The sequence below is a fragment of the Modicisalibacter ilicicola DSM 19980 genome (assembly GCF_900128925.1).
Lineage (GTDB): Bacteria > Pseudomonadota > Gammaproteobacteria > Pseudomonadales > Halomonadaceae > Modicisalibacter > Modicisalibacter ilicicola.
Genome location: NZ_FQUJ01000005.1, coordinates 113094 through 225039 on the forward strand (window position 1 = coordinate 113094; position 111946 = coordinate 225039).

Sequence of the window (111946 nt, forward strand, 5' to 3'; positions counted from 1 at the left end):
GGCCAGAGTAATGGCCGTGGAAGGCGCCAAGTATGGGGTGCGCACCAACGTCATCTGCCCCGGCTTCGTCGAGACGCCCCTGGTCACCAAGCAGATCCCCGAACAGGCCAAGAACCTGGGCATCTCGGAGCAGGAGGTGCGCGATGACATCATGCTCGGCGGTACCGTCGACAAGGAGTTCACCCAGACCAGCGATATCGCCGAATTGGCCCTCTTTCTCGCCGCGCACCCGACCAATGCCTTCACCGGTCAGTCGATCGTGGCGAGCCATGGCTGGTACATGAACTGAGCGTTGGTCAAGCGAGACGGCCTTGGTGCGGCTCGTGAAAGCCTGCTAATCTGCGGGCTTTTGTCCGTGGCCTTCCCTGCGGACAAAGCCGATGAACGCGTGGAGCGACGCCGATGAAAGTGGTGCACGTAAAGAATGAAACACAGCGTGATGCCTGCCTCGCGCGACTGTGCGCCGAGGTCTATGGTCACGAGGCCGGTATCGCGCCGCTGGCGACCTTCGCCGGAACCTTGAGCGCACTGATGACCCAGGAGGCCGCCCGGGTGCTGGCCCTGGTCGACGGCGAGTCGCGTCCGGCTGCCTTGGCGCTGCTGACCCTCGACGAGCAGGGCGAAAGCATGGAGGTGGCGATGCTCACCGGCCTGGATGACGCCCAGGTGACCGACCCCGCTCAGCGCCTGGTCAAGGAACTGGCGCTCAAGGCGCCACTGCGGGTCAATGCCGCCACTGCCGAGCAGGAGAGAATGTTTCGGGAATGCGGCATCGAGCGCTGGTTCGATGGGGCCGAAGGAGTGCGCATCGGCGTGAGCCACCGGCATGGTGCCACCCGACTGGACGAACTCCCCCCTGCCATGCGCTTCGACGAGCGCGCGGTGATCCAGGCCTTCAAGCAGGACAAGGCCATCTTCGACGGCTACAAGCAGCGTTTCATCCGCGGGCTCGAATCTTTTCCGGCGGTGCTGTGAGCCGAAGCGCTCGCAGGACGTGCAAATCCCATTGATCGAATAAGGACCGTTCTCATGCCCAAGCGTATCCAGTTTTCCCAGACCGGCGGCCCCGAGGTGCTCGAGGTTGTCGATGCCGCACCGGACGAGCCCAAGGAGGGCGAGGTGCGGGTCAAGAACCATGCCGTGGGCCTGAACTTCATCGACATTTACTTCCGCACTGGCTTGTATCCGGCGCCGTCCCTGCCTTCGGGGCTCGGTACCGAGGGCGCCGGTGTGGTGGATGCCGTCGGCCAGGGCGTGTCCCACCTTAAGGAGGGCGACCGGGTCGCCTATGCCTTGGGCCCTCTCGGGGCCTACGCCGAGTTGCATGTGCTGCCGGCGGAGAAGGTGGTGAAGCTGCCCGAGGGTGTCGCCTTCGAGACCGCGGCAGGCTGCATGCTCAAGGGGCTGACGGTGCAGTACCTGCTGCGCCAGACCTATCGGCTGCAGAAGGGCGAAACGATCCTGTTTCATGCCGCCGCCGGTGGCGTCGGTTCCATCGCCTGCCAGTGGGCCAAGGCGATGGGAGTCAAGCTGATCGGTACGGTCGGGTCCAAGGAAAAGGCCGAGCTGGCAAAGAAGAACGGTGCCTGGGCGACCATCGACTATACCCAGGAGAACGTGGTCGAGCGGGTGCGGGAGCTGACCCAGGGCGACATGGTGCCGGTGGTCTACGATTCGGTGGGCAAGGATACCTGGGAGACGTCCCTGGACTGCCTGCAGAAGCGTGGCCTGATGGTCAGCTTCGGCAACGCGTCCGGGTCGGTCGAGGGGGTGAGCATCAACATTCTCAACCAGAAAGGCTCGCTTTATCTCACGCGGCCGAGCCTTGCCGGTTACGCCGATTCCCACCAACGCCTGGAACAGATGTCGGGCGAGCTGTTCGAGATGCTCGAAAGCGGCAAGCTCAAGATCGACATCGCTCAGCGGTATCCCCTGGATAAAGCCGGCGAGGCCCAGGCAGCGTTGGCGGAACGCAAGACGACCGGCTCGACCGTGTTGCTGCCCTGAGCGACGATAGGCCTCCACTCTCGGAGGCATGATGATGCTTGCTACTTTGAATGGAAAGTTCCTGGGCAGCCGTAGTGCCAGGACGGGTGCAGCGATTGCGCTCAGCGTTGGCCTGTTGGCGGGGTGTGCGGGAAATCGCTCTTCATCGGTCGGACCCGGCACGGCCAACTTCGTCGACGAAGGGCAGGCCTCCTATTACAGCGATGCCTACCAGGGCAAGCGTACCGCCAGTGGCGAACGCTATGACCGCAGTGCCATGACCGCCGCGCATCCTTCGCTGCCTTTCGGGACTCGGGTCGAAGTGATCAATCTCGACAACGGCCGCGAGGTGGTGGTGCGTATCAACGATCGCGGACCCTTCGTGCGCGGGCGGATCATCGACCTTTCCTATCGCGCCGCCGAACAGTTGGGAATGATTCGCAGTGGAACGGCGCCGGTAAGGGTGAGAGCAGTCAACTGATCATCCCTGGGCAAACGATTCGCCCCGGCAAGAATGCCGGGGCGAATCGTTTCTGGCGATCAGGCGTTGCCTGAAAGGCAAGCGAGCCTAGGCGGCATCGTGCCATACCACCTTGTCCTTGTGGGTCGCAAAGGCATCGAAGGGGAAGTCGTCGACGCTGAGCATTTCGAGCACTTCCTTCTCGTAGCGCCGCATGAACTCGGCGTCCTCCTGGCTGATCAGCCCCGCATCCAGCGCCGCCTCGATGCGCTGCTCGGGATGCAGCGCCTCGGCAGGCAGATCGCCCTTGGCGTAGGCCTTGTTGATGGCTCGATAGATCGGGTCGGCCCGGTCGTATTCGGCCAGCAAGGCGTTGTAACGCGCCAACGGGTTCTCCTGCTGTCCCTGCTCGTGCGTGTTCCAGGTGCAGTCCGTCAACTTGTGACGCAGCGCAGTATCGGTAGAGATCGCGCGGGCGATCTCGCGGGTCAGGTTGTCCTCGGGGCGCTTCCAGCGACGGCCAAGCGGCATGGTAATCACTGCCAGCGTCTTGCCCAGCGCCCGGTTGGGCAGGTTGTCGAACAGTTCGATCATGGCCTGTTCGGCGCGATACAGGAGGACGCGGCAGCTATAATGCAGCAGCGCAGCCTCGTGCTCGACCCGTTTCTCGCTGTGCCACTGCTTGAGCACCATGGAAGTCAGGTAGAGGTTGGAGAGCACGTCGCCGAGGCGAGCCGAGAGCATCTCGCGCTTCTTGAGCTCGGACCCGAGGCTGACCATGGCCGCGTCGGCACACAGACCGAAAGCTGCCGAAAGGCGCGCCACATCCTTGGCATAGGGGGCGGCGATATCGTCGAAGGGCACCCTGGGCCGAGCCATGCCGAGCCCCTGCAGGAAGGCGCGGGCCGCATTGCCGAAGATCAGGCGGGCATGGCCGAAGAAGGCCTTGTCGAAGGCCGCTTCATCGTTGGCGTCCTTGGCCGTCAACTCCTCGAGCACGTAGGGGTGGCAACGAATCGCGCCCTGGCCAAAGATCATCAGGTTGCGGGTCATGATGTTGGCGCCTTCCACGGTGATGGATACCGGGACGGCACTCCAGGCGGGACCGAGATAGTTGCGTGGCCCCAGGGTGACGGCGCGACCGCCATGCACGTCCATGGCATCGGCGAGGATGCTGCGCTGGAACTCGGTCAGCTGGCTCTTGAGGATCGCCGACGGGACGGCAGGCTTCTCGCCATGGTCGATCAGGTTGGCGGTCTGCATCACTGTGGCCTGGGCGATATAGGCATGGGCGGCGAGGCGTGCCAGGGCTTCCTGAACGCCCTCCATCTCGGCCACCGGCATGTTGAATTGGCGACGAATGCGGGTGAAGCCACCAGCCCAGCCGACGGCGTAGCGGCCCACCCCCGACGCGCCGGAGGGCAGGGTGATGCAGCGGCCAACGGAAAGGCATTCCACCAGCATGCGCCAACCCTGGCCGGCCATCCTGGGGCCGCCGATCAGGTAGTCGAGGGGAATGAAGACATCCTTGCCCACGATCGGGCCGTTCATGAAGGGGCTGCCGATGGGGTGGTGGCGGCGGCCGATTTCCATGCCTTCGGTGTGACGCGGAATCAGTGCGCAGGTGATGCCGAGATCGGTTTCCTCGCCCAGGAGCTTGTCCGGGTCGAACATGCGAAAGGCCAGGCCCACTACGGTGGCGATCGGCGCCAGGGTGATCCAGCGCTTCTCGAAGGTCAGCTTCAGGCCGAGCACCTCCTCGCCGTTGTGCATGCCGCGACAGACGACGCCGATATCGGGCAGCGAAGTGGCGTCGCTGCCGGCGCGTGGGCCGGTCAGGCCGAAGCAGGGGATCTCGCGGCCGTCGGCCAGTCGTGGCAGGTAATAGTCCTTCTGTTCATCGGTGCCGTACTTGAGCAGCAGTTCACCCGGCCCGAGGGAATTGGGAACACCCACGGTGACGGTCAATGTCTCGTTGATCGAAAGCTTTTGCAGCACCGCCGATTGCGCCTTGGCCGAGAACTCCAGACCGCCGTATTGCTTGGGGATGATCATGCCGAAGAAGCCTTCCTTCTTCAGGTAGTCCCAGAGCGCTTCGGGCAGGTCCGCCCGCTCCTCGGAAATCTCCCAGTCGTTGCACATTCCTGCCGCGACGGAGCATTGGTGGTCGAGGAAGGCGCGTTCCTCGTCGCTGAGCCCATCATCGCGATAGTCGAGCAGACGTTGCCACTGCGGCTTGCCGGAGAACAGCTCGCCGTCCCAGGAGACGGTGCCGGCCTCGAGCGCCGTGCGCTCGGTATCGGATACCTTGGGCGCTACCTTGTGGAATAGCGCCAGGATGCGCGGCGTGAGCCAGGCACGGCGCAGCGAGGGGAGTCCACAGACGGCGGTGGCCGCGGCACCGAGCAGCAGCAGGATGCCGATCACCGGTGCGCCGAACAGCAAGCCGAGGGTGCCGAGAATGACCATGACGCCCAGGGCCGACATGGCTCCCGCCTCGCGACGCATCACTTCCAGTAGACCGGCCACGGCCAATACGATCAATAGGATTTGAAACATGAGCGTCTCCAGGGTGTACGCAGGGTTGTATTCGAACGATTGTTTGAATCAATCAGCTTAGTCCATTTGTCGGTGGCTGGCTAGACAGGGGAGAGATGCATCCACTCCGCAGTTGAATTACCTGAAAGTGTGGCTTATTTTTATTGAATGTTTAATCAAAATAAATAGAAGCAGGGCGTGCATGCCGCGGCGGTCATTCCGCCCGCTCCTGCCTGACGCAAGCAACCGGTCTCCAAGGAAACCCCTTCATGGATAACAAGCCGCAGGAAGCTGCCTCTGGCGATCGCCTCAATCCCGTCGTGTTCTATGGGTCCGTCATCGGAATCGTCGTGTTCGCGCTGTGGACGATGATCTTCACCGATTCCGCGAATGCCACCATCAATGCGGTGCTTGGCTGGATCTCGGACACCTTCGGCTGGTACTACTTCCTTGCCGTGCTGGTCTATCTGATCTTCGTGATCGTCATCGGACTTTCGCGCTTCGGCAAGGTACGCCTGGGCCCCGAGCATTCACGCCCCGATTTCAACATGGCGTCCTGGGCGGCCATGCTGTTCGCTGCAGGCATCGGCATCGATCTGCTGTTCTTCTGCATCGCCGAACCCATGGCCCAGTTCCTGGCGCCCCCGGAGGGTGAGCCGGGCACCGTGGCCGCCGCCCGTCATGCCATGGAGCTGACGTTCCTGCATTGGGGGCTGTCCGGCTGGGGAATCTATACGCTGGTGGGCATGACGCTGGCGTTCTTCAGTTACCGGCACAACCTGCCATTGACCATCCGCAGTGCGCTCTATCCCATCTTCGGCAAGCGCATCTATGGCCCGATCGGTCACAGCGTGGATATCGCCGCGGTGCTCGGCACGGTGTTTGGCATCGCTACCAGCCTCGGCATCGGTGTCATCCAGCTCAACTTCGGGCTCAATTACATGTTCGGGATGCCGGAGAACACTCTGATCCAGGCGATCCTGGTGGTCATGATCGTCATCTTCGCCGCCATCTCCGCCGTGACCGGGGTCGAACGGGGCATTCGTCGTCTTTCCGAGTTCAACATGTTGCTGGCGCTGGTGTTGCTATTGTTCGTGCTCTTCAGTGGCCAGACGCTGTTCCTGCTCAATACCCTGGTCACCAACATCGGTGACTATTTAGCCAACTTCATCGACCTGTCGACACAGACCTATTCCTTCGATCCGCCTCGCGACTGGCTGAACGGCTGGACACTGTTCTTCTGGGCCTGGTGGATCGCCTGGGGGCCCTTCGTCGGGTTGTTCCTGGCACGCATCTCGCGTGGCCGCACCATTCGCGAGTTCGTGGCCGGCACGTTGATACTGCCGCTGGCCTTCATGATGGCGTGGATGTCGATCATGGGTAACAGTGCCATCGACCTGGTCATGGCCGGCGCCGAGGAGTTCGGCACCATGGCCATGAATAAGCCCGAGTCCTCCATCTACCTGTTCATGGAGAGGCTGCCCTGGACTGGCCTGACCACGCTGGTGGTCACCATCCTGGCCATCGTCTTCTTCGTCACCTCCGGGGATTCCGGCGCGCTGGTACTGTCGAACTTCACCTCGATCTTGAGCGACGTCAATCATGATGCGCCGGTCTGGATGCGCATCCTGTGGGCAGCGGTCATCGGTGTGCTGACGCTGGCCTTGCTGATGGCCGGGGGGCTCACCGCCCTGCAGAGCACCGTGGTGGTCATGGGGCTGCCGTTCTCTGTCGTGCTGTTCTTCATGATGGCCGGATTGCTCAAGGCATTGAGAGTGGAGGGCATCAAGGAGGAGAGCCATCGCGCCAGCCTGGCCGGAAGCCTGTCGGGCCGATCCTCTAGCATCGAGCGCGGGCGGGCAAGCTTGTCCCTGCGCCTTTCCCGGGCGATGAGCTTTCCGGGGCATCGCCAGGCCCGGCGCTTCCTTGATGAGGTGGTCAGGCCCGCCATGGAAAATGTGAAACAGGCACTGGAGGAGCAGAACGTGCAGAGCAGCATCGTCGAAGGCAGTGGCGACAACGAGCATCTCGAGTTGAACGTCTCCCTCGGCGACGAGCAGAACTTCACCTACCAGATCTGGCCGCGCCGCTTCACCACGCCTTCGTTTGCCCTGCGCGCGCAATGGGCCAATGCCTACTACTATCGTCTCGAGGTCTATCTGCTCGAAGGGAGTCAGGGCTACGATGTCACCGGCTACAACAAGGAGCAGGTCATCGAGGACATTCTCGACCAGTACGAGCGGCATCTGCACTTCCTGCACCTGAACCGTGAAGCGCCGGGGGACACGCTGATGCCGGACGATCCCTACCAGCCACCGGCGTGAGCATTTCGCCTGGGCTTTGACCGCCGACGCCTCGCTTGCGCGAGGCGTCGGTGTATCGGGGCAGCGGCAGGGCGCGTCTGAACCCGGTCTTCCGACTCAGGCACTCGTGGCGAGACGAGCGGGGTTGTCGTGCGCCACGTAATAGGGTACGTCGGCCTCGGGGAGCGGTTCGCGGCCGCGTACCTTGTCGGCCATCTTCTCGGCGATCATGATGGTCGGGGCGTTGAGGTTGCCCGTGGTGATCACCGGCATGATCGAGGCGTCGATGACGCGCAGTTGGTCGAGGCCATGCACGCGGCCGGCGCCGTCGACCACGGCCATGGGGTCATCGCTGCTGCCCATCTTGCAGGTGCCGCAAGGGTGGTAGGCGGTTTCGGCATGGTGTTTGACGAACGCGTCGAGCTCTGCATCCGTCTGCACGTCGGGCCCGGGGGAGACCTCGCGACCGCGGTATTGATCCATCGCCGGCTGGGCGATGATCTCTCGGGTGATGCGGATGGCATCGCGAAACTCTTCCCAGTCCTTTTCCCGGGACATGTAATTGAAGAGGATGCTCGGTGCCGCGGCGGGGTCGCGGGAGGCGAGGCGCACGCGTCCTCGACTCATCGAGCGCATGGAGCCGACATGGGCCTGAAAGCCGTGGGCCTGTACCGCGCTCTTGCCGTTGTAGCTGATGGCGATCGGCAGGAAATGGTATTGCAGGTTGGGCCACTGCTCGGCGTCGTTGGTGCGGATGAAGCCGGCCGCCTCGAACTGGTTGCTGGCCCCGATGCCCTTGCCGAAGAACAGCCACTCGGCGCCGATCCTGGGCTGGTTCCACCACTTCAGTGCCGGGTACAGCGAGATGGGTTTCGTGCATTCATACTGGATGTACATTTCCAGGTGATCCTGAAGATTCTCGCCGACCCCGGCGAGCTCCTGCACGATGGGGATGCCGAACTCACTGAGTTGCTCGGGATTGCCCACCCCGGAGCGCAGCAGGATCTGCGGCGAGGCGATGGCGCCGCCGCACAGCAGCACCTCGCGGCGGACCCGCGCCTCCTGGGCCTGCCCCTTGCGCGAATAGCTGACCCCCACCGCGCGCTTGCCCTCGAAGAGGATGCGATCGGTGGTGGCGTGGGTTTCGATGGTCAGGTTGGCGCGTGACTTGGCGATGTCCAGATAGCCGCGAGCCGTGGACGCCCGCCGCCCATTGGGCGTGGTGGTGCGGTCCATGGGTCCGAATCCTTCCTGCTGGTAGCCGTTGACGTCGTCGGTAGCCGGATAGCCGGCCTCGACGCCTGCTCGGATGAAGGCGCCGTAGAGTTCGTTGTTGCCTTCCTTGGGCGTGGCCACCGAGACCGGGCCGTCGCCGCCATGATAGTCGTCGGGGCCGATGTCGCGGCTTTCCGACTTCTTGAAGTAGGGCAGGCAGGCGAGGTAGTGCCAGTCTTCCAGCCCTGGTGTCTTGGCCCAGTTGTCATAATCCAGCGCATTGCCGCGCAGGTAGCACATGCCATTGATCAGGGACGAGCCGCCCAGCCCCTTGCCGCGGCCGCACTCCATGCGGCGATCGTTCATGTAGGGCTCGGGTTCGGTCTCGAAGGCCCAGTTGTAGCGCTTGCCCTGCAAGGGATAGGCGAGTGCCGCGGGCATCTGGGTGCGAAAATCGAAACGGTAATCGGGGCCGCCTGCTTCCAGCAGCAGTACTTGAACGTCGGGATCCTCGGTCAAGCGAGTGGCGAGCACGTTGCCCGCCGAGCCGGCGCCGATGATGACGTAGTCGAATTCACGTGGCTGCGCCATGAATCGTCTCCCTGGTGATTGGATCAGAAAACTGCTGGGAATGGCCCCATCTCGACCTGCACGGACTTGATCTGGGTGTAATGCTCGAGCGATGAAATGCCATTCTCGCGGCCGATGCCGGACTCCTTGTAGCCGCCCACCGGCATCTCGGCCGGGGAGTCGCCCCAGGTGTTGATCCAGCAGATGCCGGCCTCGAGACGATGGATGACGCGATGGGCGCGATTGAGGCCCTCGCTGAACAATCCCGCGGCCAGGCCATAAGTGGTGTCGTTGGCGCGGCGGATGACTTCCTCTTCATCGTCGAAGACCAGGATCGACATGACCGGGCCGAAGATCTCCTCGCGCACGATGCGCATGTCGTCGCTGCAATCGGTGAACACCGTGGCCTCGGCCCAGGCGCCCTTGGCGTACTCATAACTGGAATCAGCCCCCTCGGTCATGCGCTTGCCGCCGGCCAGTACTCTTGCCCCTTCCTGGGGGCCGAGCTCCAGATACGAAAGCACCTTGTCGAGATGCTCGAAGCTGACCAGCGGGCCGAAGTTGACTTCGGGGTCCAGCGGATCGCCGGCCTTGATGCGCGCCACCCGTTCCTGGATCTTCTTCTCGAAGGCTTCCTTGACCGAGCGCTGCACGAAGACTCGCGTGCCATTGGTGCAGACCTGGCCACTGGAGTAGAAGTTGGCCATCATCGCCGCGTCCGCCGCGCGTTCGAGATCCGCGTCGTCGAACACGATCAGCGGCGACTTGCCACCGAGCTCCATGGTCACTTCCTTGAGCGTGGAGGCGGCGGCGGCGGACATGACCTTCTTGCCGGTACCTGCCTCGCCGGTGAAGGTGATCTTGTCGATGCCTGCGTGCTCGGTGAGCAGGGCGCCGACATCACCGGCCCCCTGGACCACGTTGAATACGCCATCCGGCAGGCCGGCCTCGCTGAAGATCTCGGCCAATCTGAGGGTGGTCAGCGGCGTGACCTCGCTCGGCTTGAAGACCACGGCGTTGCCGGCGGCCAGGGCCGGGGCCGATTTCCAGCAGGCGATCTGGATCGGGTAGTTCCAGGCACCGATGGCTCCCACCACGCCCAGCGGCTCGCGACGGGTGTAGACGAAGGAGGTCTCGCGCAGCGGAATCTGGGTGCCCTCGATGGCCGGCGCCAGTCCGGCGAAGTATTCCAGGGAGTCAGCGCCGGTGACGATGTCCACCGTCGAGGTCTCGCTGATCGGCTTGCCGGTGTTCAGCGTCTCCAGATGGGCCAGCTCATCGTTTCGCTCTCTCAGGAGCGCGACCGCGCGCTGAAGGATGCGACTGCGTTCCATGCCGCTCATGGCGCCCCAGACCTTCTGGCCCTCGCGAGCCGATTCGACGGCGCGATCGACATCCGCCCGGGATGCCTGCTGCACCTTGGCCAGCAATTCGCCATTGGCCGGGTTGGTGACCTCGAAGGTCTCGCCGGATGTGGCGTCCACCCGGCGACCGCCGATGAAGAGTTGTTGGGTATCCAATGAAGCCATGGGAGCCTCCTGCAATGGTCAGAGTGTCGTCAGTGGGGGCGCGCCTCAGGCCAGGCATTCGGTGCGCGCCAGTCGTCCATCCAGATAGTCGTAGGCGAGACGCCGGGCACGTTCGGCATCGAGCGTTTCCGAGGCCAGGGCTCCGCGTAGCCACAATCCGTCGATCAGTGCGGCCAGGCCACGTGCGGCATCGCGCGCTTCGTCCCTGGGCAGGCAGCGACGGAACTGGAAGCAGAGGTTCGAGTAGAGTCGCCGGTCGTTGACCTGCTGCAAGCGCTGCAGATTGCCGCGGTGCATGCTCGAGGCCCAGAATGCCAGCCAGGTCTTCATGACCGCTCGACTGACCTGGTTGCGATCGAAATTGCCGTCGATGATGGCCCGGAGCTGGGCTCGGGGAGATCCACCGGCCGCGGCACGGCGCCTGGCCACCTCCTGGCCGAGATCGCCGAGTACCTGGCGCATGGTCGCCTCGAGCAGGCCTTCCTTGCCACCGAAGTAATGGCTGATGATGCCCGCGGAGACATTGGCCCGATTGGCGATGCGCAGGATGGTGGTATTGGCAAGACCGGCCTCGTCGATCGCCTGCATGGTGGCCTGTACCAGCTGACGCCGCCGAATGGGTTCCATTCCTAGCTTGGGCAAACGTTCATCCCCCTGAAAGCCAGCCTGTGTTCACATGCCCCCGCTGGGCATTCCTGTACGATTGGACATCACTGGATAGTATGGGATATCTTTATTGAACGTTCAATCAATAAAAAGGGCTGTCTTAATGAACTACAAGATCTCCGTCGGAACCATGTGCGGCACGCTGCTGATCCTTGGTGCGCCCCTGGCCTTTGCCGAAGTGCCGCAAGCGTGTCAGACGGTCCGCTTCGCCGAGGTAGGCTGGACCGACATCACCGCCACCACTGCGCTGTCTACCGAGGTGCTCGAAGGGTTGGGCTACGAGACGCGTACCGATACGGTCTCGGTGCCGATCGCCTATGCGGGCATGAAGAATGGCGATTTCGATGTCTTCCTGGGCAACTGGATGCCCTCCATGGCCTCGATCAGCGATCCCTACATCGAAAAGGGTCAGGTGGACCGGGTCGCGGCCAATCTGGAAGGCGCCAAGTACACGCTCGCGGTACCGCAATATGTCCAGGAGGCGGGGGTCACCTCGGTGGCCGATCTCGACGAGCATGCCGACAAGTTCGATAGCCGGCTCTATGGCATCGAAGCCGGCAATGACGGCAACATGATCATTCAGGAGATGATCGACAATGACGCCTTCGGGCTGGGGGACTGGCAACTGATCGACTCCTCGGAGGCGGGGATGCTGGCGGAGTTGAAATCGAAGACGGCCAACGAGGACTGGATGGTATTCCTCGGCTGGGAGCCGCACCCCATGAACACCAATTTCGACATGGCCTACCTGGAAGGCGCCGATGATTACTTCGGCCCGAATCTGGGAGGCGCGACGGTGCATACCAATACGCGCAGCGGCTATGTCGAGGAGTGCGGCAATGTCGGTACGTTGCTCGAGAACCTTCAGTTCTCCCTGGCGATGGAAAACCAGATCATGAGTGCGATCATGGACGAGGGGGAAAGGCCCCGTGAAGCGGCACGCAGTTGGTTGCAGTCCAATCCCGATGCGCTCGATGACTGGCTCGAGGGTGTCACGACCGTGGAAGGCGAGCCTGGGCTGCCGGCGGTCAAGGCCTCCCTGGGTATCGAGGGCTGATCCGGGTTGCCAAGCCGAACACTTGCGGGCATAATCTGCCCCCGTCGAGAAGGGCTACGTAGCTCAGCTGGTTAGAGCACATCACTCATAATGATGGGGTCCCCTGTTCGAATCAGGGCGTAGCCACCAGGATCGAAGAAGCGCCCACCGGAATGATTTCGGTGGGCGCTTTGTCATGCGCGGCAGGTCGGGATCGGCAGGGTCGCCACCGGGAGAGGGCGGCGATGGCCGGTGGCTCTTGACGGATGTTTCTCGTTACGTATACTACGCCGCGTGTTCCGAGATGTTCCCCGATAGCTCAGTTGGTAGAGCAAATGACTGTTAATCATTGGGTCGCAGGTTCGAGTCCTGCTCGGGGAGCCAGTTTCCGCGAACACCACATTTCGGCGATTCCCCGATAGCTCAGTTGGTAGAGCAAATGACTGTTAATCATTGGGTCGCAGGTTCGAGTCCTGCTCGGGGAGCCAACCTCCCGCCGAAGCCCGCTTCTGATGTTCCCCGATAGCTCAGTTGGTAGAGCAAATGACTGTTAATCATTGGGTCACAGGTTCGAGTCCTGTTCGGGGAGCCACTGCTTTTTCTTTATCTTCCTGCCTCCCCCCTTCGGCAATAACCCTCTTCTCCCGATAGTCGAGAATCCGGGCATTCATCAAGCCGGAAGGCTGACGCGATCCTGCCCTTGCGTGAAGCTGCCGACTATACCTTGTCTAATAAATTCCTCGTTCAAGGAGAGAGGCCATGGCAGTGACACCACGCAGAAAGGCTGAAGACGAAGGAAAGGCCGACAAGCCAGGATCCGCGGATTTGGCAAGGGGACCGCGTCGGCTGGCCGCCGTACTGGCCTTTGGTGTGCTGGCGGGGCTGGCGTTCTTCTATCTGCACCGTGGTCTTATCGAAGGAGGCGCCTTCGTCAGCCTGCTGACCCTGGCCTTCGGTGTGGGGCTGGTCACCCTGATCTGGAATCGCATCACCCATATCACGATCCTCGGCAGCGAGATCAAGTTGCAACGCCTGACACAGCAAGCCGAGTCCTTGCTTGGCGAACTCGATGTTGGCAAGGCCGATCTCTATCGCACTTCCCTGCGTCTGGTGCAGCATGCCGCCACGGCGCAGGAGGAGGATACCGAAACGCTCGGCGCAAGAGGTGCGGATCTCGTCGAACTGCTCGAGACGATCGATAGGGCGCGCCTGCTGGAGGTGCTGGATGGGGACGCACTGTCGGCCACCGATCGTTTGATCGGCGACATGTCGCGGGCACTGTTGCCCGCTGCCGAGTCCTCGTCGACAACGGAAAAGGAGGTGTCACCGCCCGATATCGAGGCGCTGCAAGCACGTCTCGCACGGCACGATAATCACCGGGTGGGCATCCAGGGAGCCGATGTCGGCAAGGATGATGCGCCGGATCGTGCCGCCGCCGCCTTGAGGGCTCTGCTGCGTTATCGACGCAGGCTTCTGGAGATTGCCGAGGCGAAAGGCACCGCAGAGACGTGAACGAGCCCGCATGAATCACAAGCCAGGGTGGCGATACCGTTGCGCAAGGTTTTCAGGCGTTATATAGTCGCAATCGCAAACTATTATCGTTTAACTACGCTATCCAACCACTAGGGAGAATCCCATGCGATACCTGGCTCAGGCCGCAACATTGGCAGTCGTCCTTGGTTCCGGCACCTTCGCCGTGGCCGATGAAGAGCGTCCCGAACATTTCGCCGGCGAATCCGCCGAGACGCTCGAGCAGGCGGTAACCAACTTCTCCGAATACAACCAGCGCCTGGAGGAGTTGTTGAACCAGGAACTCACGCCGGAACGCATGGCGAAGATCCACGAGCTGAGCTACACCCTGGAAAACGCCTTGGCCAAGATCGACGAAGAAGTCGATCTGATGAGCGTGTTGCTGGAGGACATGCACCTGGCCTCCGAAAGTGCCGACCCACGCACCACCAAGAACGCCGGCAAGGCATACCTGAACTCGGGCCAGACCCTCGTCGAGTGAATCCTGGAGCAATGCACGCTGTGCATTGCTCGCATCATCCCATGCTCACAACAAAAAACCGCCACCCGGCATGATCCGTGAGTGGCGGTTTTTCTTTATTTCTGGTCGGAGCGACTGGATTCGAACCAGCGACCTCTGCAACCCCATTGCAGCGCGCTACCAAGCTGCGCCACGCTCCGTGATCTGCTGCCCGTAAATCAGCGTGTGCTGATGTGGCTGGCAGCGAACGAGGCATATAGTAGCGATTTCCCTGCCAAATGCAAGCGTGGAATACGCTTTCGTTTCAATCGCTTGTTACTGATGGAGCAGTGGAGGGGAGTGGTGCGTGCAACATGCCGCTTTCATTGTATTATTCGTGCCTCGAACATGAGAGGGAGAGTGCGATGCCTTTGATCATCGGCATGAGTGTACTGCTGGGGTGTCAGTTCCTCGGCGAATTGCTGTCCCGGGGGCTGGCGATCCCCGTTCCTGGCCCGGTGCTGGGCATGGTGATTCTGCTGGTCGGGTTGCTGGTCAACGGCCAGGTGCCGGATGCCCTGCGCAAGACCGGGGAAGGATTGCTTCGCTACCTGACGCTGCTGTTCGTGCCTGCTGGCGTGGGGCTGATGGTGCATTTCGGGTTGATTCGCGCCGATTTCTGGACCCTGGTGATCACCCTGGTGCTGTCCACGGCGATCACCCTGGCGGTGACCGCGAAGGTGCTCGACTGGTCGGCACGACGCTATGTCGGGAGGAAAGGGCAATGAATCTGGTGCCCCTCGACCAGCTGTGGGTCTATCTCTCCGGCAACCCCTTGCTGTCGCTTCTGGCCACACTGATTGCCTTCGTGCTGGCCACGCGTATCAACCGCTGGCTGGGCGGTTCGCCTTTCGCGCATCCGGTGCTGGTGGCGATTGCACTGTTGATCGGCTTCTTGCTGCTTACCGGCATCGACTATGCGACCTATTTCCAGGGGGCGCAGTTCATCCACTTCCTTCTGGGGCCGGCCACGGTCGCCCTGGCTATACCGCTGTTCGACCATCGCGAACGCGTCAGGCGCATGCTGATGCCGATTCTCGTAGCCTGTGTGACGGGCATCGCGGTGGCCGTGGCATCGACGTTGGGCATCGGGCTAATGATGGGGGCGCAAAGCGAGACGCTACTCTCCTTGGCGCCACGCTCGGTCACTTCGCCCATCGCCATGGGCATCGCCGAGCAGATCGGAGGAATCCCTTCGCTGGCAGCGGGACTGGTGCTGCTGACGGGTTCCGTGGGGTGTGCATTGGGGCCAATGATCTTTCGCTGGCTCGATATCAAGGATCCCAGCGTCCAGGGTTTCACCATGGGGCTGGCGGCCCACGGGTTCGGCACGGCTCAGAGCTTCGCCTCCCTGGGTGCCATGGCCGGCGCCTTCGCCGGCCTGGCCATGGGCCTGACCGGCATGTTGACGGCCTTTCTGTTGCCCTTGATCACGGCACTATTCGGCTTCTGAGAGGGAGTTGCTTCAGCAGATCTCCTCCCACAGGCATTCGCGGAAGTCCTTGGACAGCTCGGTGACCTTGTGCATGCGATTCATGGTGGCCTCGTGAATCTCTCCAGCCACTTCCTGGTAGTGCGCGGCCATTGCCGTCGGATCGCCAAGCAGCTCCTGGTTCATGGCGCCATGGGCCAGCTTCTCGGTCGAGATGGCCATGATCTTGAAAAACTCGGCTTCCTGCTGCATGGCGTTACCCAGCATCTCCAGCCACACCAGTTGTAGACGGGCAGAGGCATTGGCCGATTCCATCCATTGCTGCATCCACCAACTGGGAAGCGCGGCAGCATCGACATCGGCCAGTGGAGACGGAAAAGGGGTGGAGCGTGATGTTGCCATGAGGTCCCTCCTGCGAGCGTGAACGAGAGTAGGGGATGCCAGCTACCAGTGTAGGCCTTTAAGGTGTCTCTGGACCATGATCGTCAAGTTATCTGAATAGAACTTGATGCGGGTCAGATTCGAGCGTTGAATCGAGGCTATGGAGAGTGGATTCGCAGAACCAGCGTCCATGCCAGAGCGACAGGCGTCAACCGGGAGGGGCCATGTGGGAAGTCGTCAAATCGGTGCTGTCGGCATTCTTCGGCGTCCAGAGGGAACAGCGCCGGCGCCGGGATTTCGAGCAAGGCAAGCCGGGGACTTTCATCGTGGTGGGCATCGTGCTCGCCATGCTGATGGTCATCGTCGTGATGGCGATCGCCATCATGGCCGCGGGCTGAGCTCCGCAGCGTTTAATTTCGTGGCGGACCGGTTCTCGCGAATCCGAAAGCTCTTCTATACTCGTCAAGCACACCCTAATTTATCCGTAATGGTCGCTCCGACGATATTAGAACAACTAAGGAGAGGTGGATGCGCAAGATGTTAGTTCTCGCTGCCCTGATGGCGAGTGTCACCGGTCTGTCTCGTGCGGCACGAGCGGCAGGCTGGAACATGCCTGTCGGCGTCACGGAAGTCAGCCGTGACGTCTACGGCCTGCATATGGTGATCTTCTGGATCTGCGTGATCATCGGCGTGATCGTGTTCGGCATCATGTTCTACTCGCTGTTCCGTTACCGACGATCCAAGGGAGCACAGGCGGCCCATTTTCACGAACACACCACCGTCGAGGTGTTCTGGACGGCAATCCCGCTTCTCATCCTCGTGGCCATGGCGATTCCGGCCACTGCCACCCTCAAGGACATGTACGACGCCTCCGAAGCCGAGCTCGATGTGATGGTCACCGGCCATCAGTGGCGGTGGCATTACCACTACATGGGCGAGGACATAACGTTCTTCTCCAATCTGGATACTCCCCGGGAACAGATCGACGGCACGGCCGAGAAGGGCGAGAACTACCTGCTCGAGGTCGATCAGCCCCTGGTCTTGCCCGTGGGTCGCAAGGTGCGACTGCTGATGACCTCGTCGGACGTCATCCATTCCTGGTGGGTGCCGGATCTGGCGGTCAAGAAGGATGCCGTGCCGGGGTTCGTCAACGAGGCCTGGACACGTATCGACGAGCCTGGCATCTACCGCGGTCAGTGCGCGGAACTGTGCGGCAAGGACCATGCCTTCATGCCGGTCGTGGTGCAGGCCATGGAGCAGGAGGCGTTCGACACCTGGCTCGCGGAGCGCAAGCAGGAGGCCGCCGCCGCCGCAAGCGGGGTCGATCGTGAGTGGAAGCTCGAGGAACTGGTCGAGCGAGGCGAGAAGGTCTACGGCTCGATCTGTGCCTCCTGTCACCAGGCCGACGGGCAGGGCACGCCGCCGACATTCCCGGCGCTGGCGGGCAACCAGGCGATGATGGACGATCTCGATTGGCACATCGATGTTGTCGTCAACGGTGTATCCGGCTCGGCGATGGCGGCCTTCAGCGGCACGCTCAATCCTGTCGATCTCGCTGCGGTGATCACCTACGAGCGCAACGCCTGGGGCAACGAGACCGGCGATGTGGTTCAACCGGCGGAAATTCAGGCGCTCATAGACCCCTGATCGCACGAGTACGTAATCCTGTGCGCAAGTCGACTTGCGAGGAGAATTGATCGATGGCTCCCAACTTGCCTCCCAAGGCACCGCTCGAACACAGCCAGAGTGTCGCGGGTAGCCCTGCGGCTCATGAGGAAGAACACCACTACCGCAGTGGACCGCTGCGCTGGCTGCTCACCACCAACCACAAGGAGATCGGCACGCTCTACCTGATCTTCTCGCTGTCGATGTTCCTGATCGGCGGTGTCATGGCCCTGGTGGTGCGGCTCGAACTGTTCCAGCCGGGTCTGCAGATGGTGCAGCCCGAGTTCTTCAATCAGATGACCACCATGCATGGCCTGATCATGGTCTTCGGTGCCGTGATGCCCGCCTTCGTGGGGTTGGCCAACTGGATGGTGCCTCTGCAGATCGGGGCGCCTGACATGGCGCTGCCTCGCCTCAACAACTTCAGCTTCTGGCTGTTGCCGATCGCCTTCACATTGCTTTTGGCGACCCTGCTGATGCCCGGTGGTGGGCCCAACTTCGGATGGACCTTCTATGCGCCGCTTTCCACCACCTATGCACCGCCCTCGACCACCTTCTTCATCTTCGCGCTGCACATGGCGGGCATCAGCTCGATCCTCGGGGCGATCAACATCATCGCGACGATCCTCAACCTGCGGGCGCCGGGCATGCGCCTGATGGACATGACGCTGTTCGTCTGGACCTGGTTGATCACCGCCTTCCTGCTGATCGCGGTCATGCCGGTCCTGGCCGGCGTCATCACCATGATGCTGCTCGACATCAATTTCGGTACCAGCTTCTTCAATGCCGCCGGGGGCGGCGATCCGGTGCTGTTCCAGCACCTGTTCTGGTTCTTCGGGCATCCCGAGGTGTACATCATGATTCTGCCGGCCTTCGGCATCGTCTCGGTGATCGTGCCTACCTTCGCCCGCAAGCGTCTGTTCGGCTACGCCTCCATGGTCTATGCCACGGCCTCGATTGCCATTCTGTCGTTCCTGGTATGGGCGCACCACATGTTCGCGGTCGGGCTGCCCCTGGTGGCCGAACTGTTCTTCATGTACACCACCATGCTGATCGCCGTGCCCACCGGGGTGAAGGTGTTCAACTGGATCACCACGCTGTTTCGCGGCTCGATCACCTTCGAGACGCCGATGCTGTTCGCCCTGGCCTTCATCGTGCTGTTCACCATCGGCGGGTTCTCGGGACTGATGCTGGCGATCGCCCCGGCGGATTTCCAGTACCACGATACCTATTTCGTGGTGGCGCATTTCCACTACGTGCTGGTGCCCGGGGCGGTGTTCTCGATCATGGCCGCGGTCTACTACTGGCTACCCAAGTGGACCGGCCATTATCCGGACGAGCGCATCGGTCGCTGGCACTTCTGGCTCTCGGTGATCGGCGTCAACCTGCTGTTCTTCCCCATGCATTTCGCCGGCCTCGCGGGCATGCCGCGTCGGATTCCCGACTACGCCCTGCAGTTCGCGGATTTCAACATGGCCTCGAGCATCGGCGGCTTCCTGTTCGGGTTCTCGCAGTTGCTCTTCGTCTGGGTCATCGTCAAGTGCGTGCGCGGCGGCGCCAAGGCGCCGGCGAAGGCCTGGGAAGGCGCCAGCGATCTCGAATGGACGCTGCCTAGCCCGGCACCGTTGCATACCTTCGAGACGCCACCGGATCTGCGCGGGTTCAAGTTCCACTGACATCCGCCGAGGGCAGGAAACCGGGAGGGCAAGCCATGACGCCAGTACAGCGAACGGTCACCAAGACCCTGATCGCACTGTTGATGATGGTAGGGTTCACCATCGCCCTGGTGCCACTGTATGACGTCTTCTGTCAGATCACCGGGCTCAATGGCAAGTCCGCCAGCCAGCCACGAGCGGTCGTCAGTGGCGAGGTGGATGAGTCGCGCTATGTCACCGTGCAGTTCATCACCCGCACCGGCAGCGGTCTGCCCTGGCGTCTCGAGGCCCTGAACCGCCAGGTGCGCGTCCACCCCGGTCAGGCCTACGAGGTGCGCTTCGCCTTCGTCAACCATGGCAAGACCGCTTCCCGGGGGCGGGCCGTGCCCAGCGTCAGCCCCTCCGAGGCCTCCCTGCACCTGCGCAAGGTGACGTGTTTCTGTTTCCAGGAGCAGCGACTCGAGGCGGGAGAAAAGCTGGAGCTGCCCATGATGTTCCAGCTGTCCAGCGATCTGCCGGAGGGTATTCATACCGTGACCCTGGCCTACACCCTGTACCCCGTGGCCGAAGGCCCGGTGGCGAATAACAAGAGCACATCCATGCAAGGAGGTGATGCATGAGCGGTGGCAGCTACTACGTACCCGCGAGCAGCAAGTGGCCCATCCTCGCTGGCTTGGCGGTGGGGTTGTTCATGATCGGCACGGGCATCCTGCTGGTCTTCGACACCGGCTTGGTGCTGGTGCCCATCGGGGTGGTGGCGATCGTCGCCGTGATGGCGCTGTGGTTTCGCGATGTGATCAAGGAGTCCCGAAGCGGCCTCTACGATGACCAGATGGATCGCTCCTTTCGCTGGGGCATGGCCTGGTTCATCTTCTCGGAGGTGATGTTCTTCCTGGCCTTCTTTGGCGCCCTGTTCTATGTGCGGGTCTTTGCGCTGCCCTGGCTGGATGGAGAAGGGGCGAAGGGTGTCAGTGCCTTGCTGTGGCCCGATTTCGCCGCCAGCTGGCCGCTGATGAGCCCGCCTGATTCGAATGTGGCGGGCCCCAAGGAGGTCGTCAATCCCTGGCAGTTGCCGCTGGTCAACACGCTCTTCCTGGTAACCTCCAGTATTACGCTGACGCTCTCCCACGAGGCACTCAAGGAGGGCCATCGCGACACCACGCGCAACTGCCTGATCCTCACGCTGGTGCTGGGAGTGCTCTTCGTGTGCGTGCAAGGCTTCGAGTACTACGAGGCCTATCATCATCTTGGCATCACGTTGCAAGCGGGCATATACGGTTCGACCTTCTTCCTGTTGACCGGCTTTCACGGTGCTCATGTCACCATCGGCGCCATCATTCTCGGTGTGATGCTCTGGCGTATCCAGAAAGGGCATTTCTCGGAGCACAATCACTTCGGTTTCGAGGCGGCTGCCTGGTATTGGCATTTCGTCGATGTGGTATGGATCGGGCTGTTCATTTTCGTTTACGTGTTTTGAGCGTGGTCAGACACGGCCCAGGTCACCCACGTAAAACCCGTAGAGCAACAAAGCGATGAGCAGCGACGCCAGGCTGACGCGAACCTTCAGGGATGTCAGCAGACGCCTGGATCGGCTGTCGTCGCGTATGAGATAGCCGGCTCCCATCAAGAGGCTGGTGAGCATGGCCAGAAAGACGGCGGCAATCAGGACTTTGAGCATGAGGGACTCCGTGTCATGGGCATATTCAGTTCAAACAAGCTTGCCGATGGCGTCAAGAAAAAGTCGCTCTGGTGGCTGGGCTGGGGGCTGGTGATCGTGCTGGGCCTGGTGCTGGGAGGCTGGCAATGGCAACGCGCCGAAGAGAAGCGTGCCTATCTGGCCCGCCTCGAGGCCGCCCCGACCCTGACAATGCCGGAAACGACGCCGCCCGATGGTGCCGAGGTTCGACTGGCGGGGCGGTTCCTGGCGGCGCAGACCCGTTTTCTGGACAACCGCGTGCGCGATGGGCGTGTCGGCGTTGCCGTCCTCACGCCGCTTGTCGATGTTCACGGACGTCACTGGCTGATCGAGCGGGGATTCGTGCCCTCGGGGCCGGAACGCAAGGACCCGGTCGTCGATACGCCCACCGGCCGGGTCGAGCTCGCGGGTCTGTGGCAGAGCGCGGGTCAGGACGCACCCTTGTTCGGCCCCAACCAGGAGGGCAACCGGTTGCAACGCATCGAACTCTCGGCCTGGCCAGAGGCCCTCACCTTCGCGCATGACGGCTGGTTGCATCAGCGTGAAGGCGAAGGGCGCTTCGCTTCCTGGTGGACGCCCTCGGTGATGCCCCCCAGCAGACACCTCGGTTATGCCGTGCAGTGGTGGGGGCTTGCCCTCGCCGCGACTGCCGTGATGTGGCTGGGGCGCCCGCGTGCCAGGCTGCAGTCACGAATCATGGAGACGAGATCATGAGCAGAGGCATCTCCTGGAACCTGCGACAGAAGCTCAAGCTGCTGGCATTTATCGCCCTGTTTTCCGGCCCTCTGGTTGCCGCCTGGGCGATGGTGGAGTGGCGGGTCGGCATTCCCGAAGAGAAGGCTGCGCATGGTCGGCTCGAACCCACCTTGCCGCCCTTGTCGCAGTGGCCGCTGGAAGAGGGCGCCGCGACGCTCGATCATGAGGAGTGGGTCCTGGCCTATGACTGTCTGCTCCCCTGCGGTGGGCTGGCCGATCGCCTATGGCGGCTGCACCGGGCATTGGGGCGCGAGGCGCCTCGTGTGACGCGATTGCGCCTGGGCGGGGGGCAGGACCCGCTGCCCGGCGAGCAGGTGGTGCACTGGCAGGAGCGGCCAGCGTGGAGCGACGATGCGGTAACCTGGCTCATCGATTTCGAGGGCCGGGTGGTGTTGAGCTACGGGCAGGACGACGATCCGTCGGAAATTCTCGAGGATGTTCGTCGCCTGCTGCGCATGAATCCGGAAATCGAGCGACTGTCGCGGGAGTGAGGTGTCCATGCTGGCATCAGGGGGAGGGGGTTCATGGCGGTATCGGTAGAAGAAAGACGACTGCGCCTGGCCAGGGCCTTGAGTCTGATGGGCGTTCTGCTGGCGTTCGGCGTGGTACTGCTGGGAGCCTGGACCCGATTGGTCGATGCCGGTCTGGGATGCCCCGATTGGCCCGGCTGCTACGGGAAGCTGATAGTGCCGGACGATGCCACGGCCCTGGCGCACACGCCTCATGCGCCGCTGGACGCCGCCAAGGCCTGGGCCGAGATGATTCACCGCTATGTGGCTAGCGGTCTCGGCCTGTTGGTGATCGGCCTGGTGGTGCTGGCCTGGCGGTCGCGGAACGTTCCTGGCTATCCCCATCGGACCAGTTGGCTGTTGCTCGGCGTCATCCTGGCCCAGGGCGCCTTCGGCGCCTTCACCGTGACCCTCAAGCTCTGGCCCCAGGTCGTCACCTTGCACCTGCTGGGTGGCTTGTGCGTGACGCTGCTGTTTCTGTGGTTATCGCTGCAGCTGCGTCGGGTCGGGACTGACGCCCCTCCCAGGACGCGTGCATCCTGGCCCGGTGGCTTGTGGCTGCTGGCCATCGTGCTGCTGGTCGGGCAACTGGCACTGGGGGGGTGGACATCGAGCAACTATGCCGGTATCGCCTGCCAGGGAGTGCCGACCTGCAATGGCCAGTGGTGGCCGGATACGGATTGGAAGGAGGGCTTCAACCTGGCCCAGACCATCGGCCCCAATTATCTTTACGGCAAATTGCACAGCGAGGCGCGTACAGCCATCCACCTGGCGCATAGGCTCGGCGCCTTGGCCCTGGGTGTCGTGCTGCTGCTCGTCACCTGGCGTTACTGGGCGTGGCATGCGCTGCGACCCTCCCTGATCCTGCTGTTGGGGCTCTATGGCGTGCAGGTGGGGCTGGGTATCGCAAATGTCTTGCTGTGGTTGCCGCTGGGGCTGGCCCTGGCCCATACCGCTGGCGCGGTCTTGCTGGTGCTCGCCATGGCCACGACGGTCTGGCGGGCGTCCAGCCTCTCCGGGACGGCCCCAGGGCAAGCAGGACGCAACATGGCAAAAGAAGGAGCGGGTCCATGCGTAGCCTAGTGATGACAAGCACGGGACCAGCGGCACGTCTCTGGCGATGGCAGGATCTGGTGACCCTGGGCAAGCCCAGGGTCGTGGTGGTCATGCTGGTCTGCGCGATGGTCGGCATGGCCCTGGCCGTGCCCGGGCTGCCACCTGTCGATGCGGTGCTGTTCGGGCTGCTGGGGATCGGGTTGTCGGCTTCCGGTGCGGCGGCCTTCAATCACGTGCTCGACCGGCGCCTGGATGCCATGATGCTGCGCACGTCCCGGCGGCCCGTCGCTTCCCGGCGTCTGCCGACGCCCTTGGCACTGGCCTGGGCGACCCTGTTGTCGATGATCGGGATAGGCGTGCTGATGTGGCAGGTGAACACCCTGACCGCTTGGCTTACCCTCGCCTCGCTGATCGGCTATGCACTCATCTACACGGCGTTTCTCAAGCGCGCAACACCGCAGAACATCACCATCGGTGGCTTGGCCGGCGCGGCTCCGCCACTGTTGGGTTGGGTGGCGGTCAGTGGCGAGGTGCACCCGGATGCCCTGTTGCTGGTGCTGATCGTCTTTGCCTGGACACCGCCGCATTTCTGGGCCTTGGCCATTCACAAGCGCGACGAATACGCCCGGGCCAAGGTCCCCATGTTGCCGGTCACCCATGGCGAGGCATTCACCCGATTACAGATATGGCTCTATGGCTGGCTGACCGTGGCGATTACCTTGCTGCCCTTCGCCACCGGCATGGCGGGACCGGTCTACCTGGCCGGCGTCACCGCGCTGAATGTGCGCTTCATGGTCTGGAACTGGCGGGTATGGCGTGGTCATGACCCGCGTGCGCCGATCGCCGCCTTCTGGTTCTCGATCCGCTACATCCTCGGGGTCTTCGCAGCGCTGTTGCTGGATCACTATGCGGTGCTGCTGGGCTGAGTGCTGACCCGGGCGGGCTGAAAGCGCCGCCGGCATGGCCGGCGGCGTTCTTGCGCGACAGGCGATTCACCAGAGGGTGGTGACCAGCAGATAGGCCAGCCCCGTGACCACCACGCTGCCTACCAGATTGAGCAGGAAACCGGCACTGATCATGGACTGGATCCGCATGTGGCCGGTGGCGAAGACAATGGCGTTGGGGGGTGTCGCCACGGGCATCATGAAGGCGCAGCTTGCCGCGATGGCCGCCGGGACGGTGATCAATACCGGTGAGACATCCATCGACAGCGCCAGGGCGCCGAGCAAGGGCAAAAAGGCCGCGGCCGTTGCCGTATTCGAGGTCAGCTCGGTAAGGAAGATGATGACCAGCACGACCATGCCGATCAGGGCAATCAGCGGCAGGGCCTCGAAGAGCGAAAGCTGATTGGCGATCCATTCCGCCAGTCCCGAACTCTTGATCACGCCGGCCAGGGCGAGACCGCCACCGAAGAGCAGCAACACGCCCCAGGGCAGCTCCTTGGCCTCGTCCCAGTCGAGCAGACGGACTCCCGGGGTATTGCCGCTGGGCAGCAGGAAGAGCAGCAGCCCTGCCGCGATGGCGATACCGGTGTCCGAAAGCCAGGCAATGCCGAGATCGTTGATTACGGGACGAAATACCCAGCTCAAGGCGGCCAGCAGGAAGACGATGCCGACGCGCTGCTCGGCCGGTGACATGTGCCCCAGTTGACTCAACTCGTCACGAATCATGCTGGCGCTGTCCTTGTTGTCGCCCAGCGCGAAGCCGCCTCGGGTCAGCCACCACCAGGCCGCCACCATCATCACCACGCTGACCGGCACACCGACCAGCATCCACTGGGCGAAGCCGATGTCGATCCCCCGGTCGTCGGCCAGATAGCCGGCCAGCAGGGCGTTGGGCGGCGTGCCGATCAAGGTGGCGATCCCACCGATGCTTGCCGAGTAGGCTATGGCCAGCAGCAGCGCGGTGGCGTAGCGATTCAGCTCCTTGGGGTCGCTGTCTTCCAGCAGGCTGATGACCGACATGCCGATCGGCAGCATCATGATGCTGGTGGCGGTGTTGGACACCCACATGCTCAGAAAACCGGTCGCCAGCATGAAGCCCGCCACCTGTCGCCGCGGTTGAGGCCCCACCACCTGGAGCACCTTCAAGGCGATGCGCCGGTGCAGGTTCCAGCGCTGCATGCCGATGCCGAGCAGAAAACCCCCCAGGAACAGGAAGATGATCGGATTGGCGTAACTTGGTGCCGCCGCCGAGAGTTCGCCGATGCCCAGCGCCGGCACCAGGAGCAAGGGCAGGAGAGCGGTGGCAGGGATGGGAATGGCTTCGGTGGCCCACCAGGTGGCCATCAGCAGGGCCAGGCCGGCACAGGCCCAGGCTGGCTCCGACATGCCGGCAGGGGCGGGCAGCGTCAGGACCATCACTACCCAGAGCGGCCCCAGCCAGAGGCCGATGCGGGCGGCAGTGGAGGGACTGGTATTGGATTCATCCGGGCTCCGAGTCGGTGTCGACATGCATGACCTCGAGATTGCTGGGCTGACAGGGTAGGGATTCCACTACACAGTAGACCAAATTGGTGATCCATATGAGAAGCGGCGGTTGGGGCGCTGGCCATGGGCACGTATACTGCCGTCAACCTAGTTCGTTTCAGGAGAGCCCATGAGCGAAGTGACGGCCTGGTTGTTGCTGGCTTTGGCGCTGGCGGTAGTTCTCGGATTGGCCGGCTACGCGTGGACGCTATGGCGAGAGGTCAGGCGGCGACAGGCGTTTCGCGAGGAGGAAGTGCGGCGGGCCAACGACAACTGCCTGGAAAGTCTCGACATGATCGCCAGAGCGATGCTCGCCGAGCAGGTGGACCTGACCGAGGGCAGCCTGCGCTGCAAGGTGCTGCTCGAGATCATCGACCCGGCATTGCTCGAGCGATCGATCTTCCAACCTTTCGATCAGGTGCACCAGCGCACTGCCCACCTGCACACACATTCGGCTCGACAATCGCTGACGCCTCGGGAACGTCTCGAGGAGGATCGTCAACGCCTGGAGGTAGAAGACGATCTCCGCGACAGCATTCTCGCGGCGGCTGATGGCGTCATCGATTTCAAGCGGCGCTGGCCGGCCAGCTTGCACTGATAGTCGTTTCTTCCCTGGAGTTGCTTGATGTCTCTTTCCTTGCTCGATGCCTCCCTGGCCGACCTGCGTCATGCCCTGCATGCCACGCCCGAACTCTCCGGGTGCGAGGCCATGACGGCCGAACGCATAGCCGCCTGGCTCGACGAAGCGGGTGCCGATCGGGTGATCCGGCATCTGGGCGGGCAGGGCGTGGCAGGTGTGTTTCGTGGTCATGCACCGGGCCCTCGGGTGCTGTTGCGGGCCGAACTCGACGGCTTGCCCATCGATGAGCAAGGCGAGAGGGCCTGGCGTTCCACTTTGCCTCATGTGGCCCATAGCTGTGGCCATGACGGGCATATGGCCATGCTGCTGGGAGTCGCAAAGCGGCTGGCCGATGCGCGTCCGCGCCGGGGGGAGGTGGTGCTGCTGTTTCAACCCGCCGAAGAGACGGGGGACGGTGCTCGACGCATCGTCGATGCGCAGGGCTTCGCCGACATTCGACCGGACCATGCCTATGCGCTACACAATCTGCCTGGCCGCCCTGTCGGGGAGGTGTCGCTGCGTGCCGGCGCCTTCACCTGCGCCTCGCGGGGCTTGGTCGTGCGCCTCAACGGGCTCTGCTCCCATGCCGCACACCCCGAGCAGGGGCGCAGCCCGGCCATGGCGATGTGCCGTATCCTGCAAGGTCTCAAGCGCCTGCCCCAGCAGTTGCCGGACGATCATGGCCTGGTCATGGTGACCTTGATACATGCCCGGCTCGGTGAGGTCTCCTTTGGCACCTCCCCGGGGCAAGCCGAGGTCATGGCGACGCTTCGCACCGCCAGCGACGAGATGATGTGCGCCCTTGCCGAAGCCGCTATCGCCCTGGTGCGATCCGAGGCCGAGGAGTCGGATCTGGGGGTCGAGATAGACTGGCGCGACATGTTCACGGCGAGCATCAATGCGCCGCAAGCCGTCGAGGCCGTCGAGAAGGTCGTCGAGAGGCTCGGCTTGCCCCTGGACACTCTTGAATCGGCGCATCGCTGGTCCGAGGATTTCGGTGCCATCAGTGCTCTTTGTCAAGGAGCGATGTTCACCCTTGGGGCAGGCGAGGACTGCAAGCCCTTGCATCATCCCGAGTACGACTTTCCTGATTCAGTGCTGGAAACTGGCGTTAGCATTTTTTGTGGGCTCGTGGATCATCACCTTGCATAATTGCCGAGAATTCTGCAGCCTTGTAAGAACTTATTAATTAAGTTTGACTCGCAAAGTGTCTGCTATTCGAGACGGATCAATTCAGGAGTCGTGGCAGTAGAAATACATCGTTGATACCCATGGCGACGATGGCGGGAAAGCACTGGCTCGAAAAGGCCAAATGTGCTTTCTTTTCCGGGGGAAGGATGAGAGGCATCCATTTCGCCTCCTGATCGGACCTTGATGGTGGATCCAAAAAGTAAAGTTGCGTTGCGACTAGCGTTGTGAATAAGGAAGGAGTCTTACATGAAGAAATCAACAACTGGCTTGCTACTCGGTTCTGCTTTGGTGGTCGGTCTGTCAGGCTGCGCCAGCTCCGGCGGTCAGTCCTCGATGAGTAGCGACAGCGGTGACAAGGCCTGGTACCAGACACCTTTCGTCTGTGGCCTGGCCGGCGGCTTGATCGGCGGTGGCATCGGTTATGCGACCAGCGGCGAGTCGGACGAGGACGACGGAGCGGCGCTGGGCGGTGTGGCCGGCGCGACTGCTGGCGCCCTGCTGTGCAGCGACTATTCCAGCCGGGTAGGCGACAGCGATGGCGATGGCGTCCCGGATGACCGCGATCAATGCCCAGGCACGCCGGCAGGCGTGGCAGTGGATGCCAACGGCTGCCCGCTCGACACCGACGGTGATGGCGTGCCCGACTACAAGGACGAGTGCCCCGGGACTCCGGCGGGTGTCGAAGTCAATGCCTCCGGCTGCCCGCTCGATTCCGACGGTGACGGCGTGCCGGACTACATGGACCAGTGCCCGAACACCCCGGCGGGTGCCGAGGTCAATGCACTTGGCTGCGAAGACGACGTGGTGCTCGAAGACGTCAACTTCGAGTTCGATTCCGCCAAGCTGACTGCCAACGCTGAACAGATTCTCAATGGCGTCGCCGACAAGCTGCGTGGCAACGAGAACGTTCGCGTGCGCCTCGAAGGGCACACCGACTCCGTTGGCTCCGACGCCTACAACAAGGATCTGTCCCAGCGCCGCGCCAACTCCGTGAAGGAGTACCTGGCGTCTCGGGGCATCGCCGAGAGCCGCATGCAGGCCATCGGCTACGGCGAGGAACAGCCGATCGCCACCAACGAAACCGAGGCTGGACGCGCGAAAAACCGCCGTGTCGAACTCGGCGAGTGGGAGCAGTAAGCGCCAGGTCGCGCTTGCCGAAAGTATTCGGCAGTCATGGAAGGGGTGCCTCGGGGCGCCCCTTTTTTATCGATCACAGGTGTGCCAGGTGCGCCATGGGCCGATCGTGGACGCGATCGGGTATGGACGCCGGTAGCCGGCGACTGCTAATGTTTCGGCCCTCGCATTCTGCGTGTCTAGCACTGTCTCACGAGCGCTGATCCGAGAGGGCAGCGGTTCGTGCTGGCTAGGCAGAGGACGTGGAGGCCATCGTCAATTTCGCTATTCTCCTGCGATACGTGCTCCCTGGTATGGAGCACCACTGCGCTCAAGGACGCTTTTTTCATGCCCATTGTGACCCTGCCGGATGGCAGCCAACGAACCTTCGAAGAACCCCCGACGATCATGCAGCTGGCCGAGTCCATCGGCCCTGGCCTGGCCAAGGCCTGCGTGGGTGGCAAGATCGACGGCGTGCCCGTCGATGCGGCGGATGTCATCGATCATGATGCCGAGGTCGCCATCCTCACTGCCCGGGACGACGAAGGGCTCGAAATCATTCGCCACTCCTGCGCTCACTTGATCGGCCACGCCGTCAAGCAGCTCTATCCCGAGGCCAAGATGGCGATCGGGCCGGTGATCGAGGATGGCTTCTACTACGATATCGACTTCGGTCGTTCGGTGACCCCGGAGGATCTCGCCGCGATCGAGCGGCGCATGAAGGAGTTGATCGACAAGGGCTATGACGTGGTGCGCGAATACGTCGATCGCGATCAGGCGATGCTGGCCTTCCTGCACCGTGACGAGCCGTACAAGCAGGAGATCGTGAGAGGGATCGACGAAGGCGAGACCATTCGCCTGTATCACCACGAAGAATATGTCGACATGTGTCGCGGCCCCCATGTGCCGAACACTCGACACCTCAAGGCATTCAAGCTGACCAAGCTGGCCGGCGCCTACTGGCGCGGCGATGCCGGCAACCCGATGCTCACGCGCATCTACGGCACCGCCTGGCCGGACAACAAGCAGCTCAAGGCCTATCTCAAGCGCCTCGAGGAGGCCGAGAAGCGCGATCATCGCAAGCTGGCCAAGCGCATGGACCTGTTCCACCTGCAGGAAGAGGCGCCGGGCATGGTCTTCTGGCACCCCAATGGCTGGACCATCTACCAGGCCCTCGAACAGTACATGCGCCGGGTTCAGCGTGAGCATGGCTATCAGGAGATCAAGACCCCCCAGGTGATCGACCTGTCGCTGTGGAAGAAGTCCGGGCACTGGGGGCACTACTCCGAACTGATGTTCGTCACTGAGTCGGAGAAGCGTGACTTCGCGGTCAAGCCGATGAACTGCCCGGGGCACGTGCAGGTCTTCAATCAGGGCCTAAAGAGCTATCGCGATCTGCCCCTGCGCCTGGCCGAGTTCGGTAGCTGCCACCGTAACGAGCCGTCCGGCTCGCTGCATGGCCTGATGCGGGTTCGAGCCTTCACCCAGGATGACGCGCATATCTTCTGCAGCGAGGCCCAGATTCAGTCCGAGGCGGAAGCCTTCATCCAGTTGACGCTTCAGGTCTATCGCGATCTGGGCTTCGAGGATGTCGAGCTCAAGCTTTCCACGCGTCCCGACTCCTATGTGGGTGAGCCGGAAAACTGGGAACGGGCCGAGAAGGGGCTGGCCCAGGCCCTGGATGCCTCGGGCCTGGAGTGGGAGCTGCTGCCGGGAGAAGGCGCCTTCTACGGCCCCAAGATCGAGTTTTCGCTGCGCGACTGCCTCAATCGTGTCTGGCAATGCGGCACGCTGCAGCTCGACTTCAACCTGCCCGGGCGCCTTGGCGCCCAGTATGTCGACGAAGATGGCGCACGCAAGACCCCGGTCATGCTGCACCGCGCGATTCTGGGTTCCTTCGAGCGCTTCCTGGGTATTCTGATCGAGCACTACGCCGGGGCGTTGCCGCTGTGGCTGGCACCTCAGCAGGCGGTGGTGCTCACCATCACCGATGCCCAGCGCGATTATGCCGTGAAACTCGAACGCCGGCTGCAGAAAATCGGGCTTCGCGTCAAGGCGGACTTGAGGAACGAGAAGATCGGCTTTAAAATCCGTGAGCATACGTTGCAGAAGGTTCCGTACCTGCTGATTGTAGGTGACAAGGAAATCGAGTCTGACTCGGTGGCCGTTCGCACTCGCAGTGGCGAAGACCTGGGCACCTTACAGGTGGAGGAACTGATCGCCCGACTCGAGGCCGAGCGGGACTGACGACAACGTCAACCGGAACGGAGGCTTTACGATCAAGCGGAATAATCAGCGCGGGCGCCCCCAAGACAAGCGCCCCCCAATGAATGACCGAATCCAGGAAGATCAGGTTCGTCTGATCGAGAGCGATGGCGAGCAGGTGGGGGTCGTTCCGACCAGCGAGGCCTTGGCACGTGCCGAGGCAGCCGGATTGGACCTCGTCCAGATTTCCAACGCGGACCCCATCGTCTGCAAGATCATGGATTACGGCAAGTTCCTCTTTGAGCAGAAGAAGCAGAAAGCCGCTCAGAAGAAGAAGACCAAGCAGATCCAGGTCAAGGAGGTAAAATTCCGGCCTGGCACCGACGAGGGAGACTATCAGGTGAAGCTCAAGAACCTGATACGCTTCCTCGAAGGTGGCGACAAGGGCAAGGTCACGCTGCGTTTTCGCGGTCGTGAAATGGCGCACCAGGATATCGGCCGCCGGCTGATGGAGCGGATCGCGTCGGATCTCGAAGAACTGGCGACCGTCGAATCCTTTCCCAAGATGGAAGGGCGTCAGATGGTCATGATCCTTGCCCCCAAGAAGAAGTGATCCGCCGGCAAGTCAACGGATGGCTGCGATCAACGTATCGCGGCCATCGGCCACGGATTTTCTAAAGAAACCGAGTGGAGTGTTCCCTCATGCCGAAAATCAAGAGTAACAGTGGCGCTGCCAAGCGCTTCAAGAAGACTGCCAATGGCTTCAAGCACAAGCAGTCCTTCCGTAGCCACATCCTGACCAAGAAGTCCACCAAGCGTAAGCGTCAGCTGCGCGGCACCAAACTGATTCATGACGCCGACAAGGCGCTGATTCAGCGCATGCTGCCCAACCTGTAACGCCCGGTCGAATTCCCTAACGTCAGGAGAAAGCTATGACTCGTGTCAAGCGCGGCGTCGTCGCACGTCGTCGTCACAAGAAGATCATGAAGCAGGCCAAGGGCTACTACGGCGCCCGGTCTCGCGTGTTCCGCGTCGCCAAGCAGGCGGTCATCAAGGCAGGGCAGTACGCCTACCGTGACCGTCGGCAGCGCAAGCGCCAGTTTCGCGCCCTGTGGATCGCACGTATCAACGCCGCGGCACGCCAGAATGGCCTGTCCTACAGCCGTTTCATTGCCGGTCTCAAGCAGGCAGGCATCGAAATCGACCGCAAGGTGCTGGCCGATCTCGCCGTTCATGAAAAGGCCACCTTTGCCGCCATCGTCGAGAAGGCCAAGGCTGCTCAGTAAGTGATGCGTTCGGTTGCGATGAGTGACCGGCGTCATCGTGAACGTTGCAGGGGAAGAGCAGCCGCTCTTCCCCTGTTTTTTTGACCGCAGTAAAAGGCGGTCTGCGACATGGACTTTATTGGAGTAATGGATGGATCATCTCCCCAGCCTGGTCGCCGAGGCTCGTGCCGCTATCGCCGAGGCCAAGGATGTGTCCGCCCTGGATGCGGTCCGCGTGGAGTATCTTGGCAAGAAAGGTGAGATAACGACCCTGCTCAAGGGGCTGGGCAAGCTCTCTCCCGAGCAGCGGCCTCAGGCGGGCGAGCGGATCAACCAGGCCAAGCAGCAGCTCAGCGGTGAGCTAGAGGCGCGCAAGCGGGAACTCGAGCAGGCCGCCCTCGACGCGCGTCTCACCGAGGAGCGCATCGATGTGACGCTGCCGGGGCGTGGCCAGTCGAGTGGAGGGCTGCACCCCGTGACACGCACCCTGGAGCGTATCGAAGGCCTGTTCACGCGCATCGGCTTCGATGTCGCGGTGGGTCCCGAGATCGAGGACGATTATCATAACTTCGAGGCCCTCAATATCCCGGCACACCACCCGGCTCGCGGCATGGCCGATACGTTCTACTTCGATGCCACCCGGCTGCTGCGCACCCACACGTCGCCGGTACAGGTTCGGACCATGGAGTCCCAGGCGCCTCCCATCCGCATCGTCTGTCCTGGCCGTGTCTATCGCAGCGATTCGGATCTGACCCATACCCCGATGTTCCACCAGGTCGAAGGGCTGCTGATCGACGAGGACGTGAGCTTCGCCGATCTCAAGGGCACCATCGAGGACTTTCTCAAGGCGTTCTTCGAGCGCGACGCGTTGTCGGTGCGTTTCCGGCCTTCCTATTTCCCCTTCACCGAGCCCTCCGCCGAGGTCGATATCCAGTGCGTGATGTGCAACGGCGACGGTTGCCGCGTCTGTTCCCATAGCGGTTGGCTGGAAGTGATGGGCTGCGGCATGGTGCATCCGGAAGTGTTTCGCCATTCGGGGATCGATGCCGAGCGCTACACCGGCTTTGCCTTCGGCATGGGGGCCGAGCGCCTCGCCATGCTGCGTTATGGCGTCAACGACCTGCGCCTGTTCTTCGACAACGACCTGCGTTTTCTGCGCCAGTTCGCCTAAACCGCTCAAAGGATACGGGTAAGAAAGATGAAATTTTCCGAACAGTGGCTGCGCGAATGGGTATCGCCGACGCTCTCGACCCAGGCGCTGGCCGACCAGATCACCATGGCCGGCCTCGAGGTGGATGCCGTGGAGGCGGTCGCGGCAAGATTCGATGGCGTCTTCGTCGCCGAGGTCGTCGGCAAGGAACCGCATCCGGATGCCGACAAGCTCAGCGTGTGCCGGGTCGACGACGGTTCCGGCGACACACCCCAGGTGGTGTGTGGCGCGCCCAATGTGGCGGTCGGACAGAAGGTGCCATTCGCCCGGGTCGGCGCGACGCTGCCGGGCGACTTCAAGATTCGCAAGGCCAAGCTGCGTGGTGTCGAATCCCGAGGCATGATCTGTTCCGCCTCGGAACTGGGCCTGGAAGAGGAGACCTCGCCAGGCATCCTGGAGTTGCCGACGGGCGCCCCGACAGGCGAGGATCTGCGGGCCTGGATGATGCTCGACGACACGACCATCGAGGTCGACCTGACCCCCAATCGCGGTGACTGCCTGAGCGTGAAAGGCCTGGCGCGGGAAGTCGGGGTGCTCAATCGCTTGCCGTTGCAGGAGCCTGATCTGGCACCGTTGCCGGCGGCGCATGATGCCGTCTTCCCGGTACGCGTCAGCGCACCCGAGCAGTGCCCGCGCTATGTCGGCCGGGTGATCCGCAATATCGATGTCACGGCCCAGACGCCGTTGTGGATGATCGAACGGCTGCGGCGTGGCGGGGTGCGCTCCATCGATGCGGTGGTCGATGTCACCAACTATGTGATGCTCGAGCTGGGTCAGCCGTTGCACGCCTTCGATCTGGCCAACCTGCATGAGGCCGTCGAGGTGCGTACCGCGCGCGAAGGCGAACGTCTGGTGCTGCTCGACGGTCAGGACATCGCATTGCGTGAGGGCACGCTGGTCATCGCCGATACCGCCAAGGTCCTGGCGATCGCCGGGGTGATGGGCGGCGAGCACTCCGGTGTCAACCCGCAGACACGCGACGTGTTCCTCGAGTCGGCCTTCTTTTCGCCCTTGGCCATCGCCGGGCAGGCGCGCTCCTATGGCTTGCACACCGATGCCTCGCACCGTTTCGAGCGCGGGGTCGATCCTGAACTGGCCCGTCAGGCGGCGGAACGGGCCACGGCGCTCTTGATTCAGATCGCCGGAGGCGAGCCAGGCCCGCTCAGCGAGACCGCGAGTCCCGATCATCTTCCCGTGGAGCGCCAGGTGCCGCTGCGTGCGGCAAGACTCGAGCAGTGTCTGAACCTCGTGCTGCCCGGTGCGGAGGTGGTCGAGATTCTTGAGCGTCTCGGCATGCAAGTCGTCGCGAATGGCGACGGTGCCTGGCAGGTCACGGTCCCGAGTTGGCGCTTCGATATCGCCATCGAGGAGGATCTGATCGAAGAGTTGGCGCGTATCCATGGCTACAATCGGTTGCCGGTACGCCGCCCGGCCGCCCGACTGGCGCTCAGGGCCGATGGCGAGAGTCGGCCGCCCCTGGCGCGTCTGCGGCGCCAGCTGGTGGCCCGCGGCTATCAGGAGGCCATCAGCTACAGCTTCGTCTCGCCGGAACTGCAGGCGCTGCTGGCACCGGGCGAGAGTGCCCCGCGGCTGGCCAACCCGATTTCCAGCGACATGGCCGTCATGCGGGCGAGCCTGTTTCCGGGACTCATCAAGGCGCTGATGCACAACCTCAACCGCCAGCAGACGCGTATCCGGCTGTTCGAGACCGGCCTGGTGTTTCGCGGCGACCTCGATAGCGTGGAGCAGACGGCCATGCTCGGTGGTGCGATATGCGGCGCTCGCGATCCCGAAGGCTGGGCGGCCCGCAGCGAAGGCGTGGATTTCTTCGACCTCAAGGGGGACGTGGAAAGCCTGTCGAGCGTGGGCGGTGATGCGGCAGCCTGGCGGTTCGAACCGGCGGAGCATCCGGCGTTGCACCCGGGCCAGAGTGCCAGAGTGTTCCACCGTGGCGAAGCCGTGGGGTGGCTGGGGGCGCTGCATCCCGCGGTACGTGCCGAACTGGGAATCAAGCTCGAGGTCTTCGTCTTCGAGGTGCGTCTTGATGCCCTGACCGAGGGGCGTCTGCCGAGCTTCGCCGCACTGTCGCGCTTTCCCGAGGTGCGTCGTGACCTGGCGCTGGTGGTGGACGAGGAGGTGCCGGTCCAGGCATTGCTCGACACGCTGCGCAAGCGGGCGGGCGAATGGCTCTCCGACCTGCGCCTGTTCGATGTCTATCAAGGGGGCGGGGTTGTCAAGGGCAAGAAGAGTGTGGCCCTGGGCTTGACCTGGCAACATCCATCGCGCACGCTTAATGACGAGGAAATCAACCAGTTAATCGATGCGATCGTCACCGAGTCCCGCCAGCGCTTCGGCGCCGAACTGCGAGGCTGAACGTCGACATCCTGAACGAGGGCATGGTTATGGGTGCGTTGACCAAGGCGGAGTTGGCAGAACACCTGCATAGCGAGCTGGGGTTCTCGAAGCGTGAGGCGAAGACGATGGTGGAAGCCTTCTTCGAGGAGATTCGCGGCTGCCTGCGCGAGAACGAGCAGGTCAAGCTATCAGGGTTCGGCAATTTCGATCTGCGCGACAAGGGCGAGCGTCCGGGACGCAATCCCAAGACCGGCGAAGAAATTCCCATCTCGGCACGCCGCGTGGTCACCTTTCGCCCGGGGCAGAAGCTCAAGGCGCGGGTCGAGGATTTTTCCCGGCAAGCTCCGCTTCAGAGTGCCGGCACCTGAATTTTGCTCACTCCTCTCGTACGCCGACGCCACCCCACGGGGTGGCGTCGGCGTATGGGTAGTCCTCTACGGCACTACATGGCGCTGCCCTTCTCGAGCAGCTCGGTGATCACCGTCTTGATGGCGAATCCCAGCATCCCTGCGCCCAGCACGATGAACAGCATGACGGTACCGAACTTGCCGGCATTGGACTTGCGAGCCAGGTCCCAGATGATGAAGCACATGAAAAGTATCAGCCCTCCGATCATCAGTGGCGTGATCCAGGCTTCGAATGTGTTCTCCATGATTCCCTCCATGCGATGAGGCGCCCAGTATAACGGCCGGAAAGGGGGCTGCGCATGCGAAGGGGAGCGGTGTCTCGGGGGCTGCATGGGCGAGGCACCGTTTACATGCTAATATCTCGGCAAATTTCTCAGACGAATGAGTCTCATGTCTACGCTCAAGATCTTTGTCGCCACCATGTACGGTGGCTCCCTGGACGTGGCCGAGCAGGTCAAGCCGTTGTTCGAGGATGTCGGCTATGCGGTGACCATCCATGAACAGCCCACCCTCGAGGATCTGGCCGAGCCGTCGGCGGCGTTGGCGCTGTTCTGCATTTCCACCACGGGCAGTGGCGATTATCCGGGCAACTTCGCCGCGCTGGCCCGGGACATTGCCGAGCAAGGCCCGGATCTGAGTCACCTGCGCTACGGACTGATCGCCCTGGGAGACAGCTCCTACGGCGATACCTTCTGCGGAGCAGGGCGTGCGCTGGATGCACTGCTCGAGGAGCATGGCGCCGTGCGGCTCGGAGAGCGCCTGGAGGTGGATGCGATGGAAACCTTCATGGCCGACGACGAGGCGGTACCCTGGGTCGAGGCGTGGATCGCCGAGCAGGAACTGTCTCGCACCTGAAATGCCGACGGACTAGGAACTTTGCATCATGGCTACCCCAGCGACGCCTGAACGGCTCAGTGTGATGGCGGGGGTGCTGGTGGCGATCCTCGCGACGCTGCCACGTTACCTCGTCAATGGCCACCAGGGGCGACTGATATTGATCCTGCTGGCTTTCGTCGCCGTCGCCACGGTCGCCTTCCTCTCGTGGCGCATGTTGGCAACGGAGCAGCGTCGACGGGTGCCGGGCCTGTTGACCCGCCTGACGATCATGCTGCTGCTCGGAGGCGTGTTGGTGGCCCTCTGGCAGCTGTTCACCAGTGGCCTGAACGAATTATTGCTGCTGTCCCACGGCGCCACTCTCGGACTGCTGCTGCATGCGTTGAGCATGGGGTGGCGGCAGCGTGGCGCCTGGCACTGATCGGCGAGGGCCGAGCAGGGGCCGTGAGGCCCGGTTTCCCGGCCCTCGCGTGGGGAGAAGGGACGAGGTCATTCCAGGGTGTAGCAGGGCACGTAATGACTGCCCGGCAGTTTCATGCGCTCCTGAATCACGAAGGAACTGAGCAGGGCATCCAGGCGTGCCATGAGTTCGGGTTCCGCATGCAGACGGAAGGGCCCTCGCGCTTCGATGGCACGAATACCCGGCTCCTTGACGTTACCGGAAACGATGCCGGAGAAGGCGCGACGCAGGTTGGCGGCCAGTTCATGAATTGGCTGCTCGCGGTGCAGGGCCAGGGCCGCCATGGCCTCGTGTGTGGGTTCGAAGGTCTGCTGGAAGTCCGGCTGGACATTCAGTCGCCAGTTGAAGTAGAAGGCGTCGTCATGGGCGCGACGGAACTCGGTGACCTCCTCGATCCCCCTTCGCATGGCCCTGGCGACTTCGATGGGGTCGTCGATGATGATCCGATAGCGCTGGCTAGCCTCCTCGCCCAGGGTGTAGGTCAGGAACTCGTCGATGCGCTGGAAGTAATCGGCGGCGCTTTGCGGGCCGGTAAAGATGATCGGGAAGGGGATCTGTGCATTGCTGGGGTGCAGCAGGATGCCCAGCAGGTAGAGAATCTCCTCGGCGGTGCCGACGCCCCCGGGGAAGACGATGATGCCGTGGCCGACACGGATGAAGGCCTCCAGACGCTTCTCGATGTCGGGCATGACGACGAGTTCGTTGACGATCGGGTTGGGAGATTCGGCAGCGATGATGCCGGGTTCGGAAATCCCCAGATAGCGACCGCGCTTGCGGCGCTGCTTGGCGTGCGCCACATTGGCGCCCTTCATCGGCCCCTTCATGGCGCCGGGACCGCATCCGGTGCAGATGTCCAGGTCGCGCAGCCCCAGCTGGTAACCGACACCCTTGGAGTAGTCGTACTCCTCGCGTGAAATGGAGTGGCCGCCCCAGCATACCACCAGGCTCGGTTCCCGGGAGGAGTTGAGTGTTCCGGCATTGCGCAGGATATGGAAGACCGCGTTGGTGATGCTTTCGCTCGAGGTCAGGTCGAAGCGAGGATGCTGCTGGATCTCGTTAAACACGTAGACGATGTCTCGCAGCACCGCAGAGAGGTGTTCGCGGATGCCACGGATCATCCGGCCGTCCACGAAGGCTTCGGCCGGGGCATTGGTCAGCTTGAGCCGGATGCCCCGGTCCTGCTGCAGCACTTCGATGTCGAAGTCGCGATAGGTGTTCATCACGGCCAGGCCGTCATCGGTCGGGTTGCCGCAGTTGAGTACGGCCAGGGCGCAGCGACGCAGGATGTCATGCAAGCCGTTGGCAGAGGTGTCGCGCAGGCGGTTGACCTCATGCTGGGAGAGGACCTCAAGGCTCCCCTCGGGAGACGTCGTGGCGGAATGGGTTTCGGTCATCTTGGTTTCCATGTGGGGCATCAGGCGGCAGAGTGGTCGCGGGCGCCTTCCCAGAGTTGTTCGATACGCGAGCGATCCTCGTCGCTCATGCCATCCTCCGCGAATGTCGATTCCAGCCATTGCCAATAGGTGGCATCGAAATCCTCGGCCTCGACCTCGCTCGGGTCGTATTCGGCCATCTCCAGGACCAGACCGATCTGAGGAATCATGTAACCGATGGCGAAAAGATCCTCTTCCGCGGCATCACGCTCCATGTCGAGCAGGGTGCGATGAAGGGTCTCGGCACGCTGGGCAAAGGGGTCGGGCATGGTAATCGAGGCTCTCCGGGGTGAGTGATATCTATCGTGGCGATGCTATCACGCTGCTGCCCATCCCGCAGCGCTGCGTGGCCAGAGATTGTCTGATAAGCTTTGTCGAGCGGGATGGCCAGGTGGAAGACGGTATGCCACGAATCTTGCCATTTATCTGCTGCCTCCAAGGCGCCTGCGGGCGTGCCAAGCGACAGAATCAGCACCGAGTGAACTCGACGTTCCATGTTCAATGCCCAGTACTTTCGCACCTTCATCACCCTGGTGGAAACCGGCAGCTTCACCCTGACGGCACAGCGCCTGGAGATGACTCAGCCTGGCGTCAGTCAGCATATACGCAAGCTGGAACAGTACCTGGACAAGCCATTGCTCAACCGTCATGGGCGCCGCTTCACGCTGACCGAGGCGGGGCGCCGCGCCTACGACTATGCACTCAGGCTGTTTGCCGAGCATGAGCATTTTCGTCATTCGCTCGACAATGATTCCCTCGACTCCGGCGATTGTCGGATCGTCTCTCCCGGGAGCGTGGGGCTCATGTTCTACCCCTTTCTTCTCGGTTATCAGCAGATGCATCCCGGGTTGACGGTGAGCTACGGCTTTGCCTTCAACAGCGATATCGTGCAGGACGTGCTGGCCGGTCGTTACGATCTGGGGATTGCCACGGAGACGGTGAAGCACCCGGACCTTGCTTATACCCCCTGGTACCGGGAGCCGCTGTGCCTGCTTGTCCCGGCCGATTTTGCCGGCACCTCGCTAAGCGAATTGGTCGCGCTGGGCTTCATCGATTATCCCGGAGGGGCCGACTACGCCAGCCAGCTGCTGAGGGCCAATTTCAGCGATGAATTCCGCTCCATGAACCACTTCCCCAGGCAGGGCTTCACCAATGAGGTGAGCATGGTGCTGGATGCGGTGGCGAGGGGGCTCGGCTTTACGGTGATTTCCCGGCTTGTCCTCGAGACATCGCCCTGGCAGCGCCAGGTCAAGGAACTGACATTGACAAGCCCCGTCTACGAAACCTTGCACGTCGTCACCCTGGCGGGCGCGGACATGCCCAGGCGCTATACGCAATTGCTCGACGATTTCCGCCAGCAGCGACGCAACACCCTGTATGGATTTCCCGAGGGACCCCACTTCGATCAATGAAGTGGAGTGGGAAAGTGGGAAGCCCCGTGGCCCAGGCCACGGGGGAAGGGTCAATCGCGATAGGCCTCGATGCTCGGGCAGGAGCAGATCAGCTGGCGATCTCCCTGGACGTTGTCCACCCGGTTGACCGCCGGCCAGTACTTGGCCGTCTGGACATGCTCCGAGGGGAAGGCGCCCAGTTTCCGCGAGTAGGGGCGTGCCCAGCGCTCGTCCATCAGGTCGGCCATGGTATGCGGCGCGTTCACCAATGGATTGTCATCGGCGGGCCATTCGCCACTCTCGATCCTCTCGATCTCCTCGCGGATGGCAATCATGGCATCGCAGAAACGGTCGATCTCGTAGCGTGACTCGGATTCCGTCGGCTCTATCATCAGTGTGCCGGGCACCGGGAAGGACATGGTTGGTGCATGGAAGCCGTAGTCCATCAGGCGCTTGGCGATATCCTCCTCGCTGATGCCCGAGGCCTGCTTGAGCGGGCGAATGTCGATGATGCACTCGTGCGCCACGGTACCGTTGAGCCCCTTGTACAGTACGGGGTAGTGCTGTTCGAGACGCCTGGCGATGTAATTGGCGTTGAGAATGGCCAGTTCCGTGGCTTCGCGCAGGCCGCGGGCCCCCATCATCTTGATGTAGGCCCAGGAGATCGGCAGGATCGAGGCGCTGCCGAAGGCGGCGGCAGCCACTGCGCCGCACGCTTCCCGGACCCCGGCAATGGGCGTCACCACGTGGTTGGAGACGAAGGGCGCCAGGTGCGCCTTGACGCCGATCGGTCCCATGCCCGGTCCGCCACCGCCGTGCGGGATGCAGAAGGTCTTGTGCAGGTTGAGATGCGAGACGTCGCCGCCGAAGTCGCCGGGGCGGCAAATGCCTACCTGCGCGTTCATGTTGGCGCCGTCGATGTACACCTGGCCGCCATGCTCGTGCACGATCTCGCAGGTCTCGCGCACCGCCTCCTCGAAGACGCCATGGGTGGAGGGGTAGGTGATCATGATGGCAGACAGCGCATCGCTGTGCTGCTCCGCCTTGTGGCGCAGGTCGGCGAGGTCGATATTGCCGTCCTTGTCGCACTCGACCACCACCACCTTCATCTGGGCCATGGCGGCGGAAGCAGGGTTGGTGCCATGTGCCGAACTGGGTATCAGGCAGATATCGCGGTGACCCTGCCCTTGGGCGGCCTGGTAGCGGCGTATCGCCAGCAGGCCGGCGTATTCTCCCTGCGCACCGGAATTGGGCTGCATGGAGATATGGTCGTAGCCGGTGATCTCGACCAGAAACGCCGATAGTTCATCGATCATCTGCTTGTAACCCACCGCCTGCTCCGCCGGGGCGAAGGGATGCATGTGGGCGAATTCGGGCCAGGTGATGGGAATCATCTCGCTGGTGGCGTTGAGCTTCATGGTGCAGGAGCCCAGCGGGATCATGGCATGGGTCAGGGACAGGTCGCGGTTTTCCAGGCGCTTCAAGTAGCGCAGCATCTCGGTTTCGCTACGGTAGCGCTTGAAGGTGGGATGTGTCAGGAAATCGCTTTCGCGGGCATAGCCCTCGGGGATGCCTGTGGTTCCCGCCGCCACGATCTCGTCGTCGAGGGCGCTGACCGAAAGATCGTGCTCTTCGTCCAGCAGCACGTCGAAGAGCACGGCCAGGTCGGCCGCCGTGGTGGTCTCGTCGAGGCTGATGCCGATGCGTCCGTCCCTGTGCATGCGCAGGTTGATCTCGTGGGTCAGGGCGCGGCCGTGAATCTTGCCCGCGTCGGCACCCACCAGGGTCAGGGTGTCGAACCAGCTGTCGTGAGCCAGTTGCAGGCCCTTGCGCTTGAGACCCTCGGCGAGAATGGTCGTCAGGCGATGGATGCGCGTGGCGATGGTGCGCAACCCCTCCGCGCCATGGTAGACCGCGTAGAAGCCCGCCATGTTGGCCAGTAGCGCCTGGGCAGTGCAGATGTTGGACGTCGCCTTCTCGCGACGGATGTGCTGCTCCCGGGTCTGCATCGCCATGCGCAGGGCGAGCTGGCCCCGGCTGTCCTTCGATACGCCGATGATACGGCCGGGGATGGAGCGCTTGTGCTTGTCCGAGGTGGCGAAGAAGGCCGCATGAGGGCCGCCGTAGCCCATCGGCACGCCGAAGCGCTGCGAGTTGCCGACCACCACGTCGGCGCCCAGCGCGCCGGGCTCCTTGAGCAGTGCGAGGCTCATCAGGTCCGCGGCCACGCAGGCCATGGCCCCCTGCCGGTGAGTAGCCTCGATCAGGGTGGCAAGGTCATGTACCCGCCCCGTCTCTCCCGGATACTGGAAGAGGGCACCGAAAGTTTCATGGTCCGTCACGCGCTCGGCGCTGTCGATGACCAGCTCGATGCCGAAGTAGTCGGCTCGGGTGCGCAGCACATCCACCGTCTGCGGCAGAACGTCGTCGGCGACGAAGAAACGCTCGGACTTGGCCTTCTTGTTGGCACGACGACACAGCGCCATGGCCTCGGCGGCGGCCGTCGCCTCGTCGAGCAGGGAGGCATTGGCCAGGTCCAGGCCGGTGAGGTCCATTACCATCTGCTGAAAGTTGAGCAGCCCCTCGAGACGCCCTTGGGAAATTTCCGGTTGATAGGGGGTGTAGGCGGTGTACCAGCCCGGGTTCTCGAGCACGTTGCGGGCGATCACGGCGGGGGTGTGAGTGCCGTAGTATCCCTGGCCGATGTAGGTCTTGAACACCTTGTTCTGACGCGCCAGGCGCCTGAGGTAATCCAGCGCCTCGGCTTCGCCCTTCGGATGGTCGAGATCCAGCTCGCGATCCAGGCGTATGCCTGCCGGGAGGGTCTTGCCGATCAGTGCCTCGACGCTGTCGACGTCGAGGGTCTCGAGCATGCGCAGGACATCGTCCTGATCGGGCCCGTTGTGACGATGGACGAATGCATCATGACTGGCCAGGTCGGCAAGCCGGCGTTTTTCTACTGCCATGGGACACCCTGTGAAGTGGCGGGACGGTCAGGCCCTGGACCGGGCCCGGTACGTGCTCGAGCAGCGCTCGATGACGTGGCGGGCCAGATCCTGTGTGAGTTATGGCGCAAGGCGATGCGGGCGGGGGCTTCCGCCGCCCGCGAGATCAATCTTCCTCGGCCTCGGCACGTTGTGTATAGGCATCGGCGTCAAGCAGATCATCCAGGCCGGTGGAATCGGCCAGCTTGAGCTTGAGGATCCAGCCGTCGTCGTAGGGAGACTCGTTGACGGTTTCCGGGGCATCCTCGAGGCTCTCGTTGATCTCGACGACTTCACCGGCCAGCGGCGCGTACAGATCCGAGGCAGCCTTGACCGATTCGATGACACCGAATTCATCGCCGGTGTCGAGCGAGCGTCCGACTTCCGGAAGCTCGACGAACACCACATCGCCAAGCGCCTGTTGGGCGTGATCGGTGATGCCGATGGTGACGGTGCCGTCACCATTGTCCTGGACCCATTCGTGGCTTTCTGTATAGCGCAGGTTCGCGGGAATGGAGCTCATAGTTTTTCCTATAAGAAAAGGTTTTCTGTTTCGGGAATCGTACCGCTATTGCGAGTTGTTGACGAGTCCCTGGCGTCTCGACGGGCGTTTTTTTGCCTGGCCTATCGCACACATGCCCTGACCGTCCGCTAAGCGTGGCCGAGTTCGTGTCAATCGTCCAGCGGTGAGACGCCTGATATCACGCTGCAGCCTCCCGTCGCCGCTCGCGACGCGGCCTGGCTGCGGGTCGATCCCACCTTGCATGGTGGCGGCGCCGACGATGACTTGCCATCACCGGGCAGATTGGTAAGGTAGTCACGTTTCCAATCGGAAACAAGATATCGTCATCATCATGAGTGATGGGACAACGTTCCAGCATGAGGTTCCCGCGGTGGGTCCCGTTCGGCTGGCGCCAGCGGTGAAATGGCAAGTTTTCTCATGTCGAGCTGGTGAGAGCGCAGTCGTTTCCACTAAGGTAGGCGAGTTCGAGCATCGTGGTTGCGATACCATTGCCCGGCTTGTACCTCAATGATGGTGGTGCATAACAAGAAACGTCCTTGGAGAAATAATCTATGGAAACCTTATCAAGTATTCTCTCGGCTATCGAAGGGGTCGTGTGGGGGCCCTTGATGCTGATCCTGCTGCTGGGGGTGGGGCTCTATCTGCAGCTGGGTCTCAAGCTCCTGCCGATTCGCAAGCTGGGCATGGGCTTCAAGCTGTTGTGGAAGGGGCGCACCACCAGCAAGGGCGATGAGGGCGATGGGGAGGTTTCTCCCTTCAATGCGCTCATGACCGCCCTGTCGGCGACCATCGGCACCGGTAACATTGCCGGTGTGGCCACCGCCATCTTCCTGGGCGGGCCCGGCGCGGTGTTCTGGATGTGGATCACGGCCCTGGTCGGCATGGCCACCAAGTTCTCCGAGGCCGTATTGGCGGTGCGTTATCGCGAAGTGGATGAAGCCGGCGATCACGTCGGTGGCCCCATGTATTACATTCGCAATGGCCTGGGCAAGAAGTGGGCCTGGCTGGGTGGCGCTTTCGCCTTCTTCGGTGCCGTGGCGGCCTTCGGTATCGGCAATACGGTGCAGTCCAACTCGGTAGCCGATGGGCTCAGCGAATCCGTGGGCCTGCCTTACTGGGTGACGGGCCTGGTGATCATGGTGCTTGCTGGAGCGGTGATCCTGGGCGGTATCCGGCGCATCGCCAAGGTGGCGGGCAAGCTGGTGCCGATCATGGCTGTCGCCTACATCATCTGCGGCATACTGGTACTGATCATCAATGCCGATCAGATCGGTGGGGCGCTGGGCATGATCTTCACCCATGCCTTCACGCCGATTTCGGCGGCTGGCGGTTTTGCCGGTGCTGCAGTGGCCAAGGCCATTCAGTTCGGTGTCGCCCGAGGTGTCTTCTCCAACGAGGCCGGCCTGGGAAGCGCGCCCATCGCCCATGCCGCCGCGCAGACCAAGGATCCGGTACGCCAGGGCCTGATCGCGATGCTCGGAACCTTCCTCGACACCATCGTGGTGTGCTCCATCACCGCGCTGGCCATCCTGACATCGACCCACTGGACCTCCGGCGAGACGGGCGCCGCTCTGACCACCCTGGCATTCGATCAGTCCTTGCCAGGTTTCGGCCAGTACATCGTCACCTTCGCCCTGGCGGTGTTCGCCTTCACCACCATCCTGGGCTGGGCCTTCTATGGCGAGAAGTGTTTCGAATACCTGTTTGGCGTCGGTTCCATCAAGATCTATCGTATCGTCTACATTCTGGCGATCATGGCCGGCGCGATCGCCCCGCTCGACTTCGTCTGGCTGATGGCCAGTGTCTTCAACGCCTTGATGGCGATTCCCAACCTGATCGCGCTGGCATTGCTGTCGCCGGTGGTCTTCAATCTGACCAAGCGCTACTTCAGTGGTGAAAACATACTTCCCGGCGAAGACCTCAATCGCTGAGACGATCGTAGCCGATGATCAGCCATGGTGGAGTGACCCGATGAACGAACTCAACAAGACTCCGCTCCACGACCTGCACGTGGAGCTGGGGGGCAAGATGGTCGAATTTGCCGGTTACAGCATGCCCGTCCAGTACCCCCTGGGGGTCAAGAAGGAGCACGAGCATACCCGTTCCGCCTGCGGCCTTTTCGACGTTTCTCACATGGGCCAGGTGACCGTCACCGGGCCTGATCCAGCAGGCGCCCTGGAATCTCTGGTGTGTGCCGATATCGTCGGCCTGCCGGTGGGCATGCAGCGTTATGCGCTGTTCACCGGCACGCAGGGCGGTATCCTTGATGACCTGATGGTGGCCAAGGCCGAGGACTACCTTTTCCTGGTGGTCAACGCTGCCTGCAAGGCCCAGGACATCGCGCACCTGCGCACGGGACTGCCCAGTGATCACGAGATCGAGGAACTGGAACGGGGCCTGCTGGCGCTGCAGGGTCCCAAGGCGTCAGAGGTGATGGCGCGCTTGTGTCCCGACGCCTGTGAGCTGGTCTTCATGCAGCATGGCAAGTTCGTTCTGGCGGGTGTGGAAGTGTGGATCAGTCGCAGCGGTTATACCGGCGAGGACGGTTTCGAGATTTCGATCCCGGCCGACGAGACCGCGAACATTGCTCGCCGGTTGCTGCAGGAGTCCGAGGTCGAGGCCATCGGTCTTGGCGCCCGCGACTCCCTGCGCCTGGAGGCGGGGTTGTGCCTGTACGGCCATGATATCGACCAGTCGACCACGCCGGTCGAGGCAAGCCTGATCTGGGCGGTGGGCAAGCCGCGCCGCCAGGGAGGGGAGCGCGAGGCCGGTTTCCCCGGCGCGGACATGATTCTCCATCAGATCCAGGCCAAGGATCATCGTCGCAAACGGGTCGGTCTGCTGGGCGAGGGGCGCGCCCCGGTGCGCGAAGGCGCCGAGCTCTACAGCGACGACGATCGGCTTATCGGAGTGGTGACCTCGGGCGGCTTCGGGCCTACCGTCGGCAAGCCCGTCGCCATGGGCTACCTGAACATCGACGATGCCGACCTCGGCAATGTGGTGCATGCCGAGGTGCGTGGCAAGCGATTGCCCATGACGGTGAGCAAGATGCCGTTCATCACGCCGGGCTACTATCGCGGTTAAGTCCTCTTATACCGTTATCTTTCAACTATCGAAACCGCTCCAAATCCGGGGTGGTTTCTTTTTTCAGGCTGGCTGCATGACCATCGGCCACCACGCCAGGCTGGCTTGGGCGAGCAGAAGGCCCAGCATGGCTCCAGCGACCACGTCGGTCACATAGTGCAGCCCCAGGCCGATTCGAGACATGGCGATCAAGGCCATCAATGGGGCCACGACGAATAGCAACCAGGGTGTCGTAGCCGCCGTCAGGGTGCAGAATGATACGGCATGCAAGGTGTGGCCGCTGGGAAAACTGTAGCGATCCAGAGGAGGCATGGTGCAAGGGATCGCGGTGAAAGTGATGAAAGGTCGTTCACGGCACAGCCGGGTCTTGAGCAGGCGGTAGACACCGGCTCCTATGGCGGCGGTCACGATGAATTGTAAGGCAAGGTTCCAGCCAGCCTTGCCATGCAACCAGGGCAAGGCGAGTGTCAGGAGCAGCCAGGCGGGCCAGTCGCCCAAGCGACTGGCCACTCGCAGGGTCATCAACAAGGGGCGGTAGTGACTAAAGGTGGCGACCCGATGACATAGCTGCCACTCGATCAGGTCCAGGCGCTCAAATACAGGAGGGGTGCGGTTTAGCATGGGCGAGCTCCATGGTGCGGTTCAGTATGGCAAGATAGTCGTCGGTGATCCGCGACCAGCTCAGTTTCTCCACGCGTTCTCGCGCCGCACGTCCCAACTGCACCCACAACGCAGGTTGCTGGCAAAGCGTCACCGCAGCATCGACGAAGGCCTGATCGTCCTTGACAGCAACGCTCAGGCCGTTGTGCCGGTGTTCGATCAGTTCGGTAGCGGCCGCATGATCGAAGGCCACGACGCCGAGCCCGCTGGCCATGGCCTCGGTGACGACATTGCCGTAGGTTTCGGAACGTGAAGGAAAGATGAAGATATCGGCACTAGCGTAATGTATGGCTAGAGAATCGGCATCGATGAAGCCTGTGAACAGCGCTCCAGGAAGCCTTTCTTGAAGTACGCTGCGTTGAGGGCCGTCGCCGACCAGTACCGGGAGCAGGTCGGGTTGAACACGTTGCATCGCCTCGAAGGTTTCGACCAATAGATCGAGGTTCTTTTCCTGGGCCAGGCGGCCCACGTGAAGTGCGACGGGTTGATGCTCGGCGACTCCCCAGCGACGCCGCAATTCGTCGTCACGTCGGTGAGGGCCGAAGTGCGATGCATCGATGCCTCGGCCCAGCACTCGAACGTTCCGGTAGCCCTGAACGCTCAGTTCCCTGGCACGCTGGTGAGTCGGCACCAATGTGGCTTGAGTACGGTTGTGGAAATGGCGTAGCACCCGGCCCACCGGTGTTTTCAGCCAACTCATGCCGTAATCGCCGGCATAGTGATCGAAGTTGGTATGAAAGCCACTGGTCACCGGCAGCCCTAGGCGTCGTGCGGCGGATAGCGCCGACCAGCCGAGCGGGCCCTCGGTGGCGATATACACGACATCAGGAGGCGCCTGTTGCCAAAGACGTCGCATCTTGCGGGGAAAGGCAACACCGAGCTGCACGTCTGAATAGCGCGGTACTGAAAGCGCGGGCACCTGAAGCTCGGCTTCCATCCCATCGGCATGGCCAGGAACCTTGGGTGTCGGTCGAACCAACTGCATGCGTACACCGCGTTCGATCAGCTCGCCGCTGAGGTGGCTCAAGGTATTGGCCACGCCATTGATGTCTGGCATCCAGGTTTCGCTGACCATGGCAATACGCATGCATTTCTCCTCGTGCCCGCTAGGGTGGAACGAGGTCAGCATCCAAGCCTATCGTTACCCTTAGGCGACAGGTCCGTTAAGAGCGCGTGACAAAACCTGGGCCGGCTAGCGGAGCACCTTGCGAGGATCGATGGGCTTGCCGCCATGGCGCACATCGAACAGCAGGTCGTAACGCTGGGTTGCCCCGCTGTAACCCACCGTGCATACCGGCGTGCCTGCCTTGATTCGATCGCCGTCATTGACCTTCAGCACATCGCACAGGGCGTAGACGGTCTGCAGGTTGTCCGCATGGTGGACGATCACGACCCGGCCCAGCTGACGCATGCTGCTGGCGAAGCTGACCTGGCCGTCGGCCACCACCCGGGCCTGGCTGCCCGCCCGGGTGCTGAGCAGCATCGGTTGCAGGGTGCCGTGCTTGTCGGCGCCGAAGTGACGCACGATTCGGTAATCGTTGAGAGGCCATTGCCAGTCTTTCGTCCCCCCGCTCATCGGTCCGGGATCGGAACGTCTCACCGGTGCAGGGTTCGAGCGCTTTTGCGGCTTGGCGGCCGTGGTCGCACTACTGGCGGGCGTGCCGCGCAATGGCACCTGAATGATTTGCCCGATGCGCAATGTGCCAGGATCGGCGCCTCGGTTGGCGGTCTGGATGCGTCCAGGGGTGGTCCGGAAATGACGGGCGATGCTCGAATAGGTATCGCCGGGCCTTACCTGATAGCGGTAGGGGCCGCCGGAAGGGGCGCGCTCGTTGGAGGTGGGCACCAGGATACGCTCACCGATGGCGAGATGGCGTGCCTCGACGCCGGGATTGAAGCGCTGCAGGCGCAGGAGCGGAATGCCGGCCTGACGTGCAATGACTCCCAGGGTGTCGCCGCGCTGGATAGTCACCCAGTTGCCGGCCATGGGCGCACCACGCCACGTCGAGGAGGTGGGGATCGGGCCGCAACCACTCAGCACGGTCAACAGCAACAGGATCAGCGCAGTGACGCCAAGGTACGGTCTTTTTCCTGCCATAAGGCGTTGAGCCATGTCTGAAAGCGTTCCTTGTACTGCGGATCCTGATGATAATCGCCATTTGGCATCCAGTGGGGAAGGTCGAGACGCTGCGCGTACAAGATGGCGGGACCCTCTCGGCCACACAGGAAGTCCCAGAAGCTGGGGTTGTCCCGAGTATAGGCGAGCGTGACATCGAGAATGCCGTTCAGTCGCTTACCGAGTAGACCGACGACCTGAGCGGTACCGCCGGCCTTGGGTTTCAGCAGATGCCGGTAGGGGCTGGCCTGGGCCTTGTGCTTGTCGGGAGTGAAGCGCGTGCCCTCGACGAAGTTGTAGATCGCCATGGGCATCTGCCGGGCGTGCTCGCACAGTCGCTGGGTGGCCTGACGATCGCGCTGGGCGAGATGCGGGTCGCGCGCCAGGCGATCGCGCTTGTAGCGGCGCATGAAGGGAAACTCCAGCGCCCACCAGGCAAGCCCGATGACCGGTACCCAGATCAATTCACGCTTGAGGAAGAAGCGGGGCATGGGGATGCGCCGATGCAGCGCCAGTTGCAGCATGAAGATGTCGGTCCAGCTGCGGTGATTGACGATCACCAGCCACCATTGATGCGGCGACAACCCCTCGGGAAGATGAATATCGAGACGTGGCTTGAGCCAGCGCTTCATCCACCAGAGGTTGGTGCCGATCCAGGCCAGTGCGATCTGATTGAGCCCCGCTAGCAGGTGCAACCGCAACTGCCGGGTGGGGGTGATCAACTTGAGCAGTGCCAGGACGTATAGCGGAACCGCCCAAAACAGGGTGCTGAGCACCAGCAGCAGCATGCTGACGAGCCCTTTCAGGGTCGACATCCCATTCTCCTTCAATGACTTGGGGTTATGCTACTGGAAGGCGGGGATGCTGCCCAGCCCGGGATGGCCGAAAGATATCCCGGGCTGCCGGTATCATTGCTGTAGATCGGGGATGTCCTCGTACATCTTGAGGGATTCCGGGTTGGCCAAGGCATCCTTGTTCTTGACGGGGCGGCCATGCACCACGTTGCGTACCGCCAGTTCCACGATCTTGCCCGACAGGGTGCGGGGAATATCCTCGACCTGGATGATCTTGGCCGGCACGTGGCGGGGGCTGGTATTGGCACGCACCGTGCGCTTGATCTCGTCGCGCAGTTTATCGTCGAGGGTCATGCCCTCACGCAGCCTCACGAACAGCACCACGCGAACATCGTCGTTCCATTCCTGGCCGATGCACAGCGATTCGAGCACATCCTCGACCTTTTCCACCTGGCGGTAGATTTCGGCGGTACCGATGCGTATGCCGCCCGGATTGAGTACGGCATCGGAGCGTCCGTGGATGATCAGGCCATCCTCTGCGGTGATCTCGGCGTAATCGCCGTGAGCCCAGATGCCCGGGAAGGTATCGAAATAGGCGTCACGATAACGTTCGCCCCGCGGGTCGTTCCAGAAGCCGATGGGCATCGAGGGAAACGGGCGGGTACAGACCAGTTCCCCCTTTTCCTCACGCAGGGGCTTGCCGTCATCGTCGAAGACGTCGACTGCCATGCCCAGGCCGCGACACTGCAACTGGCCACGATAGACGGGGCGAATCGGGCAGCCCAGGGCGAAGCAGGAGACGATGTCGGTGCCGCCCGAGATCGAGGCGAGAAGCAGATCCTGCTTGATCTCGCGATAGACGTAGTCGAAGGATTCATGGGCCAGGGCGGACCCGGTGGAGAGCACCGCGCGCAGCCGGGACAGGTCATGCTGTCTGCCCGGGGCGAGTCCCTCCTTTTCGCAAGCGGCGATATACTTGGCGCTGGTGCCGAACACCGTGATGCCTTCGCGTTCGGCCAGCTCCCAGAGCACGCCGGGATCGGGGGCGAAGGGCGAACCATCGAACAGCACCAGGGTCGAGCCGCAGGCCAACCCGGACACCAGCCAGTTCCACATCATCCAGCCACAGGTGGTGTAGTAGAACAGCACGTCGTCGCTGCGCAGGTCGGTGTGCAGGCGCAGTTCCTTGAGATGCTGCAGTAGCGTACCCCCGGCCGAGTGGATGATGCACTTGGGGGCGCCGGTGGTGCCGGAAGAGTAGACGATGTAGAGCGGGTGATCGAAGGGCTGCGGTTCGAAGTCGATTTCCCGGGCATCGTTGTCGAGATATTCCTGCCAGGCGACGGCCTTGCCGATGCTGCCGATCTCGGGCTCCTCTTCGAGGAAGGGAAAGACGACGACCTGGTTCAGCGACTCGATGGCATCGCTGATCTGGGCGACCCGGTCTCTCGTATCGATGGGCTTGCCGTTCCAGGTGTAGCCATCGGTGGCGATCAGCACCTTGGGCTGAATCTGCCCGAAGCGGTCGAGCACGCCGCTGAAGCCGAAATCGGGGGAGCAGGACGACCAGACGGCACCAATGCTGGCCGTGGCCAGCATGGCGATCACCGCGTGCTCGCTGTTGGGAACGAAACCGGCGACGCGATCGCCCTCGGTCACGCCGTTGGCCTTGAGGGCGTGGGCCAGTCTGGCAACCAGGTCATGAAGTTCGGCATAGCTTATGACTCGGCGGCGCCCCCGCTCGTCGCAGGCGACCAATGCCGGGTGGTCGTCTCGGCGATGCAGCAGGTTGGCGGCAAAGTTGAGCCGGGCATCGGGAAACCAACGGGCACCAGGCATCGCATCGGGGCGAGCCAGTACGCTGTCACCCTGGTGTTCGGCCAGAATATCGCTGTCCTCCCAGACCAGTGACCAGAACGCTTCCAGGTTTTCGATGCTCCAGGCGTGCAGCGACGCGTAATCCTCCAGGGAGGTGCCGTACTCGTTGTTGATGCGTTGCATCAGGGCATGCATCTGCGTCGCTTCGATCTGTGCTTGAGAAGGCTGCCAAAGTGGTTGCGACATGCCGTCCTCTCCTTTTCTTGTCCTGTCCATTATGGTCCCCGCACGGCGAGGCGAGCCTTCCGGAAACGCTCTACCGATAGCCTACCACGACAGTTGCAAACCTTTGTTTAGACGTTCGATAGAAATCTGCCGCCCAGGCAATGGTGAAAAAATGACCATCGGAAGTCAGTCGGGCAATGATCGTCGCCGTGCTCTGTCATGCAGCGATCCTGCACAGTCTTATCCACAGTTTCTGTGCATAACACGATGCGTATCGATCGCGCCGCAGGATTTGGAGCCTCGGATCATAGGCATTAGAATCGTCTACAATTCCTTGTGACCTGTTGCCCGGCCGCGCTCATCGATCGCGGCCGAAAGGTCGTTTTATCGCACGACACCACAGGAGGTGGAGTTCTTGCGCAGCTTGCCGGCGACGCTACCGATTCTTTTCGTCTGTGAAATCAGCTTCCTGCTGGGTCATGGTCTCATCATGACCTTGCTCGGGGTGCGCATGTCGCTCGAGGGGTTTCCCTCTCAGATGGCGGGCCTGCTGATGTCCAGCTTCTCGTTGGGCTTCGTGCTCGGCAGTTACTTCATCGAGAAGCGCATCCGTTCGGTGGGACACATCCGGGTCTTTGCCGCCTGCGCCGCGGCGCTCGCGGTCACCGCGATGCTTCATGGCCTCTGGATCAATGCCTGGGCCTGGCTGCTCTGGCGTCTGGCTGGCGGCGCCGCCACCGCGGGTCTGCTGATGGTCATGGAGTCCTGGGTCTCGGGGGAGTCGACCAACGAGAATCGGGGCAAGGTGCTCGGCTGGTACATGGTGATTTCGACCCTGTCCCTGGCTGGCGGGCAGTGGATGCTCAATCTGGCCGACCCCGGGACCTCGGTGCTGTTCTCGGTGGCCGGCATGCTGTTCGCCTTGTCCCTGGTGCCCTTGTCGATTCACCGTATCCACGGACCTTCCCAGGGCAGTCACGACATCGCCCACAAGATCAAGCTGCGAGAAATCTTCAGGCGTGCACCGGTAGGGCTGGTGGGGGCGTTCACCGCTGGCCTGATGGCCCAGGCCTTCTTTGCCATGACACCCTACTATGGGCAGGAAATCGGACTGAGTACCGGTCAGACCGCCCAGTTCATGGCGATCACCACGATGGTGGCGCTGGTCGCGCAATGGACCCTGGGCCGGGTATCGGATCGTTTCGACCGCCGCAAGGTGATCCTGTGCATGGCGGTAGTGATGGCCATCACCGGAACCTTCATCTCGCTGGCGGCGGACTACAGTTACCTCGCCCTGGTGGCCCTGGCGTGTCTGCATACCGCGATGCTGCATACCCTCTATTCACTCAGCCTGGCGCATACCCACGACTGGCTGGAGCCGGCCGAGATCATCGCGGCCAATGCCAAGCTGATGATCTGGTACGGAATCGGGTCGGTGATCGGGCCGTTCAGTGCTTCCCTGATGATGCAGGTGGTGGGGCCCGAGGGGCTGTGGCTGTTCCTCGGTGCGGCAGCCCTGACGCTGGCGATGTTCGTTATGGTGCGCCTGCACGGTCGCCACGGCCTGGAACCCGAGGTGGAGCAGGAGCCCTTCGCCCCGATGCCCCTGGTGGAAACCTCGCATTATCTCAACGAACTGGATACCCGTCACGAATTGCAGCAACTCGAATTCGACTTCGAGAGCTACGACCTCCCCGAGGAAGTGGAAGGCCACTCCGGGGAGTCAAGGAAGGGTCGGGGCGACCCTGAATCGGCTGTCGCCTGAGGCTGGCCGCTCGTCAGGCGATCTCGCAGCGGGTGTGATGCGGAAGCAGCAACTCCACTGCGCGTTCATGAGCCCCCGCCAGGCTCTTCTGCACGAACGCGATGCCCCCGGTGGCGACGCGGTGCTCGTCACCCAGGGCGAAAGGCAGGCGCTGGGGGCAGGTGGGGTAAAAGCGGTAGTGCAACAAGGGTGAAATGGGAAAGACGCCTTTCAACGTATCGACGCTGCCGATCAGCCCTGCCTGCTGCATGCTGCGATCCAGCGTGACGAGATCGCTGCCCAGCCGTTCGCAGTCGAAGCCCGCGTGATGCAATCGCGGTCCCATTACGGCCAGCCAGGCGGCCAGCGGGTGTTCCTCCTCGAGGCTGCGGTAGGTTGTCCAATCCGGCATGGGCCAGGGGCGTCCCCGGCACAGCAGGTTCTGGCCGCGGCAGTCCTGGGGCTGTGCCTGATCGACCAGGTCCTGCAACTGTCGCCGATGCTGGCGGATCAGTGCGCCGGCCTGAAACTCGCCGAGCAGCAGCCAGGCGCCGTCGTCCGGAGGTGCCAGCAGGATGACCAGCAGGCCCCGGTCGGCCATCGCGAAGCGACCCATGCGACGATAGCCGAAATGACTTAGCGCGGGTTGCAGTGCATCGGCACTGAAGGGGCCGATGTTGAGTGTCAGGATGACCATGTATTCCGCGTCGTTGCACCGCGCCCAGGGATGCGACCCACCGAGCTCGGGGTGCATGTGGATGTAGTCCAGCCACAATTGTTGTAGGAACTCTTCGCGCTGCATGTCCGGGTACCTTCCCTGCGTTCGCACTTCAAGGAGTATAGGCCCCTGGCATGAGGGGCATTCAACGCCGTGGGAACGTTGGGGCAAGCTCTTGCGGCCGCCACGAACGACGACGCCGACCCGAGGGTCGGCGTCGTTGCAGGCGTGGAGAGTCGGCGTGGCCTAGTTCACCGTCGGCTCGGACAGCAATGCGTTTTCACGCACGTACTGGTCGAATTCGTTGTATCCGCCGATATGGGTCTGATCGACGAAGATCTGGGGAACGGTCTCCACCGGCTTGCCGATGGTCTTTTCCATGTCCGCCTTAGTGATGCCTTCTTCATGAATGTCGATGTAACGATAGCTGAAATCGTCACGCTCGGCGGAGAGCCTTTCGGCCAGTTCCTTGGCGCGGACGCAGAAAGGGCAGCCGGGGCGACCGAAGATTACTGTAAGCATCAATGGGCTCCTGTTGTAGATCAAAAATGAAGAAAGAGAAATTTAGGTGATCATTGTTCCCTATCCGGCCCTGTAACGCCAATAGAGTGTCACTACATCCACTATTGCATGGTCCTATCATCAGGTAGCGGGCGTGCGATTCTCGTCGGCATGGATCAGCAGGGTCTTGAGCGGCTTGTAGACATCCGGTGCGGCCACCAGGATGTGTTCGCCGTAGAGCTCCTCGGGAATGTTCTCGGGGCAGGGGTAGAGGTGGCCGGCACGCGCCCCGGCTTCCTGAGCGATCAGGTAGCCCGCGGCAAAGTCCCAGGGCGATACGCTTTCATAATAGGCATCCAGTCGCCCGCAGGCGACGTTGCACAGATCCAGTGCGGCTGAACCGCACCGGCGCATGTCCTGGCAGGCATCCATGACGGCACTGAGCCGCCGCATCAACGGGGCACGGCCTTCACGTCGGTAGGGAAAGCCGGTGGCGATCAAGCACTGCTCGAGTCGCGTGACGAGACTCGAACGGATGCGCTTGCCGTTGAGCCTGGCCCCGTCGCCGCGCGTACTGGTGAAGGTCTCCACGAGGAAGGGGGCATGCACCACCCCGAGTTGCACCTTGCCATTGTGGGCCCAGGCAATGGAAACCGCGACATGCGGGAGGCCTTGCGCAAAGTTGACCGTCCCGTCGATGGGGTCGACCACCCAGAGATCGCCGCCCTTTTCCAGCGTCTCGCGCTCCGGGGAGAGCTCCTCGGTGAGTCGGGCCTCGCCAGGGAAGCGCGCTTCGAGCTGATCGGCGATGAAGCGATCGATGGCCACATCGACATCCGTGACCAGCTCTCTGCCGTGCTTGTAATGCTGGCCGAAGTTCTGCTCCTGCCGCGCCTCACGGATCATGTGTCCAGCCTGTTCGGCAATCTCTACGGTGATGGCGAGTCGCTCCGAGAGCTGCATATGGCCTCCTGCCAACAGACTCTGAAAATGTAGACCCAGTCTAGCACCGCGGACCCGTTCGGGTCTTGGCGGTCAGCGTCTCACCGGGCGTTTTTGCAGCTTGCGCTGCAGCGTGCGGCGGTGCATGCCCAACGCACGGGCGGTTGCGGAGATGTTGCCGTCGTTCTCCTGAAGTACCTTCTGGATGTGTTCCCAGGTGATGCGATTGATCGAAGGCGGATTGTCCGCGATGTCGATATCTGGGTCGCCACCATCACGACCGAAGGCGGCAAGGATCTCGTCGGCGTCGGCGGGCTTGCAGAGATAGTTGATCGCGCCGAGCTTGATGGCCTCGACGGCGGTGGCGATGCTCGAGTAGCCGGTGAGCACCACCACCCGGCACTCCGGGGCTAGCGCCAGCAACTCGGGCAGCAGCTTGAGGCCGGAAGAGTGTTCCAGCTTGAGATCGAGTGTCGCCAGTTGCGGAGTCGAGCGTCTTGCCAGCGACAATGCCTCGTCGGCATCGCTGGCCGTCAGTACCTCGAAGCCGCGTCGGCTGAGCGCCCGCTGCATGACGTGGCAGAACATCTCATCGTCGTCGATGATCAACAGTTGTTCCGGGGTGTCTGGGGACATTGTCGGATAGACCTCTGATTGGCTTGCTTAAACTGCCTGTCCCGCGATGGCACGAGGCAGCCTGACTTCGGTCAGGGTGCCACCTTCCTCGTGATTGTACAGGCTCACGCCGCCACCGAAGCGATTGATGGTGGCGTGGGTGAGGAACAGGCCGATGCCCATGCCCTTGCTCTTGGTAGAGACGAAGGTATCACCGAGCTGGTCGGCGATCGACATCGAGACACCGGGGCCATGATCGCGGATATCGATGATCACCTCCTCGTTGTTCCAGTCGAGAGTGATCTGGATGTTCTCGGGGTTGGCGTCGGCGGCGTTGTTGAGCAGGTTCATCAGCGCCTGTTCCAGGGTGGCGTCCACCGCAAGTTCGGGGGCGCCGCGCTTGCCCAGGATCTCGATGGCATGGGTCACGTCCGGGCGGAGCACCAGCCAGCGTTGGACTAGCTGATCCAGCCAGGTCGCGGCAGGTCGTATCTCGGGTTCAGCCAGGCGACGACGATCGGCACTTGCCACTAGGTGCTGAAGCCGGGACTTGCAGGTGTCGACCTGCTGGCGCAGCAGGTCGATATCGCTCTCCAGTCTCGAATCGCCCGCCACGTCATGGCGCATCTCGTTGAGCAGTACCGCCATGGTCGACAGGGGGGTGCCGAGTTCATGGGCGGTGCCGGCGGCCTGGGTCGCCACCGCCAGTACCTGCTCGTTGCGCAAGGCGGCCTCCCGGGTTCGGGAAAGCGCCATGTCGCGACGACGCAGCGCATGCGCCATCTTGTAGATGAAGAAGGTGACCAGGCCCGCGGAAAGCCCGAAATTGATCCACATGCCCAGCACGTGCAGGCTGATGTTGGGGCTCACCAGGCCGTAGCTCAGTTGAGGAACGGGTTCATAGAAGAGCATCAGAAAGGTGTAGCAGGCCATCGCCGCACTGGCGACGATCCATGCATAGAGCCAGGGCAGGGTGGCCGCGGCGATGGTCACCGGGATCAGGTAATAGCTGATGAAAGGGTTGGTCGATCCCCCAGTGTAGTAGAACAGCAAGGCCAGCCCGGCAATCTCGGCCAGCAGGTGAAGAAGGTATTCGGTATCGGTGACGGCCCGGGGTCGCCCCAGACGCCACCAGGTGAAGACGTTGATCATGCCCATGGCGACGATGACGCTGATCACCGGCACGACCAGCAGTTCGAAGCCCAGCACCTCGATGCCGACGATGACCGCTGCCAAGAAGCCGGTCCAGGTGATGCCGCGGACCAGGGTCAGGCGTACCAGATTGCGGTTGGGTGTCGACAGCGGCAAGGGCAGGGGAGGTTGCATGATGGCTCCGGCAGGATGACTGGCGCCATGGTAACCGATCGGGCCTGGCCCGTGCGCACTTCGCGCCTTCCACATCGTTCGGCAGGCAGCGCCCATTCAGGATTCCGTCCTCCGCGAGGCCCTGACCCCGTCCGGCCGTTGTCTACTCCTCCCGGTCCTCCTTGTGAACCACCCCCGGGAAGCGATCTCGTCGATACTCCTCGCCCCGGTTGGCTCGAATGCGGTAGAAGTCATCCGGATTCGTGACCTTGGTGTTGCCGAAGGTGAAGGAGGTGTCGCCCCAGGTCGGAAAGCCCCGGACCGGCGTGCCGCCTTCCACGTAGAGCTGGCCGATGAACCCGCCATGGGTCCAGCCGTCCGGAAAGCGGCCGATGAGGCCGGCCACCGTGGTTTTCTTGGCATGCATCAGCTGCACGGCGTTGCCGTAGGAGTTGGCGTCGTACCAGCCGATGCCGCACCAGGCCACGTCGACCATGTCATAGCACCACAGGCTGAAGTCCACGCTGTCCTGGTAGATGCCGCCGCCGATGGCGAACAGCACTTCGTCCCCGGGGGCGACGTCCCGAGGAATGCGGGGAAAAACCTCGAGATGAGTGCCGTCCAGGACCTCGGCGATGCCGTACACGTTACCCCTGATCAGGAGGACACTGCGCCCCGCGTCCTCGATGTGGGGCGGCACGGACGCCGCCAGCGTGACGCGGGAGCGCTCTCGGCCATGCTTGTCGGCGTTGTCGGTGTGTGCCATGTAGCGACCGGCCCAGGCCTTCGACGCGCCGTCCCGGGCAGACAAGCCGCAATCGTGGCAATACACCAGCCGGTGATGGACACGGCTGTTGGAGCCGATCTCCTCGACGGCATCCTTGCCCTTGCCGACCTTCTGCACGCCCCAGAGCAGCGCGCCTTCGACATACAGCCAGTCGAACAGCGCGTGACGCACATGGTCGCCATACACGACGCCATGGGTCATGTGGCGCCCTTCGGGCCAGCGGGAGCCGGTGACCCCCCTGATCGTCAGCTTGCCGCTGAACACGGCACCCTTGACACCGGCGATCTCGACGCCGGGCCCGGGATTGTGCGCGGGGCGATCGACGATCAGGGTGGCCCGCAGGCGCATGTCGTCCGTGGCGAAGAAGGGTTGTTCGGGATCGCTGGGGCGAAATCTGACCGTGTCGGTCACGCGGAACGTGCCCAGGAACTTGGCGTCCAGCACGACATGGTCGGCGGCGTAGGCGAGGAATTCGTTGACGGCCTGGGTGTCATCTGCCAGGCCATCGCCCACGGCACCGAAGTCATAGGGTGTCAGCATGAAAGAAGCGTGTCGGTATGATCAGGAAGCGGCGTGTCTTCTCTCCAGTTCGCTGGCCTCACGCCGGGCGTCGCCCTCCGAGGCATGGGTTGCCATTACCCAGTTGTCTTTCTCGGTATCGACCACTTTCCAGCCGATGACCTCGTCATCGTGGTCGAACTCCTTCACCACCGCGTAACGATCGCTCATGGCACTCTCCCGTGATCTCACGAATACAGGATAGACCCAGCCTGGCGCGTTTGCGCACGAGGCCTGCCTCGAGGGGCTACAACAACGCGACGGGCTACAACAACGCGCTCGCAACCCGTAGAATTGGCGCCAGCACAATCCATCCGCGGCCCCGCCTCGCAAGACCCCATGCCTGGCCGCTCACCGACTGGTACAAAACACGCGATGTCCGACACGCAAATCGCCCAACAGGCCGATCTTCGCAGAACCTTTGCCATCATTAGCCACCCCGACGCCGGCAAGACCACCATCACCGAGAAGCTTCTGCTGTTCGGCAACGCCATTCAGCTGGCCGGCTCGGTGAAGGGCAAGCGCAACGAACGCCATGCCACCTCCGACTGGATGAAGATGGAGCAGGAGCGGGGGATCTCGGTGACCACCTCGGTCATGCAGTTTCCCTATGGCGGGCGCATCGTCAATCTGCTCGACACGCCGGGCCACGAGGACTTCTCCGAGGACACCTACCGGACCCTCACCGCGGTGGATTCCGCGCTCATGGTCATCGACGGCGCCAAGGGCGTCGAGGAACGCACCATCAAGCTGATGGAGGTGTGCCGCCTGCGCACCACGCCGATCCTGACCTTCATCAACAAGATGGATCGCGACATTCGCGATCCGGTCGAAGTCATGGACGAGGTCGAGACGGTGCTGAACATCCAGTGCGCGCCGATGACCTGGCCCATCGGCATGGGGCGACATTTCCGGGGCGTCTACCATCTGTATGACGATGTCATCCACCTCTACAAGCAGGGGCAGGGCAATCGTATTCCCGACGATATCCGCATTGAGGGGCTCGACAACCCCGAGGTGGACGAGACGCTGGGCGCCGACCAGGCCGAGGAACTGCGCATGGAGGTCGAGCTGGTGCGTGGTGCCTCCCACGCGTTCGATCTTAAGGCCTATCGGCGCGGCGAGCTGACGCCGGTCTACTTCGGCACCGCCATGGGCAACTTCGGCGTGCGCGAGATGCTCGACGGCTTCGTCGAATATGCCCCGGCACCGCAGCCGCGGGAAACCGACACGCGCGACGTCAGCGCCCATGACACGCGTTTTTCGGGCTTCGTGTTCAAGATCCAGGCCAACATGGACCCCAAGCACCGCGACCGGGTCGCCTTCCTGCGGGTCTGTTCCGGCAAGTACGACAAGAACATGAAGATGCGCCACGTGCGCATCGGCAAGGACGTCAAGATCGCCGACGCCTTGACCTTCATGGCCTCGGATCGTGCCCACGTCGAGAAGGCCTGGCCCGGCGACATCATCGGCCTGCACAACCACGGTACCATCCAGATCGGCGACACCTTCACCCTGGGTGAGGAGATGCGCTTCACCGGCATTCCGCACTTCGCGCCGGAACTGTTCAAGCGCGTGCGCCTGCGCGATCCACTCAAGATGAAGGCGCTGCAGAAGGGCCTGCAGCAGCTCTCGGAAGAAGGGGCGACCCAGGTCTTCATGCCCATGGACAACAACGACTTGATCGTCGGCGCCGTGGGGGCGCTGCAGTTCGACGTGGTGGCCCACCGTCTCAAGGAAGAGTACAAGGTCGATTGCCTCTACGAGGCGGTGAACGTGCAGACCGCGCGCTGGGTCTATTGTGATGACGCCAAGAAGCTCGACGAGTTCAAGCGCAAGGCGAGCACCAATCTCGCCCTGGATGGCGGCGGGTACCTGACCTACCTGGCGCCGACCCGGGTCAACCTGCAGATGACCCAGGAGCGCTGGCCTGAAGTACGCTTCAATGCCACCAGAGAGCACTAAGCTTTTTATGTTGATCGACGCCCATTGCCATCTCGATTTCGAAGACTTCGATGACGATCGCGAGGCCGTGTTCGCGCGTGCTCGGGAGGCGGGGGTCGGGCACTTCGTGGTGCCGGGCACGACCCGGAGCCATTGGCCGAGAGTGATCGAACTCGCCGGGCGTGATGACGTCAGCCTGAATCTGGGGTTGCACCCCTATTTCATGGACGAGCACGACGATGGGGATGTCGAGGCTCTCGCGTCACTGCTCGACGAGCATCCCGAGACCGTGGCGGTGGGCGAATGCGGTATCGACGCTCGCTTCGAAGAGACCCTGGAGGCCCAGTGGCGGCTCTTCGATGCCCAGTTGCGCATCGCCAAGGAGCGCAAGCTTCCGGTGGTGGTGCACTGCGTCCATGCCAACGACAAGATCGCCAAGCGCCTCAAGCAGCTCGACCTGCCGGCTGGCGGGCTGATCCATGCCTTTGCCGGCAGCCCCGAGCAGGCCGTGAAGTTTCTCGATCTCGGTTTCGTGCTGGGGCTGGGCGGAGCGACGACCCATGAGCGCGCCAAACGCCTGCACCGGGCGGTGGCATCGCTGCCCGACGAGGGCTATGTGCTCGAGACCGACAGTCCCGACATGCCGTTGGCCGGGTTCCAGGGGCAGCGGAATGAACCGGCCCGAGTGGCGATGGTTGCCGAGCGTATCGCCGAACTGCGCAGTCAGGCAGTAGGGGAGGTCGCCGAGCAGAGCACGGCCAATGCCCGGCGCCTTTTCGGTATCGAGGAGTGATGATTCGTCACTAGTGACTCGATGCTCCACCGGCAAGCTCTTCGGGGTCGAGGCGTTCGATGGCGTAGGGCAACTTGAGCCGCTTCAGCCGTTGCCCCTCGACTTCGAGGGGGGCGTCATCGTCCTTGGTGCTCACTACCGCGAGTATCTCGGCCTGACCGTAGGCATCCAGGGCGGCGCTGAACACTTCGCCATGGCGCTTTCCCGATGCATCGAGCACCGGCGTGCCGATGTCGGGCACCACGGCGCCATAGAGTTGCGCACGCACCATGCGCTTCTTCACCTGACCGCGAAAATGCGCCCGCGCCACGACCTCCTGGCCGGTATAGCATCCTTTCTTGAAGCTGATGCCGCCCAAGGCCTCCCAGTTGATCATCTGCGGCAGATAGGTGTCCTGATGGGCGGCGTTCAGCCAGCCCAGGCCCGCCTTGATATCGTGAAGCTGCCAGACGGCATTGCCCACTGGTGTCGCCGAGCGCGCCAGGGCGTTCCAGACCTCGGCAGCGTCAGCCTGGGGCACGCACAGGACGAAGCGGTGAACCGGGCCCGGATGCCGCAGGGCGATGGATTCTCCCTGCGCGGCCTGATGCCAGGTCGCCGGCGGCAGCGTGTCCAGACGTGCCTCCAGCAGCGCCGGCGCATCCCGACCCGCGAGACCGATCAGGACCAGGTCGTCCCTGCGGCGGAGCTCGACCTTGTAGAATGCCGCAAACTTGCCCAGATGCGTCTTGAGCGGATCGACGAGATCGCGATCGAGCAGCAGCCAGTAGTGTCCTTCGGCGACGCGCACCAACTGGGCATTGGCCAGCATGCGCCCCTTGGCCGTGCAGAACGTGGTGAGCGGCGCGAAGTCGCCATCCACCAGTTCGAGTTGTGCGCTGGTCTGCCCCTGCAGGAACCGCTCGGCATCGGCTCCGGCGATTTCCAGCACGGCCAGGTGCAGCAATGGCATTGCCACGGTGTCGTCGTGAGCGTGGCGCGCCTGGTCGGGGTCGCCGAAATCCACCAGGCGCTCGCTGGCGAAACGCGCACCGCTTGCGTGTAGATGATCGCTCCAGTGGGTCATGAGGACTCCATTATGACGCCGGTTTCGTGATGTGAGATGGGGCCGGGCAGTCGGCATTGCAAGATGCTGTCCTTGTCCGAGGGGGTACTCGGGATTCCTCGCGCGCCGCCTGCTAGACTGATCGTCAATTCGCCACTTCAGGAGGAGTGCCATGCAGCGTCTCTCATTGACCTTTGAAGCGGTCGACAATGCCGACCAGGTCAACCGTCTGACCACGGCACTGATGACCCTGCCCGGCGTGGAGAGCGCCGAGGTGGGACGGCATGGCGCCGAGGTCGAAGGGAGCGTCAGCCGCGAGGCATTGATCGCCGCCGTCGAGGAACTCGGAATCAAGGTGTATTGACTATCGAACAAGGGAGTCTGCAATGACCATCGTGGTGACCAGCGAGGATCGGAATGGCCTGCGCCAGCGTGCCGAGATCGAGTCCTTCGAGGAACTGTTCGTCGATGCGCCGCCCATCGTCGGTGGCGAGGGGAGTGCGCCGGACCCGCATGATTACCTCGATCTGGCGCTGGGTGCCTGCAAGGCGATCACCGCACAGATGTATGCCCGGCGCAAGGCGTGGCCCCTCGAGAAGGTCAGTGCCACAGTGCTTCGCGATGACAGTCGGGAGCGGCACGGGCTCTACCGCCTGGATATCACGATGGAGTTTCAGGGCATCGAGGATGCCGACCAGCGCGCCCGGCTCCTGGAGATCGCCGACCGCTGCCCGATCCATCGCATCGTGACGACCTCGGAGGTCCAGATCAATACGACACTCGACGCTTGAGTCTTCCATCTTGAACTTTCCACTTGGCGGGGCCATCTCAGGCGCATGAGCAAATCCTTCCGCATCCAATCCAGTTATCAGCCGGCGGGTGACCAGCCGACCGCCATCGATGGACTGGTCAAGGGCATCGAAGCGGGGCTGGCCCACCAGACCCTGCTCGGCGTGACCGGTTCCGGCAAGACCTTCACCATGGCCAACGTGGTCGAGAAGTTGCAGCGCCCGACCATCGTCATGGCGCCCAACAAGACCCTCGCCGCCCAGCTGTATGGCGAGTTCAAGTCGTTCCTGCCGGACAATGCCGTCGAGTACTTCGTCTCCTACTACGACTACTACCAGCCCGAGGCCTATGTGCCGTCCTCGGATACCTTCATCGAGAAGGACGCCTCGATCAACGACCACATCGAGCAGATGCGTCTTTCCGCGACCAAGGCGCTGCTCGAACGCAAGGATGCATTGATCGTCGCCTCGGTATCGGCGATCTACGGTCTCGGCGACCCGGACCAGTACCTGAAGATGCGCCTGCACTTCAACCGCGGCGAACTGATCGATCAGCGTTCCTTCCTGCGCCGCCTGGCGGAGTTGCAGTACACGCGCAACGACATGGATTTTCGCCGTGGCACCTATCGCGTGCGCGGCGATGTCATCGACATCTTCCCGGCGGATTCGGAAGAGGAGGCGGTCCGCGTCGAACTCTTCGACGACGAGATCGATTCCATCAGCCTGTTCGATCCGCTGACCGGGGAGGTGCGTGGCAAGGTGCCGCGCATGACGATCTATCCCAAGAGCCACTACGTGACGCCCCGGGAGACGATTCTCGGCGCCATCGACGCGATCAAGGAGGAGCTCGCCGAGCGGCTCGAGTGGTTGCGCAGGCACGACAAGCTGGTCGAGGCTCAGCGCCTGGAGCAGCGTACCCTGTACGACATCGAGATGATGCTGGAACTGGGTTACTGCAACGGCATCGAGAACTACTCGCGCTATCTCTCGGGGCGCCAGCCCGGTGAGCCGCCGCCGACCTTCTTCGATTATCTTCCCGCCGATGCCTTGCTGTTCATCGACGAATCCCACGTCAGCGTTCCCCAGGTCGGCGGCATGTACAAGGGCGATCGCTCGCGCAAGGAAACGCTCGTGGAGTACGGCTTCCGCCTGCCGTCGGCGCTGGACAACCGGCCGATGACCTTCGAGGAGTGGGAGCGGGTCTGTCCGCAGGCGGTGTTCGTCTCGGCGACGCCGGGCAAATACGAGGAAGAGCACGCCGGCCAGGTGGTCGAACAGGTGGTGCGACCCACCGGCCTGGTCGACCCCGAGGTCGAGGTGCGACCCGCCTCCACCCAGGTCGACGACCTGCTCTCGGAGGTTCGCCAGCGCACCGAGGTCGGTGAGCGGGTACTGGTCACGACCCTGACCAAGCGCATGGCCGAGGACCTGACCGAATACCTGGACGAGCACGACGTGCGCGTGCGGTATCTGCATTCGGACATCGACACCGTGGAGCGGGTCGAGATCATTCGCGACCTGCGCCTGGGCAAGTTCGACGTGCTGGTGGGCATCAACCTGTTGCGCGAGGGGCTGGACATTCCCGAGGTTTCCCTGGTGGCGATCCTCGACGCCGACAAGGAGGGCTTCCTGCGGGCCGAGCGCTCGCTGATCCAGACCATCGGGCGTGCTGCCCGCAACGCCAGCGGCAAGGCCATTCTCTATGGCGACCGGATCACCGATTCCATGCGCCGCGCCATCGACGAGACCGAGCGTCGCCGGACCAAGCAGATCGCCCACAACGAAAAGCACGGCATCACGCCGAGAACCGTCACCAAGTCGGTGGCCGACATCATGGAGGGCGCCCAGACCCCGGGGAAGAAGGGCAGCCGGCGCAAGGGCGAACGCAAGGTGGCCGAGCCCGCCGGCGAGTATGGCGTGGAAGACCTCAAGACGATGTCGATCAGCGACCTGAGCCGCGAGATCGGCAAGCTCGAGGATGCCATGTTTGAAGCGGCGCAGAACCTGGAGTTCGAGGAAGCGGCGCGCCTGCGCGATCAGGTTCACAAGCTCAACGCGCGACTGATCGAGCTCAAGTAACCCTCCCTCGGCGTTCCGTTCCCGTCTTCACTTGTCGAAGCGACATGGCGTTCGAAAAAACGCCATGTCGCGTGTTCGGCAGCACATGCTCCGTCTATCGGCGCATGCGCCAGCAACATATCCGGGATGCGCATTTAAAAAGCGTTTATTCACCAATTCAAGTGAATAAACAGCCTTTCTTCCTGATAACCACCAGATGGCAGAAGAATTTCTTGTTTGCGATGATCTGGCTGGAGATTATTCCGACAATCTCCTGCGAAGTCCGTGCGATGGCTTGCGTGAAGGCGCTTTACAGTCTGCAACGAAACTGCCAATAATGGGCTCGAACAGTCGCTTGAAAGCGGCGGTTTTTCCTAAAGATAACAAAGAGATGGGAAAAATATGAAAAACATGATGCGCAAGTCGCTGTTGGCGTTGGCCGTCGGTGCGGGAATGACCAGCCTGGCTGCTCAGGCAGAAATCACCATCGGCCTGGCCGGGCCGGTGACCGGTCCCCTGGCGCAGTATGGGGACATGCAGTTCATCGGTGCCGAGATGGCCATCGAGCGGATCAACCAGCAGGGCGGCGTCGACGGCGAGCAGCTCAAGGGCGTCAAGTACGACGATGCCTGTGATCCCAAGCAGGCGGTGGCGGTAGCCAACCAGATCGTCAACGACGGCGTGCGGTTCGTGGTCGGCCATCTCTGTTCCAGCGCCACCCAGCCGGCCTCGGACATCTATGCCGAAGAAGGCATCCTGATGATCACCGCGGCCTCGACGAGCCCGGCGATCACCGAGGCGGGTTACGAGACCGTGTTCCGCACCATCGGGCTCGACAGCATGCAGGGGCCGGTGGCCGGCAACTACATCGCCGAGCAGGCCAAGCCCGAGCGCATGGCGATCATCCACGACAAGCAGCAGTATGGAGAGGGTATTGCCACCGGCGTTAAGGAAACGGTCGAAGAGGCGGGCGTGGACGTCGTGGTCTTCGAAGGCATCACCGCCGGGGACAAGGACTTCTCGTCACTGATCTCCAAGCTCAAGCGCGAGAACGTCGACTTCGTCTACTACGGCGGCTATCACCCGGAACTGGGGCTGCTGCTGCGCCAATCCCGCGAACTCGGCTTCGACGCCCAGTACATGGGACCGGAAGGCGTCGGCAACCCGGACATCTCCAAGATTGCCGGCGAGGCCTCGGAAGGGCTGCTGGTCACCTTGCCCCAGGCCTTCGAAACCGATCCGGACAACGCCGACCTGGTCGCTGCCTTCGAGGCCAAGAACCAGGATCCCTCCGGCCCGTTCGTGATGCCGGCCTACACGGCGGTGTACCTGATGGCCGAGGCCATGAAAGCCACCGAAACCACCGACCCCTACGAAGTGGCGGATTACCTGCACGAAAACACCTTCGACACGCCGATCGGCGAGGTGCAATACGACGAGAAGGGCGATCTCGAGGAGTTCAACTTCGTCGTCTACACCTGGCATGCCGATGGCACCAAGACCGAAGCCCAGTAGCCGCAGCACAATAATACCGTAACGACCCTCTCGCCCGGTCGGTCACAAGCTGGCCGGGCGATTTACGCAGGTAATCCCTGATGGATGCGACCCTCTACCTCCTGCAGCAGGTCATCAATGGCCTGACCATCGGCAGCACCTATGCGCTGATCGCCATCGGCTACACCATGGTCTACGGCATCATCGGCATGATCAATTTCGCCCACGGCGAGATCTACATGATCGGCACCTACATCGCCTTCATCGTCATCACCGGGCTGGCGATGATGGGCGTCGACAGCACGCTGTTCCTGATCGTGGCGGCGCTGCTGGTGTCGATGATCGTGGCCAGCGCTCACGGCTTTGCCGTGGAGCGGGTCGCCTATCGGCCCGTACGCGGATCCAAGCGCCTGATCGCACTGATTTCCGCCATCGGCATGTCGATCTTCCTGCAGAACTACATGCGTCTGGCTCAGGGGTCGCGGGACAAGGCGATTCCGAACCTGCTGCCCGGCGGCTGGGAGTTCGGCGGTGATGGCTTCGCGGTCAACCTTTCCTACATGCAGGTGATCATCTTCTTCGTCACCCTGGCCAGCATGGGCGTGCTGGCGCTGTTCATCTCGCGCTCCCGGCTCGGGCGCGCCTGCCGCGCCTGTTCCCAGGACCGGGGGATGGCCAACCTGCTGGGTATCAACACCGATCTGGTGATCTCCATGACCTTCGTCATCGGTGCGGCCCTGGCAGCGGTCGCGGGGCTGCTGCTGGGGATGTACTACGGGGTGGTCAACCCGTACATCGGCTTTCTGGCGGGGCTCAAGGCGTTTACCGCGGCGGTGCTCGGCGGGATCGGCAGCATCCCCGGCGCCATGCTGGGCGGCCTCATCCTGGGTATCGCCGAGGCGCTCACCGGCGGGTATCTCTCCACCGAATACAAGGATGTCGTGGCCTTCGGCCTGCTGATCCTGATTCTGCTGTTCCGCCCCTGGGGCATCCTAGGCAAGCCGGAAGTGGAGAAGATCTGATGTCGAGTCAACTAGTGCATGCGGGCTTCTCCGCGCTGCTCACGCTGCTGCTCGGCGCCTCGGTACTGGGTGTCGAGTTGCGCTCCGAGGGTGTGACCACCATCGTCGCCGTGGAAGGGGCGCTGACCTGGCTGTGGCTAGGAGGCGCCGTGGTCGTGGTGTTCCTGCATCAGCTGTTTCGCCCGAAGATCGAGGCCATGCGCCGGCAGACCTGGACGGGTTCGCGTTTCTCGTTGCCGCCCTTGCTCAAGAATCACGCGCAACGACGCCTGATCCTGGCCCTGGTGATCGGGGCGCTGCTGCTCTTTCCCTTCATGGCCGAGCGCAGCGCGGTGGACCTGGCCACCCTGACCCTGATCTACGTGATGCTGGGGCTGGGGCTCAATGTCGTGGTCGGGCTGGCAGGGCTTCTCGATCTCGGCTATGTCGGCTTCTACGCGGTCGGTGCCTATACCTACGCCTTGCTCAACAGCTACCTGGGGTTCTCCTTCTGGGAGGCATTGCCCCTCGCCGGTGGCATGACGGCCCTGTTCGGCTACTTGCTGGGCTTTCCCGTGCTCCGGCTGCGAGGCGACTACCTGGCGATCGTGACCCTGGGGTTCGGCGAGATCATTCGCATCCTGCTCAACAACTGGACCGATCTCACCGGCGGCCCCAACGGCATCTCGCGGATTCCCAAGCCGACCCTGTTCAACCTGGAGTTCTCGCGCCGCGCCGACGAAGGCAACGTGGCTTTCCATGAATTCTTCGGCATCCCCTACGACCCCAGCTACAAGGTGATGTATCTCTACATCCTGGCCTTGCTGCTCTCCCTGGTGACCGTCTATGTCATCTATCGGCTGATGCGCATGCCCATCGGGCGTGCCTGGGAAGCGTTGCGCGAGGACGACATCGCCTGCCGCTCCCTGGGGCTCAACCCCACCGGCATCAAACTTTCCGCCTTCACCATCGGGGCCAGCTTCGCCGGGTTCGCCGGTTCCTTCTTCGCTGCCCGGCAAGGCTTCATCAGCCCCGAGTCGTTTACCTTCATCGAGTCGGCCATCGTGCTGGCGATCGTCGTGCTGGGGGGAATGGGCTCGCAGCTCGGGGTGATCCTCGCCGCGATTGCCATGACCCTGCTTCCCGAGATCGCCCGGGAGTTCAACGAGTACCGGATGCTGCTGTTCGGGTTGATCATGGTGATGATGATGGTGTGGCGCCCCCAGGGATTGCTGCCGCTCAAGCGCCCGCAGATGGAGTTGAAACGTGGCTGAATCCAAATTGCTCAGCGTGCGCAATCTCTCCATGCGATTTGGTGGTCTGCTGGCGGTGGACCAGGTCAACATGGAGGTCCGCCCCCGGGAGGTGGTGTCGATCATCGGGCCCAATGGTGCCGGCAAGACCACGGTCTTCAACTGCATCAGCGGCTTCTACCGGCCGACCAGTGGCGAGGTGCTGTTCGAGGGGCGTCCCATGCACCGCCTGCCTGGCTTCAAGATCGCCCGGGCCGGCATGGTGCGCACCTTCCAGAACGTACGGTTGTTCAAGGAGATGACCGTCATCGAGAATCTGCTGGTCGCCCAGCACATGCAGGCCGAGCGCAACCTGCTCAAGGGATTGCTGCTGACGGCAGGCTATCGTCGCCGCGAGAGTGAGCTGATGGACCGTGCGGCCCATTGGCTGGAGCGGGTGGGGTTGGTCGATTTCGCCAACCGCGAGGCCGGCAATCTCGCCTATGGCCAGCAGCGGCGCCTCGAGATCGCGCGCTGCATGGTCACCAGGCCGCGCCTGCTGATGCTCGACGAGCCGGCGGCGGGACTCAACCCCAACGAGACCCGGGACCTGGATCGCATGATCGTCCAGCTCAAGGAGGAAGAAGGCATCACGGTACTGTTGATCGAGCACGACATGAGCTTGGTCATGGGCATTTCCGATCGCATCTACGTGGTCAACCAGGGCAAGCCGCTGGCAGAGGGATCGCCGGAAGAGGTACGGCGCAATCCCGAGGTGATCAAGGCCTACCTGGGGGAGGAGTGAAGATGACCACGACGATGCTGGAAATCGACAGCCTGACGACACACTATGGCCCCATTCAGGCCCTGGAGGGCGTTTCCCTGACGGTACGCCACGGGGAAATCGTGACCCTGGTGGGCTCCAACGGGGCAGGCAAGACTACCCTGCTGATGTCGATCTGCGGTGACCCGACCCCCACGTCGGGCAAGATCCGCTTCGAAGGGCAGGAGATCCAGGGCTGGCCGACCTCGCGGATCATGCGCTCGGGGCTTGCGGTGGTCCCGGAAGGACGGCGGATCTTCACCGGCATGACGGTGGAAGAGAACCTGGCGATGGGGGGTTACTACCGCAGCAAGGTCGAGATCGCCGAGGGTGTCGAGCATGTGCTGACGCTGTTCCCGCGCCTTCGTGAGCGCTTCAACCAGCGCGGCGGTACCATGTCCGGCGGCGAGCAGCAGATGCTCGCCATTGCCCGGGCCCTGATGAGCCGCCCGCGCCTGCTGCTGCTCGATGAGCCTTCCCTGGGCCTGGCGCCGATCATCATCGCGCAGATCTTCGAGATCATTGCCAAGCTACGCGAGGAGGGCACCACGATCTTCCTGGTCGAGCAGAATGCCCACCGCGCCCTGTCGATCGCCGATCGTGGCTATGTGCTCGAGCATGGCCGGATGGTGTTGGCCGACACGGGCGAGGCGCTGCTGGCCAACGATGAGGTGCGGCGTGCCTACCTGGGTGGCTGACCGGCTTTGATCGGTGGTCGCTGAGTGACGGGGTCGTTTTTTATACCGTTAACTTTCTCTGCTTCTACCGAACAACATGCTTATCGACTCAGACTTAGGGAGCCTGCAAGAGCCACATGCATTGGCTTATAATCCTGGCCACCATGCATGGCCTCAAAACTGAACAATAGCGCCTGAAAAAAGCCTATCCTTCGAAGGAGTTCTTGCCTCATGACCGTGATTCGCCAGGACGACGTGATCCAGAGCGTCGCCGACGCCCTGCAGTACATCTCCTACTACCACCCCAAGGATTTCATCGCCGCGATGCACGAGGCGTACCAGCGCGAGGAAAATCCGGCGGCGCGGGACGCCATCGCCCAGATCCTGATCAATTCGCGCATGTGCGCTATGGGGCATCGGCCGATCTGCCAGGATACCGGCATTGTCACGGTCTTCGCGCATGTGGGCATGGACGTCCGCTGGGAAGGCGACATGAGCCTCGACGACATGATCAACGAAGGAGTGCGCCGAGCCTACCAGAACCCGGACAACGTGCTGCGCGCCTCGATACTCGCCGATCCCGATGGCAAGCGGCAGAACACCAGGGACAACACGCCTGCGGTGATCCACCACCGGCTGGTGCCGGGGGATACCCTCGAGATCCATGTGGCGGCCAAGGGCGGCGGCAGCGAGGCCAAGTCGAAGTTTGCCATGCTCAACCCCTCGGATAGCGTGGTGGACTGGGTGCTGGAGCAGTTGCCGAAGATGGGTGCCGGCTGGTGCCCGCCGGGCATGCTGGGCATCGGTATCGGCGGCACGGCCGAGAAGGCCATGGAGCTTGCCAAGGAGGCGCTGCTCGATCCCATCGACATCCAGGAGCTGCAAGCCCGAGGCGCTTCCAGCCGGGCCGAGGAGTTACGACTCGAGCTGTACGACAAGGTCAACCAGAGCGGGATCGGGGCTCAGGGCCTTGGAGGGTTGACCACCGTGCTGGATATCAAGGTCAAGGACTATCCGACCCACGCGGCCAACAAGCCGGTGGCGATCATTCCCAATTGCGCGGCCACCCGCCACGTGCACTTCACCCTCGACGGCAGCGGTGCCGCCGCGTTGCCGGCACCCAGGATCGAGGATTGGCCCGAAATTACCTGGGAGGTGAGCGAGAACGTGCGTCGGGTCAACCTCGACGAAGTCACTGCCGAGGACGTGCAGCACTGGCAGCCCGGCGATACCGTGCTGCTCTCCGGCAAGCTGTTGACCGGACGTGACGCCGCCCACAAGCGCATGGTCGACATGCTGGCCAAGGGGGAGCCCCTGCCGGTGGACATGCGAGGGCGCTTCATCTATTACGTCGGCCCCGTCGATCCGGTGCGCGACGAGGTGGTCGGGCCGGCAGGGCCGACCACGGCCACCCGGATGGACAAGTTCACCCGCACCATGCTCGAAGAGACCGGACTGCTGGGCATGGTCGGCAAGGCCGAACGCGGCCCCATGGCGATCGAGGCGATTCGCGACAACCAGGCGGTCTACCTGATGGCCGTGGGTGGGGCAGCCTACCTGGTCGCTCAGGCCATCAAGAAGGCGCGGGTGGTCGGTTTCGAGGACCTGGGCATGGAAGCGATCTACGAGTTCGAGGTCGAGGACATGCCGGTCACCGTGGCCGTGGACAGCCGCGGCGAATCCGTTCACCAGAGCGGCCCAGCGAAATGGAAGGAGATCATTGCCGCCCATGCCTGATAGGATGAGGTGAGCATGTGTCGCGGCCCCGCACGAATGCGGGGCCGCGCTTTTTGGCTATCGTTTCACTGCAACATCGAGACAGGGAGAGGTGATGACCTCTTGGCTGCTGGGCCTGGGAATCTTTCTAGTGCATGTGCTGGGGGCGGTGTCTGCGGTACTGGCGCTGATGTCGAGTCGCACCTCCCAGGGGGCCATTGCCTGGATCGTCTCGCTGGTGACCTTTCCGTACGCGGCGTTGCCGGCCTACTGGTTCTTCGGTCGCCCGCGTTTCTACGGCTATGTCTCGGCACGTGGCGAACGGGATACGGCACTGCGTCGCGTGCTGGCCCGTTACCGGCCGCTGATCGAACCCTATCTGGCAGACGCCCGGGAAGGCAACGTGCGTGCCGTCGAGCAGCTGGCGATGATGCCCTTGACCAGCGGCAACTGCGCGGAACTGCTGATCGATGGCCAGGCCACGTTCGATAGCCTCTTTGCCGGCATCGATGAAGCCGGGTCCTATATCCTCATCCAGTTTTTCATCGTCCGGGAGGACCGCCTGGGCCTGGAGCTCAAGCGGCGGCTGGAGCGTCAGGCCCGTCGGGGCGTGCGCATCCACTTTCTCTATGACGAGGTGGGGTGTCGCCGACTCGGTGACGGCTACCTGCGCGATCTGCGGGAGGCGGGCGTCGAGGTCAGTGCCTTCAACTCGTCCCGGGGCGTGCGACATCGTTTTCAGCTCAATTTCCGCAACCACCGCAAGATCATGGTCGTCGATGGCAAGTTCGGCTGGACCGGCGGATTCAACATCGGCGTGGAGTACATGGGGGAGCATCCTCGGCATGGCCCCTGGCGAGACACCCATCTGAAGCTTTCCGGGCCCAGCGTCCTCGGGCTGCAGGAAGCCTTCTGGGAGGATTGGCACTGGGCGACAGGCAGTGTGATCGCCCTGGACTGGGAGCCACGCATCACCTGCGAAGAGTGCCAGAACGTGGTGATCGTCCCCTCCGGCCCGGCGGATACCCAGGAGACCGCCAGCCTGCTGGTGCAGAATGCCATCCATGATGCCGAGTACCGCTTGTGGCTGACCAGCCCCTACTTCGTGCCGGATCAGGGCGTGCAGGATGCGCTGCGTCTGGCCGCGTTGCGGGGCGTGGATGTGCGCGTGATGATACCCGAGCGACCCGACCACCTGCTGGTGTTCCTGTCGGCGTTTTCGTTTCTTCCCGAGATGTTGCGGGTCGGCGTGAAAATATACCGTTATCAACCTGGGTTTCTACACCAGAAAGTCATGCTGATCGATCATCACAGCGCCTCCGTGGGCACCGTCAACCTGGACAACCGCTCCTTTCGTCTCAACTTCGAGATCACGGCCTTCATACCCGACCGACGTTTTGCCCATGAGGTGCAAGTCATGCTCGAAAGTGATTTCGCCAACTGCCGACAGCTCACCCTGGACGAACTGGAGCGTCGCCCGATGTGGCGCAAGCTAGTATCCCGTGCCGCTTACCTGTTGTCGCCGATCCAGTGACCACGACGTCCTGCATGGTGAGCCGTCTCGCGCTTGGGTAAACTAGCGGTTTTTATCGATCGCCCATTGCTCGGTCGTGTCGGGAACGGGTTAGGGAGTCGTGGTGAACCTTGAAACCAAATGGCTGGAAGACTTCGTCGCCCTGGCCAATACACGCAGTTTTTCCACCTCGGCACGCCAGCGCCATGTCACGCAACCGGCCTTCAGCCGGCGGATTCGCTCGCTGGAGCAGGCGGTGGGCACGACCCTGGTGGATCGTTCCACGACCCCGGTCGGTCTGACCCCGGAAGGGCAGCTTTTCCTGGTCACTGCCCGCAACCTGGTCGAACAGCTCAATGAAAGTCTCGGTCATCTGCGGGGGTTGTCGATCGCCAACGAGGCGCTGGACGTGGTGGCCGCGCATTCGCTGGCGCTGGATTTCTATCCGCGCTGGATTTCCCAGTTGCAGAAGGGGGTGGGGGAATTGCCGACCCGGCTGGTGGCGATGAACGTTGGCGATGCCATCCATGTGCTCCGCGAGGGCAACTGCGATCTCATGCTCGGCTACCACGACCCCTACGCCACGATGCAGCTCGATGCGGAGATATTTCCTTCCTTCTCCATCGGCAAGGCCAAGATGATTCCGGTCTGCATCCCCGACGACCGGGGGCGGCCACTCTTTCCCCTGGTCGGCAGCGAGCCGATCTCCTATCTGGCCTACACCCAGGGCGCCTTCCTGGGGCGCAGCGTGCGCATGCTGCTCAAGAACGAGCCGCTTCGCCTGCGATTGAAGACGATCTACGAGACCGCCATGGCCGAAGGGCTCAAGGGCATGGCGTTGCAGGGGGTCGGCATGGCCTGGATACCCGATTTCTGTATCCGCACGGAACTCAACACGGGACGGCTCGTGCGTGCCGGGAACGAAGAGTGGGACATCCCCCTGGAAGTGCGCCTCTACCGCTGCTCCCTGGTGCACAAGCCCGGTGTCGAGAAGCTGTGGCGGCAGATGATGACGCTGCCCCGGGACTTCCTGCAGGCTTGATCGAGCGGGAGGCGGCTAGGGGGCTACTCCGCCGGCAGGCAGCCCCAGGAAGTTCTGGATGATGAAGAAGTGATCCTCGAAGAGTGTATCGGGTTCGAGATCGGCCAGGGCCACCCAGCGGGCGCTGTCGCCGCCCTTGACCGGTTTCAGGCGCGGCAACTGCTGGTCCGGGCGCAGGGCGAAGTAGAAGGCCTCGGCCAGGGTGCGTCCGCGCCAGCTGCGATGAGGCTCGTCGAACAGCCGCTGGCCGCGCAGGGAGCCCTTGAGCACCGGTTCCGGAACCTTGAGGCGCACCCGTTCCCGCAACTCGCGCAGGCAGGCATCGAGAAGACGCTCGTGGGGGTTGATGAACCCCCCGGGCAACGCGAGCAGCCCCTTGCCCGGTGCCGCGGTGCGCTTGACCAGCAGCACATGGCCCGACTGCACCACCACCGCATTCACGGTGGCGAAGATCGGTGGATAGGGCGCCTGGGCCCAGGCGCTGCGATACTGCTCGAGCAGGTGCTGTTCCTCGAGTAGCTGGCGGTAGGCTGCGGTATCGTGAAAGGCCTTCAGGGCGCGGTGCACCCCGGGGGGAAGGTCGTGCGCCGCCCCGGTGGAGAGATAATCCGATGCCGAGGCGCTCGAATGGAACAGGCGCTCACGAATTCGGCTGGCCGAGATGCCCTCCACCAGGGGCACGCTGACGGACTCCCACTGCGGAAACAGGCTGAGATAGTAGCTCGATTGGCCCCGGCTGGCACCGATCAGGCCGATCCGCGGCAGCTTGCCCTCACTGGGTCGCGCGATATCACGGACCTTGCGCTGCACGTCGCGTACCCAGACATCATCGTTGTAGAGCGCATCGAGCAGCGGTGCGATCTCGAGGCGCTGATTCTCCTGGCTGTCGAAGCAGCTGCGCAGCATGTCGCGACGCTCCTCGAAGCGCCAGGGGTTGCGCAGCGATCGTGCCTGCCAGGCGGAGCCGCTGAGCACGATGACCTGTCGCGCACGATTCAGCGCCTCGCGGACCACCGCCAGATGGCCAAGATGGGGAGGTTGGAAGCGCCCGATGAAGACCAGGCAGTCGAAGTCGTAATTGGGCATTGGGTCGGGTCCGGCGCGAGTGCCATTGGTGTTGCCGTGAATCTGGCGGGTCATTATGGTCGGCTGTCGGGCGCGTCACAAGACAGCACGGACGAGGAAAGGCATGAGCGGTTATACGAGTCTATCGGTGTTCCTGCTGGGGGCGGTCGCGCTCGTCCTGCCTTGGGGCTATTTCGTCGGACCGGTGCTATTGCTGCTGGGCAGTGTGGTCTTGCCGATCGCGCGCCCCCGGCTGGCGCTGAGCCGCGCCGAGTGGCTGATCATCGGGGCCCTGGTGCTCTATGCCGTGGTCAACATGCTCGGGACCGGGTGGCGCATGCAGCCGCCACCGAGGTTGGCCGAGGCGGGGCATGCGCTTTTCGCCATTCCCGGCTTGCTGCTGCTGTTGGCCTATCCGCCCCGGAAGGCTGCGGTATGGGGCGGTGTGGCGGTAGGCAGCGTGATCGCCGGGGCCTGGGCAAGCTGGCAGAAGTTTGTCGCTGACGCTGTGCGTGCCCAGGGGTTCGTGGACAAGATACAGTTCGGCAACCTGAGCCTGCTGCTGGGTGTCCTCTGTCTCGCCGGCCTGGGCTGGGCGCTTAGTCGGCATACGCGCTCCGGCAGACGAGCCTGGTGCCTTCTGCTGGGGCTGGGCGCCCTCTGCGGCATCCTGGGCTCCTTTCTCTCCGGCAGTCGCGGCGGGTGGTTGAGCTTCCCCCTCATGCTCGTGGTGTTGTACCTGGGCTACGGGCGCCGTCTGTCCCGGCACTGGCAACTGGGGCTGGCGGCACTCTTCGTGATCGGCCCCATGGTCGCCTATGCGGTCCCTCCCCTGGGGGTGCAGGAGCGTGTGCAGCGCGTATTCACCAGTTACACGGAATTCGTGGAACAGGGAGACCCGACGAACTCGGTGGGGGCCCGCCTGGAAATGTGGCGTAGTGCGCTCATCCTGATTCCCGAGCGACCGCTACGAGGCTGGGGACAATCGGGGTACGAGCGTGCACGGGACGGCTTGATCGAGAAGGACGTGGTTCACCCCTACCTCGGGAAGTTCGATCACGTCCACAATGACATCCTGGATGCCTGGCTCAAGCACGGGCTGGCCGGTCCGGTGTCGCTATTGGCCCTGTACCTGGCGCCGCTGGGCTTGTTTGCAAGACACCTGCGCGACCCGGACCTGCCACTGCGTGCGTTCGCCGTGGCTGGAGCCGTGTTGCCGGCGGCCTATGCGGGATTCGGTTTGACGCAGACCTTTCTCGCCTTCGATAGTGGTATCGTGATGTATGTCTTCTGGCTGGTGGTGCTATGGGCCGGAGTGCGGCATCGGCGCGAATCGTTGTCGCCCGATGGGGTCGGGGGCGGCAGAAGCGTGCTGCCAGGGAATGATAAGACGAATGTACCGGGGAGTGCCTGTGATCAAGGATGAGATCATCAGCTGGTTTCGTATCGTGCGCAATGCCGTTCAGCTCTGGCTGAATCACAACGCCTTCAGCTATGCAGGTTCCCTGGCGTTCTACACCCTGTTCTCCCTGGCGCCGACGATCATCATTGCCGTGACGATCATCGGCCTGGTGCTCGGCGAAGAGGCCGCGCAGGGCCAGATCGTCGCACAACTGTCGGATATGGTGGGAGAGGGCGCGGCAACGGCCGTCGAGAATGCCGTCGCGCAATCGCGCATCGAGGCCTCGGGCCCCGTTCCGACCCTCTTGGGTATCGGAGCGTTGCTGGTGGGGGCCACGACGGTCTTCGCCCAGATGCAGTTTTCGCTCAATACCCTGTGGGGAGTGACCCCTCGGCCGGATCGCAGCGGGATCCTGCAGTTTCTCAAGAGTCGCTTCCTTTCCCTGGCGGTCGTCCTGGCGATCGGCTTCGTGCTGCTCGTCTCGCTGATCGCCGGCGTGGCGGTGCAGGCGGTGTTTCAATTTGCCAGCGGCTGGTTGCCCTGGGTCAAGGGCCTGCTGGGTGGCGCCGAGCTGCTGCTTTCCCTGCTGGCGGTCACCCTGTTTTTCGCGACCCTGTTCAAGGTGTTGCCGGATGTCGTGCTCGGCTGGCGTGATGTGATGGTGGGGGCGGCAATCACTGCCGTGCTGTTTTCCATCGGGCGCTTCGGTATCGCCGCCTACCTGGCCTACACCGCCACGGCGTCGACCTACGGTGCGGCGGGTTCGCTGGTGCTGATCCTGCTGTGGGTCTACTACTCGTCGTTGATCCTGCTCTTCGGAGCGGCGCTTACCCGCGCCCACCTCGAGGAGCGGGGCAAGCCCATCGTGCCACGCAACATGGCAGTAAGGGTCAAGCATGAACTGATGACCGGCAGTCACACCTCTGGCGATTGACCGAAGAGGGGCGAAAAGCGTTCCTCGGCAAGGCGGTCGGCGATTGGCGCGGGGCTGCACTGTTCCTGGCTTGCACGATCGAAGATTTCATCCAGGGTACGCTCGATGCTGGCGATGTGGGCCATGACCCGGTCGTGACTGTAATCCTCCCGGCGTTGCCAGGCCACCTCGATGAGGCCGCCGGCGTTCGCCACATAGTCCGGCGTGTAGAGAATGCCGCGCTGGTGTAGCCGGTCGGCCATTTCGGCCGTGGCCAGTTGGTTGTTGGCGGCCCCGACGACGATGCGCGCCTTCAGGCGCTCGCAGACCCGGCTGTCGAGCACGGCCCCCATGGCGCAGGGAGCGAAGATGTCGGCATCGACAGCGAAGATGTCGAGCGGGGACACGATATCGGCCTGCAACTCCTTGGCCAGCTGTTTCACAGCCTGCGTGTCGACATCCGCAAGCACCAGGCGTGCGCCAGCCGCATGCAGGTGGCGCGCCAGATGGGCGCCGACGTGCCCGACACCCTGAATGGCGACCCGCAGGCCGGCCAGGTCGTCACGTTCGAAACCATGACGCACCGCACAGCGCAGCGCATTGAAGACCCCCCAGGCAGTGAAGGGCGAAGGGTCCCCCGATTCCTCGCCCTGACGCCGCAATCCCGAGACGTGCTCGGTCACCCCGGCGATGACCCGCATGTCTTGCTCGCTGCTACCCGAATCTTCCGCGGTGATGTAGCGACCCCCCTGGGTGGCGATCAACCGGCCCATCGCCTCCAGCAGAGCAGGCGTCTTCTGGCGTTTGGGATCGGCGATGATCACGGCCTTGCCCCCGCCCAGGGGCAGGTTGGCCAATGCTGACTTGTAGGTCATTCCCCGGGCGAGGCGCAGCACATCCGCCAGGGCCCGCTCCTCGGTCGGGTAGGGATAGATGCGCAACCCGCCGAGTGCCGGGCCGCGACAGGTGTTGTGAATGGCAATGATCGCCTGCAAGCCGCTGCGGCGGTCGCTTCCGTAGACGACCTGCTCATGGTGATCGAAATCCGGATGGGCGAAGAGTGTCATTGTTATTGCCCCCTTGAGAACTCCCGGGCGGGTGAGATGCACCCAGCGTCGCCGGGGTGGAGTCGTCACACAAAGCTTGTGGCTTTCAGCTTTCAGCCTAAGCCAAGACGCACGGAATTTCTTGGTTTTGGGTACCCGGCGCAATGATGCTAGAAAAGGAAGGTCGATCACTTCAAGGAGCGAACATCATGGGGCAGTACTGCATCAGAGCCACCGTCAGCGGTCGCGTTCAAGGCGTGGGCTATCGGCATGCCGTGCGCCGGCAAGCGCTGGAGTCGGAATTGACCGGTTATGCCAGCAACCTTGCCAATGGCGATGTGGAGGTCGTGCTGTGCGGGAACCGAGAGAGAGCCGAACGGGTAGCCGACTGGCTATGGCAAGGGCCACCCCCGGCGCGGGTGACCCAGGTCGAACTGGAAGAGATGGCCTGGTGCGAATATACGGCCTTCACGACCGACTGAGGCGATCAGCTCAGCACGTCGACGATCCACTCCACCACCCGTGCACCTTGGGCATCGAGGCACACTTCCACGCTAGGGGTGGCCGACCAGCGTTCGTCGAGGAAGGGACGCCCCTCGGGTGCGAAGACGGTCTGGCCTTCGGCGAAGCCCTCGGTCACGACGGTCAGGTGCCCCCGGGCAGTGGTGAACAGGTCGGGACGCATCAGCCAGGCGAGGGCGCAGCTGTCATGGGGGCAGCAGCCATCGATGCCGAGGAATTGGCGGTAGAAGTCGCTGTAGAAGCCGTAGCTGTCCGCCAGTACCTTGCCGAGGCGGCCCTGTCCGGCGGCGATCCTGTCCATGTCCTGGGGGCTCAGCACGCAACGATGCGTGGCGTCCAGTCCGACCAGGGTCAGCGGCCAGCCCGCCGTCAGCACCCGGGCCGCGGCATGGGGATCGTTGAACATGTTCGCTTCGGCCACCGGCGTGACATTGCCGCCCTCCCTGATCGAGCCGCCCATGATCACGACCTGCTTGACCTTGCCGGTAATGCTCGGATCGAGTTGCAGCGCCGCCGCGAGATTGCCCAGCGGCCCCACCGCGACCAGGGTGATGTCTCCGGGGCGAGCATTGACCTGCTCGACGAGGAATTCGGCGGCGCTCGAGGACAGCGCCTTGCCTTGTACCTCAGGAAGTTCGATGTCGCCCAGGCCATTGCCGCCATGGATGTGTGCCGGGGCGGGGTGCTTCGCCTTGACCAGTGGCGCGGCAGCTCCCTGGGCGACGGGGATCTCCTGTTCCGCCAGTTCCGACAGCAGCAGGGCATTGGCGGTCGCGGTATCGATGTCCACGTTGCCGTAGGTGGTGGTCAGTCCCAGCAGTTCTATCTCGGGGTGAACCAGGGCAATGGCGATCGCCTGGGCATCGTCGATACCTGGATCGGTATCGAAAATGATCGGTGTGGTCATGGGTGCTTCCTTGTCGTGTGAATGAAATCAGGCTTCGCGAAGTTCGAGGTCGGGCCACCCTCGGGTCGCGTCCTCGACCTCGCTGATCACCGGGATGCTCGGGGCGGCGCCTTCGCGTTGCACGCACAGGGCGGCGGCGGAACTCGCCAGGCGCAATGACGCTGGAATATCGGCACCTTGCTGGCGAGCCGCCATGAAATAGCCGATGAACGTATCACCCGCGGCGGTGGTATCGCGTGCTTCGACCCGGTAGGCGTTCAGGTCCAGGCGCGTGTCACCGTACTGATAGCACACCCCCTCCTGGCCCAGCGTGAGAACGATTTCCACCTCGGGCAGGCGTTGGCGAAGGGCATCGAGGAGCTGCTCGCGTGGCGCCTGTTCGTCCTGGTCGACCAGGCCGGCTGCCTCGCCACGGTTGAGGAACAGCAACTGGCATCTTTCCAGGGGAAGACGCAGCACATTGGCCGCCATCGGGGCAGGGTTGAAGGCCACCTGCAAGCCGCGCTCCTCTGCCAGAGCGATGAGCCTGTCCAGGGCGTTGCATTCGTTCTGCAACAGGAGCCAGTCGTCCTCGGCAGTGGAGGCCAGCAACTCATCCTGCCGGGCATCGGTGAACCCGTGGTTGGCTCCCGGGTGAAGTATGATGGCATTCTCGCCGTGGTCATCCACCTGGATCAGGGCATGACCGCTGGCCTCTGCGGTCAGCTCGATCTGGCCGGTGTCCACACCGGCAGTGGAGAGCGTCTCCAGCACCCAGCGATCGCCGTGACCGAGGCGGCCCCAGTGCGCCACGTTGCCTCCTGCCCGGGCCATGGCCAGCGATTGGTTGGCGCCCTTGCCGCCCAGGACCTGCCGGTAGCTACGGCTGGAGAGGGTTTCCCCGGGGCGGACCAGATGGGGCACCCGATAGACGTGGTCGATATTGATCGAGCCGTAGTTGTAGAGCATAAGCGTTCCTGTCCGGTGCCTTCCTGGGCGAGTTCGAAGAAATGAAATGAGGCGCTCATGAATTCTTGAATGACCTCAGGTTTTCTACAGTCAATCGCACGACATTCGCCCGCGCCTCCGGCGTTATCCAGGCATTGTGCGGCGTCACGAGAAGATTGAGTGGTTCGTCGAGGGCGTCGATCAGGGGGTGGCCATCGCGAGGAGGCTCCTCGGGTAACACGTCTACCCCGAGCCCACCGAGGCACCCGTCGCGCAACGCTTCCAGGGCTGCCTCTTCGTCGATGATGGCGCCTCGAGCGCAGTTGATCAGCAAGGCATCCGGTTTCATGCGCGCCAGCATCGCTTCATCGACCAGGTGACGCGTCTCGTCGGTCAAGGGGCAGTGCAGGCTGAGGACGTCGATGCTTGCAGCGAGTTCGTCAAGTGCCGGGCGTTCATCCTGGGCCTCGCTGCCGGGGCGGGCAGTGAAGATGACCTCCATGCCGAATGCCTCGGCAAGGTGCGCCACGGCCTGCCCGAGTTCGCCACTGCCGACGATCGCCAGGCGCTTGCCGGCCAGTTCCAGGGTGCGGTGATCGAGCAGGCAGAAGATGGGGCTCCTGTTCCAGCGGCCCTCGCTCACGTCGCGTCGATAGAGGGGCAGGCGATTGGCCAGGCCGAGCATCAGCATCAGGACGTGCTGTGCCACGCTGGCCGTACCGTAGGCCGTCACGTTCTTGACCGCGATGCCCTGTTGTTCGGCTGCTGTCATGTCGATGTTGTTGGTACCGGTCGCCAGCACGCAGATCAGTTTCAAGCGCGGCAGGGAGGCCAGCAGCTCACCATCCAGGACCACCTTGTTGACGATGGCCACCTCGACATCCCGGAGCCGTTCCGCGCACTGCTCCGGCGCCGTGAGATCGTGAACATCGAGCGACTCGACTTCCTCGCGGATAGGGCTCAGATCGATGTCCTCGCCCAGGGTGGCGGCGTCCAGGATAACGGCCTTCATTCATGCCTCCTCAAGTAAATCGTGAACATGGGTTCGGCCTTGCCCGGCGGGGGCCGCTACACGCTATAATATGCGGCTTTCGCAGCCATCTTGGAAAGCGTGTCGACAGGCCCTATATCGTCAGTCACCGCCGATTGTGCACTCGTCGCGGTTCGTTTGGTCTCTGAGAGTAGAAAACCATGCCCATCTATGAATACCAGTGCAAGGCCTGTGATCATCGTTTGGAAAAGCTGCAGAAGGTCAGCGCCGCGCCATTGACCCAGTGCCCCCAATGTCGGCAGCCGGAGCTGTCCCGACTGATTTCCGCCGCCGGCTTTCGGCTAGCGGGAGGTGGCTGGTACGAAACCGATTTCAAGTCGGCCGGCCAGAAGAATCTGGCAGGAGACAGTGGCGACAAGCCATCGACGAAGCCCGAAGCCAAGCCGACCGACAGCAAGGCGACCGCCTAGCCTGACCCAATCATGACGCCACCGCACCGAGCACGGTGGCGCTTCATCCGTTAAAGCAACAGAACAGGATTTGCCATGCGCAGCCACTATTGCGGCCAGTTGAACGAGTCCCTGATCGATCAGGAGGTCACTCTTTGCGGCTGGGTTCATCGCCGCCGTGACCACGGGGGCGTCATCTTCCTCGACCTGCGAGACCGTGACGGTATTGCCCAGGTCGTGGTGGATCCCGACACCCCGGATGCGTTCGCCAACGCCGATCGGGCGCGCAACGAATTCGTGCTGCGCATTCACGGCCGCGTCCGCTCGCGTCCCGAAGGCACTCAGAACCCGAACATGCCCACCGGCATGATCGAGGTCCTGGCCAAGCAGGTCGAGGTGCTCAACACCGCCGCCACACCGCCGTTCCAGCTCGATGAGCATGGACGGGTCGGTGAGGAAGTTCGCCTCAAGCATCGCTACATCGATCTGCGTCGTCCGGAGATGATCGACAAGCTGCGGTTGCGTTCGCGGATCTCCCACAGCGTGCGGGCCTACCTGGAAGGCCAGGGGTTCCTCGACATCGAGACTCCGATCCTGACCCGTGCCACACCGGAAGGGGCACGCGACTACCTGGTGCCGAGCCGCACCCACGAAGGCCACTTCTTCGCCTTGCCCCAGTCGCCGCAGCTCTTCAAGCAGCTGCTGATGGTGTCGGGTTTCGATCGCTACTACCAGATCGCCAAGTGCTTCCGCGACGAGGACCTGCGCGCCGATCGCCAGCCGGAATTCACCCAGATCGACCTCGAGGCATCCTTCGTCGACGAGAACGATGTCATGGTCATCACCGAGCGGATGATTCGCCAGCTGTTCTCCGAGGTGCTCGAGGTGGAGTTGCGGGACTTTCCGCGCATGCCCTACGCCGAAGCCATGCGGCGTTACGGCTCCGACAAGCCGGACCTGCGCATTCCGCTGGAGCTGATCGATGTCGACGATCTGATGAAGGATGTCGACTTCAAGGTCTTTTCGGGACCCGCGAATGCCGAAGATGGCCGCGTGGCAGCACTCAAGGTCACCGGCGGCGCCAGGCTCTCGCGCAAGGAGATCGATGAGTACACCAAGTTCGTCGGCATCTACGGCGCCAAGGGACTGGCCTGGATCAAGGTCAACGAGCGTGCCAAGGGCCTCGAGGGGCTGCAGTCGCCGATCGTCAAGTTCATGGAAGGCATCGTCGACGCCCTGCTTGACCGGGTGGGCGCCGAAGACGGCGACATCATCTTCTTCGGCGCCGACAAGGCGCGCATCGTCAACGAGGCGATCGGTGCCCTGCGCGTCAAGCTGGGGGAAGACCTGAATCTCTATACCCAGCCCTGGGCGCCGCTATGGGTCGTCGACTTCCCGATGTTCGAGGCCGACGATGCCGGGCGCCTGGCGGCCCTGCACCATCCGTTCACCGCGCCATCCTGTTCCGCGGACGAGCTCAAGGCCAATCCTGCCAGGGCGTTGTCCCGGGCCTACGACATGGTGCTCAACGGTACCGAACTGGGTGGCGGCTCGATCCGTATTCACGATCAGGCCATGCAGCGCACGGTGTTCGAGGTGCTGGGAATCACCCAGCAGGAAGCCGACGAGAAGTTCGGCTTCCTGCTCGACGCCCTGCAATATGGGGCGCCCCCTCATGGGGGGCTGGCCTTCGGTCTCGACCGCCTGGTCATGCTGATGACCGGCGCGCGCACCATTCGCGAGGTCATTGCCTTCCCCAAGACCCAGAGTGCCGCGTGCCTGATGACCGACGCCCCGGGCGAAGTGGCTGCCGATCAGCTCAAGGATCTGCACATCCGGCTGCGCCAGAAGGCCAAAGCAAGCAGTGAGTGAAGAGACCGACGACGCCAAGCAGGAGGGGTCATGGCAGGCCATAGCAAATGGGCGAACATCAAGCACCGCAAGGCTGCCCAGGATGCCAGGAAAGGCAAGGTCTTCACCAAGCTGATTCGCGAGTTGACCGTTGCCGCCCAGCAGGGCGGCGGCGAGGCCGGCGACAATCCTCGCCTGCGTGCGGCGATGGACAAGGCGCTGGCCAACAACATGACCAAGGATACCATTCAGCGGGCCATTGACCGTGGTGTCGGCAACACCGACGCCGACAACATGGAAGAGCTCAGCTATGAGGGGTACGGCCCGGCGGGCGTGGCGATTCTCGTCGAGTGCCTGACCGACAATCGCAACCGGACCGCCTCGGACGTGCGTCATGCCTTCACCAAGCAAGGCGGTAACCTGGGCACCTCCGGCTCGGTAGCCTTTCTGTTCAGCAAGCAGGGACGTCTGAGCTTTCCTCCCGGCAGTGACGAGGAGGCCATCCTGGAAACCGCGCTCGAAGCGGGTGCCGACGACGTCATCAATCATGACGATGGTTCCCTCGAGCTGGTCACCACCCCCAAGGCCTTCGGTGCGGTCAAGGATGCGCTCACAGCCGCCGGGCTGGAGCCCCGGGAGAGCGAGATCGGCATGTACCCGGACACCTATTCCCCGGTGGCCGATGTCGAGATGGCCAGGAAGGTCGTCAAGCTGATCGACATGCTGGAAGACCTGGACGACGTGCAGAATGTCTACACCAATGCGGACTTCGACGATGACGTCCTGGCCCGGCTCGAATGACGATCAAGGACACCCTTGAATGATCGTGCTCGGCATCGATCCCGGTTCACGCATCACCGGCTATGGCGTGCTGGATCTCACGATGCCGCGACCTCGCTACGTCGCCAGTGGCTGCATCCGCATCCAGGCCGGTGAGCTGGCCCAGCGGCTTGCTCAGGTCTATGCCGGGGTGGCCGAACTGATCGCCGTGCACCGTCCGCAGGAACTGGCCATCGAGCAGGTGTTCATGGCGCGCAATGCCGATTCGGCCCTCAAGCTCGGCCAGGCCAGGGGCACGGCCATCGTCTGCGCCGCGAACCACGGTCTGGCGGTGTTCGAGTATGGTCCGCGCCAGGTCAAGCAGGCGGTCACCGGCACCGGTGCCGCCGACAAGTCGCAGGTCCAGCACATGATTACCGCGATCCTGGCCTTGAGCGCCGTACCTCAGGTCGATGCCGCCGATGCGTTGGCCATTGCGTTGACTCACGGTCATGCGCGAAGGGGGCTTATCCAGCAGGGGAGCTACGGGGGACGGCGCAGCCGTGGGCAGCGCTGGCGGGATTACCGTCCGGACTGAACGCTGATGGCGGTGGCTGGTCAGTCGAAGTGCCTATCAGTATAGTGTCATCCAGTCATTAGAGGGATCGTGAAGGCATGATTGGACGCCTGCGTGGCACACTGTTGGAAAAGCAGCCGCCCTGGCTGGTGGTCGATGTCGGTGGCATTGGCTACGAACTCGAGGCGTCGATGAATACGCTGCTGGCGCTACCGGGCCTGGGAGAGACCGTGCAACTCTATACCCACCTCAGCGTTCGCGAGGATGCCCACTTGCTCTACGGGTTCTTCCGCGAGCCGGAGCGTGCCCTGTTCCGCGCCCTGATCCGGGTCAATGGCGTCGGCCCCAAGCTGGCCCTGGCAATCCTCTCGGGGATGGAGCAAGACCAGTTCATCCGCTGCGTGATGGATGACGATGCGAAGGCCCTCACGCGGCTGCCCGGTGTCGGCAAGAAGACCGCGGAACGCTTGATCGTTGAGATGCGCGACCGTTTCCCTCATTGGAGTGCCGAGCAGTTGTCGGGCCTGGAGGCCACCCAGCATGCGGCTGTGCCTGCTCGTTCCAGCGATCCACTGGCCGATGCGGAAGCCGCATTGGTTTCCCTGGGCTACAAGCCGACCGAGGCCTCGCGCATGCTTTCGGGCCTGGAAGCCAGGCAGTCCACCGAGGCGCTGATCAAGGCCGCTCTCGCACGCAAGCTGGCAGGGTAGACGAGCGTCATGATCGAAAGCGACCGTCTGATTGCCGCGGAGCCTCAGCAGGGCGAGGTGCGGGTAGACCATGCCATTCGCCCCACGCGTCTGGCGGATTACATCGGCCAGCCAAGGGTTCGCGAGCAGCTCGACATCTTCATCCGGGCGGCCCGGGGGCGTGGCGACAGCCTCGATCATACCCTGGTATTCGGCCCCCCGGGGCTGGGCAAGACGACCCTGGCCAACATCATCGCCCACGAGATGGGTGTCGATATCAAGTCGACCTCTGGGCCGGTGCTCGAGCGGGCCGGTGATCTGGCGGCCATGCTCACCAACCTGCAGGCCGGGGACGTGCTGTTCATCGACGAGATCCATCGCCTGCCGGCGGCAGTCGAGGAGGTCCTCTATCCCGCCATGGAGGATTTCCAGCTCGATATCGTCATCGGCGAGGGGCCTGCCGCACGCTCGATCAAGCTCGACCTGCCCGAGTTCACCCTGGTGGGGGCGACGACCCGGGCGGGGCTGCTCACCTCGCCGCTGCGCGATCGCTTCGGTATCGTCCAGCGCCTGGAGTTCTACGATATCCACGAGCTGACCGAAATCGTCAGCCGCTCCGCCCGCCTGCTGGGCATCGAAGCCGAGGCCGACGGCGCCGCCGAGGTCGCGAGGCGTGCCCGAGGCACCCCGCGCATCGCCAATCGCCTGCTGCGGCGGGTCCGCGATTATGCCGAAGTCCGGGGCGATGGTCGCTTGACGGCCCATATCGCCGACCTGGCCCTCAACATGTTGCATGTGGACCGGCACGGGCTCGACCACATGGATCGCCGTCTGCTGCTGACGATGATCGAAAAGTTCGACGGTGGCCCCGTGGGGGTCGATTCCCTGGCGGCGGCCATCAGCGAGGAGCGTGATACCATCGAGGATGTGCTCGAGCCCTACCTGATTCAACAGGGGTTGATGCTGCGCACCGCCCGCGGGCGCATGGTGACCCGCCAGGCGTTCTTGCATTTTGGCATGGCAACCAGGGACAGTGCCCCGGATGTCACGGGGGAGAGCGAAGAATGACCGCCTTCAGCATGCCGATCCGGGTCTACATCGAGGACACCGACGCCGGCGGCATCGTTTATTACGTCAATTATCTCAAGTACATGGAGCGCGCACGCAGCGAATGGCTCAGGCAATACGGCCTGACGCAGCAGGCGCTGTTCGATAGCGGCGTTCAGCTGGTGGTGCATCGGCTGGAATGCCGCTATGCCAGACCTGCCCGTCTGGATGACGAACTGACGGTGAGTGCCACGGTGGCCGACCACTCCGCCTGTCGCCTGAGTTTTCACCAGCAGGTCATCGGTCGTGGGGAACCCTTGTGCGACGCAAGCGTCGATATCGCCTGTGTGGAGACGACACGGCTACGACCCGTACGCTGGCCGACGGCACTGGCCGCGGTCCTGAACGGATAATCCTGTACCATCAACGAGGACAAACGTGAACGATTCAATGTCCATTCCCCATCTGGTGATGAATGCCAGTCTCGTCGTCCAGCTTGTCATGTTGCTTCTGTTGGCTGGCTCCATCGCCTCCTGGATCGTGATCTTCCAGCGCAGCATCGTGCTGCGTCGCGCCAAGCAAGGCCATCGTGCCTTCGAGGATCGCTTCTGGTCCGGCGTCGACCTGAACGAACTCTACCGCGAAACTCCTGCCGAGCGAGAACCCCTGGGTGCCGAGCATATCTTTCGTGCCGGCTTCCGTGAGTTCAATCGCCTGTTGCCCAAGACCAGGAGTTCCCAGGCGGTACTCGATGGCGTCCAGCGCGCCATGCGCGTGGCCTGGTCCCGGGAAGAGGAACGCCTCAACCTGCACCTGATCTTTCTCGCCACGGTGGCCTCGGCGAGCCCCTACATCGGCCTGTTCGGTACGGTATGGGGCATCATGGGCTCCTTCCAGAGCCTGTCGATGGCGCAGCAGGCCACGCTTTCCACGGTGGCCCCCTGGATCGCCGAGGCCCTGATCGCCACCGCCATGGGCCTCTTCGCGGCCATTCCTGCGGTCATCTTCTACAACCGCCTGTCTGCCCAGTCCAGCCGCCTGCTGGGCCAGTACGAGGACTTCGCCGAGGAGTTCCACTCCATCCTGCATCGCAATCTGCAGGGGCGCGGCGAGCGCGAAGCTGCCTGAAGGAGAGACACCCATGCATGGTCCCTTCAATCGAGGCCCGGGGCGCAAGCCCATGGGCGAGATCAACGTGGTGCCGTTCATCGATGTGATGCTGGTGCTGTTGGTGATCTTCATGATCACCGCACCCATGCTGACCCAGGGCGTGCAGGTCGATCTGCCCAGGGTCACGTCGGAACCCATCGAGAGCATGGAGGATCGCGAGCCGATCACCGTGACGATCGATGAGCAGGGGCGGTACTACATCTCGCTGGGGGACGAGCTGTCACCCGTGCCGCTCGATGATATCAGCAACAAGGTCATCGCCGTGCTCGAGCGTCGTCCCGATACGCCAGTGCTGGTGAAAGGTCATCGTAACGTTCCCTACGGCCAGGTCGTGACGCTGATGAGCACCCTGCAGACTGCCGGGGTACCGAACGTGGGCCTTATTTCGGAACCGCCGCCGAGCGATAGTTGAGGAGAGCAGATGGCCAGACACGAGAAGCGGGTGGGCTATGGCCTGCCCACCTTGCTTGCCATCGGTGTTCACGTCGCGGTGCTGCTGGTAACAGCCATGCGTTGGCCTGCCGGCGAGCCTGAGCAGAATACATCATCGATCGTGCAGGCAACCCTGGTCAGCACCGAGACCAGCACCGATCAGGCCCAGCGTGCCGAGGAGGCGCAGGCGGCTGCACGTCGTGCCGAGCAGGAAGCGCAGGAAGAGCAGGAGCAAGCCGCCCAGCGCGAGGCCGAAGCCGAAGCCGAAGCCAATGACGAGCAGGCCGAGGCCGAAGCGGCCCGAGCGGCGGAACAGCAAGCGCGGGAAGAGGCTCGCCAGCAGGCCGAAGCCGAGGCACAACGCCGCGCGCAGCAGGCCGAGGAAGCCGCTCAGCAACGCGAGCAACGCCGCGAGGAACAGGCCAGGCAAGAAGCCGAACGCAAGAAGGCAGAAGAGGAGGCGGCGCGCAAGCAGGCCGCAGAGGCCGAGCGCAAGAAGGCCGAGGAGGAAGCCCAACGCCAGGCTGAAGAGGAAGCCAAGCGCCAGGCCGAAGAGGAAGCCAAGCGCCAGGCCGAGGAGGAAGCCCAACGCCAGGCCGAAGAGGAAGCCCAACGCCAGGCCGAGGAAGAAGCCCAACGCCAGGCCGAGGAAGAAGCCCAACGCAAGGCGGCCGAGGAAGCCCGCAAGAAGGCCGAAGAGGCACGCCGGCAGGCCGAAAAGGCCGCTGCGGCGGCAGAGGCCGCCCGTCGCGCCTCGGAGTCATCTCTCGACAATCTCATTGCCGGCGAGGCGGAAAACATTGCCAACGCACGCCAGGCCGAGCAGGCATCCAACAGCTTCATCAATCTGGTTCGAGGCGCCATCGAGCAAGCCTGGATCCTTCCTCCGAGAGCCGGCAACCAGTTGCGTGCCACGGTACGCATCCAACTGTTACCGACGGGGGAGCTGGCCAACGCTACAATCAGTGAAAGCAGCGGCAATGCCGCCTTCGATCGCTCCGTGCTACAGGCCGTCGAACGTGCCGCTCCCTTCCGGGAAATGCGCGACCTGCCGGCCTCCGCTCAGCGACAATTCCGTGAATTCATTCTTGATTTCAACCCTGAGGATGCCCGCCGATGAAACGTGTACCCGCCGTGCTGGTGGCGCTGCTATTGCTACTCTTCAGCAGCCTTGCCAGCGCCGATTTGACCATCGAGATCACCAAGGGTAGCGATCGCGCCGTACCCATTGCCATCGTGCCATTTGCCAGCCAGGCTCAAGGCAACCTTCCCGAGGACATTGCCCAGATCGTCAACGATGACCTGGCGCGCAGCGGGCAGTTCTCGCCGCTATCACGTAGTTCGTTGATCGCTTCGCCGAGCAGCAGCGAGGAAGTCAATTATCGCGATTGGCGCGCCGTGGACAGCAACTATCTTGTCGTCGGTCAGGTCAGCCAGGAAGGAAACGACTATCGTATCCAGTTCGAATTGATGGATGTCTACGGCGAGCGGCGCATGCTCGGGGAAGTGGTCACCGTGGGCCGGGATCAACTGCGTTCTGCCGCGCATTACATCAGCGACCAGGTGTTCGAGGCAGTGACCGGCATTCGCGGTGCCTTCTCCACCCAGATCGCCTACGTGACCGCCCAGGGTGCAGCGGACAGCCGCCGCTATGGGCTGCATGTTGCCGATGCGGATGGCCATAACAGCCAGCAGATCCTGACATCCGATGAGCCGATCCTATCCCCGGCGTGGTCACCGGACGGTAACAAGCTCGCCTATGTCTCCTTCGAGACGGGGCGTCCCTCCATCTATATACAGAACCTGGCCAATAGCCAGCGTGTTCGTGCTACCTCCTTCGAGGGCATCAACGGAGCGCCGGCCTGGTCACCGGATGGGCGCAAGTTGGCCATGTCACTCTCCAAGGATGGCCAACCGGAGATCTATGTCATGGACATTGCGTCGAGAGACTTCCGACGTCTGACCAACAACTCGGCCATCGATACCGAACCCGACTGGTCCCCGGACGGCGACTCCCTTTTGTTCACTTCCGACCGTAGCGGCGGGCCTCAGTTATATCGCCATGATCTCTCCAGTGGCGAGTCGAAGCGGATAACGTTCACGGGCAATTACAACTCGCGAGGGCGGTTTTCGCCGGTCGAGGAGACGATTTTCATGATTCATCGAGCCAGCGATGGCTATCATGTCGCGAAAAAGGATATGGAGACCGATCGCTTGACGATTCTCACCGAATCACGCTGGGATGAGTCGCCTAGTGTTGCACCGAACGGGAGCATGGTAATCTTTGCCACTCAGGAGGGAAATCGAGGCGTGCTGGGGGTTGTATCCGCTGATGGCAAGGCGTCTTATCGTTTGCCTTCCGCCCAGGGTGACGTACGTGAACCCGCCTGGTCACCGTTCATGAATTGAAGAACAATCCTGTCATTCTGATTCCGAGCAAGGAGTAGATAATGCGATTCGATACATACCTGAAAAGTCTAATAATTGCCTTGGCCCTCGCGCTTGTCGCGGGCTGTTCGAGCACCGGCGGTACCCAGGACGGCAGGATGGATGGTGCCGACGGCGGCGCTACTGGCCAGGGCGCGACCACCGGTCAGACCAGTGGTACCCGGATGGGCCAAGGCCAGACCCAGGGGCAGGGCATGCAGGGCCAGGCTCAGGCACGCATTCCCGATCAGCGCACCATCTATTTCGATTACGACAAGGACACCATTCGTCCCGAGTTCGAATCCACCCTGAATGCCCACGCCCAGTACCTGCGTTCCCACCCGGACGCCAACGTGGTGCTCAAGGGGCATGGTGACGAGCGAGGCACGCGCGAATACAATCTAGGCTTGGGCGAGCGTCGCGCCAAGTCTGTCGAACGCTATCTGGCCGTGCAGGGGGTTTCCGACTCGCAAATGGAAATCGTCAGCTACGGTGAGGAACGCCCGGCGGTCGATGGTCATTCCGAAGATGCCTACGCGCAGAATCGTCGCGTGGTCTTCGATTACTGAGGAATCCTGATGCAGGCATGCAAGGGTTCCCTAAGTCTTGCGGAGCTTATATGAAACACGGTCTGATAAGGCTGTGCGGCGCGGGAGCATTGTTGCTCCCGCTGTCCGTGGGGGCCGCCCCGACGGTGAAGGACCTCTCGACGGGGTCGAACAACTTCTATCAGAACACCCAGGCCAGGGAGTCGTCTGCCGGGGCCAATCTCAGGATCCTCAACCAGCTCCAGGAGAACGAGCGCCAGCTTCAGGAATTGCGGGGGCAGATCGAAGAGCTGCGTTATCAGCTCGATCAACAGAAGCAGCTTTCCCAGGAACGCTATCTCGATCTCGAGCAGCGCGTGTCCCAGAGCGGTCAGCCAGCGTCGGGCGGCGCTCAGGCTGCCCAGGACGACGTGGATGCCGAAGCGGCCAATAGCGTAGCGACAAGCGGCCGCCAGGACGGCCAACAGGCCTACCAGGCCGCCTTCCAGAAGGTGCAGTCGCGGGATTTCGATGCCGCCATCGAGGCCTTCGAGGCCTTCGTCGGCGACTATCCGGATTCACCGTTGCGCGCCAATGCCCACTACTGGCTAGGTGAGCTCTATTCCAGTCGTTCCGAACTCGAGCCTGCCGCCCAGGCGTTCAATAACGTCATCGAGAACCATCCCGAGAGCAACAAGGTGCCCGATGCCCTCTACAAGCTTGGGTTGTTGAAGGCACGTCAGGGGCAGCCCGATGCCAGCAAGCAGCTGCTCACCCGGGTGCGTCAGGAGTATCCGCAGAGCAATGCGGCAGACATGGCCGCGGATTTTCTGAACCAGTCGGGGCTATGATACCAAGATAGCGATTCGAGGAACCAAGATGACCTGCAAGTTGGACTACCAGGCACCGGCCGACCTTCTGGACGGCAGGATAATCCTGGTGACCGGTGCCGGTGATGGCATCGGTCGCGCGGCTGCGCTCACCTACGCCCGTCATGGGGCGACGGTGATTCTGCTGGGGCGCACCATTGCCAAGCTGGAGAAGGTCTACGACGAGATCGAGCAGCAGGGCGGCCCGCAACCGGCGATCTTCCCGCTGAACTTCGAGGGTGCGACGCTCAAGGACTATCACGACATGGCCGAGACTCTCGACAAGGAGTTCGGCCGCCTCGATGGCCTCCTGCACAATGCGGGCCTGCTGGGACGTATCACCCCCTTCGATCAGTACAACCCCGAGTTGTGGGAACAGGTGATGCAGGTCAATTTCAACGGCCCGGTGTGGATGACCCAGGCGCTGCTGCCCCTGCTCAAGGCCTCGACCGATGCCTCGGTGATCTTCACGTCCTCCAGTGTCGGACGCAAGGGTCGTGCCTATTGGGGGGCCTATGCCGCGTCCAAGTTCGCGACAGAGGGGTTCATGGAAGTACTCGCCGACGAGCTGGACAACCTGACGTCGATTCGCGTCAACAGCCTCAACCCCGGTGCCACCCGCACCCAGATGCGCAAGAACGCGTTTCCCGCGGAGGACCCGGACAACCTGCGTACCCCCGACGAGATCATGCCCACCTATCTATGGCTGATGGGGCCGGAGAGTCGCGGTCACAGCGGGGAGCGCTTCGACGCTCAGCCGCCCAGAAAATAACCCGTTTCGAAATGAGCACGAGAACGCCTCCCTGCCTGGAGGCGTTTCTCATTACAGACTCAACAAGATACGCCGAGCAGGGCGGCAACCAGGTCGTCAGGCGTCTCGAACCAGGTATCGGCGTTCCAGGCATGGCGATCCTCGCTTTCGTCGAGATAGCCGTAGCCCACCGCGATCGCCTTCATGCCGGCAGCGTGAGCGGCCTGCATGTCACGGAGATGATCGCCGATGTACCAGCAGGTCTGGGGCGCTACTCCGAGGCGCCGCGCCGCCTCCCACAAGGGGTCGGGCTCCGGCTTCTTGACGGGCAGGTCATCGGCGCACACCAACACGCCAGGTGCAAGCTCGAGAGCCTCGATCAGGGGCTCGGCATAGGCGCGCGGCTTGTTGGTGACGATACCCCAGGCTCGGGGTGGCAGGGCCCAGCGCTCCAGCAGCAGCTCGAGGCCATCGAAGAGGCGGCTCTCGGCGGCGACAGCCTGACCATAGGCATCGAGAAGATAGGCGCGCGCCGCAGCGTGCTCGGGATGATCCTGCTCCAGGCCGAGGGCGAGCGTCACCAGAGCGCTGCCGCCATTCGATACCTGGGCGCGAATGATCTCGAACGGCAGTGCCTCGAGCCCATGATGGTCACGCAGGGCATTGGTCGCCCGGGCCAGATCGGGGGCCGTGTCGATCAGTGTGCCATCGAGATCGAAGAGCAGCGCCTGGGGCATGGCCAGGGGGCGCGAGGTCATGGGGCCTCCAGGGAGCAGTGCATCATGTAGTTGACCGAGACGTCCCGGGCCGCCAGGCGATAGTGGCGCGTGACCGGGTTGTAGGTCAGACCGGTCTGTTCGCGTACCCGCAAGCCCGTGGCGCGGCACCAGCCGGACAGCTCGGAAGGGCGAATGAACTTGCGATAGTCATGCGTGCCCCTGGGCAGCAGTCCCAGCACGTATTCGGCCCCCAGGATCGCGAGGGCGTAGGCCTTGGGGTTGCGATTGATGGTCGAGAAGAAGACGTGCCCGCCCGGCTTCACCAGGGTGGCGCAGGCCCGCACCACCGCGGCAGGGTCGGGGACATGCTCGAGCATCTCCAGGCAGGTGACCACATCGAATTCGCCGGGATGCTCGTTGGCCATCTGTTCGGCACTGGCCTGGCGATAGACGACCTGGGTACCGCTCTCTTCCTGGTGAAGCCTGGCCACGGCCAGCGGGGCCTCGCCCATGTCGATGCCGGTGACCTCGGCCCCGCGATGCGCCATGGCCTCGCTGAGAATACCGCCGCCGCAGCCGACGTCGATGACCCGCTTGCCGGCCAGGCCAGCGTGTCCATCGATGAAATCGAGACGCAGGGGATTGATGTCATGCAGGGGCTTGAAGTCGCCGTCCTTGTCCCACCAGCGGCTGGCCAGGGCATCGAACTTGGCGATCTCGGCATGATCGACGTTGCTGCGATGTGCTTCGTCAGCATGTTGCGCGGAATTCATGAGGCCTCTCCTGGTTGGCTTGTTGTCGCCATGGCGATTTGATGATCGAGTACCATGCGCTTGATTTCATTCAGGTCGATGTCGACGAGCGCGCCATTGTCGACCCGAGGCCGACCACCGACCCAGACATGAGTGACCTGGCGACTGTTCATGGCATAGACGATAGCCGATGCGGGATGATGAACCGGCTGGGTATTCATCGCATCGAGATCCACGGCGACGAGATCGGCTTCGAAGCCCTGACTGAGCTGGCCGATCCTGTCGTCCATTCCCAGGGCCCGGGCGCCGTCCCGCGTCGCCATGGCCAGCGCCGCCATGGCCGGCAGGGCGGCGGCATCGCCGCTCACCCCCTTGGCGAGTAATGCCGCGCTCTTGAGCTCATCGAACATGTCCAGGTCATTGTTGCTGGCAGCACCGTCGGTTCCCAGGGCGACGTTGATGCCCCGATCCTGCAGCCGCGCGACGGGGCAGAAACCACTGGCCAGCTTGAGGTTGGACTGCGGGCAATGGACGACCTGGGTGCCGCTCTCCCGCAGCAGGGTCAGATCGTCATCATCGACCTGGGTCATGTGCACCGCCTGGAAGTGCGGGCCCAGCAGCCCGGCATCGAACAGCCGCCGCAACGGGCGCTTGCCATGTTCGGCTAGGCCCCGTTCGACTTCATCGGCGGTTTCATGCACATGCATCTGGATCGGCAGGCCGAGGCGTTCCCGAGCATCACCCAGGCGTTCCAGGCTGGGATCGCTCACCGTGTAAGGTGCGTGCGGGCCGAAGGCCAGGCTGATCGTGGGGTGACCTCGATAGCGTTCGGCCAATCGCTCGGTATGCTCGAGACCCGCGTCGAAGTCCTCGGCCCAGGGGGTGGGGAAATCGATCAAGGGGGTGCACAGCTGCGTTCGCATGATACCTTGTTCGAGCACCTCGGCGACGGCCTCGGGGGCCAGGTACATGTCGGCAAAGGTCGTCGTGCCGGAACGCAGCATCTCGGCCATCGCCAGGCGCGTGCCGTCGGCGACGAAACGCGCATTGACATGCCTTGCTTCCGCCGGCCAGATGTGTTCGTTCAGCCAGGTCATCAAGGGCAGATCGTCGGCGTACCCTCGCATCAGGCTCATGCCGGCGTGATTGTGCGCATTGACCAGGCCAGGCAGCAGGGCGTGTCGGTCGAGGCGCAGCGTGCGTCCAGGCGTGACATGCTTGCGCGCCTCGGCAATCGGCCAGGGGCCGTGCAGGCGACCGGCATCGATGGCGATGGCGTGCTCCTCCAGCACTGGCAAGCCTTCGCTCATCGGCAGGATCCAGCGGGCTTCGATCAACAGCTCGACCTCGAGCGTCGCGATGGATGGCATCACGGACCTCCTTCGGTATGATGCGAGGCATTCTACTATTTCTCGTCATGCTTTGCGGGGTCATCGTGCTGCCATGCCATCGTTTGCGAACACGGCGTGATCGAGCCTCCGGAACGTGGCAGCATTGCAAGGCTACTCGATCAAACTTCATTCATCATGCAGGAGGGACCCCATGATTCGTAAAGCCGTTCTACCCGTGGCTGGACTCGGTACGCGCTGTCTGCCGGCTTCCAAGGCCATCCCCAAGGAAATGATCACCATCGTCGACAAGCCGGTCATCCAGTACGTCGTCGAAGAGGCGGTCAAGGCGGGTATCAAGGAAATCGTGCTGGTGACCCACTCCAGCAAGAGCGCCATCGAAAACCACTTCGACAAGCACTTCGAGCTCGAGGCCACGCTGGAGGCCAAGGGCAAGCAGGAACTGCTCGATGAACTGCGCAACATCATTCCCGACGATGTCAGCATCATCAGCGTGCGCCAGCCCGAACCCCTGGGCCTGGGCCATGCCATACTCTGCGCGCGCCCGGTGATCCGCGATGACGAACCCTTCGCCGTGCTGCTGCCCGACGTGCTGGTCGATGACGCGGGTCTTCGGCGCAACGACCTGGCCGGCATGATCGAGGCCTTCGACGCCAAGGGCGAAGCCCAGATCATGGTCGAGAACGTGCCCGAGGACATGGTTCACAAATACGGGATCGTCGCCCTGCAGGGTGAGACGCCGGCCCCGGGCAAGAGCGCACCGATCACCGGCATGGTCGAGAAGCCGCCCGTCGAGGAGGCACCGTCCACCCTGGCCGTGATCGGCCGTTATCTGCTCCCCGGCGCGATATTTCCGCTACTCGCCGAGACGCCTCCCGGGGCCGGCAACGAGATCCAGCTGACCGACGCCATCGATACCTTGCGCAAGGACAGCAATGTCGCGGCCTACCGCATGCAGGGGGCCACCTACGATTGCGGTCATCAACTCGGCTATCTCGAAGCGACCCTGGTCTTCGCCAAGCACCATCCCAAGTTCGGCAAGGGCTTCAACGAGCTGCTCCAGCGTTACGCCAACGAGGGGTGAAGCGATGCGTATCATTGTGCATGGCAGCGAGCTGGCCGCGGCAACTGCCGCGGCGGCGCTGGCCTCTGTCGGGCACCAGCTGACCTGGTACCCCCACCCCGACCTGCCCGGGGCGCAACTCTTCGAGGCCGAGTGGTTGAGCCGTGAACCCGTGGTCATCGACCAACTCGAGGAGAGTCGCCGATCCGGTGCCCTGACCCTCGTCGACTCTCCGGACTCCCTGGGCGAGGCCGATATCGTCTGGCTGGCCCTGGCGCCGGATCAGCGAGAAGCCGCCGAAGGCTTCGTCGACACCATTGCCGAACGCCAGGCGTCGCCCCTGGTGGTGGTCAACAACTCGACATTCCCCATCGGTCAGACCGAAAGCCTGGAAGCCCTGCTGCGCCATGCCTCGCAGGTGGCGGTGGTACTGCCCGACATGCTCGAGGAAGGACGCGCCTGGCAGGTCTTTACGCGCCCGACACGCTGGCTGCTGGGTTGCGAGGACGACTGGGCGGAGCGGCAGATGCGTGAGTTGCTGCGCGCGTTCAACCGTCGCGCGGAGAACTTCCAACGCATGCCACGACGCGCCGCCGAACTGACCAAGCTCGCCATCAACGGCATGCTGGCGACGCGCATCAGCTACATGAACGAGGTCGCGGGGCTGGCCGATTCACTGGGAGTGGACGTCGAGCATGTGCGCAAGGGCATGGGCGCCGATACCCGTATCGGCTACGAGTATCTTTATCCAGGCTGTGGCTTCGGTGGTCCCAACTTCTCTCGGGATCTGATGCGCCTGGCCGATGTGCAGGTCGCCACGGGGCGGGAGTCCCATCTCCTGGAACAGGTGCTCGACATCAACGAGCACAAGAAGGAGACCCTGTTTCGCAAGCTCTGGGGCTATTTCCATGGCCAGCTGGAAGGGCGCACCGTGGCCATATGGGGCGCCGCCTTCAAGCCCGGCACGGCACGCATCGATCACGCGCCGGTGCTGACCCTGCTGCGCGCGCTGTGGGCGCAGGGCGTGCACGTGCGTCTGCACGACCCGGCCGCGTTGCCGGCGGTGAGCGCCGAGGTGGGGAACCACCCCCTGCTGACGCTCTGTCCCGACAATCCCTACGACGCCTGCGAGGGGGCCGACGCCCTGATGCTGGTCACCGAGTGGAAGCCTTACTGGAATCCCGACTGGCGTCGCCTGGCGGAGATGCTTGGCGCCAAGCTGATCCTAGATGGCCGCAATATCTATGATCCGAACTACGTGGCCGCCCGTGGACTGGTCTATCGAGGCATCGGGCGCCGAGCCGACCCCTGACCCACTTTCCCGCATGAAAGGAACGGCCACATGAATACGCCCCGCAAGCGGCTTGCGGGGCGTATTGGATCACGGATGTCGCAACGCGGGGCGAGAGAACCCGCCACGGAACGGTATCAGCTGTAGTTCTGAGACACGAAATCCCAGTTGATCACGTTCCATACCGCTTCGAGATACTTGGGACGCGCATTGCGATAGTCGATGTAGTAGGCGTGTTCCCACACGTCGATGGTCAACAGCGGCGTCTTGTCATGCGCGATCGGGGTGTCGGCGTCGTCGGTGTTGAGGATGTCCACGCCACCGTCCTCGGTCTTGATCAGCCAGGTCCAGCCAGAGCCGAAATTGCCCGCCGCCTTGGCATTGAACTCTTCCTTGAACTTGTCGAAGGACCCGAACCTGGCGCTGATGGCCTCGCCCAGGGCCCCGGAAGGTTCACCGCCGCCCTGGGGAGAGAGGCAATGCCAGTAGAAGGTGTGGTTCCAGACCTGAGCCGCCTGGTTGAACAGGTTGCCCGAGGCCGACTTGATGATCTCTTCCAGCGACTTGTTGGCATCGGGAGTGCCATCGGTCAGGTCGTTCAGCTTGGTTACATAAGCCTGGTGGTGCTTACCATAGTGATACTCCAGCGTCTCCGCGGAGATATGCGGTTCCAGTGCATTTTTTTCATATGGCAGGGCAGGTAATTCGAATGCCATTGGTTAGCTCCTTTTAAATCACCGTGGAATACAGCACTTGATAGAAAACCTTACGATACCAAGCATCTGCGTGCGTGGTGTCGTATCATCTTAGCAGTCTGGTGTATGCTCGCCAATTCCGATGCTGGTACTCGGGAAATCTCGGCAGGCTCTCCGCACCGCGTCGTTTGAAAAGTTTAGGAGATTTCATGAATCGCTCGGACGAGCCGCGACTGACCACGCCTATCGTACCAGAGCCCGATAGCGAGACGGCCTCACGGCATCGCAGCACTCCCGTGCGCCGGCGCCGCACCCGGACGCGTGCCCTGTGGGCGGCGTGCCTGCTCCTGTTCGCTGGGCTGGTGGCCATGGGGATCTATTACTGGATCGATCGCCAGGAGTGGCAGGCCAGGCAACGCGACCTCGACGGCCAGTTGTCCAACCTGCATGCGCGCTTCGACAGCCTCGAGGATCGGCAGCAAGCCACTGATTTTCAGGAACGACTGGAAGGCCTGACCGCAACCCAGCAAGCCCTGCAGGAGCAGCAGGAAGAACTGACCGCACTGCTGGAGCAATTGCAGGAGCGCACGGCCGGCGCCGATCCGGATGACCTGGCCAAGCAGATCGACGCGGCGGAAAAGGAGCGCGATACGCTCTCGGCAACGATCGATGCCGTGAGTCGCTCGCTGACTATACTGGAGCAAAGTGGCAAGGATGCGCGTGCCGCTCTGAGGACCCGCCTGGATGATGCAGATGCGACCCGCAGCGACATCACCGAACGGCTCCAGACGCTGAACGAGACCAGTGGTCGGCTCGAGGAGCGGCTGCAGTCCCTGGCCGACAACGACTACGAGGAAAGGCTGGTGGCACTGGAGGACCGATTGGAAGAATACTCGTCGCAGATTGCCACCCTCGAAGAGAACAGCGAGCAGCAGCAGGCGCGCTGGGACGAGTTGAGCGCACGCATCGAGTCCAATCGGGCCAGCCTCACCGAGCTGCGCCAGGGGCAGCTCGCACTGAGTGCCAGTGTCGAGAGCCTCAGTACACGCCTCGAATAGCCGTGCCACCATCAGAGCAGGGAGCTTGCCATGTACAGGGAGTATTCGCCTGATAATGATCTTCGCCGCGACGACGCGTTGACCGACTCGGCGCTCGGTCGCCACATGCACCCTGCGTCGGTCCACCGTCGCGGTTCACGGAGCTAGACTGGCAGGGTATGGCCAAGCCACGAATCGTAAAGCTGTTCTCCGCGTTTGTGCTGACATCGCTCGCACCGGCGTCCGTGGCGCTGGATGCCGACGTCTCGGGTGTCGAGGACGAGGTCGCCGACAATGTCGTCAACTATCTTGCCGGCCTCGATGCTGCCGAATACGGACGCCAGCGCCTCGAGGCCGAGATCGACCGCCGCATACGAGACGCGCTCAAGGCCTTCGGTTATTACGAACCGCAGATCGACATCCGCCTGCAGGAGAACGGAAACGTCGAACAGGCCGACATCGATATCCAGTCGGGTCCGCGCGTGAAGATCACGGAACTCGCCGTCGAGATTCGCAGCGATGCCGAGAACGACGATGCCTTTCGTGAAATGCTCGACAACATGGACTTGAAGGAAGGGCAGCCGCTGCGCCATGACCGCTACGACGGTTTGCGCAGCAGGCTCTCTACCCTGGCCCTCGAACGTGGCTATTTCGACTCCAGATTCACTAACCGGCGCATCGAGGTACGCCCCTGGCAGGAGAGTGCACGCATCTACCTGACCCTCGACAGCGGTGAGCGTCACGTATTCGGCAATATCAGCTACGAGGGCAGCCAGATCGAGGAGTCGCGACTGCGCAACATGCTCTCCTTCGAGACGGGGGAGCCTTACCTTGCCGGCAAGCTTGCCGAATACAATCAGCGGCTGGGCGAAACCGGCTGGTTTCGCAGCATTGCGGTACGCCCGCGCATTCAATGGGCGGCCGGTTCGGTGGCCCAGGCGCATCGCAACTGGTGGGAGGCTGTCGATCGCCAGTCCACGGCAACCGATCCGAACGGTGCTCCGGATGCCGGCTCCGCCTTGCTCGCCGCCGATGCCATCAGCGCCGCGGCTCGGGCGGGCAGCGAACGCCCGCCGCGAGTGCCGGTGGATATCGACCTGATCCCTGCCGACCGTCATCAATTCGAGGTCGGCATCGGCTATGCCACGGATGTGGGGCCTCGGACCCAGTTTTCCTGGGAGCAGCCCTGGCTCAACGAGGATGGGGACAGCCTCAACCATGATCTCTATCTCTCCGGACCGGAACAGGAGTTCAGTGGCGAATACCTGATGCCCCTGGAAGACCCGTTGCGGGACCGTTACGAACTGCTCTATGGACTCAAGAACCGCGATATCGAGGATACCCAGAGTCTCGAGGCCTCGATCGAGCTGGCGCGTCGCTGGCGTTTCGACAACGGCTGGATACAGCGGCTCTATTTCCGCACCACCTACGAGGATTTCACCCAGGCCGATCAGAAGGACCAGATACTGCTGTACTACCCCGGCATCAGCTGGGCGCGCACTCGCACGCGCAATCCGCGTTTTCCCACCTGGGGGGATCGCCAGCGGATAACCCTGGAGGTTTCCGATCAACTATGGGGCTCGGATGCCACCTTCGTGCGCACCACCTTCGATACCCAATGGATTCGGATGCTGGGTGACGATACGCGCTTCATCGGACGTGCCGGGATCGGCGCCATGAGCACCGACGATTTCTCCAACATCCCGCCCTCCCTGCGCTTCTTCACCGGTGGCGACAACAGTGTCCGTGGCTACAGCTACCAGAGCCTGGCGCCGGAAAACGAGGAGGGCGAGCTGATCGGCGGCCAGCAGTTGCTGACCGCCAGCATCGAGGGCCAGCGGCGCATCACCGGCGACTGGTGGGGCGCGGCCTTCGTCGACACCGGCAACGCCTTCGATGACTGGTGGCCGGACGACCTGGCCACCGGGGCCGGTCTCGGGGTTCGCTGGGTATCGCCGGTAGGCCCGATCCGGCTGGATGTCGCCCATCCCTTCGACAGCGATGATCCCTGGCGTCTGCACTTCGCCATAGGACCCGAATTTTGATTCTTCCGTTACTGCGTCTACTGCTGTGGTTACCGATCTGGTTGCTGGGGCTGTTGTTTCTGCTCCTGGGACTGGCCCTGTCGCCCTGGGGGACGTCCTGGCTGATGTCCCAGGCCGAAAGCCGTGGCCTGCTCCAGGTCGAGAGCGTGAGCGGGGCGCCACTGGATCGGCTCACCCTGACGGGCCTGGAACTTGCCGCCGGCCCCGCGCAGGTGCAGATAGAGCGCCTGCATCTGGCCTGGTCAGAGGATTGTCTGCTCAACGGCAAGCTGTGCCTCGATGCCCTGCAGCTTGCCGGTGTCGAGGTGCGCCTCGAGCAGGGTGAAACCACCGAAGAGGCGCCACCTTCCGAGGCGTCGGGGGGAGGTGGCCTGCCCCCGGTCGTGCTGCCGTTTCCCGTCGAACTGCGGGCCATCGAACTGCGCGATGTGGATGTCCGCCTGGCCGACGGCACGCATTTGACCTGGCAGCGTTTCACCACCGGTGCTCGCCTGGCCGGCAACACCTTCACCCTGTTGCCGACGCGTCTGGTCGATAGCGAATTGCGCCTGCCGGTGTCGCCGGGTCAGGCGTTGACGATACGCGACACGGTCGCCGACGACACCTCTTCCGAGACCGATCAGGCCATGCCGGCAGCCGCGCAGCAACGCCTGGCCGGCGAGGCGATCGACGCCGCGAACGGAGTCGCCGCGCGAGATACCGAAGATCTGGCGGCCTCGGGGGACGAGGAACCTAAGCCCCCGGATACCCGGCCCCTGGCGCAACGCGAGCGCCTGACGTTGCCGGCGATCGAGTTGCCCATGGCCGTCAACGCGCCGAGCCTGGTGATCGAGGATTTCCGTATCGCGGGGCCCACCGAACAAACCATCGAGCGGTTGGCCTTGAGCCTGAAAGGCCGAGGCCACGAGATCCGCGTCGAGAGCCTGGCCCTGGCCTCGTCGATGGCCGATGCCGAACTCACTGCCAGCGTCACGCTGAACGACGACTACCCGCTGCAACTCGATCTCGATGCGCGCATCCGCCATCCCATGCTGGCTGGCGAGCGACTGGAGCTGAGTCTCGATGGCAGCCTGGCGGAGCTGTCTGCCGACCTCGATGCCACGGGTCCTGTGGCCGCCCGGCTTGAGGCTCGGGCCGATGTGCTGGCACCGACGCTGCCCTTCGATGTCTCCCTGAATGCCGAGCGCCTCGAATGGCCCCTGGCAACGTCGGAGCAGAACGGCGACGGGGAGCAAGCCGCCCGAACGACGCCCGGCCAGTACGTGGTCCAGGATCTCGCGCTGCAGGCCGAGGGCGATCTCGCCGCCTACGACGTCGCTCTCTCCGGTGACGTCTCCGGCACGGCCCTCCCCAGGCAGGTGCAGGTGGCGCTCAAGGGGCAGGGGAATCTGGAGCATTTCGCCTGGACGCCTCTGGCACTCTCGACGGACAGCGGTGCCTTGATCAGTCGTGGCGAGGCGCGCTGGGCGCCGAGCGTGGACGTCGATGCGACCCTGAACCTCGAGGACTTCAACCTGGGGGCTTTTACCGAGGCGTTCAGCGGTCGTCTCGATGGGGATGCTCGAGCGCACTTTGCTCTGAACGAGGCGGGCGGCTGGCAGGTAGACATCCCGGAACTGGCCATCGATGGCACCCTGCAGGAGCGACCGCTTTCTCTCGAGGCGCGGCTCAATGGCAACAGCGAGATGCGCTGGAACATCCAGCGACTACGCTTGCGCCAGGGCGACAATCGCTTGACGGCCCAAGGGCGTATCGAGAAGCGCATCGATCTTTCCGGTGAACTCGATGCGCCGGCGCTGGAGACCCTGCTGCCGGAACTCGGCGGCCAGGCTCGCGGCCGCTTTGCCCTGGGCGGCACCCTCGAGGCTCCCCAGCTCGACCTCTCCCTGTCAGGTAGCGACCTGCGCCATGCCCAGAACCGCCTGGAGAACCTGTCACTCGAGGCCGACATCGAGGGGCTTGACGATCCCCGGCTCGATGTCGGTCTGGCGATCGACGGCCTGGATGCGGCGGGGCAGCGCTTTTCTGCCATCGACCTGGACCTCGAGGGACGCCTCTCGGACCATCGGCTCGACGTCTCTGCCGATGCGGCGGAGTCCATGCCGCTGAGCCGCGCGTCCCTCGTCCTGCAGGGCGGACTCAACGCCGCGCGGGATCGCTACAAGGGGCGGCTGACCGCCCTCGAGGTGGACAGCGAACAGGCGGACCTGCGCCTCGAGGATGCGCTGGCCTTTACCGCCAACCTCACCGCCGGCAGCGTCGAGGCAGCTCCCTTCTGTCTGGTGCGCCGCCAGGGGGGAAAGCTATGCGCCACCGAAACGCTGAAGGCTTCCGCGGAACGGGGCGAGGGGGGCTTTTCCCTGAGCGACTTCCCGATGGATGTGCTCTCCGCCGTGCTGCCGGAGAACTGGAGTGCCGCGGGCCAGACCGATGGCCGATTCCGTGCCAGCTGGGCGCCGGGCGGGCGCTGGTCGGCCCAGGCCCAGCTGGAGAGCCGCCTGAGTGTCGACGGCCGTGACGCCTACGGCCAACCTTGGGCATTGCCCGAGGCCACGCTCACCGCCGATCTGGATGCCAGCGCGGAGCAGGCGCGGCTACAGGGCCAGCTGAGCCTCGCCGAAGCGGGGCAACTCAATCTCGACCTGCAGGTCGACGACCCGACCGGCGAGACGGCACTCGATGGGCGTCTGCGCATCGACGACTTCCGGCTGTCGCCCTACCGTCGCCTGACCACTGCGTTGCAGCGCCTGGAAGGGGCGTTGAATGCGGATATCGGTCTCGATGGCTCGCTACAGGAGCCACGGCTAGACGGCAACCTGCGCCTGAGCGAGTTGCGTGCCCAGGGCGACGACATTCCTGTCGAAGTCCGCGATGGGCGACTCGAGGCGCGTCTGCGAGGCGACAATGCCACCCTCGAGGGTTTCGTCGAGGCCGAGGATGGGCGCATCGATCTTGCCGGTGAAGCCCGCTGGCCGGCGCCCGATGAGTGGGTGGTCGAACTTTCCCTGGACGGTTCCGACACGCCCGTGCTGGTGGCGTTGCCCGATTTCGGGCGGCTGCGCGTGGCGCCGGATCTTGACGTGCGTGCATCTCCCGAGTTGCTGCGACTCCGTGGCGAGGTACGCGTACCCTGGGCGCGCCTGAGCGTGGCCGGCTCGCCACCTTCCGCAATCGCACCGAGTTCCGACGAGGTGATCATTACCCGGGAAGACGAGGCGGAAGCGAAACGCCAGGCCGAGCGCGCCGTGGAAGAGGCGGCCCAGGGCGCCGACGAGGCCACGTCGGAGGCTCTGGCAGAGGCGGGCATGCAGCTCGATGTGGAGGTCGAATTGATCCTTGGCCCCGATGTGCAGCTCGAGGCCTACGGACTCGAGACCGACTTGGCGGGTACCCTGCAGGTGCGGCAGGGTGATGGCCCGGTGCAGCTGTTCGGCGATGTCAATCTGGAGGACGGGCGCTACAAGGCCTTCGGCCAGGATCTGCTCATCCGACGTGGTCAAGTCCTGTTCAGCGGTCCCGCCTCCCAGCCCCGGCTTCAGTTCGAGGCCATTCGCAATCCGGAGGTCACCGAAGACGACGTGATCGCCGGGCTGCGCGTGACGGGGCCGGCGGAACAGCCGCGACTGAGCATCTTCTCCGAGCCGGCCATGGACGAGAGTCGCGCGCTCTCCTACCTGCTGCGCGGGCGCGCGCCGGACGAGCAGGGCGCCGGTGCCGATAGTGCGCTGACCTCGGCATTGATCGGGCTCTCGCTATCGCGGACCGGCAACGCCGTGGGACAGGTCGGCCAGGCCTTCGGAATCGACGACCTGAGCCTGGACACCGCCGGTAGCGGTGAAGATAGCCAGGTCGTGGTCAGCGGCTATCTGTTCGAGGACCTCAGGGTGAGTTACGGTGTGGGTATCTTCTCGCCGATCGCCGAACTGACCCTGCGCTACAAGCTACTGCAGAACCTGTACGTTCAGGCGGTCTCCGGTGCCGCCCAGGCCGTCGACCTCATCTATACCTTCAGCCTCGGTCGCAGCGATGGCGACCCCTGAGGCATCCGGTCGAGGGCGGCTTTTTGATCTCTCCAGAACCGCGAGGGAGCGTTTCTATCATGTGGACACGAGACAAGCAGTCACTACCCACCGCCGAAGAGGCCTTGCCGGGGCGCGAAACCCCGATGGCCATTTCCGGCAGGCACCTGGTCAACGAACGGCCACTGGTGCCGCCTTTTCCCGACGGCCACGAAGAGATCGTGCTGGGTCTGGGCTGTTTCTGGGGCGCGGAACGGCTGTTCTGGGAATTGCCGGGTGTCTACGTCACCGCCGTCGGCTATGCCGGCGGCACGACCCCCAATCCGACCTACGAAGAGACCTGTACCGGGCGGACCGGCCATGCCGAGGTGGTACGCGTGGTCTTTGATCCCGCCGAGATTTCCTTGCCGACGTTGCTGCAGGTGTTCTGGGAGGCTCACGATCCGACCCAGGGCATGCGTCAGGGCAACGACGTCGGTAGCCAGTATCGTTCGGCGATCTATACCACCCACGAGGCCCAGCAGCGGCTGGCCGAACAGAGCCGCGATCGCTATCAGCATGCCTTGCAGCAGGCCGGTCGTGATGCCATCACCACCGAGATCGAGCCCCTGGGCACCTTCTATTACGCCGAGGAGTATCACCAGCAATACCTGGCCCGCAATCCGCTCGGCTATTGCGGCCTCAAGGGAACCGGGGTGAGCTGCCCGATCGGCTAGCGGATCAGGGGCGGCTTGTCGTGACCTGGAGCGGGTGAGGCATGGGCATCCAGTCCTGCAACTGACGCGCCACCCGGCGGGTGAGCCAGGAACTCAGGTGCCCATGGCGGGATTCCATGAACCCCACATGGCCCCCTTGCCGGGCGATCTCGACGCGCACGGCATCGCTTGGCACGGGCAGGCGAGCGAGCAGATCGGCGGGCATGAAAGGGTCGTCGGCAGCATGCACTATCAGTGTCGGCAACTCGATATCTCCCAGCAGGCGACCGGCAGAGGCACGTCGGTAGTAATCGCTGGCCGAGGCGAAGCCATGCAGCGGGGCGGTGACCTGGTTGTCGTAGGCCCAGAAGCTGTCGAGCTGCTCCAACTGCTGCAGGGTCAGGCCGATCGGCAGGGAGGCTTCGGCCATCTTGGCGGCGATCTTGCCGCGCAGCGACTTGAGCAGGTGACGTTGGTAGACGCGCGCGAACCCCCGGTTGAGGGCGTCGGCACTGGCGGCGAGGTCGAGAGGTGCGCTGATGGCGATGGCTCCGGCCAGATCGAGCCCGTCCCCGCCTTGCTCGGCCACCAGCTTGAGCAGCATGTTGCCTCCCAGGGAAACGCCGGCGGCGACCTTGATGGCCCTCGGGTAACGCTTGGCGAGCTGACCGATGAGCCAGTAGGCGTCCGCGGTGTCCCCGGAATGGTAGGCCCGAGGCAAGCGGTTGGGGGCCTGGCCGCAACCGCGAAAATGCATCATGACGGCTCGCCAGCCCAGGCTCGAGGCGGCCGCCAGCAGTTCCCTGGCATAGGGTGAATCGAAGGAGCCCTCCAGTCCGTGGAAGAGGATGAACAGGGGGGCGTTCCCGCGGCCTGGAGCGGGGCGTACCCAGGCCAGCTCGACGAAATCTCCATCGGGGAGGTTGAGTATCTCGGTATCCCGCTCGAGCGCCACCAGCGGCCGCAGGCGTGGCAACAACGTCTGCACATGGCGATTACCCAGGCCGCGTGGCGGGCGAAACTCCGCGGGAACGATAGTGCGTGACATGGCTGCCTCGTGACGTTTCCCCTTTCCAGCATATCCTGTCGCTGGAATCTGGCAAGTCGCCACGAGCCGACTCAATCCTTGCCTGGCACGGGCTCGAGCCGGTCGACACGATACAGCTGAGGCACCTGGTCCAGTCCGCTGATCGTGCAACCGAGTTCGGTCACCAGCCCATCGCTCAAGCCATAGACCCAGCCATGCAGGGAGAGCGGCTGGCCCCGCAGCCAGGCACGCTGCACGATCTTGGTCTGCGCCAGGGTGCGGACCTGATTCTCGACATTGAGCTCGCACATCCGGTCGACCTGCTCGTCGAGCGGCAACTCCCCGATCTCGCCTCGATGGCGACTATAGAGTTCGCGAACGGAATGCAGCCAGAAATCGACGATGCCGTACTCCCCGCCGGTGATGGCGGCCCGCACGCCGCCACAGCCGTAGTGGCCGACGATCATGATGTGCTCCACCTTGAGGACGTCGACGGCGAATTGCACGACCGACAGGGCATTCATGTCGTTGTGATGCAGGATGTTGGCCACATTGCGGTGCACGAACACCTCGCCCGGCGGCAGATCGACGATCTGGTTCGCCGGCACCCGGCTGTCCGAGCAACCGATCCACAGATAGTCTGGATTCTGCTGCTTCGACAGCCGAGAAAAGAAATCGGGATCCTGTTCACGCATGGCCTTGGACCAGGCACGATTCTGTTCGAGTAATCTATCGATATCGCTCACGGTTTTCTCCCTCAGGGCCTTATCGAGCCTGAACTTTTACCTTTAGCCATAGGCTGGGTCAATCACCGGGATTACTCCCGAATGGCGCGCTTGACTGGTATCATCCCGTCAACTCAAGACAGGAGAGCAATTAACGTGGCTGACTACGAGTACGATTACGACCTGTTCGTCATCGGCGCGGGCTCCGGGGGCGTACGGGCCGCTCGCACCGCGGCCGCCACTGGTGCCCGAGTGGCCGTCGCCGAAGACCGCTATCTGGGGGGCACCTGCGTCAACGTGGGGTGCGTGCCCAAGAAACTGTATTCCTACGCGGCGCATTTCCACGAGGCCTTCGAGGACAGTGCCGGCTTCGGCTGGGAGTTGTCGCAATCGCCGCGATTCGATTGGGCAACCCTCCGCGACAACAAGGTTGCCGAGATCAAGCGGCTCAACGGCATTTACGCCCGCCTGCTCGACGGGGCAGGTGTCCAATTGATCAATGGCCGCGCCAAGGTCGTCGATGCGCACAGCGTGGAAGTGGCGGGGCGGACGTACAGCGCCGCCAAGATTCTCGTTGCCGTGGGTGGGTGGCCCTGGGTACCGGACTTCCCGGGCCGGGAACACGCCCTGAGTTCCAACGAGATCTTCGATCTCGAGACCTTTCCCAGGCGCTTTCTGGTCCTGGGCGGTGGCTACATCGCCGTCGAGTTCGCGAGCATCTTCAATGGCCTGGGCAGCGAATCCCATCTGGTGTATCGCGGCGAGCTGTTCCTGCGTGGCTTCGACCATGAGGTCCGCGAGTTCACCCGGGACGAGATGATGAAGAAGGGTGTCAACTTGCACTTCGAGACCACCATCGAAGCCGTCGAAAAGCAGGGCGATGCCTTGAAGGTCACCCTCACCAACGGTGAAACCCTCGAGGTCGATGCCTTGCTGGCGGCCACCGGGCGCCGCCCGCATCTCCATGGCCTGGGTCTGGATCAGCTCGATGTCGAGCTGAACCCCGACGGTACACTCAAGGTCAACGAGCGCTTCGAGACCTCGGTGCCTTCCATCCTGGCGCTGGGCGATGTCACCGGAGCGCCGGAGCTGACGCCGGTCGCGCTGGCCGAAGCCATGCACATGTCGCGGCAGCACTTCAGTGACGAGCAGGTGCCGGCGCTGGATTACCAGAACATCGCCACTGCCGTGTTCTGTCACCCCAACATCGGCACCGTCGGTCTCTCCGAGGAAGCGGCCAGGGCCGAGTACGGTGCGATACGCGTCTACACTGCC

At 63.1% G+C, this 111946-nt stretch carries 109 protein-coding genes and 5 tRNA genes (2 of these 114 only partly in view); 77 read left to right on the forward strand and 37 right to left on the reverse strand.

Features of this window, described 5'->3' with window-relative positions; genetic code table 11:
• The 4 genes from BUA41_RS06630 to BUA41_RS06645 form a co-directional block, all read left to right on the forward strand.
• Nucleotides 1-289, forward strand: partial view of a 3-hydroxybutyrate dehydrogenase gene (locus tag BUA41_RS06630; protein ID WP_072821030.1) — the 3' portion only. Its footprint begins 482 nt before the window's first position; the window shows 289 of its 771 coding nt (coding positions 483-771); its start codon lies off the left edge, out of view; the stop codon is at nt 287-289.
• Nucleotides 290-402: 113 nt separating this feature from the next.
• A complete protein-coding gene (locus tag BUA41_RS06635) occupies nt 403-975 on the forward strand; it encodes a hypothetical protein (protein ID WP_072821032.1) in 573 nt (190 codons plus the stop codon).
• Nucleotides 976-1029: 54 nt separating this feature from the next.
• Nucleotides 1030-2007: an NADPH:quinone reductase gene (locus BUA41_RS06640; RefSeq protein ID WP_072821034.1), complete on the forward strand. Its 978-nt coding sequence runs from the start codon at nt 1030-1032 to the stop codon at nt 2005-2007.
• A 34-nt stretch (nt 2008-2041) separates the two neighbouring features.
• Nucleotides 2042-2467, forward strand: a complete 426-nt coding sequence (locus BUA41_RS06645; RefSeq protein ID WP_084671260.1) for a septal ring lytic transglycosylase RlpA family protein — start codon at nt 2042-2044, stop codon at nt 2465-2467.
• 87 nt (nt 2468-2554) lie between these two features.
• Here the strand turns inward: BUA41_RS06645 and BUA41_RS06650 are convergent, their stop codons facing one another.
• Nucleotides 2555-5005, reverse strand: a complete 2451-nt coding sequence (locus BUA41_RS06650; RefSeq protein WP_072821036.1) for an acyl-CoA dehydrogenase — start codon at nt 5003-5005, stop codon at nt 2555-2557.
• A 248-nt stretch (nt 5006-5253) separates the two neighbouring features.
• Here BUA41_RS06650 and betT point away from each other — a divergent pair, with 248 nt between their 5' ends.
• On the forward strand, nt 5254-7308 hold the full coding sequence (gene betT / locus BUA41_RS06655; protein ID WP_072821038.1) for a choline BCCT transporter BetT: 2055 nt from the start codon (nt 5254-5256) through the stop codon (nt 7306-7308).
• A gap of 96 nt (nt 7309-7404) precedes the next feature.
• Here the strand turns inward: betT and betA are convergent, their stop codons facing one another.
• The 3 genes from betA to betI are packed head-to-tail and all read right to left on the reverse strand — an operon-like array spanning nt 7405 to nt 11228.
• Nucleotides 7405-9093, reverse strand: coding sequence for a choline dehydrogenase (gene betA, locus BUA41_RS06660; RefSeq protein ID WP_072821040.1), 1689 nt, complete (start codon nt 9091-9093; stop codon nt 7405-7407).
• 23 nt (nt 9094-9116) lie between these two features.
• Nucleotides 9117-10601: a betaine-aldehyde dehydrogenase gene (gene betB, locus BUA41_RS06665; protein ID WP_072821042.1), complete on the reverse strand. Its 1485-nt coding sequence runs from the start codon at nt 10599-10601 to the stop codon at nt 9117-9119.
• A 45-nt stretch (nt 10602-10646) separates the two neighbouring features.
• Nucleotides 10647-11228, reverse strand: coding sequence for a transcriptional regulator BetI (gene betI / locus BUA41_RS06670; RefSeq protein WP_072821044.1), 582 nt, complete (start codon nt 11226-11228; stop codon nt 10647-10649).
• A 142-nt stretch (nt 11229-11370) separates the two neighbouring features.
• On the opposite strand from betI, the gene BUA41_RS06675 reads away from it, so the two are divergent.
• The 7 genes from BUA41_RS06675 to BUA41_RS06705 all read left to right on the forward strand — a co-directional run bounded on the left by BUA41_RS06675 (nt 11371) and on the right by BUA41_RS06705 (nt 14314).
• Entirely contained in the window at nt 11371-12324 is a 954-nt protein-coding gene (locus tag BUA41_RS06675; protein WP_072821046.1) for a choline ABC transporter substrate-binding protein, read from the forward strand.
• Nucleotides 12325-12376: 52 nt separating this feature from the next.
• Nucleotides 12377-12453 (forward strand) — tRNA-Met (locus tag BUA41_RS06680).
• Nucleotides 12454-12611: 158 nt separating this feature from the next.
• Nucleotides 12612-12687 (forward strand) — tRNA-Asn (locus tag BUA41_RS06685).
• A gap of 28 nt (nt 12688-12715) precedes the next feature.
• Nucleotides 12716-12791, forward strand: a tRNA-Asn gene (locus BUA41_RS06690).
• 28 nt (nt 12792-12819) lie between these two features.
• Nucleotides 12820-12895, forward strand: a tRNA-Asn gene (locus BUA41_RS06695).
• Between the two features lie 167 nt (nt 12896-13062).
• Entirely contained in the window at nt 13063-13815 is a 753-nt protein-coding gene (locus tag BUA41_RS06700; RefSeq protein WP_072821048.1) for a hypothetical protein, read from the forward strand.
• Between the two features lie 124 nt (nt 13816-13939).
• Nucleotides 13940-14314, forward strand: a complete 375-nt coding sequence (locus BUA41_RS06705; protein WP_072821050.1) for a DUF6746 family protein — start codon at nt 13940-13942, stop codon at nt 14312-14314.
• 102 nt (nt 14315-14416) lie between these two features.
• On the opposite strand, the gene BUA41_RS06710 is transcribed toward BUA41_RS06705, so the two are convergent.
• A tRNA-Pro gene (locus BUA41_RS06710) sits at nt 14417-14493 on the reverse strand.
• 204 nt (nt 14494-14697) lie between these two features.
• Here BUA41_RS06710 and BUA41_RS06715 point away from each other — a divergent pair.
• Nucleotides 14698-15060 carry a CidA/LrgA family protein gene (locus BUA41_RS06715; protein WP_072821052.1) on the forward strand — a complete coding sequence of 121 codons (363 nt, stop codon included), beginning with the start codon at nt 14698-14700 and terminating at the stop codon, nt 15058-15060.
• Nucleotides 15057-15785: an LrgB family protein gene (locus BUA41_RS06720; RefSeq protein WP_072821054.1), complete on the forward strand. Its 729-nt coding sequence runs from the start codon at nt 15057-15059 to the stop codon at nt 15783-15785. Before BUA41_RS06715 ends, BUA41_RS06720 begins: the two co-directional genes overlap by 4 nt.
• 12 nt (nt 15786-15797) lie before the next feature.
• Here the strand turns inward: BUA41_RS06720 and BUA41_RS06725 are convergent, their stop codons facing one another.
• Nucleotides 15798-16166 (reverse strand): hypothetical protein, encoded by a 369-nt coding sequence (locus tag BUA41_RS06725; protein WP_139249072.1) that lies wholly within the window; start codon nt 16164-16166, stop codon nt 15798-15800.
• Nucleotides 16167-16369: 203 nt separating this feature from the next.
• Between BUA41_RS06725 and BUA41_RS06730 the strand changes: the two genes are divergently transcribed.
• The 5 genes from BUA41_RS06730 to BUA41_RS06750 all read left to right on the forward strand — a co-directional run bounded on the left by BUA41_RS06730 (nt 16370) and on the right by BUA41_RS06750 (nt 20942).
• Entirely contained in the window at nt 16370-16543 is a 174-nt protein-coding gene (locus BUA41_RS06730; RefSeq protein WP_072821058.1) for a DUF2970 domain-containing protein, read from the forward strand.
• Nucleotides 16544-16673: 130 nt separating this feature from the next.
• Entirely contained in the window at nt 16674-17792 is a 1119-nt protein-coding gene (gene coxB, locus BUA41_RS06735) for a cytochrome c oxidase subunit II (protein ID WP_072821060.1), read from the forward strand.
• Between the two features lie 53 nt (nt 17793-17845).
• Nucleotides 17846-19486 carry a cytochrome c oxidase subunit I gene (ctaD, locus tag BUA41_RS06740; RefSeq protein ID WP_072821062.1) on the forward strand — a complete coding sequence of 547 codons (1641 nt, stop codon included), beginning with the start codon at nt 17846-17848 and terminating at the stop codon, nt 19484-19486.
• Nucleotides 19487-19521: 35 nt separating this feature from the next.
• Nucleotides 19522-20085 (forward strand): cytochrome c oxidase assembly protein, encoded by a 564-nt coding sequence (locus tag BUA41_RS06745; RefSeq protein ID WP_072821064.1) that lies wholly within the window; start codon nt 19522-19524, stop codon nt 20083-20085.
• Nucleotides 20082-20942: a cytochrome c oxidase subunit 3 gene (locus BUA41_RS06750; protein ID WP_072821066.1), complete on the forward strand. Its 861-nt coding sequence runs from the start codon at nt 20082-20084 to the stop codon at nt 20940-20942. The genes BUA41_RS06745 and BUA41_RS06750 overlap by 4 nt, the downstream gene beginning before the upstream one ends.
• Nucleotides 20943-20948: 6 nt before the next feature.
• Here the strand turns inward: BUA41_RS06750 and BUA41_RS06755 are convergent, their stop codons facing one another.
• Nucleotides 20949-21143, reverse strand: coding sequence for a DUF2909 family protein (locus tag BUA41_RS06755; protein ID WP_072821068.1), 195 nt, complete (start codon nt 21141-21143; stop codon nt 20949-20951).
• A 15-nt stretch (nt 21144-21158) separates the two neighbouring features.
• Between BUA41_RS06755 and BUA41_RS06760 the strand changes: the two genes are divergently transcribed.
• Genes BUA41_RS06760 through cyoE form a run of 4 tightly spaced genes read left to right on the forward strand, consistent with a single transcriptional unit; the run spans nt 21159 to nt 24408 of the window.
• The gene (locus BUA41_RS06760) at nt 21159-21875 is read left to right on the forward strand and encodes an SURF1 family protein (protein WP_072821070.1); all 717 of its coding nucleotides are present in this window, start codon (nt 21159-21161) and stop codon (nt 21873-21875) included.
• Nucleotides 21872-22408: a redox-active disulfide-containing membrane protein gene (locus BUA41_RS06765; protein ID WP_072821072.1), complete on the forward strand. Its 537-nt coding sequence runs from the start codon at nt 21872-21874 to the stop codon at nt 22406-22408. Before BUA41_RS06760 ends, BUA41_RS06765 begins: the two co-directional genes overlap by 4 nt.
• A gap of 33 nt (nt 22409-22441) precedes the next feature.
• Entirely contained in the window at nt 22442-23509 is a 1068-nt protein-coding gene (locus BUA41_RS06770) for a COX15/CtaA family protein (RefSeq protein ID WP_072821345.1), read from the forward strand.
• Complete coding sequence (gene cyoE / locus BUA41_RS06775) at nt 23497-24408, forward strand: heme o synthase (protein WP_072821074.1); 912 nt, start codon at nt 23497-23499, stop codon at nt 24406-24408. The genes BUA41_RS06770 and cyoE overlap by 13 nt, the downstream gene beginning before the upstream one ends.
• Before the next feature lie 66 nt (nt 24409-24474).
• Here cyoE and BUA41_RS06780 read toward each other — a convergent pair whose 3' ends face one another.
• Nucleotides 24475-25935: an SLC13 family permease gene (locus BUA41_RS06780; RefSeq protein ID WP_072821076.1), complete on the reverse strand. Its 1461-nt coding sequence runs from the start codon at nt 25933-25935 to the stop codon at nt 24475-24477.
• A gap of 145 nt (nt 25936-26080) precedes the next feature.
• On the opposite strand from BUA41_RS06780, the gene BUA41_RS06785 reads away from it, so the two are divergent.
• The 10 genes from BUA41_RS06785 (at nt 26081) to ihfA (ending at nt 36276) form a co-directional block, all read left to right on the forward strand.
• On the forward strand, nt 26081-26548 hold the full coding sequence (locus BUA41_RS06785) for a DUF2489 domain-containing protein (RefSeq protein WP_072821078.1): 468 nt from the start codon (nt 26081-26083) through the stop codon (nt 26546-26548).
• Between the two features lie 27 nt (nt 26549-26575).
• Nucleotides 26576-27721, forward strand: a complete 1146-nt coding sequence (locus tag BUA41_RS06790) for an amidohydrolase (RefSeq protein WP_072821080.1) — start codon at nt 26576-26578, stop codon at nt 27719-27721.
• A gap of 285 nt (nt 27722-28006) precedes the next feature.
• Complete coding sequence (locus BUA41_RS06795) at nt 28007-28897, forward strand: OmpA family protein (protein ID WP_072821082.1); 891 nt, start codon at nt 28007-28009, stop codon at nt 28895-28897.
• 324 nt (nt 28898-29221) lie between these two features.
• Nucleotides 29222-31120: a threonine--tRNA ligase gene (thrS, locus tag BUA41_RS06800; protein ID WP_072821084.1), complete on the forward strand. Its 1899-nt coding sequence runs from the start codon at nt 29222-29224 to the stop codon at nt 31118-31120.
• A 31-nt stretch (nt 31121-31151) separates the two neighbouring features.
• Nucleotides 31152-31691 (forward strand): translation initiation factor IF-3, encoded by a 540-nt coding sequence (gene infC / locus BUA41_RS06805; protein WP_072821086.1) that lies wholly within the window; start codon nt 31152-31154, stop codon nt 31689-31691.
• A gap of 89 nt (nt 31692-31780) precedes the next feature.
• Nucleotides 31781-31975, forward strand: coding sequence for a 50S ribosomal protein L35 (gene rpmI / locus BUA41_RS06810; RefSeq protein WP_019017569.1), 195 nt, complete (start codon nt 31781-31783; stop codon nt 31973-31975).
• Nucleotides 31976-32010: 35 nt separating this feature from the next.
• Complete coding sequence (gene rplT, locus BUA41_RS06815; RefSeq protein ID WP_072821088.1) at nt 32011-32364, forward strand: 50S ribosomal protein L20; 354 nt, start codon at nt 32011-32013, stop codon at nt 32362-32364.
• A gap of 130 nt (nt 32365-32494) precedes the next feature.
• Nucleotides 32495-33514, forward strand: coding sequence for a phenylalanine--tRNA ligase subunit alpha (pheS, locus tag BUA41_RS06820; protein WP_072821090.1), 1020 nt, complete (start codon nt 32495-32497; stop codon nt 33512-33514).
• Nucleotides 33515-33541: 27 nt separating this feature from the next.
• Nucleotides 33542-35926, forward strand: coding sequence for a phenylalanine--tRNA ligase subunit beta (pheT, locus tag BUA41_RS06825; RefSeq protein WP_072821092.1), 2385 nt, complete (start codon nt 33542-33544; stop codon nt 35924-35926).
• Nucleotides 35927-35955: 29 nt separating this feature from the next.
• Entirely contained in the window at nt 35956-36276 is a 321-nt protein-coding gene (ihfA, locus tag BUA41_RS06830; RefSeq protein ID WP_072821094.1) for an integration host factor subunit alpha, read from the forward strand.
• A gap of 74 nt (nt 36277-36350) precedes the next feature.
• On the opposite strand, the gene BUA41_RS06835 is transcribed toward ihfA, so the two are convergent.
• Nucleotides 36351-36560 (reverse strand): DUF2788 domain-containing protein, encoded by a 210-nt coding sequence (locus BUA41_RS06835; RefSeq protein WP_072821096.1) that lies wholly within the window; start codon nt 36558-36560, stop codon nt 36351-36353.
• Nucleotides 36561-36705: 145 nt separating this feature from the next.
• Here BUA41_RS06835 and BUA41_RS06840 point away from each other — a divergent pair, with 145 nt between their 5' ends.
• The gene (locus BUA41_RS06840; RefSeq protein ID WP_072821098.1) at nt 36706-37170 is read left to right on the forward strand and encodes a flavodoxin domain-containing protein; all 465 of its coding nucleotides are present in this window, start codon (nt 36706-36708) and stop codon (nt 37168-37170) included.
• A 28-nt stretch (nt 37171-37198) separates the two neighbouring features.
• Entirely contained in the window at nt 37199-37570 is a 372-nt protein-coding gene (locus BUA41_RS06845; protein WP_072821100.1) for a hypothetical protein, read from the forward strand.
• Between the two features lie 68 nt (nt 37571-37638).
• Here the strand turns inward: BUA41_RS06845 and ppnN are convergent, their stop codons facing one another.
• Complete coding sequence (ppnN, locus tag BUA41_RS06850) at nt 37639-39003, reverse strand: nucleotide 5'-monophosphate nucleosidase PpnN (RefSeq protein WP_072821347.1); 1365 nt, start codon at nt 39001-39003, stop codon at nt 37639-37641.
• A 20-nt stretch (nt 39004-39023) separates the two neighbouring features.
• Nucleotides 39024-39311: a YfcL family protein gene (locus BUA41_RS06855; protein WP_072821102.1), complete on the reverse strand. Its 288-nt coding sequence runs from the start codon at nt 39309-39311 to the stop codon at nt 39024-39026.
• A 225-nt stretch (nt 39312-39536) separates the two neighbouring features.
• On the opposite strand from BUA41_RS06855, the gene BUA41_RS06860 reads away from it, so the two are divergent.
• Nucleotides 39537-40454, forward strand: coding sequence for a LysR family transcriptional regulator (locus BUA41_RS06860; RefSeq protein ID WP_072821104.1), 918 nt, complete (start codon nt 39537-39539; stop codon nt 40452-40454).
• Between the two features lie 50 nt (nt 40455-40504).
• Here BUA41_RS06860 and gcvP read toward each other — a convergent pair whose 3' ends face one another.
• Together gcvP and gcvH are read right to left on the reverse strand one after the other, a co-directional pair.
• Entirely contained in the window at nt 40505-43399 is a 2895-nt protein-coding gene (gene gcvP / locus BUA41_RS06865; protein WP_072821106.1) for an aminomethyl-transferring glycine dehydrogenase, read from the reverse strand.
• Between the two features lie 145 nt (nt 43400-43544).
• Complete coding sequence (gcvH, locus tag BUA41_RS06870; protein ID WP_072821108.1) at nt 43545-43940, reverse strand: glycine cleavage system protein GcvH; 396 nt, start codon at nt 43938-43940, stop codon at nt 43545-43547.
• Between the two features lie 551 nt (nt 43941-44491).
• On the opposite strand from gcvH, the gene BUA41_RS06875 reads away from it, so the two are divergent.
• Together BUA41_RS06875 and gcvT are read left to right on the forward strand one after the other, a co-directional pair.
• The gene (locus BUA41_RS06875) at nt 44492-45871 is read left to right on the forward strand and encodes an alanine/glycine:cation symporter family protein (RefSeq protein WP_072821110.1); all 1380 of its coding nucleotides are present in this window, start codon (nt 44492-44494) and stop codon (nt 45869-45871) included.
• 40 nt (nt 45872-45911) lie between these two features.
• Complete coding sequence (gene gcvT, locus BUA41_RS06880; RefSeq protein WP_072821112.1) at nt 45912-47024, forward strand: glycine cleavage system aminomethyltransferase GcvT; 1113 nt, start codon at nt 45912-45914, stop codon at nt 47022-47024.
• Between the two features lie 63 nt (nt 47025-47087).
• Here the strand turns inward: gcvT and BUA41_RS06885 are convergent, their stop codons facing one another.
• The 5 genes from BUA41_RS06885 to BUA41_RS06905 all read right to left on the reverse strand — a co-directional run bounded on the left by BUA41_RS06885 (nt 47088) and on the right by BUA41_RS06905 (nt 52658).
• Nucleotides 47088-47645 (reverse strand): phosphatase PAP2 family protein, encoded by a 558-nt coding sequence (locus BUA41_RS06885; protein ID WP_072821114.1) that lies wholly within the window; start codon nt 47643-47645, stop codon nt 47088-47090.
• Nucleotides 47617-48771, reverse strand: a complete 1155-nt coding sequence (locus tag BUA41_RS06890; RefSeq protein WP_072821116.1) for a glycosyltransferase family 4 protein — start codon at nt 48769-48771, stop codon at nt 47617-47619. The genes BUA41_RS06885 and BUA41_RS06890 overlap by 29 nt, the downstream gene beginning before the upstream one ends.
• Before the next feature lie 105 nt (nt 48772-48876).
• On the reverse strand, nt 48877-49797 hold the full coding sequence (locus BUA41_RS06895; RefSeq protein WP_245791867.1) for a LysM peptidoglycan-binding domain-containing protein: 921 nt from the start codon (nt 49795-49797) through the stop codon (nt 48877-48879).
• The gene (gene yihG, locus BUA41_RS06900; RefSeq protein WP_072821120.1) at nt 49743-50615 is read right to left on the reverse strand and encodes a 1-acylglycerol-3-phosphate O-acyltransferase, YihG family; all 873 of its coding nucleotides are present in this window, start codon (nt 50613-50615) and stop codon (nt 49743-49745) included. The genes BUA41_RS06895 and yihG overlap by 55 nt, the downstream gene beginning before the upstream one ends.
• Nucleotides 50616-50708: 93 nt before the next feature.
• On the reverse strand, nt 50709-52658 hold the full coding sequence (locus BUA41_RS06905) for an acetoacetate--CoA ligase (RefSeq protein WP_072821122.1): 1950 nt from the start codon (nt 52656-52658) through the stop codon (nt 50709-50711).
• A 394-nt stretch (nt 52659-53052) separates the two neighbouring features.
• Here BUA41_RS06905 and BUA41_RS06910 point away from each other — a divergent pair, with 394 nt between their 5' ends.
• Nucleotides 53053-54402, forward strand: a complete 1350-nt coding sequence (locus tag BUA41_RS06910; protein WP_072821349.1) for an MFS transporter — start codon at nt 53053-53055, stop codon at nt 54400-54402.
• Between the two features lie 13 nt (nt 54403-54415).
• Here the strand turns inward: BUA41_RS06910 and BUA41_RS06915 are convergent, their stop codons facing one another.
• From BUA41_RS06915 to BUA41_RS19190, 7 genes are all read right to left on the reverse strand, one after another.
• Complete coding sequence (locus tag BUA41_RS06915) at nt 54416-55183, reverse strand: VOC family protein (RefSeq protein WP_072821124.1); 768 nt, start codon at nt 55181-55183, stop codon at nt 54416-54418.
• A gap of 162 nt (nt 55184-55345) precedes the next feature.
• Nucleotides 55346-55621 (reverse strand): GrxA family glutaredoxin, encoded by a 276-nt coding sequence (locus tag BUA41_RS06920; protein ID WP_072821126.1) that lies wholly within the window; start codon nt 55619-55621, stop codon nt 55346-55348.
• Between the two features lie 120 nt (nt 55622-55741).
• A complete protein-coding gene (locus BUA41_RS06925) occupies nt 55742-56563 on the reverse strand; it encodes an inositol monophosphatase family protein (protein ID WP_072821128.1) in 822 nt (273 codons plus the stop codon).
• Nucleotides 56564-56635: 72 nt separating this feature from the next.
• Nucleotides 56636-57178, reverse strand: coding sequence for a response regulator transcription factor (locus BUA41_RS06930; RefSeq protein ID WP_072821130.1), 543 nt, complete (start codon nt 57176-57178; stop codon nt 56636-56638).
• A 27-nt stretch (nt 57179-57205) separates the two neighbouring features.
• Complete coding sequence (locus BUA41_RS06935) at nt 57206-58483, reverse strand: ATP-binding protein (RefSeq protein WP_072821132.1); 1278 nt, start codon at nt 58481-58483, stop codon at nt 57206-57208.
• A gap of 142 nt (nt 58484-58625) precedes the next feature.
• A complete protein-coding gene (locus BUA41_RS06940; protein WP_072821134.1) occupies nt 58626-59789 on the reverse strand; it encodes a hypothetical protein in 1164 nt (387 codons plus the stop codon).
• 21 nt (nt 59790-59810) lie between these two features.
• Nucleotides 59811-59978: an SH2 domain-containing protein gene (locus BUA41_RS19190; RefSeq protein ID WP_175546940.1), complete on the reverse strand. Its 168-nt coding sequence runs from the start codon at nt 59976-59978 to the stop codon at nt 59811-59813.
• A 204-nt stretch (nt 59979-60182) separates the two neighbouring features.
• On the opposite strand from BUA41_RS19190, the gene BUA41_RS06945 reads away from it, so the two are divergent.
• A complete protein-coding gene (locus BUA41_RS06945; RefSeq protein WP_072821136.1) occupies nt 60183-61772 on the forward strand; it encodes a peptide chain release factor 3 in 1590 nt (529 codons plus the stop codon).
• A gap of 7 nt (nt 61773-61779) precedes the next feature.
• Nucleotides 61780-62544 carry a TatD family hydrolase gene (locus BUA41_RS06950; protein ID WP_072821138.1) on the forward strand — a complete coding sequence of 255 codons (765 nt, stop codon included), beginning with the start codon at nt 61780-61782 and terminating at the stop codon, nt 62542-62544.
• A gap of 10 nt (nt 62545-62554) precedes the next feature.
• Here BUA41_RS06950 and ygfZ read toward each other — a convergent pair whose 3' ends face one another.
• The gene (gene ygfZ / locus BUA41_RS06955) at nt 62555-63610 is read right to left on the reverse strand and encodes a CAF17-like 4Fe-4S cluster assembly/insertion protein YgfZ (RefSeq protein WP_084671242.1); all 1056 of its coding nucleotides are present in this window, start codon (nt 63608-63610) and stop codon (nt 62555-62557) included.
• A 151-nt stretch (nt 63611-63761) separates the two neighbouring features.
• Between ygfZ and BUA41_RS06960 the strand changes: the two genes are divergently transcribed.
• The 12 genes from BUA41_RS06960 to BUA41_RS07010 all read left to right on the forward strand — a co-directional run bounded on the left by BUA41_RS06960 (nt 63762) and on the right by BUA41_RS07010 (nt 75933).
• A complete protein-coding gene (locus BUA41_RS06960) occupies nt 63762-63953 on the forward strand; it encodes a hypothetical protein (protein WP_072821140.1) in 192 nt (63 codons plus the stop codon).
• Nucleotides 63954-63975: 22 nt separating this feature from the next.
• Nucleotides 63976-64380: an OsmC family protein gene (locus BUA41_RS06965; protein WP_072821142.1), complete on the forward strand. Its 405-nt coding sequence runs from the start codon at nt 63976-63978 to the stop codon at nt 64378-64380.
• Nucleotides 64381-64425: 45 nt separating this feature from the next.
• Nucleotides 64426-66456 carry an excinuclease ABC subunit UvrB gene (gene uvrB / locus BUA41_RS06970; RefSeq protein ID WP_072821144.1) on the forward strand — a complete coding sequence of 677 codons (2031 nt, stop codon included), beginning with the start codon at nt 64426-64428 and terminating at the stop codon, nt 66454-66456.
• A 44-nt stretch (nt 66457-66500) separates the two neighbouring features.
• Entirely contained in the window at nt 66501-66773 is a 273-nt protein-coding gene (locus BUA41_RS18905; protein ID WP_139249073.1) for a hypothetical protein, read from the forward strand.
• A 64-nt stretch (nt 66774-66837) separates the two neighbouring features.
• Nucleotides 66838-67950, forward strand: a complete 1113-nt coding sequence (locus BUA41_RS06975) for a branched-chain amino acid ABC transporter substrate-binding protein (protein ID WP_072821146.1) — start codon at nt 66838-66840, stop codon at nt 67948-67950.
• Between the two features lie 80 nt (nt 67951-68030).
• Nucleotides 68031-68951 (forward strand): high-affinity branched-chain amino acid ABC transporter permease LivH, encoded by a 921-nt coding sequence (gene livH / locus BUA41_RS06980; protein WP_217652782.1) that lies wholly within the window; start codon nt 68031-68033, stop codon nt 68949-68951.
• Nucleotides 68951-70204 (forward strand): high-affinity branched-chain amino acid ABC transporter permease LivM, encoded by a 1254-nt coding sequence (locus tag BUA41_RS06985; protein ID WP_072821150.1) that lies wholly within the window; start codon nt 68951-68953, stop codon nt 70202-70204. Before livH ends, BUA41_RS06985 begins: the two co-directional genes overlap by 1 nt.
• Nucleotides 70197-70967, forward strand: coding sequence for a high-affinity branched-chain amino acid ABC transporter ATP-binding protein LivG (gene livG / locus BUA41_RS06990; RefSeq protein ID WP_217652783.1), 771 nt, complete (start codon nt 70197-70199; stop codon nt 70965-70967). Before BUA41_RS06985 ends, livG begins: the two co-directional genes overlap by 8 nt.
• A 14-nt stretch (nt 70968-70981) precedes the next feature.
• Nucleotides 70982-71683, forward strand: a complete 702-nt coding sequence (locus BUA41_RS06995; protein WP_072821355.1) for an ABC transporter ATP-binding protein — start codon at nt 70982-70984, stop codon at nt 71681-71683.
• Nucleotides 71684-71893: 210 nt separating this feature from the next.
• Nucleotides 71894-73399 carry a fumarate hydratase gene (locus BUA41_RS07000; protein ID WP_072821153.1) on the forward strand — a complete coding sequence of 502 codons (1506 nt, stop codon included), beginning with the start codon at nt 71894-71896 and terminating at the stop codon, nt 73397-73399.
• A gap of 94 nt (nt 73400-73493) precedes the next feature.
• Nucleotides 73494-74912, forward strand: a complete 1419-nt coding sequence (gene cls, locus BUA41_RS07005; RefSeq protein ID WP_072821155.1) for a cardiolipin synthase — start codon at nt 73494-73496, stop codon at nt 74910-74912.
• A 103-nt stretch (nt 74913-75015) separates the two neighbouring features.
• Nucleotides 75016-75933 (forward strand): LysR family transcriptional regulator, encoded by a 918-nt coding sequence (locus tag BUA41_RS07010; protein ID WP_072821157.1) that lies wholly within the window; start codon nt 75016-75018, stop codon nt 75931-75933.
• A 15-nt stretch (nt 75934-75948) separates the two neighbouring features.
• On the opposite strand, the gene BUA41_RS07015 is transcribed toward BUA41_RS07010, so the two are convergent.
• The gene (locus BUA41_RS07015; protein ID WP_072821159.1) at nt 75949-77019 is read right to left on the reverse strand and encodes a bifunctional nicotinamide-nucleotide adenylyltransferase/Nudix hydroxylase; all 1071 of its coding nucleotides are present in this window, start codon (nt 77017-77019) and stop codon (nt 75949-75951) included.
• Nucleotides 77020-77122: 103 nt separating this feature from the next.
• On the opposite strand from BUA41_RS07015, the gene BUA41_RS07020 reads away from it, so the two are divergent.
• Both BUA41_RS07020 and BUA41_RS07025 read left to right on the forward strand, forming a co-directional pair.
• Complete coding sequence (locus BUA41_RS07020; protein WP_072821161.1) at nt 77123-78424, forward strand: O-antigen ligase family protein; 1302 nt, start codon at nt 77123-77125, stop codon at nt 78422-78424.
• Nucleotides 78411-79334, forward strand: coding sequence for a YihY/virulence factor BrkB family protein (locus tag BUA41_RS07025; protein ID WP_072821357.1), 924 nt, complete (start codon nt 78411-78413; stop codon nt 79332-79334). The genes BUA41_RS07020 and BUA41_RS07025 overlap by 14 nt, the downstream gene beginning before the upstream one ends.
• Here the strand turns inward: BUA41_RS07025 and BUA41_RS07030 are convergent.
• Entirely contained in the window at nt 79316-80380 is a 1065-nt protein-coding gene (locus tag BUA41_RS07030; RefSeq protein ID WP_072821163.1) for a Glu/Leu/Phe/Val family dehydrogenase, read from the reverse strand. The two genes, BUA41_RS07025 and BUA41_RS07030, sit on opposite strands and share 19 nt — an antisense overlap.
• Nucleotides 80381-80568: 188 nt before the next feature.
• Here BUA41_RS07030 and yccX point away from each other — a divergent pair, with 188 nt between their 5' ends.
• Complete coding sequence (gene yccX, locus BUA41_RS07035) at nt 80569-80841, forward strand: acylphosphatase (RefSeq protein ID WP_084671248.1); 273 nt, start codon at nt 80569-80571, stop codon at nt 80839-80841.
• 5 nt (nt 80842-80846) lie between these two features.
• Here the strand turns inward: yccX and BUA41_RS07040 are convergent, their stop codons facing one another.
• The 3 genes from BUA41_RS07040 to BUA41_RS07050 are packed head-to-tail and all read right to left on the reverse strand — an operon-like array spanning nt 80847 to nt 83727.
• On the reverse strand, nt 80847-81788 hold the full coding sequence (locus BUA41_RS07040) for a nucleoside hydrolase (protein ID WP_072821167.1): 942 nt from the start codon (nt 81786-81788) through the stop codon (nt 80847-80849).
• Nucleotides 81789-81815: 27 nt separating this feature from the next.
• Nucleotides 81816-82736 carry a ribokinase gene (locus tag BUA41_RS07045; protein WP_072821168.1) on the reverse strand — a complete coding sequence of 307 codons (921 nt, stop codon included), beginning with the start codon at nt 82734-82736 and terminating at the stop codon, nt 81816-81818.
• Nucleotides 82737-82791: 55 nt separating this feature from the next.
• Nucleotides 82792-83727: a D-2-hydroxyacid dehydrogenase gene (locus tag BUA41_RS07050; RefSeq protein WP_072821170.1), complete on the reverse strand. Its 936-nt coding sequence runs from the start codon at nt 83725-83727 to the stop codon at nt 82792-82794.
• A 179-nt stretch (nt 83728-83906) separates the two neighbouring features.
• On the opposite strand from BUA41_RS07050, the gene BUA41_RS07055 reads away from it, so the two are divergent.
• From BUA41_RS07055 to BUA41_RS07120, 14 genes are all read left to right on the forward strand, one after another.
• Complete coding sequence (locus tag BUA41_RS07055; RefSeq protein ID WP_072821172.1) at nt 83907-84176, forward strand: FmdB family zinc ribbon protein; 270 nt, start codon at nt 83907-83909, stop codon at nt 84174-84176.
• 75 nt (nt 84177-84251) lie between these two features.
• Nucleotides 84252-86027 carry an aspartate--tRNA ligase gene (gene aspS, locus BUA41_RS07060; protein WP_072821174.1) on the forward strand — a complete coding sequence of 592 codons (1776 nt, stop codon included), beginning with the start codon at nt 84252-84254 and terminating at the stop codon, nt 86025-86027.
• 30 nt (nt 86028-86057) lie between these two features.
• Nucleotides 86058-86807, forward strand: coding sequence for a YebC/PmpR family DNA-binding transcriptional regulator (locus BUA41_RS07065; RefSeq protein ID WP_072821176.1), 750 nt, complete (start codon nt 86058-86060; stop codon nt 86805-86807).
• Between the two features lie 19 nt (nt 86808-86826).
• Entirely contained in the window at nt 86827-87363 is a 537-nt protein-coding gene (ruvC, locus tag BUA41_RS07070; RefSeq protein ID WP_072821178.1) for a crossover junction endodeoxyribonuclease RuvC, read from the forward strand.
• Nucleotides 87364-87440: 77 nt separating this feature from the next.
• Nucleotides 87441-88052, forward strand: a complete 612-nt coding sequence (ruvA, locus tag BUA41_RS07075; RefSeq protein ID WP_072821180.1) for a Holliday junction branch migration protein RuvA — start codon at nt 87441-87443, stop codon at nt 88050-88052.
• Nucleotides 88053-88061: 9 nt separating this feature from the next.
• Nucleotides 88062-89099: a Holliday junction branch migration DNA helicase RuvB gene (ruvB, locus tag BUA41_RS07080; protein WP_072821182.1), complete on the forward strand. Its 1038-nt coding sequence runs from the start codon at nt 88062-88064 to the stop codon at nt 89097-89099.
• Nucleotides 89096-89491 (forward strand): tol-pal system-associated acyl-CoA thioesterase, encoded by a 396-nt coding sequence (gene ybgC / locus BUA41_RS07085; RefSeq protein WP_072821184.1) that lies wholly within the window; start codon nt 89096-89098, stop codon nt 89489-89491. The genes ruvB and ybgC overlap by 4 nt, the downstream gene beginning before the upstream one ends.
• 25 nt (nt 89492-89516) lie before the next feature.
• A complete protein-coding gene (tolQ, locus tag BUA41_RS07090; RefSeq protein ID WP_072821186.1) occupies nt 89517-90206 on the forward strand; it encodes a protein TolQ in 690 nt (229 codons plus the stop codon).
• A 13-nt stretch (nt 90207-90219) separates the two neighbouring features.
• Nucleotides 90220-90660: a protein TolR gene (tolR, locus tag BUA41_RS07095; protein WP_072821189.1), complete on the forward strand. Its 441-nt coding sequence runs from the start codon at nt 90220-90222 to the stop codon at nt 90658-90660.
• Between the two features lie 9 nt (nt 90661-90669).
• Complete coding sequence (gene tolA, locus BUA41_RS07100; protein ID WP_072821191.1) at nt 90670-91800, forward strand: cell envelope integrity protein TolA; 1131 nt, start codon at nt 90670-90672, stop codon at nt 91798-91800.
• Nucleotides 91797-93089, forward strand: a complete 1293-nt coding sequence (gene tolB, locus BUA41_RS07105) for a Tol-Pal system beta propeller repeat protein TolB (protein ID WP_072821193.1) — start codon at nt 91797-91799, stop codon at nt 93087-93089. Before tolA ends, tolB begins: the two co-directional genes overlap by 4 nt.
• A 41-nt stretch (nt 93090-93130) precedes the next feature.
• Nucleotides 93131-93676: a peptidoglycan-associated lipoprotein Pal gene (gene pal, locus BUA41_RS07110; RefSeq protein ID WP_072821195.1), complete on the forward strand. Its 546-nt coding sequence runs from the start codon at nt 93131-93133 to the stop codon at nt 93674-93676.
• Nucleotides 93677-93726: 50 nt separating this feature from the next.
• Nucleotides 93727-94485, forward strand: coding sequence for a tol-pal system protein YbgF (gene ybgF, locus BUA41_RS07115; RefSeq protein ID WP_072821197.1), 759 nt, complete (start codon nt 93727-93729; stop codon nt 94483-94485).
• Nucleotides 94486-94513: 28 nt separating this feature from the next.
• Complete coding sequence (locus BUA41_RS07120; RefSeq protein ID WP_072821199.1) at nt 94514-95275, forward strand: YciK family oxidoreductase; 762 nt, start codon at nt 94514-94516, stop codon at nt 95273-95275.
• 59 nt (nt 95276-95334) lie between these two features.
• Here BUA41_RS07120 and BUA41_RS07125 read toward each other — a convergent pair whose 3' ends face one another.
• From BUA41_RS07125 to BUA41_RS07135, 3 genes are read right to left on the reverse strand one after another with little or no spacing between them, the layout of a single operon-like run.
• The gene (locus tag BUA41_RS07125) at nt 95335-96012 is read right to left on the reverse strand and encodes an HAD family hydrolase (RefSeq protein ID WP_072821201.1); all 678 of its coding nucleotides are present in this window, start codon (nt 96010-96012) and stop codon (nt 95335-95337) included.
• Nucleotides 96009-96746, reverse strand: coding sequence for a bifunctional 2-polyprenyl-6-hydroxyphenol methylase/3-demethylubiquinol 3-O-methyltransferase UbiG (ubiG, locus tag BUA41_RS07130; RefSeq protein WP_072821203.1), 738 nt, complete (start codon nt 96744-96746; stop codon nt 96009-96011). The genes BUA41_RS07125 and ubiG overlap by 4 nt, the downstream gene beginning before the upstream one ends.
• Nucleotides 96743-98095 (reverse strand): TRZ/ATZ family hydrolase, encoded by a 1353-nt coding sequence (locus BUA41_RS07135; RefSeq protein WP_072821205.1) that lies wholly within the window; start codon nt 98093-98095, stop codon nt 96743-96745. The genes ubiG and BUA41_RS07135 overlap by 4 nt, the downstream gene beginning before the upstream one ends.
• Nucleotides 98096-98267: 172 nt before the next feature.
• On the opposite strand from BUA41_RS07135, the gene galU reads away from it, so the two are divergent.
• Nucleotides 98268-99158 carry a UTP--glucose-1-phosphate uridylyltransferase GalU gene (gene galU / locus BUA41_RS07140; RefSeq protein WP_072821207.1) on the forward strand — a complete coding sequence of 297 codons (891 nt, stop codon included), beginning with the start codon at nt 98268-98270 and terminating at the stop codon, nt 99156-99158.
• Between the two features lie 4 nt (nt 99159-99162).
• Nucleotides 99163-100449 (forward strand): nucleotide sugar dehydrogenase, encoded by a 1287-nt coding sequence (locus tag BUA41_RS07145; RefSeq protein ID WP_072821208.1) that lies wholly within the window; start codon nt 99163-99165, stop codon nt 100447-100449.
• Nucleotides 100450-100565: 116 nt separating this feature from the next.
• Here the strand turns inward: BUA41_RS07145 and BUA41_RS07150 are convergent, their stop codons facing one another.
• Nucleotides 100566-101144, reverse strand: a complete 579-nt coding sequence (locus BUA41_RS07150; RefSeq protein WP_072821210.1) for a superoxide dismutase — start codon at nt 101142-101144, stop codon at nt 100566-100568.
• Nucleotides 101145-101332: 188 nt separating this feature from the next.
• Between BUA41_RS07150 and BUA41_RS07155 the strand changes: the two genes are divergently transcribed.
• The 4 genes from BUA41_RS07155 to msrA all read left to right on the forward strand — a co-directional run bounded on the left by BUA41_RS07155 (nt 101333) and on the right by msrA (nt 108940).
• The gene (locus BUA41_RS07155; protein ID WP_072821212.1) at nt 101333-102181 is read left to right on the forward strand and encodes a hypothetical protein; all 849 of its coding nucleotides are present in this window, start codon (nt 101333-101335) and stop codon (nt 102179-102181) included.
• Nucleotides 102182-102339: 158 nt separating this feature from the next.
• Nucleotides 102340-104205, forward strand: a complete 1866-nt coding sequence (gene tamA / locus BUA41_RS07160) for an autotransporter assembly complex protein TamA (protein ID WP_072821214.1) — start codon at nt 102340-102342, stop codon at nt 104203-104205.
• Nucleotides 104202-108245, forward strand: a complete 4044-nt coding sequence (tamB, locus tag BUA41_RS07165) for an autotransporter assembly complex protein TamB (RefSeq protein WP_245791868.1) — start codon at nt 104202-104204, stop codon at nt 108243-108245. Before tamA ends, tamB begins: the two co-directional genes overlap by 4 nt.
• 59 nt (nt 108246-108304) lie before the next feature.
• Nucleotides 108305-108940 (forward strand): peptide-methionine (S)-S-oxide reductase MsrA, encoded by a 636-nt coding sequence (gene msrA / locus BUA41_RS07170; RefSeq protein ID WP_072821216.1) that lies wholly within the window; start codon nt 108305-108307, stop codon nt 108938-108940.
• A 4-nt stretch (nt 108941-108944) separates the two neighbouring features.
• Here the strand turns inward: msrA and BUA41_RS07175 are convergent, their stop codons facing one another.
• Both BUA41_RS07175 and can read right to left on the reverse strand, forming a co-directional pair.
• A complete protein-coding gene (locus BUA41_RS07175) occupies nt 108945-109967 on the reverse strand; it encodes a hydrolase (RefSeq protein WP_072821218.1) in 1023 nt (340 codons plus the stop codon).
• A 71-nt stretch (nt 109968-110038) separates the two neighbouring features.
• A complete protein-coding gene (gene can / locus BUA41_RS07180; RefSeq protein ID WP_072821220.1) occupies nt 110039-110692 on the reverse strand; it encodes a carbonate dehydratase in 654 nt (217 codons plus the stop codon).
• A 135-nt stretch (nt 110693-110827) separates the two neighbouring features.
• Between can and gorA the strand changes: the two genes are divergently transcribed.
• Nucleotides 110828-111946, forward strand: partial view of a glutathione-disulfide reductase gene (gorA, locus tag BUA41_RS07185; RefSeq protein WP_072821222.1) — the 5' portion only. 249 nt of this gene lie beyond the right edge of the window; the window shows 1119 of its 1368 coding nt (coding positions 1-1119); the start codon lies at nt 110828-110830; the stop codon falls past the right edge of the window.

Bases quoted from the DNA above. Each gene is read 5' to 3' on its own strand.
- BUA41_RS06635 (WP_072821032.1), top strand. From the start codon at position 403: ATGAAAGTGGTGCACGTAAAGAATGAAACACAGCGTGATGCCTGCCTC.
- BUA41_RS06640 (WP_072821034.1), top strand. From the start codon at position 1,030: ATGCCCAAGCGTATCCAGTTTTCCCAGACCGGCGGCCCCGAGGTGCTC.
- BUA41_RS06645 (WP_084671260.1), top strand. From the start codon at position 2,042: ATGCTTGCTACTTTGAATGGAAAGTTCCTGGGCAGCCGTAGTGCCAGG.
- BUA41_RS06650 (WP_072821036.1), bottom strand. From the start codon at position 5,005: ATGTTTCAAATCCTATTGATCGTATTGGCCGTGGCCGGTCTACTGGAA.
- betT (WP_072821038.1), top strand. From the start codon at position 5,254: ATGGATAACAAGCCGCAGGAAGCTGCCTCTGGCGATCGCCTCAATCCC.
- betA (WP_072821040.1), bottom strand. From the start codon at position 9,093: ATGGCGCAGCCACGTGAATTCGACTACGTCATCATCGGCGCCGGCTCG.
- betB (WP_072821042.1), bottom strand. From the start codon at position 10,601: ATGGCTTCATTGGATACCCAACAACTCTTCATCGGCGGTCGCCGGGTG.
- betI (WP_072821044.1), bottom strand. From the start codon at position 11,228: ATGGAACCCATTCGGCGGCGTCAGCTGGTACAGGCCACCATGCAGGCG.
- BUA41_RS06675 (WP_072821046.1), top strand. From the start codon at position 11,371: ATGAACTACAAGATCTCCGTCGGAACCATGTGCGGCACGCTGCTGATC.
- BUA41_RS06700 (WP_072821048.1), top strand. From the start codon at position 13,063: ATGGCAGTGACACCACGCAGAAAGGCTGAAGACGAAGGAAAGGCCGAC.
- BUA41_RS06705 (WP_072821050.1), top strand. From the start codon at position 13,940: ATGCGATACCTGGCTCAGGCCGCAACATTGGCAGTCGTCCTTGGTTCC.
- BUA41_RS06715 (WP_072821052.1), top strand. From the start codon at position 14,698: ATGCCTTTGATCATCGGCATGAGTGTACTGCTGGGGTGTCAGTTCCTC.
- BUA41_RS06720 (WP_072821054.1), top strand. From the start codon at position 15,057: ATGAATCTGGTGCCCCTCGACCAGCTGTGGGTCTATCTCTCCGGCAAC.
- BUA41_RS06725 (WP_139249072.1), bottom strand. From the start codon at position 16,166: ATGGCAACATCACGCTCCACCCCTTTTCCGTCTCCACTGGCCGATGTC.
- BUA41_RS06730 (WP_072821058.1), top strand. From the start codon at position 16,370: ATGTGGGAAGTCGTCAAATCGGTGCTGTCGGCATTCTTCGGCGTCCAG.
- coxB (WP_072821060.1), top strand. From the start codon at position 16,674: ATGCGCAAGATGTTAGTTCTCGCTGCCCTGATGGCGAGTGTCACCGGT.
- ctaD (WP_072821062.1), top strand. From the start codon at position 17,846: ATGGCTCCCAACTTGCCTCCCAAGGCACCGCTCGAACACAGCCAGAGT.
- BUA41_RS06745 (WP_072821064.1), top strand. From the start codon at position 19,522: ATGACGCCAGTACAGCGAACGGTCACCAAGACCCTGATCGCACTGTTG.
- BUA41_RS06750 (WP_072821066.1), top strand. From the start codon at position 20,082: ATGAGCGGTGGCAGCTACTACGTACCCGCGAGCAGCAAGTGGCCCATC.
- BUA41_RS06755 (WP_072821068.1), bottom strand. From the start codon at position 21,143: ATGCTCAAAGTCCTGATTGCCGCCGTCTTTCTGGCCATGCTCACCAGC.
- BUA41_RS06760 (WP_072821070.1), top strand. From the start codon at position 21,159: ATGGGCATATTCAGTTCAAACAAGCTTGCCGATGGCGTCAAGAAAAAG.
- BUA41_RS06765 (WP_072821072.1), top strand. From the start codon at position 21,872: ATGAGCAGAGGCATCTCCTGGAACCTGCGACAGAAGCTCAAGCTGCTG.
- BUA41_RS06770 (WP_072821345.1), top strand. From the start codon at position 22,442: ATGGCGGTATCGGTAGAAGAAAGACGACTGCGCCTGGCCAGGGCCTTG.
- cyoE (WP_072821074.1), top strand. From the start codon at position 23,497: ATGCGTAGCCTAGTGATGACAAGCACGGGACCAGCGGCACGTCTCTGG.
- BUA41_RS06780 (WP_072821076.1), bottom strand. From the start codon at position 25,935: ATGTCGACACCGACTCGGAGCCCGGATGAATCCAATACCAGTCCCTCC.
- BUA41_RS06785 (WP_072821078.1), top strand. From the start codon at position 26,081: ATGAGCGAAGTGACGGCCTGGTTGTTGCTGGCTTTGGCGCTGGCGGTA.
- BUA41_RS06790 (WP_072821080.1), top strand. From the start codon at position 26,576: ATGTCTCTTTCCTTGCTCGATGCCTCCCTGGCCGACCTGCGTCATGCC.
- BUA41_RS06795 (WP_072821082.1), top strand. From the start codon at position 28,007: ATGAAGAAATCAACAACTGGCTTGCTACTCGGTTCTGCTTTGGTGGTC.
- thrS (WP_072821084.1), top strand. From the start codon at position 29,222: ATGCCCATTGTGACCCTGCCGGATGGCAGCCAACGAACCTTCGAAGAA.
- rpmI (WP_019017569.1), top strand. From the start codon at position 31,781: ATGCCGAAAATCAAGAGTAACAGTGGCGCTGCCAAGCGCTTCAAGAAG.
- rplT (WP_072821088.1), top strand. From the start codon at position 32,011: ATGACTCGTGTCAAGCGCGGCGTCGTCGCACGTCGTCGTCACAAGAAG.
- pheS (WP_072821090.1), top strand. From the start codon at position 32,495: ATGGATCATCTCCCCAGCCTGGTCGCCGAGGCTCGTGCCGCTATCGCC.
- pheT (WP_072821092.1), top strand. From the start codon at position 33,542: ATGAAATTTTCCGAACAGTGGCTGCGCGAATGGGTATCGCCGACGCTC.
- ihfA (WP_072821094.1), top strand. From the start codon at position 35,956: ATGGGTGCGTTGACCAAGGCGGAGTTGGCAGAACACCTGCATAGCGAG.
- BUA41_RS06835 (WP_072821096.1), bottom strand. From the start codon at position 36,560: ATGGAGAACACATTCGAAGCCTGGATCACGCCACTGATGATCGGAGGG.
- BUA41_RS06840 (WP_072821098.1), top strand. From the start codon at position 36,706: ATGTCTACGCTCAAGATCTTTGTCGCCACCATGTACGGTGGCTCCCTG.
- BUA41_RS06845 (WP_072821100.1), top strand. From the start codon at position 37,199: ATGGCTACCCCAGCGACGCCTGAACGGCTCAGTGTGATGGCGGGGGTG.
- ppnN (WP_072821347.1), bottom strand. From the start codon at position 39,003: ATGACCGAAACCCATTCCGCCACGACGTCTCCCGAGGGGAGCCTTGAG.
- BUA41_RS06855 (WP_072821102.1), bottom strand. From the start codon at position 39,311: ATGCCCGACCCCTTTGCCCAGCGTGCCGAGACCCTTCATCGCACCCTG.
- BUA41_RS06860 (WP_072821104.1), top strand. From the start codon at position 39,537: ATGTTCAATGCCCAGTACTTTCGCACCTTCATCACCCTGGTGGAAACC.
- gcvP (WP_072821106.1), bottom strand. From the start codon at position 43,399: ATGGCAGTAGAAAAACGCCGGCTTGCCGACCTGGCCAGTCATGATGCA.
- gcvH (WP_072821108.1), bottom strand. From the start codon at position 43,940: ATGAGCTCCATTCCCGCGAACCTGCGCTATACAGAAAGCCACGAATGG.
- BUA41_RS06875 (WP_072821110.1), top strand. From the start codon at position 44,492: ATGGAAACCTTATCAAGTATTCTCTCGGCTATCGAAGGGGTCGTGTGG.
- gcvT (WP_072821112.1), top strand. From the start codon at position 45,912: ATGAACGAACTCAACAAGACTCCGCTCCACGACCTGCACGTGGAGCTG.
- BUA41_RS06885 (WP_072821114.1), bottom strand. From the start codon at position 47,645: ATGCTAAACCGCACCCCTCCTGTATTTGAGCGCCTGGACCTGATCGAG.
- BUA41_RS06890 (WP_072821116.1), bottom strand. From the start codon at position 48,771: ATGCGTATTGCCATGGTCAGCGAAACCTGGATGCCAGACATCAATGGC.
- BUA41_RS06895 (WP_245791867.1), bottom strand. From the start codon at position 49,797: ATGGCTCAACGCCTTATGGCAGGAAAAAGACCGTACCTTGGCGTCACT.
- yihG (WP_072821120.1), bottom strand. From the start codon at position 50,615: ATGTCGACCCTGAAAGGGCTCGTCAGCATGCTGCTGCTGGTGCTCAGC.
- BUA41_RS06905 (WP_072821122.1), bottom strand. From the start codon at position 52,658: ATGTCGCAACCACTTTGGCAGCCTTCTCAAGCACAGATCGAAGCGACG.
- BUA41_RS06915 (WP_072821124.1), bottom strand. From the start codon at position 55,183: ATGCAGCGCGAAGAGTTCCTACAACAATTGTGGCTGGACTACATCCAC.
- BUA41_RS06920 (WP_072821126.1), bottom strand. From the start codon at position 55,621: ATGCTTACAGTAATCTTCGGTCGCCCCGGCTGCCCTTTCTGCGTCCGC.
- BUA41_RS06925 (WP_072821128.1), bottom strand. From the start codon at position 56,563: ATGCAGCTCTCGGAGCGACTCGCCATCACCGTAGAGATTGCCGAACAG.
- BUA41_RS06930 (WP_072821130.1), bottom strand. From the start codon at position 57,178: ATGTCCCCAGACACCCCGGAACAACTGTTGATCATCGACGACGATGAG.
- BUA41_RS06935 (WP_072821132.1), bottom strand. From the start codon at position 58,483: ATGCAACCTCCCCTGCCCTTGCCGCTGTCGACACCCAACCGCAATCTG.
- BUA41_RS06940 (WP_072821134.1), bottom strand. From the start codon at position 59,789: ATGCTGACACCCTATGACTTCGGTGCCGTGGGCGATGGCCTGGCAGAT.
- BUA41_RS19190 (WP_175546940.1), bottom strand. From the start codon at position 59,978: ATGAGCGATCGTTACGCGGTGGTGAAGGAGTTCGACCACGATGACGAG.
- BUA41_RS06945 (WP_072821136.1), top strand. From the start codon at position 60,183: ATGTCCGACACGCAAATCGCCCAACAGGCCGATCTTCGCAGAACCTTT.
- BUA41_RS06950 (WP_072821138.1), top strand. From the start codon at position 61,780: ATGTTGATCGACGCCCATTGCCATCTCGATTTCGAAGACTTCGATGAC.
- ygfZ (WP_084671242.1), bottom strand. From the start codon at position 63,610: ATGACCCACTGGAGCGATCATCTACACGCAAGCGGTGCGCGTTTCGCC.
- BUA41_RS06960 (WP_072821140.1), top strand. From the start codon at position 63,762: ATGCAGCGTCTCTCATTGACCTTTGAAGCGGTCGACAATGCCGACCAG.
- BUA41_RS06965 (WP_072821142.1), top strand. From the start codon at position 63,976: ATGACCATCGTGGTGACCAGCGAGGATCGGAATGGCCTGCGCCAGCGT.
- uvrB (WP_072821144.1), top strand. From the start codon at position 64,426: ATGAGCAAATCCTTCCGCATCCAATCCAGTTATCAGCCGGCGGGTGAC.
- BUA41_RS18905 (WP_139249073.1), top strand. From the start codon at position 66,501: ATGGCGTTCGAAAAAACGCCATGTCGCGTGTTCGGCAGCACATGCTCC.
- BUA41_RS06975 (WP_072821146.1), top strand. From the start codon at position 66,838: ATGAAAAACATGATGCGCAAGTCGCTGTTGGCGTTGGCCGTCGGTGCG.
- livH (WP_217652782.1), top strand. From the start codon at position 68,031: ATGGATGCGACCCTCTACCTCCTGCAGCAGGTCATCAATGGCCTGACC.
- BUA41_RS06985 (WP_072821150.1), top strand. From the start codon at position 68,951: ATGTCGAGTCAACTAGTGCATGCGGGCTTCTCCGCGCTGCTCACGCTG.
- BUA41_RS06995 (WP_072821355.1), top strand. From the start codon at position 70,982: ATGCTGGAAATCGACAGCCTGACGACACACTATGGCCCCATTCAGGCC.
- BUA41_RS07000 (WP_072821153.1), top strand. From the start codon at position 71,894: ATGACCGTGATTCGCCAGGACGACGTGATCCAGAGCGTCGCCGACGCC.
- cls (WP_072821155.1), top strand. From the start codon at position 73,494: ATGACCTCTTGGCTGCTGGGCCTGGGAATCTTTCTAGTGCATGTGCTG.
- BUA41_RS07015 (WP_072821159.1), bottom strand. From the start codon at position 77,019: ATGCCCAATTACGACTTCGACTGCCTGGTCTTCATCGGGCGCTTCCAA.
- BUA41_RS07020 (WP_072821161.1), top strand. From the start codon at position 77,123: ATGAGCGGTTATACGAGTCTATCGGTGTTCCTGCTGGGGGCGGTCGCG.
- BUA41_RS07030 (WP_072821163.1), bottom strand. From the start codon at position 80,380: ATGACACTCTTCGCCCATCCGGATTTCGATCACCATGAGCAGGTCGTC.
- yccX (WP_084671248.1), top strand. From the start codon at position 80,569: ATGGGGCAGTACTGCATCAGAGCCACCGTCAGCGGTCGCGTTCAAGGC.
- BUA41_RS07040 (WP_072821167.1), bottom strand. From the start codon at position 81,788: ATGACCACACCGATCATTTTCGATACCGATCCAGGTATCGACGATGCC.
- BUA41_RS07045 (WP_072821168.1), bottom strand. From the start codon at position 82,736: ATGCTCTACAACTACGGCTCGATCAATATCGACCACGTCTATCGGGTG.
- BUA41_RS07050 (WP_072821170.1), bottom strand. From the start codon at position 83,727: ATGAAGGCCGTTATCCTGGACGCCGCCACCCTGGGCGAGGACATCGAT.
- BUA41_RS07055 (WP_072821172.1), top strand. From the start codon at position 83,907: ATGCCCATCTATGAATACCAGTGCAAGGCCTGTGATCATCGTTTGGAA.
- aspS (WP_072821174.1), top strand. From the start codon at position 84,252: ATGCGCAGCCACTATTGCGGCCAGTTGAACGAGTCCCTGATCGATCAG.
- BUA41_RS07065 (WP_072821176.1), top strand. From the start codon at position 86,058: ATGGCAGGCCATAGCAAATGGGCGAACATCAAGCACCGCAAGGCTGCC.
- ruvC (WP_072821178.1), top strand. From the start codon at position 86,827: ATGATCGTGCTCGGCATCGATCCCGGTTCACGCATCACCGGCTATGGC.
- ruvA (WP_072821180.1), top strand. From the start codon at position 87,441: ATGATTGGACGCCTGCGTGGCACACTGTTGGAAAAGCAGCCGCCCTGG.
- ruvB (WP_072821182.1), top strand. From the start codon at position 88,062: ATGATCGAAAGCGACCGTCTGATTGCCGCGGAGCCTCAGCAGGGCGAG.
- ybgC (WP_072821184.1), top strand. From the start codon at position 89,096: ATGACCGCCTTCAGCATGCCGATCCGGGTCTACATCGAGGACACCGAC.
- tolR (WP_072821189.1), top strand. From the start codon at position 90,220: ATGCATGGTCCCTTCAATCGAGGCCCGGGGCGCAAGCCCATGGGCGAG.
- tolA (WP_072821191.1), top strand. From the start codon at position 90,670: ATGGCCAGACACGAGAAGCGGGTGGGCTATGGCCTGCCCACCTTGCTT.
- tolB (WP_072821193.1), top strand. From the start codon at position 91,797: ATGAAACGTGTACCCGCCGTGCTGGTGGCGCTGCTATTGCTACTCTTC.
- pal (WP_072821195.1), top strand. From the start codon at position 93,131: ATGCGATTCGATACATACCTGAAAAGTCTAATAATTGCCTTGGCCCTC.
- ybgF (WP_072821197.1), top strand. From the start codon at position 93,727: ATGAAACACGGTCTGATAAGGCTGTGCGGCGCGGGAGCATTGTTGCTC.
- BUA41_RS07120 (WP_072821199.1), top strand. From the start codon at position 94,514: ATGACCTGCAAGTTGGACTACCAGGCACCGGCCGACCTTCTGGACGGC.
- BUA41_RS07125 (WP_072821201.1), bottom strand. From the start codon at position 96,012: ATGACCTCGCGCCCCCTGGCCATGCCCCAGGCGCTGCTCTTCGATCTC.
- ubiG (WP_072821203.1), bottom strand. From the start codon at position 96,746: ATGAATTCCGCGCAACATGCTGACGAAGCACATCGCAGCAACGTCGAT.
- BUA41_RS07135 (WP_072821205.1), bottom strand. From the start codon at position 98,095: ATGCCATCCATCGCGACGCTCGAGGTCGAGCTGTTGATCGAAGCCCGC.
- galU (WP_072821207.1), top strand. From the start codon at position 98,268: ATGATTCGTAAAGCCGTTCTACCCGTGGCTGGACTCGGTACGCGCTGT.
- BUA41_RS07145 (WP_072821208.1), top strand. From the start codon at position 99,163: ATGCGTATCATTGTGCATGGCAGCGAGCTGGCCGCGGCAACTGCCGCG.
- BUA41_RS07150 (WP_072821210.1), bottom strand. From the start codon at position 101,144: ATGGCATTCGAATTACCTGCCCTGCCATATGAAAAAAATGCACTGGAA.
- BUA41_RS07155 (WP_072821212.1), top strand. From the start codon at position 101,333: ATGAATCGCTCGGACGAGCCGCGACTGACCACGCCTATCGTACCAGAG.
- tamA (WP_072821214.1), top strand. From the start codon at position 102,340: ATGGCCAAGCCACGAATCGTAAAGCTGTTCTCCGCGTTTGTGCTGACA.
- msrA (WP_072821216.1), top strand. From the start codon at position 108,305: ATGTGGACACGAGACAAGCAGTCACTACCCACCGCCGAAGAGGCCTTG.
- BUA41_RS07175 (WP_072821218.1), bottom strand. From the start codon at position 109,967: ATGTCACGCACTATCGTTCCCGCGGAGTTTCGCCCGCCACGCGGCCTG.